Source organism: Bacillus cereus group sp. N31, from assembly GCF_016483245.1.
GTDB lineage: Bacteria > Bacillota > Bacilli > Bacillales > Bacillaceae_G > Bacillus_A > Bacillus_A toyonensis.
Map to the genome: position 1 here is coordinate 57,672 of NZ_JAEHCH010000007.1, position 115,343 is coordinate 173,014.

Consider the following 115,343-nt stretch of genomic DNA (forward strand, 5'->3'; position numbering starts at 1 on the left):
ATGTAATTAAATTGTTCTAACCTATATAAATAACTAGTCCAAAAAAACTCTATATGCATATCATGTTATAGTAAAGAATTCAGGAAATCCTAAAAAGGAGGCATTTTCATGTTTGAAGATAAATCTAAAATAAATTACCCATATGAATTTACTGAAACTACAACAGTCCCTCTAAAGAACCCCATTGATAAAAAATTCAAGAACGGCACAGGTACACATAACTTCCCAATTAAAAAGCATTATAAAGAGCAGGTTTTATATACTGAAAAAATTAATAATAATAATAAAAACAAATAATCCTATAGATCCTTATAACAATTAACCAAATAAGAATCAATATTTGGTCATGCATAGTTATGTGTTTAATAATGTAGAAATCTTTATTATACAATTTACGTACCTTTAAAAAGTGCTGATATACGGCGCTTTTTTATACATAGATAAATTAAAGCTTACTTAGTCTAGAAATAAACTGTAAAATCAATCCACCTTATTTTCGTTTAACAATTAACTCTACATATTAAAAGGGAGCAACATTTACTGTTGCTCCCTTTTAATATCTAATTTTAGTATCCCTACATAACCCTCTTAAACATCTTCTCCAACTCATAAGTAGAATGATGTACAAGAATCGGTCTCCCGTGCGGGCATGTGTATGGATTTGTTGTTGTACGAAGTTCCTCAAGTAAAGCAAATATTTGATCGTTCGTTAAATATTGATTTGCTTTAATCGATGCTTTACAGCTCATCATGATGGCTGCTTCTTCACGTAACTTTTTAATATCAACTTTTTTTAGTTTGACAACTTGCTCCATCATCTCATCAATGATTTCTGTTTCTTGTCCTTTCGGGAACCACGTTGGATGCGAGCGAACAATAAAAGATTGATGGCCGAATTGTTCCAAAAATAGGCCGACTTTTTTAAGTTCTTCTAGTTGCTCTTCGACACGTAAAAATTCAGTAAGAGATAGGTCAATACGGTACGGTACAAGTAGTTCTTGTACTTCTTGCGCTACTCGTCCTACTTTATCACGGAAGTACTCATAATTAATACGTTCCTGTGCGGCATGTTGATCAATCATATATAACCCATTATCATTTTGAGCGAAAATATATGTTCCGTGCATTTGTCCAATTGGATAAAGTGGTGGTAAATCGTTACCGTTCATTTCAATCTCTTTTATTTCCCCGATCTCTTCTTCCAATTCCTCTAATTCAAAGTCGTCATCGTTACTGTTCCACGATTTCTCTTCTCGAATCGGTTCTTCGATTATTGGTTTAGAGGATGGCAGCCAACTTTGCTCTTCTCTTACGAGCGACTGTGGTGGTTGCCATTCTCGCTTCGGCGGTTGCCAAAGCTCTGCTGGCTGTTTCACAGTCGTTCGTTCTTCTTGTTTTTCATCCATGCCAGTCGGTAAAACGATGTCCGGCATAGATGGTTCTTTCGGCTTTGTATGCTCAAACTGGAACTGTTCTTGCACACTTTCGTCTTTTTCTTTTTTCTTCGTTGTTACGCCTGCATCTGGAATGAGCTGTATTTTTTTAAATGCAGCTTGCAATGTTTCTTCAATAAGCTTTAGCAATTCTTGTTCTTTACTAAATCGAACTTCTAATTTCGCTGGATGTACGTTAACATCAACAAGCATTGGGTCCATTTCAATCGATAAGAAGCCGATTGGGTATCGTCCAACTGGCAGTAATGTATGGTATCCTTGCTGAACTGCTTTCATTAATACGAAATTTCGCACGTAACGGCCATTTACAATCGTTGACATATAGTTACGAGACGCTCGCGTTACTTCTGGTAATGTTACATACCCTTTAATTGTGAAATCTAAAGATTCAGCTTCAATTGGAATAAGCTTCTTCGCAACTTGAATGCTATAAATTGATGCAAGTACTTGCCTTACATCACCATTTCCGGATGTATGAAGCAATTTCTTTTCATTATGAAACAGTTTTAACGATACTTCTGGATGTGACATTGCAATACGATACACGATATCTGTAATATTCCCAAGCTCTGTATGAATTGTTTTCATATATTTAAGACGCGCTGGTGTATTAAAGAATAAGTTTTGTACTGTAATATCCGTTCCTTTTCGGCTCGCTGTTTTTTCTTGTTTTATAATGTCTCCACCTTTAATGATAAGGTGGGTACCCGGCGCATCACCTGTGCTAGTGATTAATTCCAATTCACTAACTGAGGCAATACTTGGCAATGCCTCACCGCGGAATCCGAGCGTTCTTATACGGAACAGATCGTTTTCATCTTTAATTTTGCTCGTTGCGTGGCGTTCAAATGCAACGATACAATCTTCTTCGGCAATGCCATCTCCATTATCAATGATGCGAATTTTTGATAAACCAGCTTCTTCTAAGTGGATTTCAATAGACGTACTATTCGCATCGATAGAATTTTCCACAAGTTCTTTTACGACTGAGGCAGGGCGCTCTACTACTTCTCCTGCCGCAATTAAGTTAGAGAGTTGATCATCGAGTTTGCGAATTTTCCCCATCTACTTACTCATCCTTTCTTTAACTTTTTCTGTAAGCGATACAGTTCGTTCATCGCTTCTAAAGGCGTCATATCTAGTAAATCAATTTTTTTAATTTGTGCAAGTACTGCGCTTTCTTTTTGATCAAGCACAGGCTTGTCTTGTTTTTTTGAAGATTGATCTCCTCCAAAGAAAGATAGTTGTGACTCTTCTTCAGTCTCTTCTTTCTTTTCTTGTATTTCTGCCGGTTCTTCTTTTACAACTACAGGTTCTGGAACAACTTCTTGTACCTTTACTTCTACACGCTTTGGAATAATAATTTCTTCTTGTCCTTCTAGTTGCGCTAACACTTCTTTTGCACGAGCGATTAAGCTATCTGGAAGCTCAGCAAGTTGCGCAACGTGAATTCCGTAACTTTTATCGGCTGCTCCATCTTGAATTTTATGAAGGAAGACTACTTTTCCATTCTCTTCAATAGCTGAAACATGTACATTTTTCAGTTGATCTAAACTTTCTTCTAGCACCGTTAATTCATGATAATGCGTAGAGAATAATGTTTTTGCACCAATTTGGTCATGAATATGTTCAATGATTGCTTGTGCAAGCGCCATACCATCATACGTTGATGTACCGCGTCCAATTTCATCAAATAAAATTAAACTTCTTTCTGACGCATTTGCAATCGCATTTTTCGCTTCTAACATTTCAACCATAAATGTACTTTGACCTGAAATTAAATCATCCGCTGCACCAATTCTCGTAAAGATTTGATCGAATACAGGTAATACCGCTTCTGTCGCTGGTACGAAACAACCAATTTGTGACATAACAGTAACAAGTGCTAATTGTCTCATATACGTACTTTTACCAGACATGTTCGGTCCTGTAATTAAAAAGACATCCATCTTCTCTGGCATAATACAATCATTTGGTACATACAATTTCCCGTTCAATACTTTTTCAACGACAGGATGGCGACCATCTTTAATAAAGATTTCACGCTTCGTTGTTAGCACGGGTTTTACAAACTGCTCTTCTTCACTTACAGTCGCAAAGCTTTGTAGTACATCTAATTCACTAATTACTTTCGCTAAATGTTGTAATTTCGGAATGAATACTTTTACTTCTTCACGAAGTGCTGTAAATAAATCATATTCCAGTTGTACAATTTTCTCTTCTGCTTCTAAAATTAACGTTTCTTTTTCTTTCAGTTCATCTGTAATGAAACGCTCAGCATTAGCAAGCGTCTGTTTTCGCTCATAGCGCCCTTCTGGAAGCGCTGCAAGATTCGCCTTCGTCACTTCAATGTAGTAGCCGAAAATACGGTTGTATCCAATTTTTAATGATTTAACCCCTGTAATATCACGCTCTCGTTTTTCAAGCTCCGCGATCCACGTTTTCCCATTTTTGCTCACGTAACGATATTGATCAAGCTTGTCATTATAACCGTCTTTAATAATATCTCCATCTTTAATAGAAAGTGGTGGGTTTTCCTGAATACTTCTTCCTAGTAATTCAGTTAAGCTCTCACATGGATCCGCACCTTGAATTAACCTTGCTGCATAAGCATTATCTAAAAGACTAATCGCTTCTAAAATAGCTGGTACTTGAAGTAAAGAACGTCTTAACTGTAATAAGTCCCGTGCATTTACATTACCAAATGCAACTTTCCCTGCTAAACGCTCTAAATCATATACTTCTTTTAGCTTTTCTTTTAAATCTTCACGTAAGAAGTAATCATTTACAAATGTTTCTACCATTTCTAAACGTTCTTCCACTTTCTCTTTCTGGATAAGCGGACGTTCCATCCACTGTTTTAACATACGGCCACCCATAGCTGTTTTCGTTTTATCTAATAGCCATAATAGTGAGCCTGTTTTTTCTTTCGTACGAAGAGTCTCAGTTAACTCTAAATTACGTTTTGAGTGCACATCAATTTTCATAAATTGATTTGTATAATAAATTTCTACTGGTTGCAAATGATCTAATGAACGTTTTTGTGTTCTTATCACATAGTTAAATAAGCGTCCAATCGCTTTAAGTAACTTTGCTTGTGAAACATTTTTCACAAGATGTTCTAACCCTTCCGGAATCGTTGTTGCATCTTCATACGAAATCGTCATTTTTAATGTTTCAGTTAATTTATTTAATTCATCTTTTGAAAATGTAGAATCTACAACAATTTCTTTCGAACCAGTTGCATACACCTCTAATAAAATATCTTCTACTGAACCTGTTAACAACGTCACTGTATTTTGTCCAGTCGTTAAGTCATTACAAGCTAGCGCATAAGATCCATCTTCGAAATGTGTTAATGCTGCTAAAAAGTTATTCTCTTTCTCGTCTATTGTACGCCCTTCCATCATCGTTCCTGGCGTAATTAGTTGTACTACTTCACGACGTACTACACCTTTAGCTGTTTTTGGATCTTCCACTTGCTCACAAACAGCTACTTTATATCCTTTTTCAACAAGTTGTTCAATATAATTTTTAGCTGCATGATGCGGTACACCGCACATCGGTATACGATCACTACTACCACCATCTCGGCTCGTTAATGTAATTTCAAGTTCATGAGCTGCTTTAACCGCATCTTCAAAGAACATTTCATAAAAATCACCTAATCGGAAAAATAAAAAGGCATCTTCATAGTCTGCCTTAACCTTTAAGTATTGCTGTATCATAGGCGTATATTGCGTCATGTCTTTCCTCCATAATTTTTACATAATAATCTATATTCATCCCGCATTAACGGGCAGTAAGATTCCCACCTCAAAAATCGGCTGGAACAAAGAAGTTAGGTGGGAGATCAACTGTCCGTAAAAGCCCGATTGGTTCAACTAATAATCAGTGGGGATGCCCCCCCACTGATTATTAGTTGAACTTTATATATGTCACACTTCACGGACATCCATCTCTCCTATTTCAGGAGTCTTTCTTCATTATAACATATTTCATAAAGATTCATGTTCATTCAGCACCACTTATGTAAAGTAAAAAGCTAGGAAGAACTTCTCCCTAGCTTTCTATTACTCTTCTTCTGCGTCAACGATAAAGTTCGGATCTAATTCTTCAAACTCATCATCATCGACTTGGAAATCCTCATCTGATTCTACACAACCTTCAGGATTTACACTTACACAAATTTTTGTTTCCCCAACTACTTCTGTTACAAATTCACGTTCTACAGTTACAACAATTTTATTCCCATTTGGCGATACAAGAGCTTCTAAACAATTTGGCGGTTGAATGACACGAGCAATAATTTCTAAATCGTCACCAGAGAAGTTCTTATCACGATAACCAATGCTTACTTCGTCAGTGTAGTTCACACGTTCTGTTACAACTTCAGTCTTTGTATTGCCATCAAACGAATACCAAGTGTTCACATCATAGAAACCTTCAATTTCTACATGTTTTCCATTCTTTCTCGCTTCGTACGAGTGGTTAATTACCCAGCACCCTAAAATACTTGTCGGCTCATTATTCGATTCACATGTATGCGTTGACTTTGTATACTTACGTCCTTTTCCAACCACTGCTTTTGTAATAATCTCTCTAAATTCGGACATTCGTAACCCTCCTCAATCACTATTCACTTAATCATATGCGTGACAATAGCGGAATGTGTCATTCTTTTTTTGAGAAGAACTTACGTTTAATCCACTAAAAAAAAGAGATGTCAATATGACATCTCTTTAACAACCACAATTTCCTTTTTTACTTTCTACCGCCGCACCAGTTTCACCCTTAAGTACATCGCCGCCAGTTGAAACTAATATTTCATCTGTAACATTATTAGAAATGGTACTCGCAACTAACTGTAGTAAGTCATTTACATATGTTTGTGAAGATTTAAACTCCTGCACAACTGGAATATTGTCTAACTTATCTTGAAGTGCGTCAATTTCAGCTTCTACTTTTTTCAAAGCTTCCCACTTCCCGTAATGTTGCAAGTTAACTGCTTGTTTTTGCAATGCTTTAATTTCATCAATTGCGTGCTTTACATTTTCATTTTTATGAATTTGCGCCTCTGCTTTCTTAAAAAAATCAACTTCTTCTGTTTCAGAAATCATTTTCGCTAATTCTTTCGCTTGCTCTACAATTTCGTCTTTCGTATATACTTTCATCTATTATTTCACCTCAATCGGTTCCTCAACTAATTCCCCGTTAAGAGACCAAGTTTTTGCTTCCGTTATTTTTACTTTCACAAGCTGACCAATTAAAGATTTTGAAGCGACGAAGTTTACAAGTTTATTCGTACGAGTATAACCTGCAAGTACTTCCGGATTATTTTTACTTTCCCCATCAACTAACACTTCTACAACTTGACCTTTATAACGATTATTCTTTTCAACTGCCAACCCATTTACGAGTGTGTTTAATCGTTGTAGTCGTTCTTTCTTTACTTCCATAGGCACATTATCTTTCATTTTTGCAGCTGGTGTACCTTCTCGCGGGGAATAAATAAATGTAAATGCAGTATCAAATCCTACTTCACGATATAACGACATCGTTTCTTCAAATTGCTCATCTGTTTCATTTGGGAAACCGACGATAATATCAGTTGTTAATACTGCGCTTGGAATTGTTTCTTTAATTTTTCTTACAAGTTCTAAATAATGTTCACGTGAATATTTACGTGCCATAATTTTCAACATATCTGTGCTTCCAGATTGAACTGGTAAGTGAATATGTTCCACTAGATTTCCACCTTTTCCAAGCACTTCAATTAAGTGGTCATCGAAATCACGTGGATGACTCGTTGTAAAACGAATACGGGCAATATCAACTTTACGAAGTTCGTCCATTAAATCGCCAAGACCGTATTCTAAATCTTCAAAGTCTTTACCATATGCATTTACGTTCTGTCCAAGTAGCGTAATTTCTTTATAACCATTCGCAGCTAAATGACGAATCTCTTGAATAATATCTTCTGGACGCCTGCTTCGCTCTTTTCCGCGTGTATACGGTACAATACAATATGTACAGAATTTATCACAGCCATACATAATATTTACCCAAGCTTTAATATCGCCACGACGTACTTTCGGAAGGTTTTCAATTACGTCTCCTTCTTTTGACCAAACTTCAACTACCGTCTCCTTCGAGAACATTGCATCTTTTAGAATGTACGGTAATCTATGAATATTATGCGTGCCAAATACCATATCTACATGCTGATTTTTTTGCATGATTTTATTTACAACAGATTCCTCTTGAGACATACAACCACATACACCAATTAAAAGGTCCGGATTTCTACGTTTTAATGATTTTAAATGACCAAGTTCACCAAACACTTTATTTTCAGCGTTTTCACGAATTGCACAAGTGTTTAATAAAACTACATCTGCATCTTCAGTTGAAAATGTCGGTTCATATCCAAGTGTTGTGAAAATACCTGCCATTACTTCCGTATCATGCTCATTCATTTGACACCCATATGTACGAATATAAAACTTTCTTCCTGCACCAAAATTACGAAACTCTTCAGGTAAGCCAAAATCCCGTTCAATTTTAACTTCTTCTTTTCCACGCTTTTTGGCATCTTTTAAGGAAGGTGGTTGATATACGCTTTCAAAGTATTTGCTATAATCTTTCTCTTCTTTTTTCGTAGAGGAATTTGCTTGTTGACTTGCTAATCGTTGTTGCTCGTTCATCGGTAATCTCCTTTCACCCTTAACTATACACACTCTGTAGTCTATTTTAATGCGCTTAGACCCACCTTAAAAATGGTTAGATAGCTTGATTGAGAGATAACTTGTCCTTTGAAACTTGAGTAATCGATCTAATCATCCGTAAGAATGAAGTCTTCCCCACACAAATAGACATTCCCTTTTTATTATTTCATCTTGTCCTACCCAAAAGCATATTGCTTTATCCCTATACACATTACCATAGTATGAAGCGTTTAGCCAATTTTAACAAGGAATAGGCCCTGCCTTATCTTACATTTCATAAACAATGAACTTGCCATTTCCATACAACGATCCTTATATTATTTTACCATTCTGAATTTTCCAAGTAAACAAAGCTATCCTATATTTTTCATTCAGTAAAAAAAGGTTGCCAAATGGCAACCTTCTAATCGTTACATAAATTCAGCAACAAGCTCATCAAACATTTTCTGATCCATATTTAAATCAGCTTGTACTAATGGCTTTTCACTATAGCCTTTTACAAGTTCTTGATATGATGGTTGCGCAGTATTTTGATAAATTAAACCTGTTACTAATCCGTTATTTTCCATTAATGTTTGCATAGCCATCATGCGATTAGATGGATCATATCCCTCTACTGTACTTAGTTTCGTTAAGTTCTCTTTGAACCAATCGTACGTATTTACTTTATTATAAGTAACACATGGACTAAATACATTAATTAATGAGAACCCTTTATGGTTAATACCAGCTTCAATAATTTGCGTTAATTCTTTTAAATCACTTGAAAAGCTTTGCGCCACAAATGTTGCACCAGCTGTTAATGCCATTTCCATAACATTTAATGATGGTTCAATCGAACCTTGTGGTGTACTTTTCGTTTTAAATCCAGCTTCACTACGTGGTGAAGTTTGGCCTTTTGTTAATCCGTAAATTTGGTTATCCATTACTATATACGTAATGTCAATGTTTCTACGAATAGAATGGATTGTATGTCCCATACCAATCGCAAATCCATCACCGTCACCACCTGATGCGATAACTGTTAAATCACGATTTGCCATTTTCACACCTTGTGCAATCGGAAGGGCACGTCCATGAATACTATGCACACCATATGAATTAATATAACCTGATATACGACCTGAACAACCAATACCAGAAACAACAGCAAGTTCATCTGGATTTAAGCCAACGTTAGCTGCCGCACGCTGAATTGCAGCTTGCACCGAAAAGTCTCCGCAACCTGGGCACCAGTTTGGTTTTACACTGTTACGAAAGTCCTTAAATGTTGCCATTTAATACAACCCCTTTTTTGCATTCGTTGTAAATCTCTTTTGGCAAGAATGGGTTTCCATCATATTTTAAAAGACTAGAAATTTTCTCACCACTACCAAGATTCATTTTCATAATGTTAGCAAGCTGACCAGTCGCGTTGTTTTCTACAACTACAACACGTTTTGCATTTTTCACAAGTGGATCGATTTCAGCTTTCGGGAACGGGTGAATTAAACGGATTTGAGCATGGTTTACTTTCATACCCTCTTGTTCTAAACGCTCCATTGCCTCTTCGATCGCACCACGAGTTGAGTTAAATCCAACAAGCAATACATCTGCTTCCTCATGCTTAACATTTTTATAAACAGGGGTATTAAACTTCAAGTTCTCCATTTTACGGAAACGTTTGTCCATTTGATCTTTACGGTTTATTGCCGATTCAGATGGTTTACCAGTTTCATCATGTTCTACACCTGTAACATGGTGAATACCATTTTTCATACCAGGTAAAACACGTGGTGAAACGCCATCTTCTGTTACTTCATAACGCTTGAAGTATGCTTTATTTTCACGTTCTGGTAATTCTGCTTCTAAATCCAGCTTACCGCGACGAATTTCCACTTTATCTAACGTAAGCGGTTCTACAGTTTGTTTACCTAAAGAAAGCTGTAAATCTGTTAAGAAAATAACAGGCACTTGATATTCTTCAGCTAAGTTAAACGCTTCTACAATATCATAGAAAGCTTCTTCCACTGTACTTGGCGCCATTACGATTTTTGGAATTTCACCATGCGTACCGTAAATCATGGCCATTAAATCAGACTGCTCTTGTTTCGTTGGTAACCCCGTACTTGGACCACCACGTTGCGTATCAACAATTACTAGCGGTGTTTCTGTAATACCTGCTAACCCAATCGCTTCCATCATTAAAGAAAGACCAGGCCCTGCAGATGCTGTTAATGTACGAACACCAGCATAGTTTGCGCCAATTGCCATTGTACAAGCTGCGATTTCATCCTCAGTTTGGATTACTGTTCCGCCGACTTTAGGCAATTTTTTAATTAAGTATTCCATAATTTCAGATGCAGGTGTGATTGGATATGCTGACATAAAACGAGCGCCACCAGCTACCGCACCAAATGCGATTGCATCGTTTCCAATCATAAACATGCGTTTCTTACCATCAGCTTTTTCAAGCTGCATCATGTTTACTTTCTCACCTAGCAATTCTTTCATATATTGAGAGCCGCGTTTAATTGCGTCCATATTCTTTTGAACGACTTGCTCTCCTTTACGACCAAAGATTTCTTCAACAACATCCAAATAAGCTGTTTCGTCTAAACCTAATACCGCACTTGATGCTCCAACAGCAACCATGTTTTTCATTAATGATGTGCCTAATTCTGAAGCAATATCTGTAAACGGTATCACATATAATTTTACATCTGTATTGTCAGGTATTGTTGGATTAAATTTCGCATCCGCAACGACAATTCCGCCTGGACGTAGTTCGTGGAAGTTAAAATCAATTGTTTCTTGATCAAAAGCAATTAAAATATCTAAGTCATCTGAGATCGCACGTACTTCTGTTGTACTTACGCGAATTTTATTATTTGTATGGCCGCCTTTTATACGTGATGAGAAGTGGCGGTAACCGTATAGGTAATATCCTAATCGGTTTAATGCTATACAGAAGATTTCCCCTGTACTTTCAATTCCTTCACCTTGTTGGCCTCCAACTTTCCATGAAAGTTGACTAATCATCTCCTACACCCCTTTTGGCTGCATTCATTGTAGTGTATTTTTTTACAGTATTAGTTTAGCATTTTTTATGCAAATAAACTACAACGGACGCAAATTATGCCTCTTCTGATTTCCCTGAATCTTAAGTATAAAGCTATTTCGTTTTTCATTCTAGTATTAGGTCCTAAAAAAAGCAATAATATCAATTGGATTTATTTTAATTTTTCTGATTTTTTAAAACAAAACACTTAAAAACTTATATGTTCAACAAAGTTATCATACAAAAATCGTTCTACAGTTGATGCAGCATAGTGTTTATATAGTTCATTAATTACATTTTCATAATCTTCATACACCGATACATTTACAACTGTTTCTAAAATCCCATCAAAATCTGAACCAAACCCTATGTTGTTTTCTCCACCTAGCGAACAAATATAATCGATATGTTTTATTATATCTGTAATATTCGCTTGTTTTTCATTTGTAAGAAACTGAGGTACAAAAGTGACACCAATCATGCCATTTCGCTTTATAAGGAATTGAATTTGTTCCTCATTTAAATTACGTGGATGGTCACACAGTTTATAGCAATTTGAGTGAGATGCAATAGGATTATTTGCAATTTCTATCACATCCCAAAAACTTCTCTCATTTAAATGGGACAGATCGGTCCATACATGTAACCTATTAAGTTCTTGTACAACTTGTCTACCGAAAGTAGTTAAGCCTGCTCCACGTGTCTCTAGCGCCCCATCAGCTAACAAATTCGCATAGTTCCATGTTAATCCAAAGGAACGTACACCTAATTGATAAAACAAACGTAATTTCATCGCTTCTTTTCCAATTGCTTCGCATCCTTCTAATGTTAAAAGAGCTCCAATCTCGTCCTGTTTTAACATACTTATATCAGCTTTCGTTCGGATCAACTTCACACCTGGTAGCGATAAAATTTCATTATAAAAAATATCTATCATTTGTAATGCCGCTTCAAAACGTTTTTCATATGCTACTGTTTCTGGCACATATATAGCAAAACATTGTATACTTCCTTTTCTTTTCTTTAATTGTTCAAATGTAATATGTAATTGTGAATCATTTTTAAAATTCTTTTTCCCCTTTGCAATCCATAACTGTAAGAGTACATCACAATGAGCATCAAAAATTTTCATTTTCATTCCTCCACTATAAAAATAACCTGTTTGCATACTGCAAACAGGTTGTTTAAACTTAACGAGGTTCTACAATTAATTTTATTGCTGTACGCTCTTCCCCATCAATCATAATATCTGTAAACGCTGGGATACAAATCAGGTCCAAACCACTAGGCGCTACAAACCCTCTTGCAATTGCTACTGCCTTTACCGCTTGGTTCAATGCACCTGCACCAATAGCTTGAATTTCTGCTGTTCCGCGTTCGCGAATAACACCTGCAAGTGCACCAGCTACAGAATTAGGGACCGACGTTGCTTTAACTTTTAATATTTCCATTCCGCGTTTCCTCCTCGTTTCTTTAAAAAGTATTAGCAATTATATCACTTTAACTTATATTCACGAGGAATGGCGCGTATTCCTGCTAAATTTTCGTAATTTTTCTAAAAAATTAAAATATAATAACTTATCTAAATCTTTACGGAGATTTACTCAAAAAATGGTTGATCGTCATTAATTAAAATGCGCTCAATTTTCTTTGCTTTTCCTGTATTCGGATCCACATCAATTAGCACTGCACTTAATTGTGTTCTACCATTCGTCACTTCAAATCTTACCGGTAAGTTTGTTAAAAACTTCTTCAAGACCGCTTCTCTATCCATACCTAAAATTCCGTCATACGGGCCTGTCATACCAACATCTGTAATGTATGCTGTTCCGCTTGGTAAAATACGATTATCTGCTGTAGGTACATGAGTATGTGTACCTACTACCGCTGTAGCACGACCATCTACATACCAACCTAGCGCTTGTTTTTCACTTGTAGTTTCCGCATGAAAATCAACAAAGATAATATTCGTACGTTTTTTCGCAATGTTAATTAATTCATCCACTTTTCGAAATGGACAATCAATCGGAGGAAGGAACGTACGCCCTTGTAAGTTAATAACTGCAACTTCTGTTCCATTACAATTCACAAATATAAGACCTTTTCCCGGTGTTCCTTCTGGGAAGTTAGCTGGTCTTGCAAGATATTTTGCATCATCTATAAATTCAAATACCTCACGATTATCCCAAGCATGGTTTCCAAGTGTAACCGCTTGTGCGCCGCACTCTAAAAAGTTTCGATAAATTTTTTCTGTAATACCACGCCCACCTGCTGCATTTTCTCCATTAATGATTGTTACTGTAGGTGTATATTTTTTCTTTAACGCCGGTACGTATTGTTGAATCATACTTCTACCAGGAGATCCTACTACATCCCCAACAAATAATATTCTCATATGTCTTACCCTTTCTATGTACTACATTTTTTATTACTATAACTTCAAGCAATTTCCTTACAACAAATTTATTATAAGTTTGTTTCACTTGATTTTCTTTATTTTATCCAATTCCAACACAAAAAAATAAAGTGGTGTTTCACCACTTTATTTTGCGTATTCCACTGCACGTGTTTCACGAATAACAGTTACTTTAATATGTCCTGGGTAATCCAGTTCATTTTCAATACGTTTTCGAATATCACGAGCTAAACGATGAGCTTCTAAGTCATCGATTGTATCTGGTTTTACCAGAATACGAACTTCACGTCCTGCTTGAATTGCGAATGATTTTTCAACGCCTTCATAAGACTCTGAAATCTCTTCTAACTTTTCAAGACGACGAATGTAGTTTTCAAGCGTTTCACTACGAGCTCCCGGTCTTGCAGCTGATAATGCATCTGCTGCTGCAACTAAAACTGCAATGATAGAAGTTGGTTCTGTGTCACCATGGTGAGATGCAATACTGTTTATAACTACAGGATGCTCTTTATATTTCGTCGCGAGTTCAACACCAATTTCAACGTGACTACCTTCTACTTCATGATCAATAGCTTTCCCGATATCATGTAATAGACCTGCACGTCTTGCTAGTTTTTCATCCTCACCAAGCTCTGCTGCCATAAGTCCAGTTAAATATGCAACTTCCATAGAGTGTTTTAAGACGTTTTGTCCGTAACTTGTACGGTATTTCAAACGACCTAAAATCTTAATTAAATCTGGATGTAATCCGTGAACACCCACTTCAAACGTTGTTTGCTCTCCGACTTCGCGAATATACTCGTCCACTTCACGTCTTGATTTTTCGACCATCTCTTCAATACGCGCTGGGTGAATACGTCCGTCCTGTACTAGTTTATCAAGAGCGATACGAGCTGTTTCACGACGAATTGGGTCGAATCCAGAAAGGATTACTGCCTCTGGTGTATCATCGATAATTAAGTCAATACCCGTTAACGTTTCTAACGTACGAATATTACGACCTTCACGCCCGATAATACGTCCCTTCATTTCGTCATTTGGAAGATTTACAACCGAAACGGTTGTTTCAGCAACATGATCAGCTGCACATCTTTGCATTGCAAGAGATAAAATCTCTTTTGCTTTCTTATCCGCTTCTTCTTTCGCGCGAATTTCACTTTCTTTTACCATAACGGCAATTTCATGAGAAACTTCACTTTCCACTTTACCAAGAATAATTGCTTTCGCTTGTTCGCGTGTCAGATTGGAAATGCGCTCTAATTCTGTTTGTTGCTTTTGAACTAACTCTCCCACTTTGCTTTCCAACTCTTCAATCTGTTGTTGTTTCGCTACAAGAGAATCCTCTTTCTTCTCTAACTGTTGCTCGCGCTTATCGAGCGTTTCGTCTTTACGATCAAGGTTCTCTTCTTTTTGCATTAAACGATTTTCTTGTTTTTGTAATTCGCTTCTACGGTCACGAATTTCTAATTCAGCTTCTGTACGAAGTGTATGAATTTCATCCTTTGCTTCTAAAAGCGCTTCTTTCTTAAGTGCTTCAGCATCACGATTCGCTTCGTCTAAAATACGTTTCGCTTCATTAGCTGCACCATTAATCTTCGCTTCAGCAATAGACTTTCGAACAAAAAAGCCAACAACTGCACCGACTGCTGTTGCAAGCAAAATGGAGATGAGTATCCAAAATGTACTCGTCATGATTTCACCTCCCCTTGCTATGAATGAAAAAAGACTGTCGGCATGTACATTGAATTACAACATACAGCAAAGACCGTCGTCCCGCTTTTTTAAGGGACTTTCTTCATTTCACAATTAAAATGTCATATTATTATTTCGGCAAGATTTAAACCTTACTCCGAATATTACTTCTCTTCTTGAGAAGAGTATATCGTATATAAGAAAAAATATACATTCTCATTGTATCTATCGTAATTTTCATTGTCAAGCGTTGTCTACTTTTACTTTCTTTACCTTCAGTCCTGAATGTTATCTAAATTTGAAAAATTGATAGCATATTATCCTGGAAAACCTTAGTAAATACCATTTTATTCCCTTAAAACATATGAATATCCCTCTTTACACATCCCGTTTGAGTCAAAAAAATTTTTTAACTACTGCGATATACACGATTTTAATAGAAGGTAAAAAAATAAAAGACACGGGACCGTGTCTTTTATTTTTTAATCTTGAAGAGTTGAATCTTCCGTGTCTTCCACACCTGAGTCTTCACCAATTCCGTGATGATCACGAACAAAGAAGGCAATTTCCTCTCTTAAATCCGTATTCTCTTTTAAGAATTGTTTTGAATTTTCACGACCTTGTCCTAAACGTTCTTCATTATACGAGTACCAAGCACCACTCTTTTGAACGATATCAAGTTCAGAAGCCATATCTAAGATTTCACCTTCTCTTGAAATACCTTCTCCGTACATAATATCAACTTCAGCAACACGGAATGGTGGTGCTACTTTATTTTTCACTACTTTTACTTTCGTTTTATTACCGACGATGTCGTTACCTTGTTTTAATTGCTCAGCACGACGTACTTCAAGACGAACTGTTGAATAGAATTTCAACGCACGACCACCCGGAGTTGTTTCTGGGTTCCCGAACATAACCCCAACTTTTTCACGAATTTGGTTGATAAAGATTGCGATTGTTTTTGATTTATTGATTGCACCTGAAAGCTTACGAAGTGCTTGTGACATTAAACGTGCTTGTAAACCTACGTGTGAGTCACCCATGTCTCCTTCGATCTCTGCTTTCGGTACAAGAGCTGCTACAGAGTCAATTACGATAATGTCAACCGCGCCACTTCGTACAAGTGCTTCTGCGATTTCTAGTCCTTGCTCCCCTGTATCAGGCTGTGATAATAGTAATTCATCTATGTTAACGCCTAATTTTTGTGCATATACAGGATCCATTGCATGCTCCGCATCAATAAACGCTGCTTGTCCACCTTGACGCTGTACTTCAGCGATTGCATGTAATGAAACTGTTGTTTTACCTGAACTTTCAGGTCCGTAAATTTCAATAATACGGCCACGTGGGTATCCGCCTACCCCTAGTGCCACATCAAGTGCTAAAGAACCACTTGAAATTGTAGAAATTCTACGCTCAGCTTGTTCTCCTAATTTCATAATTGAACCTTTACCGAATTGCTTCTCTATTTGTTTTAACGCCATATCTAATGCCGCTTGACGATCACTCATTCAAAATTCCTCCTTAACTGAATTGCTAATCTTATTATACCTATTTTCAATTCAATTTGCCAACAAAAATCGAACATTTATTCGTTTTTTTTATTTCCCATTACATAAAACTGCATTTAACCATAAAAAAAAGCTAAAAGAGACTTATATCTCTTCTAGCTTTTTATACAAATGATAAAACCCATATTTTGCTGAGCGTTCCCTAATTTGTTGACGACTTCCGCTTAAATTTAGAGGAAAGACTACAGTTGGTTCATCTTTAATCGCCAATCCAACAAATACTGTTCCCGGCTCTTTATGTTCTGAAGCATCTGGTCCTGCTACCCCAGTGAAACTAATTCCGATATCCGCTTTTAATAATTCTTTAACATTTTCAGCAAGATAACGAGCACATTCTTTACTAACTGCACCGTCAGTAGACAACACTTCCTCAGGTACATGTAAAACATGTTGCTTCACATCATTATGATAACAAATGACACCGCCTTTAAATACTGAAGACACACCAGCACTTTCTGTTACTTGATTACCGAAGAGACCACCTGTTAAACTTTCTGCACACGCTAAAGTTAATCCTTTTTTCTTCAATAACTCTATCGCCTTATAGTGCAGAAACTCTTGGTCATACCCGTAGAAAAATTCTCCTACTCTTTCTAAAATCAAATCTTCCATATGCTGAATGAGTTTCTCCGCTTCATGAGCATTTTGATGCTTCGCAGTTAAACGTAATGTTACTTCTCCATCATTCGCAAGCGGGGCGATTGTCGGGTTCGTTTGTCCATCAATTAAATCTTGAACTTTCACCTCTAATTGAGATTCCCCAATTCCGAAGAAGCGAAGCACGCGAGAATAAATGTTTTCTCCTGTTGTAAAGTTACGTAAAAAAGGCTCTACATAACTTACATACATTGGCCTCATTTCTTTCGGTGGTCCTGGTAATAAAATATAAACTTTTCCGTTCTTATTTAAACCCATACCAGGTGCCATACCGTGATCATTTGCAAATACAGTTGCTCCATTCAAAACGAGTGCCTGCTTTTTATTATTTTCAGTGAACTCACGACCTGTACGCTTAAAATAATCGCTTATTAATGCTAATGCATTTTCGTCATATACAAGCTCTTCCCCTAAGCTAGACGCAATTGTTTCCTTCGTCAAATCATCTTTTGTCGGGCCTAATCCACCTGTAAAAATAAGCATGTCCGCACGTTCTGCTGCAACTTCAATCGCCTGCTGTAATCGTTTGTTATTATCTCCAACTACAGTATGGTAGTACACATTAATGCCAATTGAAGCTAACTTTTCAGATAAAAACTGGGCGTTTGTATTTGCAATTTGTCCAAGTAATAATTCCGTTCCAACCGCAATAATTTCAGCATTCATCCCAATTCCCCCATAAACTTCTATTTTGAGTTTACAAAAGCAGCTCTATTTTTCCAGAAATAATCCCATCCTGAAATAACAGTAAAAATTAATGCAATCCATATAAAGATATCAGCAACTGGAATATGGATTAAATTTAAAGGTACATCGTGTAATAAGTATGCCGCAATCGCGATAATTTGTGTCCATGTTTTAATTTTCCCTAATTGATTCGCTGCAACGACTTCCCCTGTTCCAGCAAGTACAAGTCGTAAACCTGTCACAGCAAACTCACGACTTATAATTACTATAACGATCCAAGCTGGTACAGATCCCATCTCGACTAATGTGATAAGTGCTGCCGAAACAAGTAATTTATCTGCTAACGGGTCAAGGAATTTCCCTAAGTTTGTTACAAGATTATACTTTCTTGCGTAATGTCCATCAATCCAATCTGTAGCTGAGGCAATAATAAAGATAAGCGCCCCTACTAAGTGTTGAATTGGTAGATCTACATCACCAATTGTGTATGAACCCCAATCAAAGGGTGCTAACATAATTACCATAAAAACTGGGATTAAGAAGATTCTAGATATTGTAATTTTATTTGGTAAATTCACAGCTATTCCTCCATCATATCAAAAACATTTGTTCATTGAAAAAAGTCATCGAAGCGATGACTGTTATTGTGCAGGTTGCTCTACCCCTTGGTTTTTTATCACCAATCTTTGGTGAAGTTCTTTTTCTGGATCCAATGGGTAAGCGATCACTTGGCCATTCAGTTTAACTTCAACATTCGTTGCATTTCCAATATTAAGTCGCACTTCTTTTACTGTTGATAAATCACGTTTTTCTGTTTGACCACTTTGTACTGTAGTGTTTAGAATTTCATTACCCGCATCGTCCTTAACATCTACATAACTTGTACCCTTCGCTGAAATTTCCAGTTCTAATGTTTTATTATTATGAATTTCCAAAGTAGATACCTTACCACTTGTTCCAACTACTTTTACTTCTTGTTGTCCAGTTGGTTCCTCTTTCTTTGGCTCTTCTTTCTTTGGCTCTTCTTTCTTTGGTTCTTCTTTCTTTGGTTCTTCCGCTTTCGCTTCATCTTTCTTCGTATCTAGCGGAGAATTTTCTGCTTTTTTAACTTCAATTTTCTCACTTTGAGTAGCCGGAACTCGTCCGTCATCTTTACCAGTCAGTGCTTGAATAACAAACCAAACTACGACTCCAAATGCGATTACTAACAATGCAATTAAGATTTTCGGCATATGATCTGCCATTGGCAATGATGAAGATTTTTGCATTGTTTCTTGTGTTTTTTGTCCAGTTGATACTTGTGGAACATCACGATTTTCAGATTGTGGTATCGTACTCTGATATTCTACAAGCAGTTCCTCTCCATTTAATCCAGCCGCATCTGCGTATTGTTTAATGAATGCACGTGCATAAAAAGCTCCTGGCAATACGTCATAATTGCCTTCTTCAATCGCTACTAAATGGCGTTTTTGAATTTTTGTAATCTCATGCAGCTGATCAATAGACAAGCCTTTTGCTTCTCTTGCTTCTTTCAGCTTTTGTCCTAATTCTGTCACTACTAACACCTCAATATTTCTTTAAAAGTCGAACATAGAGAAATTATTTTGCGTACCTTGCTCAATTTCATCTACTAAATTATATTGAATTTCTTCATCATAATCGTTACGTAACTCGATAATATAATCAAAATCATCCAATGTGTATTCTGACTGACTCACAAATACATCAGGATGTTCCACAACTTTCGTTGCAGGCAATCTCATAATTTCACGAACGAGTTGCCAATGCCTTTCATTGGCACGCTTTGTTGACACAATTCCATCTAGGATGAAAATATTGTCATCGCTATACTCATCTTCAATCAATTGACTACGAACAGTTTGCTTAATGAGAGTAGATGATACAAATAACCATCGTTTATTTGCACAAACACTTGCGGCAACAATGGATTCTGTTTTTCCGACACGAGGCATTCCTCGTATCCCAATTAGTTTATGGCCTTCTTTTTTCATGATTTCCGCCATAAAGTCTACAAGTAATCCTAATTCATCACGCACAAAACGAAATGTTTTCTTGTCATCTGCATCTCGTTGTATGTACCTACCATGTCTAACCGCTAGTTTATCCCTTAGCTTTGGCGGACGATATTTCGTTACCGTTATGTTATCCATCGTATTTAAAATTGATTCAAGTCTAGAGATCTGCTCTTGATTATCACACATAAGGAGTAACCCACGTCGTGCATTATCAACACCATTAATTGTGACAATATTAATGCCGAGCATACCGATTAACGAAGAAACGTCACCAAGCAAGCCAGGTCGGTTTTTATGTATTTCATATTCAAAATACCATTCAATCATCCAAGATCACTCCCCTTGCTTACTTTACACCTACGTACTATATTATATGATTTCACCTTAATAGGGAAGCTAAATGTATAATCTCTCCCGTGTAATTATTATACAAAAAAAGTAGAGAGGAGATTCTCCTCTCTACTTTTACTTATGTTGTACAAACTTAACCATTAAATTTGCGATTGTATGCTGCTCTTGTTCATCAGCAACTTTCCAAAGCTCAGACAATAATTTTTCTTGATCGTTACGCGCTTCTACTTCATTTGCTAAATAATCGCCAACACGAAATGCCATATCTGATACGGCACCATTATTAAGCCCTTTTCCTTCCGCTTGTTCTAAACGTTCTCCTAAAAAGCTCTTCCACTGATCAAAATTATCTAACACTGACATAATTAAGCACCTCACTATTGAGTAATAAAATCATGCTTAATTTGTGCAACTTTTCATTTTTTATGTAAGAATTTTTTAACAATGCCAGCCACCATTCACACCGATAATTTGTCCAGTTATGTAAGATGCTCCTGGTGATACGAGAAATGAAACTGTCTTTGCTACCTCTTCTGGTAAACCTATTCTGCCTAATGGTATCTCTTCAGCAATGCCAATCTTATCTTCTTCAGAAAAGACACTTAACATTTCCGTTTCAATTGCACCCGGTGCTACTGCATTCACACGCAATCCACTTAAAGAAACCTCTTTTGCTAAAGCTTTCACATATGAATTTTGTGCTCCTTTTACCATTGAATATAACACTTCACAAGAAGCCCCTATTTGCCCCCATATAGATGAAACAACTACAATATTTCCACTTCTCCGCCCAATCATAGGTGGAAGTGCCATTGATAGTAATTTATATACACTCTTAACTTGAAGTTCTACCATATAATTCAACTCATCATTTGTTACATCTGTCACTAATCCAAAGATACTCTTCCCAGCTGCGTATACGATAACATCAATAGGATGTTCAATTTGTCCCCACAACTGCTCTGCCCCATCATTAGAAGCTAAATCCGCTTGAACAGGAATTACTTCACCCCATTCCTTCTGTAACTCATTTACCTTCTCTTCACTGTTATTGTAATGAACATATACAGTATATCCATCTTGAATTAATTGTTTTGAAATAGCAGAGCCAATCCCTCCGCTCCCTCCAGTTACTAATGCATACTTTTTCATAATTACCCTCTCTTATCTCTACAAGCTCATTTTTCATATAACTAAATAATACCCTCATCTTACAATTTATCAATGATAAGATGAGGGTATCTTTTAAATTTTATTTTTTCGGTAAAACTTGACAAACGCTCATTTTTTCTTCTGATAATAATAATTTCGCTACTTCTTGTAAATCTTGAACAGTTAGACTTTCTAATTCAGTCAATGCATCAAACAAGCTAGATTCATTAAACGCATATCGCGTAAATTGATTTGCAATATATTCCGGTGAATTCAACGAGCGTAAAAAGCCACCAATTTTCTTTTTCTTTACTCGTTCTAATGCTGCCTCATCTAATTGATCATAATTTGTGTTTAATAAAATATCTTTCAAACGCTTTTCCAATTCATCCGGTTGCTTCGTATCACCGCCAACCATTGCAAAACCGAAGTTATTCTCTTCCGTATAATCATACGAGAACGAATCATCAATAAGCCCTTCATTATATAACGATTCATAATGAACGGAGCTTTTTCCAAATAAATAATCTAAAAGTAACGTAAGCGCGATTTCTTGTTTTAAAAGAGCTTTCCCTTTTTCTTTTAAATTTGTCGCTTTAATACCGACTAAACATTTCGGTGTTTGTACAGGCATTGAAATGATTTTCTTCTTTTCATTTACCTCATTTGGTTCATCTTCAAATGAACGTACAATTTCCGGCTGATTTTTATAATCTTTTTTCGCTTGATTTTCACGCACTAAGTCCATTGTTTCCTCTGGATCAATTGCACCAACAACAAATAGTAACATATTGCTCGGATGATAAAATGTTTCGTAGCATTCATATAATAGGTCTTTCGTAATTTTACTAATAGACTCGATTGTCCCTGCAATATCAATTTTAATGGGGTGCTTTACAAACAAGCTATCAATTAATCCAAAGTATAAGCGCCAATCTGGATTATCTTGATACATTTGAATTTCCTGTCCGATAATCCCCTTTTCTTTTTCAACAGTTTTTTCAGAGAAGTAAGGCTCTTGTACGAAATTTAACAACGTATTTAAATTTTGTTCTACATTTGATGTGCATGAAAAAAGATAAGCTGTTCTTGTAAAGGATGTGAAAGCATTTGCCGATGCTCCTTGTTTACTAAACAATTGAAAAGCATCGTGATCTTCTTTTTCAAATAATTTATGCTCAAGAAAATGCGCAATTCCGTCAGGTACACGAATCATTTCTTCTTTACCTAATGGTACGAATGTATTATCCATAGAACCATACTTTGTCGTAAACGTTGCAAATGTTTTATTAAATCCTTGCTTCGGTAAAACATATACATCTAATCCATTCGGAAGTTTTTCATAATAGAGCGTCTCTTTTAATTGCTCATAAACAATCTTCTCCATTTATTCTCCCTCCGTTCCTTGTAAAAAGTAAATTGTATCTAGTTCAATATTTTTAGCAACTTTCACAATCTCTTCTTTCGTCACACTTTCTATACCTGTTAGCCATTCTTCAACTGGACGTGTACGATCTGAAATAATACCATGATATAGCATTTCCACAAATCCACGTGGCGTATCAATTGCTTCTAATATTTGATTTTGAATGACACTTTTCGTTTGATGCATCTCTTCTTCAGAAAAATCACCATTTTGCATCGCAAGCATTTGTTCTTTAATAATTTCAACTGCTTTTTCATAATTTTTTGCTTCAATCCCTGACATAACAAACAACAAGCCTTTATGACTTTCAAATCTTGATGCTGCATAGTACGCTAAACTATTCTTTTCACGGACATTTACGAATAACTTCGAATGAGAAAAACCTCCAAATAGCCCATTGAACAATTGCAGTGCGAAATAATCTTCATCTTTATATGTGACAAACGTACGATAACCAATGTGTAATTTACTTTGTTTTAATTCTTGTTTTTCAACAACTTCTTTTTCTTCATTATTTCGCTTATGAAGGAGTACATTTCTTTCTCTCACAGGACGCGCTGTAATAGAAAAATACTTACTTACAAGATCAACTGCGTTTTCTGAAATATCACCAATAATATATAGATCCATTTCATCTTCCGCTAACACCTTTTGATAATATTGATACAGACTTTCATTTGTAATAGAAGTAACACTCTCTTTTTTTCCATTTGCACTTAATCGATACGGTTCTACTTTGCACATTTCTTCGATTAAACGCTCATTTGCATAGCGCATTTTATCATCATAAGTAGCTTCAATTCTCTGCAAAAGCGCTCTTTTTTCACTTTCTACAATAGAAGGTAGGAAACTATTCCCCTCTGTTGCTGGATGTAAAACAATATCCGATAACATAGAAAGCGCTTTTTCAAATAACGGTGGTGCATCGTGTAAATATACTTCATTTGCAATGTCTACATAAATGGAGATGATATGGTCTTCCCCTTTTTTACTTACATCTACTCCCAAAGAAGATCCGTATAATTCTTCTAAATATTGACGTAGACGAATTACAGAAGGAAGTTTTTCTGTCGCACTTTGCAATACGTATGGCAATAGGGCACGCTCTGTCACCGTCTCCTCATTTAAAGGTGCTTTAAAACGAAATACAAAGGTATTTGTTTTATATTTATCAGTCGGAATAATATGTACTCGCAAACCACCTAACTCATGTAATTGTTGTTCCATTAGTTTCATTTATAGCCCTCCTTTACGTATATAGGAATATTCCTCTTCAATATACAGTTTTTAGAAATAAAAAACCAATTTTTCTTCCTTATTATGCTTACAAATGACTTTTTCTAAAAACTATAATATGTAAGGAACATAGTAAAATTTCGTATTACATATATTCTATGTAAAAAAGCTCACACTAATGTGCGAGCTTTTTTCTACTTACAAATTACTTATCGTTTTCCTTTTTCATAAGGAGTTCCTAATGCTTTCGGAGCTTCAGAACGACCTACAAAACCGACAAGTGCTAATATTGTGAATACATACGGTAATATCGTTAATAAAACACTTGGAATCTGGTCTAATACAGGAATTGTTCCACCCGTTACACTAAGAGACTGAGCAAAACCAAAGAATAGAGCTGCACCCAGTGCGCCTAGCGGATTCCACTTCCCAAAGATCATAGCAGCTAAAGCTAAGAAACCTTGTCCTGTAATAGTTGCCCCTGAGAAGTTATTAGAAATGGACATTGCAAAAATCGCTCCACCAATTCCGGCAAACACCCCTGATATACAAACGCCGATATAGCGCATTTTATATACGTTAATCCCCATCGTATCCGCTGCCATTGGGTGTTCACCAACAGCACGCAATCGAAGACCAAACGGTGTTTTATAAATAACATACCAAACAACAAATGCTAAAATAATCGCAATATACGACGTTATTGGTACATTTGAAAAGAATATTTTCCCTATAACCGGAATATCCGAAAGACCTGGAATATCAATCTTTTCAATACGGTACTGAATAAAGTCAGTCTGCCCTTTATCAAAGATCTTCTTAATTGCAAATACTGTTAAACCAAGAGATAAGAAGTTAATTGCTACACCACTTACAACTTGATCCGCTCGGAATGTAATAGATGCTACTGCATGAAGTAATGCAAATAAACCACTACCAATTGCCGCAAACAATAACGCAATCCACGGAGTCATCGTTCCCCAAGTATCACCCATTAATAAGTTTGTAACAACTCCAATAAATGCACCAAATAGCATTAGTCCTTCTAATCCGATATTTACAACACCCGATCGTTCACTAAATACACCACCTAGTGCTGTGAAAATTATAGGTGCCGATGTATATAACGTACCCGTCACAAGAATGGCTAATATATCTAAAAAGCTCATTTATTTCCCCTCCTTGCTCATGCGTGTAAGCGCCCATCTTAACACATAACTACATGCAACAAAGAAGATGATACATGCAATAATTACGTTTATAAGCTCTGATGGCACATCTGCCTCAAAGTTCATTTGAGGGGAAGCACTTTTCAAACCACCAAATAATAAAGCTGAAAGGATAATACCAAACGGATTATTTCCTCCAAGTAAGGCTACGGCAATCCCGTCAAACCCTACCCCTGTAAAGGAGGACATCGCTGTCATGCTTTGGAATGTTCCTAATCCTTCCATCGCTCCACCAATCCCTGCGAACGCACCAGCAATTGTCATGGAAAATACTACATTACGAGAAACTTTCATCCCTGCATATTGAGAAGCATGTTGATTAAATCCTACTGACTTTAATTCATAACCTAAAGTTGTTCGATCTAATAAGAACCACATTAAAATAGCGATTAAAATTGCTACAATAATTCCCCAGTGAAGGCGTGAACCGTCAGTAATGGATGCAAGCCAGTCTGAAGATAATGACGCACTCTCTTTAATGTCGTACGTTTTATCATTACCCTCGTGTAAAAAGCGCTTAATAATATCATATGTTACATATAACGCGATATAGTTCATCATAATTGTTACAATAACTTCATTAACTTGAAACTTTCCCTTTAAATATCCAGGGATGAAACCCCAGATTCCGCCTACTAACGCTGCGAATAAAATAGATAATGGAATGTGAAGAACAGCTGGTAGCGAGACTGCATAACCGAACCAAACCGCTGCAAGCCAACCAACTAACAATTGACCCTCTACCCCGATATTAAATAAACCTGTACGAAATGCAAACGCCACCGATAAACCAGCAAGAATAAGCGGTATCATTGTACGAAGTGTTTCACCAATCGCACTTGGACTGCCGAACATGCCTGTCCAAAGTGCACTATAACCAACAATTGGGTCATAGCCACTAACTAGCATTACAATCGCTCCTACAAGTAAGCCAAAAATAACGGATAGTACTGGGACTAAAATATTTATCGTTCGTTCTGTTAAAAGTTTTTTAGCCATTTGTACCCACCTGCTCCTTCTTTGTTCCTCCAGCCATTAACAATCCAAGCTGTTGTTCATTCGTTTCTTTCGCATCAACTATTGCTACAATTGTTCCTTCATAAATAACAGCAATTCGATCGCTAACATTTAAAATTTCCTCTAACTCTAGTGATAAAAGTAATACACCTTTTCCTTTATCTCTTTGCTCTATTAATCTCTTATGAATAAATTCAATTGCCCCTACATCTAAACCACGTGTCGGCTGTGCTGCAATTAATAAATCTGGATCACGGTCTACTTCACGTGCAATAATTGCCTTTTGCTGATTTCCCCCAGATAGTGCACGAGCTAACGTTTGCTCACTAGGTGTACGTACATCAAACTGTTCAATAAGTGCCTTTGCTTTTTCTGTAATTTTGCTAAAATTTAAAATCCCTTTCTTTGAAAACGGATTTTTATAGTACGTTTGCAAAACTATATTATCTCTAACAGAAAAATCAAGAACGAGTCCGTGTTTATGACGATCTTCTGGAATATGACCAATTCCTTCTTCTGTTATTTTTCTAACAGGCCAATTTGTTATTTCTTTCCCTTTAATTGCAATAGAACCTGACTCAACTTTTCGTAAACCAGTAATTGCTTCTATTAATTCACTTTGTCCGTTTCCATCAATTCCTGCAATACCAACAATTTCCCCCGCACGAACAGTTAAGTCAAGGCCTTTTACAGCAGGTAGTTGACGTGCATCGTGAACAACAAGGTTTGCAATTGAAAGTACCTCTTCTTTTGGCTTCGCGTCTATTTTTTCTGTTTTAAAATTCACTTGACGTCCGACCATTAATTCTGCAAGTTTATTTTCATCCGTATTTGCAACGTCAACCGTTCCAATCCCTTTTCCTTTACGAATAATCGTACAACGATCGCAAACTTCCATAATTTCTTTCAACTTATGTGTAATAAGAACAATAGATTTCCCTTCTTGCACAAGCTTTTTCATAATTTGAATTAGCTCATGAATTTCTTGTGGTGTTAACACAGCTGTTGGTTCATCAAATATTAAAATTTCTGCCCCGCGGTAAAGTGTTTTTAAAATCTCAACACGCTGTTGCATACCGACAGAAATATCTTGTATTTTCGCATATGGATCTACAGCTAAACCGTATTGTTCAGACAGTTTTTGAATTTCTTTAGCAGCTTCCTCAACAGCAATTTTCCCTTTTTTCTTCGGTTCGTTTCCGAGAATAATATTCTCTGTAACTGTAAAATTATGAACAAGCATAAAGTGCTGATGTACCATTCCAATACCAAGGTCATTTGCTATATTCGGATTTGTAATCTTTACAGTTTTTCCTTTAATTTTAATTTCACCTTGTTCTGGCTGGTACAAACCAAATAGTACATTCATCAATGTGGATTTCCCTGCACCATTTTCTCCAAGTAAAGCATGTATTTCTCCCTGCTTTACTTGCAGCGTAATATCATCATTCGCTACAATGCCTGGGAATACTTTCGTAATGTTATTCATCTCAATTACGTATTCCATTGTGTTCCTCCTTTTAACAGGGAACATTCCCCTATTACACTATTAACTTATTAAGCAATTCGGAAGTTTTATACATACAAAGGTTAGTTCTATGAACTAACCTTTGCTATTTCTCTATTTATTTTTTTAGAGAAGCTTCATATTCTTTATACTCTTTATCTGTAGCTGGTACTTTAATTGCACCATCTGTAATTTTCTTTTCAAACTCTTCTACTTTTGTTAAAATTTCAGGGTTAACTTTTTTCACGTTGTCAGTTGTTTTTGCAATACCAACGCCGTCATCTTTTAAGCCAAACGCTTCTATTTTACCGCCTTTTAATTTACCGTCTTTCGCTTCTTGTGCTACTTTTTCAACAGCGATATCTACACGTTTTACCATTGAAGTTAATGTTACGTTTTCAGGCATACCTTCTTGGTTTTGGTCACGGTCAACACCGATTACCCAAACGTTTTCACCTTTTTTCTTACGGTTTTTCGCTTCAGTGAATACACCATTACCTGTACCACCAGCAGCATGATAAATTACATCTACGCCTTGACCATACATTGCTGAAGCAAGAACTGTACCTTTTTCAGGTTTATCAAATGCTTCTGCATATTCAGATACGATTTCAATATTTGGATTTACTGCCTTTGCACCAGCTTTAAATCCATTTTCGAATTTACTAATTAAATCACTCTTCATTCCACCAACAAATCCTACTTTATTCGATTTCGTTGACATAGCTGCTACCGCACCTACAAGGAATGAGCCTTCATGATCTTTAAATGTAATGCTTGTTACGTTTGGTGCATCTACAACAGTATCAACGATTGCGAATTGTTGTTTTGGAGATTCTTTTGCTACTTCTTTAATTGCACCTTCTAATTTATAACCAATTCCGAAAGATAAATCATACTTATCTTTTGAAAATTTCTTTAAGTTCGGAATATAATCTGCTTCTTTTTCAGACTGTAGGTAACGATAATTTGTCTTTTCCTTTAAATCGTTATCTTTACCAAACTTTTTTAGCCCTTCCCAAGAAGATTGGTTGAATGATTTATCATCAACGCCTCCAACATCTGTTACCATACCGACTTTGAAATCTTTATTGTCTTTACTGTCTTTCTTGTCACTGCTCGCTTTATCCGAGTTACCACATGCACCTAAAACTGTACTTGCTGCTAATGTTAATGATAATAAAAGACCTGCTTTTTTCTTCATACTAGAAACCCCTCCTAAAATGATATATATATTTCTTCTTACGCTGCTGTCCCTTACTTCTTGCTGTCACCTCCCTAAAAAGGAACTTACTTACATACGTTTTCTTAATACGTGGAAGCTAAACTTATCAGCTCTAAAGTAATTAATAGAATATAAGATTGGCTCATCATTTTGATCATAGTGCATTTGTTTTAATACAAGCAGTGCTGTTTCAGGCTCACATTCTAAAATCGGTGAGATTTTCGGGTGGTAACCAATCGGCTCAATATGAGCAACCGCATACGTTATGCGCTTATGCGTGTTATTATGTATCACTGTAAGTAATGATTCTTCATTGTAGCCCGATAAATCCGGCAATATTTCTTTTGCAAGTTTATCAATGCAATATACAACAGGTTCCCCATCCGCTGTACGCACACGCTCAATCATCACTGCATTAAAACCATCTTCACTATTAAACTTCTCTTTTTCTTCTTCGGTTAAAGTTGTTGTAGATGATGATAAAAAGATTGTTCCTGGTGTTTTCCCCACACTAGAAATCATATCTGTAATACTAGAAAGTTGTTCTATTCCAGAAGAAAATAATGGCTTTGCATTTACAAACGTCCCTACACCATGTCTACGAATGACAACATTTTCTTCTTCTAAAATACGCAATGCTTCCCTTAAAGTAGCTCTACTTACGCCAAGTTCTTTCGCTAAATCAAACTCTGATGGCAGCTTTTGTCTTTCTTTGTAAGCCCCATCTTTAATTTTTTCTTTGATGTGATCAATCACCCGTAAATATAGGTGACGACTATCGGATTTTACTGACATAAGACTCCCCCGCATTTCAATTATTCGACCTCTGATGTAAGACTTCTTTTCTCTTTTTTCAACTTACAACATAGTAAACATGACTAATCACTAAAAATAAACACAATTGTCGAATAAATATTAATAATTTTTTTAGATAAAATTTTCACTCTTTACTGCATAAAAAAAACTTTGCACCATAAACATTCCTCTTTTCGAGAAAAAGTTCGGCACAAAGATCCCTTACATCCTTTGTTACACACTTTTCCCCTCATAGTCTAGCAATTCATGGTTGCCAGGTAGAAACTTATGGACCTTATCTCCAAGATTATATGAGGCAGTGATTCTTTTCGAAGTAATCTTACCACTTGCTCTCATACGTGTCAACAAAATTTAACATTTTTCTACAATGAATATCGAACATTTATAAAAAGGCACACTCATAGCATTCGTATTCTAAAGAATTGACTTGAATGTAAGCCCTTTCTTTCTTGTTGAATATAGTATATAACAAAAACGGTATATAAAAAAGCCTAATTGCAAAAACAATTAGGCTTTTTTTAAGAACTTTTTTCTTGTACATCATTAATGAGCACTTCTCTCGGTTTACTACCCTCATATGGACCTACTACACCGTTCATTTCCATTGCATCAATTAGACGAGCAGCTCGCGTATAACCTACTCTAAACCTACGTTGCAACATAGAAACAGACGCTGTTTGCATTTCCACTACGAGCTGAACTGCTTCATCGTATAATTCATCTTCAACTTGCTGCTTTGTCTCAGGGACATCTTGTGGAATCATATCCTCTTGATATTGTGCTTTTTGCTGTCCAATAACATATTCTACAACTCTCTCAACTTCATCATCTGATAAAAATGCACCTTGTACACGAACAGGCTTTGATGCACCAATTGGTATAAATAGCATATCTCCACGACCTAGCAGCTTCTCTGCGCCACCACCATCAAGAATTGTACGAGAATCCGTTTGAGAAGATACAGCGAATGCAATACGTGATGGAATATTCGCTTTAATAACACCTGTAATAACGTCAACCGATGGGCGCTGCGTTGCAATAATTAAATGAATACCAGCCGCACGAGCCATTTGTGCCAAGCGCATTATCGCATCCTCTACATCCGACGAAGCAACCATCATTAAATCTGCTAACTCATCCACAATTACTACAATATACGGTAATTCAGGTTGTTTCGCTTCCGATTGATTATTATGCGCTTTAATATAATCGTTATACCCTTCAATATTCCGCGTACCACTATGAGCAAACAACTCATAACGGCGTTCCATCTCACTTACAACCTTTTTCAAAGCTTGCGATGCTTTTTTCGGATCAGTTACAACTGGTGTTAACAAATGGGGCACACCATTATATACATTTAACTCTACCATTTTCGGATCGATCATCATTAATTTTACTTCATGCGGTTTTGCACGCATTAAAATACTAACTATAATCCCGTTAATACACACACTTTTCCCACTACCTGTCGCACCGGCTACTAGTAAATGGGGCATTTTATTTAAACGGGCCAATACAGCTTCACCTGTAATATCTCGTCCAAGACCAATTAACAACTTCTCTTCTGGATGATTATTAGCCTTAGAGTCCAGCACTTCCCTAAGTGTTACCATAGAAACTTCTGAGTTCGGAACTTCAATCCCTACAGCTGATTTCCCGGGAATAGGCGCTTCAATACGAATGTCTTTCGCAGCTAAAGCAAGCGCTAAATCATCACTTAAACTAACAATTTTACTTACCTTTACTCCCATATCAGGATACACTTCATACTTCGTAACTGCAGGACCTCTGTGTACTTTTGTCACTTTCGCTTTCACACCAAAACTTTGGAATGTACGTTCCAATTTACGAGCATTTTCATAAATTTCCGCATTTTCATTTGTAACTTGCTTATTTTTTGGGAACTTTAATATATCAAGCGAAGGAAGCTTATAATCTTTATTTTCAACATTTGAAAATTGCATCGGTGGGGCACTTGTTTCCGCCTCTAAAGATTCCACAATTTTTTCTCCACGCTTTTTCTTAGGCTCTTCAATAGGTGGAGCTTCTTCAATAAACGGTGAAGTAATTGGATCTGTTACATGTTCTTCTTCCATCCGTTTATCCTCTTCTTCATTTACAGGATAATTCTCAGTGAAATTTGAAATAATGGGGGGATCAATTTGCATCTCTTCCATCGGCTCAATCACTTCTTCTTGCTCCACAGCACGTGCGTGTCTTGAACTTCTTGTTGTTTTTTTCTTTTCTGTTTGTTCAGCCGTTCTTTTAGCTCGCCAATCTTTATAATCCCCTTGCATAACTTGAAATTGACTTCTAAGAATTCTACCCACCGGGGCAAGAACTTCTCCAATATGCTTATTTGTTATACAAAGTATTCCAAGAATAACCAAAATAATTCCAATGATATAGGCCCCTACTTCATCAAATAAGAAGTAACATGTTGCGAACATGAGCGCACCAAACATCCCACCGCCTAAGTGAACGCTATCTGGCCCTTTTTTCATTTCAAGAAAGAAGTTATCTTTCGTACTCACAATAACAGAAGTATTTTGCACTGCTCCATCTTTCGTAAGAAGGTTAAATAATGTAATATGACTGAACATTAATATCGCCAATACAATTAAATAAAAACCGATTAACCGTTTATTTAAAAGGTTCGGCCATCCATGTTTTATAACAAACGAAACCGATAAAGCTATTACACCTAACACACCAATTATGTACCACTCACCAAAGAAGAAGCGAAAAAATAACACAAACGATTTCCCTACAACGCCTAGCTGTAAAATCGTAATGATTGAAAGTGCAAAAAGAGCCAAACCGACGATTTCATAATATAGAGTTGGCTTTATCGTACGTCTTGCCTTTGCCTTCGTCCCTCTTTGCTTTTGTTTTGCCATTTCTTCACCTCGTGTTCTACATATAAATAAGGACAACCTCTAAAAAAACTCTACTTATATGTCTGTTTTCTCTATTCTTTCAGGTCTTTATCTCTTCTATTTTTACACTTCTTGTAAAATGTTAAATAAACAGAAGAAAGCAGCCCCCTACTCATGGCTGCTCAACCGTCTTGTTTTTTATATTATACCATAGCTTCTGAACAAAATCCTTCTTTTTGCTAAAAGGTTATTTTCTGACCAGGCTCATACTCTAAGTAGTGAAATGGATTCGTACTTAACACACGCACAATAGAATAACACCCATGTTCCTCTTCAGAAACCATCAATTCAACACCATGTATATTTACAACTTTTTGACTTTCACATTGCGAATAATCGGCAGGGTATACAAGTTGCTCTGGCATAATTGTATATAGAATCATTGTAGCATCGTTCCTTCTGCATTATCATCTGCGCGAGCCTCTATTAATTCGTTTAGTTTTTGAAGTGCACTCCCAATGCCACCCACATCATCAATAAGACCATACTTCACTGCATCTCCACCAATTACATTCGTCCCAATATCTCGGGTCAAATTCCCTTTCGCAAACATAAGTTCTTTAAAACGATCTTCCGTTACTTTCGAATGTTTCGTCACAAATCGAATGACTCTTTCTTGCATTTTATCCAAATACTCAAATGTTTGCGGCACACCTATAACAAGACCGGTTAAACGAATTGGGTGAATCGTCATCGTCGCTGTTTCTGCAATAAATGAATAATCAGTCGAAACTGCAATTGGTACACCAATCGAATGCCCTCCGCCTAAAACAAGAGATACCGTCGGTTTCGAAAGCGAAGCTACCATCTCAGAAATCGCTAGCCCTGCTTCAACGTCTCCTCCAACTGTGTTTAATATTAAAAGCAAACCTTCAATTTTCGGATTTTGCTCAATCGCGACAATTTGCGGGATAATGTGCTCATATTTTGTTGTTTTATTTTGCGGTGGCAACTGAACATGACCTTCCACCTGTCCAATGATTGTTAAACAATGAATACGTGATTCATTCATTTGCGGCACATTCGTTTGTCCAAGCTGTTGAATTTTCTCCACTATTGAGGCTTCTTTCGGAACTTCTTTCGGCCCAGCTTCTTTTTCTTCATTTGTATAACGATCACATTCTGTCATATCGCATCCCCTTTCACTCGTATATAACTATTATTTCTTAAGTTATAAATTTCATTCGATAGGGTTTAAAAAGAAAAAAGATCACCCGTAAAGGTGATCTTTTTTACACTTCCATAATAATCGGTAAAATCATAGGTTTTCTCTTTGTCTCTTCGTACAAGAACTGCCCTAATAATTCACGAATATTTTGTTTTAACATAGACCATTCAATTGAATATTCTTTAATTGATTGCTCAACAATCATGCGTACAATCTCTGTAGATCGCTCAATTAATGCTTCTGATTCACGAACATATACAAAACCACGTGAAATGATTTCTGGACCAGAGATAATTTTCTTTTCATCTTTACCAAGTGTTACAACAACTACTAATATTCCATCTTGAGATAACATCTTTCTATCTCGAAGAACGATATTACCAACGTCACCTACACCTAATCCATCAATTAAGACATTACCAGCTTGCACTTTACCAACTAAGTTTGCTTCATTATCACCAAAAGCAATTACATCGCCTTTTTCTACGATAAAAATATTTTCTCTTGTAATACCTACATCTTCAGCTAAATATGCATGTGCTTTTTGCATACGAAACTCACCATGTACGGGTACAAAATACTTAGGTTTCATTAAATTTAACATTAGTTTTAATTCTTCTTGACTACCATGACCTGAAACGTGAACTTTTCTTTCACCGTAATAAATAACTTCAGCTCCAGCTCTAAATAACAAATCAATAATTTTCGATACAGATATTTCATTCCCCGGAATTGGAGAAGCTGCAATAATAACAGTATCACCTTTACGAATTGAAATTTGTTTATGAGCTTGCTTCGCCATTCTAGAAAGTGCTGCCATCGGTTCCCCTTGACTACCTGTCGTTAAAATAGCTACCTTTTTCTCTGGGAAGTTGTCTACTTCTTGTAATGAAATAACCATACCTTCTGGAACATCTAAATAACCAAGACGTCTTGCAATGTCTACTACTTTCACCATACTACGTCCTACTACCGCTACTTTTCTTCCTGTTTCGGCAGCCGCGTCAAATACTTGTTGAATACGATGTACGTTCGATGCAAATGAAGCAACGATAATACGACCTTCTGCACCGTAGAACACTTTAGAAATTTCTACACCAACTTCTTTTTCCGAACCTGTATAGCCTGGACGCTCAGCGTTTGTACTATCAGATAATAAGCAAAGTACGCCTTCATTTCCGATTTGTGCCATTTTCCCAAGATCTGCTCCATTATTTCCAATTGGAGTTTGATCAAATTTAAAGTCTCCTGTATACACTACAGCACCTTTTGATGTATGGAAACAAACACCAACAGAATCTGGAATACTATGTGTCGTTCCAAAGAATGACACTGTTGTAGTATTAAACTCTACTGTTGAATTTGAATCGATTGTTTTTAAATCCACACGGCCTAACATGCCCGCTTCACCAAGTTTTTCTTGTATAAGTCCTACCGTTAATTTCGTTGCATACACTGGAATAGATAATTTACGAAGTACATAAACAATTCCACCAATATGATCTTCATGACCGTGAGTAATAAATAAACCTTTTACTCGCTCTTGATTTTCCACTAAGTATGTAATATCAGGAATAACGATATCAATCCCAAACATTTCATCTCCTGGGAACATTAATCCTGCATCTACAATAAAGATTTCAGAATCAATTTCAACACAGTACATGTTTTTCCCGATTTCACCTACTCCACCAAGAGCAAATACTTTAACAGACTCATTCTCTTTTCTCTTCATGTTGTTGCCTGGTTTAAAAATCTTGCAAACACTGATTTCACTAAAATTGTAGAGACACCAGGGGAAACTCTACAACCACCATATATTCACCGTCCAAGACGAATGTCCTTACCGTTATGCGATATCATGTCCTTGTATATTTTTTAAACCAGGTTTCACCTCTCTTTCATTATATAAATCAAATATCTTATTCGATATGATATGAAAATTTAATTAAATTATAATTTCTTCCAATTTTGCTAAGCATACCCGTACTAAGCTACTTAGCCATATTATACCTGATACAAGAAATAGAACACAAGTTAAATTATATGAAAGACTAGATAAGAAGCTAAATTGAAGTTGTAATTTGCGAGGTTTTTTTCCACATACTACCTATTATTTTTTCTACTTATATTAAGATATTAATGGAAAAATATACATGTATGTTCTGTATATAAACATAAGGCACTATTCACTAAAAACACATGATCTCTATAATCAATTTCTAACCAATATTATGCCGTCCCCTTCTTATTACACCTCATTAACTATGCTGTTTTTACCACTCACGTATATTTAATCTAAATAAAAATGACCTAGTTTCACACTAGGTCATTTCTTATTAACGAGGAATAGATTGCATTACAGATTGTAACGTTACTCTTTCTTCTTCTGTTAATGGAAGAAGCGGTAAACGTACAGAACCTACATCTAATCCAACCATTTGTAACGCTGTTTTTACTGGCGTTGGGCTTGGCGCCATAAATAATGAATCCGTTACTCTTACAAGTAATTGATGTAATTTTTGCGCCTTCTTAAACTCTCCCGCTTGGAATGCTGTAATCATTTCTTGCATTTCATTTCCGATAACATGAGATGCTACTGAAACGATACCTTTCGCTCCAACCGCCATAGCCGGTAACGTTAAACCGTCATCACCGCTGTATACTGCAAAGTCGTCCGCTGTTTTTTCAATGATTGCTGTCATTGTTAGTACATCGCCGCCTGCATCTTTAATCGCAACAATGTTTTCTATTTCTGATAAACGAACAACTGTATCAACGGAGATTTGTACAATAGATCGTCCTGGAACGTTATATAGCATAACCGGAAGTGGCGTGCTTTCAGCAATCGTTTTAAAATGCTGATACATTCCTTCTTGACTCGGTTTGTTATAATACGGCGCTACTAGCATAACTGCATCAACACCAACTTCTGTTGCCTTTTTAGTTAAGTCAACAGAGGCATGTGTATTATTGCTACCTGTTCCAGCGATTACGGGCACCCTTTTATCGACAACAGATACGACATGGCGATATAACGCTACTTTTTCTTCTGAAGTTAATGTAGGAGATTCACCTGTCGTTCCTCCTACCACGATTGCTGTTGTACCGTTATCAATTAAATAATTTACCAATTTCGTTGTCTTTGCAAAATCGATATTCCCGTTTATATCAAACGGTGTTACCATCGCAGTTGCAATTGTCCCAAAATCTATCATGGTCTCACTCCTTATTGTTCCAGTTGCTTTTCTTTTGAAAGCTCAAACGCACTATGTAATGCATTTACAGCCTCCACTAAATCAGTTTCTTTTACAAGAACCCAAATTGTCGTATGACTATCTGCCGATTGCAGAATTTGAATACCTTTTTCTGCTAAAGCTGTAACGATTTTCGCAGTAACCCCTGGGATTCCTGCCATTCCAGCTCCAACGATAGATACTTTGGCACAATGCTCTGTCACAATTGGCTCATATCCAAGTTGTTTCAACACTTCGACAGCACGAGCTGATACATTATCATTTACTGTGTAAGCTACACCAGTAGGAGAAATGTTAATTAAATCAACACTAATGCCTTCGTTTGCCATTTCTTTAAATACATGTTGTTGCAAATCATATGCCGTTTCTTTTGCAAGTACTTTAATTTGCGTTACGTTTGATACGTGGGCAATACCTGTAACAGGACGTTCTTCTACATCCTGCCCTTTTGTAGCACCATCGTATGCTGCAATAAGCGTACCTTCGCTATCAGAATACGTAGAACGTACACGAAGCGGTACTTTTGCATGCATCGCAATTTCAACCGCACGTGGATGAACGACTTTTGCACCTTGGTAAGCCATATTACAAATTTCGTTATACGTTACCGTTTGAAGATGACGTGCATCTTTTACAATACGAGGATCCGCAGTCATAACACCTTCTACATCTGTGAAGATATCAATAAATTCAGCATGAAGCGCAACACCTAATGCTGAAGCTGAAGTATCGCTACCTCCGCGTCCAAGTGTTGTCGTATCACCTTTTTTCGTTTGCCCTTGGAATCCTGTAACGACGATTACATCTAGATTTTCTAATTCTTCATGTATACGATCGCAATTCATTTCAACGATTTTCGCATTCGTAAAGTCATCATTTGTTACAAAACCAGCTTGTGCACCATTTAATGCCGCTGCTTTTATACCGTTCTCATTCAACATATTAGAGAAAACAATTGCAGAGATTAACTCTCCACATGATAATAATAAATCTTGCTCACGTTTAGAAATAGTAGATTCCTCTTGATTTACAAGACTTAATAACGTATCCGTTGCATACGGTTCACCTTTACGGCCCATAGCAGATACGACAGTAACTACTTTATATCCAGCAGCTAACGATTTTTTTATATGATGAAGCGCATGCTTACGTCCATTTTCATCACGTACTGATGTGCCACCAAATTTTTGAACAATTATTTTCATATTTTGCACCTTCTCTTAGCCGTTTACACTAATTGTAATTTTACTAAGCGCTCTGCAATTTGAACAGAATTCCATGCAGCGCCTTTTAATAAGTTATCAGATACGACCCAAAGATGGAATCCTTTATCGTTATTTAAATCTTTACGGATTCTTCCAACGAATACTTCGTTTTTACCTACTGCAGTAGCTGGCATTGGATATAACTGCTCTTCTGGATTATCTTGCAGAACAATACCTTCTGCATTTGCAAGTAAGCTCTTTAATTCTGCTACTGTTACGCCTTCTTTTTCTACTTCGATGTAAACAGACTCAGAATGCCCTGATACAACTGGTAAACGTACGCATGTTGCCGCTACTTCTAATTCAGGCATATGCATAATTTTTTTCGTTTCATTAATCATTTTCATTTCTTCAAATGTAAATCCATTATCTTGGAACTTATCAATCTGTGGAATCGCATTAAAAGCAATTTGGTAATGTTTTTTATCACCTGATACAGGTAAAACATTCGCCTTAGCTTCTTCGCCATTTAAGATTGCTTGTGATTGTTCATGAAGTTCTTCAATCGCTGCCGCACCAGCACCTGATACAGCTTGATATGTGGAAACGATTACTCGTTTTAAACCATATTGCTGACGAACTGGCTCAAGAGCTACTACCATTTGAATTGTAGAACAGTTTGGATTTGCAATAATACCATTATGTTCTTTTAAGTCGTTTTCATTTACTTCAGGTACAACAAGTGGCACGTTTTCTGTCATACGGAATGCACTTGTATTATCAACAACAATCGCACCGCGCTTTGCTGCTTCTGGCGCTAATTGTTTCGATACAGATCCACCAGCACTAAATAGTGCGATATCTACTCCTTCAAAACTTTCAGGAGTCGCCTCTTGAACTGTAAATTCTTCACCTTTAAATACAAGTTTCTTACCTGCAGATCGTTTAGATGAAAGTAACGTTAATTTCCCGATTGGAAATTCTCGTTTCTCTAAAGTATTTAACATTTGTTCACCAACTGCGCCGGTTGCTCCAACTACAGCGACATGAAAAGTTTTTTGCTTTTCCATCACTATGCCCCTTTCTAGATACCAATCCTTCTATAACTTAGAATTAGAAGGAGTATACAATACCCCTTCTAATCTTAATAACGTTAATTTTATCATATTCTACAGTAAGAATGATGGTTTCATCAAAAATTGTCCGTTTTTTTTCGTTTTTTAATTCATATATCTGAATTTTTCTACGACAACCGGTTGCAATTGTTTTCCTTGTAGCGCTTCTAATACTGTATCTTCCAGTAGCTCCATACGAGCTACCATTGAGTTCGGTTTTTTCTCTGGTGCGTCTTGGCCGAATGGGACGAAGTAGATGTTTTTTGTGGCCATTAGGCGCATGAGGTTGACTCCATTAAGCCCTAAAGCATCATTCGTCGAAACCGCCAATACGACAGGCTTACCATTTCTCAGCGTCGCTTTTGCTGCCATTAATACTGGAGAATCTGTCATTGCATTTGCAAATTTACTCATCGAATTTCCTGTTAGTGGTGCAATTACCATACAGTCTAATGGAATTTTAGGTCCTAGCGGTTCTGCGCCAACGATTGAATTAATTGCTTTAAATCCTGTTGTTTCTTCAATCTTTTTAATCCACTCTGCTCCCTCACCAAATCTCGTATTTGTTGATTGAACAGTGTAAGAAACAACGGGACGTACTTCTGCTCCCTCAGCAATTAATTTCTCTAAATGAGGCATCACTTCTTCATACGTACAATGTGAACCTGTAAAACCGAATCCAATTCTTTTCCCTTTTAAATTCATTCCCCATTCTCCTTTCTTGCTATTACGTCTTCTGCTAATAACTGAGAAAGAACGTTCGCTAAAATTTGTCCTGCTGTTTTCGGAGCAACAATCCCTGGCAATCCAGGTGCTAATAGCGCTTTAACTCCTCTTTTTTCTGCGTATCTAAAGTCGGTACCACCTGGTTTAGAAGCTAAATCAATTACTAACGTATGAGCTGGCATTTTTGAAATAACATTCGCTGTCACAACGAGATGTGGAATTGTGTTAATCACAATATCCATATTTCCTACTTCTTTCTCAATGTTTTGCATATGAAAAGGAGAAAACATCATCTCTGTAATACGTGCAATATGTTCCGATCGTCTTGCTCCAACTTTGACGTGGGCTCCTAATGATTGAAATGCTCTGGCAACACTCATCCCTGTTCTACCAAATCCTAAAACCATTACATTGGACCCATGAATTGTATAGTCGGTATGTTGAATTACCATCATTAATGTGCCTTCTACTGTCGGAATAGAATTGTAGATTGCCACATCATCACGATCAAATAATTTAACAAGTTTTCGGTTTGTAGTAGATACGAGATTTTCCAAGTAAGGCGTACCAATACCTGAATATATAGTAAAGTGTTCTGGTGTATTTTCAATTTGTTCTTTCGTTATAGAAACTTTTTCATTTGAAAAAATAGTATCTACTTCTCCTTTGGCATTTGTACCTGCAACTGGCAAAATGATTGCATCTACAGAAGTAAAATCTAAATTTTGTATACTTTCTTTTGCTGCCCCTGTGAAGCCATGATCCAACTGATCAAACCCTATCAATGAAAGTTTCGCATCCAATTCAACTAGTTTACGAATTACTTCTAGCTGTCTTGCATCTCCTCCTATGACAGCAATATGCATCTCAGTCAACATTCCCTAATTCACCTTCTTTTTCTGTCATTTATAAGAAAAGTGCCTACTTTTTCTTTTTCCTCCACATCATATGTAATGTACGAGTTTGAGGTGATTGAAAAACAAAAAGCACATATGATTTATCAGCTTTATATATACAAAAAAAAGACGGCCGAAATGGCCATCTTTCACTCCGAATTTGAATGGTCAGATATATCACAAAGTATCATGTCATGCCCCACTTTCTTAATATCTCTCCATTCCACCCTTACCTCTTGTTGTCCTTTTTTAAAACCTCCCCATTTTGTAACAGGTATGATAAGCGCTTGTATTTGTCCATCGCTCTCATTAATTTCTAAATCTAGATGCCCTAAAATCCCCATTTTTTCCGCTCTTTCTAAATCTACAATTTCTTTACCACTTAATTCACTTAATCGCATACACTCTCCCCCTACCGAATTTTCAATTTAAGTTATCCATTATTAGTACCTATTCTGTATGTCTAAAAAAAATAACCGTATCTCATTTAAAAGAGATACGGTTATTTTCGAGTACATCACAAAAATCAATTATAGTTTTATTCCTTTTGGAAGTTTTCCATCTGGACTAATAAGTGCAGCAGAGAATTCATCCGTAAACATATTGCGGATTAACTCATCTACATTTTGTTTTGTTACAGTGTTTACACTTTCAATAATCTCATCAAGTGAACGATGCTTACGAAGCAGCAATTCATTTTTACCGTTACGGCTCATACGACTATTCGTACTTTCTAAACTTAACATTAAGTTTCCTTTTAATTGCTCTTTACTATTCATAAGCTCTTTTTCTGTAATACCTGTATTCTTCAATGTTTCTAGTGTTTCTTGCATCGTTTCATACAGTGTATCTAATTGTTGGCTACCTGTTCCACCGTACAGTGTTAACATACCTGTATCTTCATAAGAAGAGTGGTAAGAAAATACCGAGTAAGCTAACCCACGTTGCTCACGTACTTCTTGGAATAAACGGCTACTCATACTACCGCCTAAAACGTTATTTAATACGATTAAGTTATAAATATCTTCGTGTCCCATTTGTAAGCCTTTATATCCTAAACATAAATGAGCTTGTTCTGTTTCTTTTTTACGTGCTACCTTATTAAAATGGAAAATTGGGCTATGTACTTGTTCACGGTTTGTTGTTCCTTCATAACTACCGAAATATTGCTCTACTGTTTGTAAAAATGCTTCATCAATATTTCCTGCAACTGAAACAACTACATTTTCAGGTGTATAATGATCTTTTATATATTGACGTAGTGTATCACCTGTAAACGTATCAAGCGTTTCTTCTGTTCCTAAAATAGGATATCCAAGCGGATGCGTTTCATATGTCGCTTTCGTTAACATATCATGCACAATATCATCTGGAGCGTCTTCGTACATTTTAATTTCTTCACATACGACATTCTTCTCTTTTTTCAGTTCTTCCTCATCAAATGTTGAATTAAAGAACATATCTGCTAAAACATCTAAAGCATATTTAGCATGCTCATCTAACACTTTTGCATAGTAACATGTATATTCTTTTGAAGTAAAAGCATTTACTTGCCCACCAATGCTATCAAATGATTCCGCAATTTCGCGCGCACTACGTGTTTCCGTCCCTTTAAAGAACATATGCTCTAAAAAGTGGGAAATCCCGTTATTTTTTTCATTTTCATTTCTTGATCCTGCATGGATCCAAATACCAATCGCAACCGATCTTACAGTTGGTATGTTCTCCATAACTATTCTTACACCATTTTTACAAGTATATTTTTTAATCAAAAACTTTCCTCCTACTACCAGTTTCTCTAAATTAACGCTATTATTTAATGATAACAAGTTTAAGGATGAATGTCATGCAAATGTATTTAATCCACACGTTTTTCATCCAGTAATTCTGTTATATTCCCCACTCTATATCCTTGTTCCTTCAATTTTGTAATCATTGTATCTAATGCTTCTGCTGTAGATGAAGTAGGGTGCATTAATACAATGGCACCTGAATGTATTTTTCTCATTACTCTCTGCAATAATACGTCTGGCTCTGGTCGCTTCCAATCAATCGTATCTACTGTCCACATAATCGTTCCCATTTGGAAATCATCTGCAATTTGTACGACTTCATCTCGAAAACTTCCACTTGGCGGGGCAAACCATCTTACTTTTTGATTCGTGGCTGCTTCTATCATTCGATTTGTTTTTTGTAACTGTTCTCGTATTTCATCAGACGATAATGTTTTCATATTAGGATGTGTGTAAGAGTGATTTCCAACTTCTTGATTTGCATCGACAATCATTTTTGCAAATCGTAAATTTTCTTTCACCCAACGTCCTTCCAAAAAGAAAGTTGCCTTCACATCATGTTTTTTCAATATCTCTAATATACGAGGCAAATACTCATTTCCCCATGCCACATTTATTGTTAATCCAACCATCTTTTTATTTGGATGTCCCCTGTAAATTGGGGCTGGTGATAAATCTGCTAAATGGACACTCGGTGATACTTCCTTGAATTCAAGATGTTTTTGATCAAATTTCTTTAGCTTCTTCATATTGTTATAGGATGCTTCAATATCGACTTGTCTTCCATTATATCCAGGTGTTGCTTTCCATATCTTATCAATGATCGCATTTTGAGGTGCAATCTCATATTGTTTTGCATGTTTTTGAATTTCTTCATACAAGTTATCCTGTGCAAAAACGGAATAAGAGCCTAAACTGACATATAAAAAAAATACACATATGTATGCCAATATACGAACTTTCATATAAACCCTCCCATTAACTAAATAAAAAATATTTTTCTTCTTATCTTTGTTAATTTGAGCGTTATAATGAAAACTATACCTATACTGACATAAAAATATGTGTACATCATGTTTTTTACATAACAAAAAAGCCAGTTGAACTGGCTTTTACTTATTGCTGCTCTTGTTTGTTTTCTTCTTTAGCAGCTTCTTTTTCTTGCTCTTCTTTTAGCAATACTTTTCTAGATAGATTTACGCGACCTTGCTTGTCAATCTCGATAACTTTAACTGTAATTACATCACCGATTTTCACAACGTCTTCTACTTTACCTACACGCTCAAGCGCAAGTTCAGAAATGTGAACTAATCCATCTTTACCGCTGAATAATTCAACGAAAGCACCGAATTTCTCAACACGTTTCACTTTTCCTTCGTAGATTTCACCTACTTGTACTTCGCGAACGATATCTTCGATAATTTTCTTAGCTTTGTCATTCATTTCTTGATTTATTGAAGAAATAAATACTGTACCATCTTGCTCGATGTCAATTTTAACTCCAGTTTCTTCAATAATTTTATTAATTTGTTTACCGCTCGGTCCAATAACGTCACGGATTTTATCTGGGTTAATTGTCATTGTAATAATCTTTGGAGCGTAAGCTGATAATTCAGTACGTGGCTCTGCAATAACAGATAGCATATGATTTAGAATGTGCACACGACCAACTTTCGCTTGTTGTAATGCCTCTTCTAAAATTTCACGAGATAAACCATCGATTTTAATGTCCATTTGCAGTGCAGTTACACCTTGTGCTGTACCTGCTACTTTAAAGTCCATATCACCTAAATGATCTTCCATACCTTGAATATCAGATAAAATTGTGTAATGCTCACCAGATTTAACTAGACCCATTGCAATACCAGCAACTGGAGCTTTAAGTGGAACACCAGCATCCATCATTGCTAAAGTACTACCACAAATACTTGCCTGTGAAGTAGAACCATTTGATTCTAACACTTCAGATACAAGACGTACTGTATATGGGAAATCTTTTTCAGATGGAATTACAGGCTCAAGAGCACGTTCTCCTAGTGCACCGTGACCAATTTCACGACGACCTGGTCCACGCATCGGTCTTGTTTCACCAACACTAAACGATGGGAAATTGTAATGGTGCATGAATCTTTTTGATTCTTCTACACCAAGACCATCTAAAATTTGCACATCGCCTAAAGCGCCTAATGTACAAATACTTAATGCTTGTGTTTGTCCACGTGTGAATAAACCAGAACCGTGTGTACGAGATAAAATACCAACCTCTGATGCTAAAGGACGAATTTCATCACCTTTACGGCCATCTGGGCGGATTTTTTCAACTGTAATAAGACGACGTACTTCTTCTTTTACAATTTTATATAAAATCTCATTTACTTGTCCTAATGTGTCAGCGTCAGCTTCCTCAGCTTCGTAATGCTCAATTACACGCTTTTTCACTACGTTGATTGCATCTTCACGTGCATGTTTCTCATGTACTTGAATTGCAGAATGCATATCCTTCTCAGCCATCTCACGTACAGCTTGGTTAAGATCAGCATCAACTTCATATAGTTTTATTTCTAATTTCGCTTTACCTACAGCTTGTACAATCTCTTCTTGGAATGCAATTAGACGTTTAATTTCGTCATGTCCAAACATAATTGCTTCTAACATTGTTTCCTCAGGTACTTGATCTGCTCCTGCTTCAACCATGTTAATTGCATCTTTTGTACCAGCTACAACAAGGTGAATATCACTTTGTTCTTGCTGTTCTACTGTTGGATTAATAACGAATTCGCCATTAATACGACCAACTGTTGCACCAGCGATTGGACCTTCAAATGGAATATCTGAAATCGATAACGCTAATGAAGAACCAAGCATAGCTGCCATTTCAGAAGAACAATCTTGATCAACACTCATTACAATGCTGACAACTTGTACTTCGTTACGGAAACCATCTGCGAAAAGCGGACGAATTGGACGGTCGATTAAACGACTTGCCAAAATTGCTTTTTCACTTGGACGACCTTCACGTTTAATAAAACCGCCTGGAATTTTTCCGACTGCATATAAACGCTCTTCATAGTTTACTGTAAGTGGGAAGAAATCTACATTTTTAGCCTCTTTTGATGCAGTTGCTGTAGATAGAACCGCTGTATCGCCATATCTTACTAATACTGCCCCGTTCGCTTGTTTTGCAAGCTGACCAGTTTCAACTGTTAGCTGGCGACCAGCTAAATCTATCGAGAAGACTTGCTTTTCTTGACTCATTTAAGTACCCCTCTCAATTTAAAGTATTCAATTCTTCTATGTAAATGGATAGTATATCACAATATTCTACCTCTAGTATTGCCGAAAATTAAGTAAGCTATAAAGCGTAGAAGATATATTTTTACCTAACAAAAAAGCGGGAATATTCCCGCTTCTTTGACTATCGACGTAAGCCAAGCTTTGTGATTAATTCACGGTAACGTGTGATATCGCTATTACGAAGGTAAGTTAGTAAGTTACGACGTTTACCAACCATCTTTAATAGACCACGACGTGAATGATGATCTTTCTTGTGAGTACGTAAGTGCTCGTTTAGAGTGTTAATTTGCTCCGTTAGGACAGCAATTTGAACCTCTGGAGAACCAGTATCAGTCTCATGAGTTCTAAATTGTGCAATGATTTCATTTTTACGTTCTTGTGTTAAAGCCATCCTATTTCACCTCCTATTAATTAAACCCCCAATTACCGAGCAAGCGTCGGTGAGTCGCAATGCCAAGCAATGGTTGTCATAAAGTACATAACATAGAATACTACTTTTCATTTGAAAAAGCAAGTATATTCTTTTCACTCGCAAAATATTCTTGTGCTGTTTTCTTATCTTTTGCGATTTGTTCAACTAGCTCATCAATACCATTGAATTTCTTCTCTTCTCTTATACGCATATGCCACTCAACTGTAACACTTTGATCATATATGTCTTTGTTGAATTCAAATAAGTGTACTTCAATAGATAATTGACGCTCATTTTCTTTAAAAGTTGGTTTATATCCAATATTACATACACCATCGTACCATTCATCGTGAACTTTTAATCTCACTGCATAAACACCTACAGGTGGCAATAAATACTCATCACTTAAACCTACATTAGCGGTTGGAAAACCAATTTGTCGTCCACGTTTATCGCCATGTACAACCGTTCCTCCCACTGTATAGGCTCTACCTAAAATAGATGGAATTTGTTCCATTTCACCATTTCGAATTAACTTTCGTAATGCTGTAGAACTTACCTTCTCTTCTTGAAATTCAACTTTTTCAATCACAGTTTGTGTAAACTCCCCTCTTGCATGAAATGGTAAAGTCTCCATCTTCCCTTTTCCTAAACGTCCATATGAATAATCAAACCCTGCTACTACATGCTTTACATTTAAACCAATAATATAATCATCTACAAATTGCTGTGGCAATAAACCTGCAAACGATTCATCAAATTTAATAACATATAATATATCGATTCCTAAGTTTTCGACTATTTTTTCTTTATCACGCATCGGTGTAATATACTCCACATGCGCTTCCTTTTTCCCTAAAACAACAGATGGATGGGGATGAAATGTCATAACTGCACTTTTATATCCGCGTTCATCCGCTATTTGTTTCGCAGTTCGAATCACACACTGATGCCCTAAATGAATGCCATCAAAAAATCCTAATGCCATTACAGTAGGTGGTAATTCTAATTTATTTTGTTCATGTGGATGAGTTAAATGAATAAGTTTCACGCTTGAATTCACCTTTTTCTGTAATAATCCTTCCAATAATTCATTATAGCTTTAGTTCTTGATTATTCACAAGTACTTTCATTGGCTTTAGCATACCAGGGTGTTTTGGATGATGCTCATAAATTGCTAAGCAACGGTCATTTTTATCAAATACTGTAATGAATGGTGCTGTTATTTCTAATTCATTCTTTAAGAACATACCATTTTTTATTTTTTCTGCTTGCTTTTCATCTACAACCATTTTTGGGAATTTACTTAACGCTTCATCAATTGAAATGAAGATAGACTCTACTGTTCCATTTTGCACGTTTTCTTCAATTTCTTCAAATGATATGCAATCTTCTAGTAAAAATTCACCAGATGCCGTTCTTACAAGATGGGACATGTGTGATGGAAAACCTAGTTTTTCACCAATCATTACTGCTAGCGTTCTTACATATGTCCCTTTACTACACGTTACACGGAAACGGAATGAAATGTTTTCCCCTTCAAACATTTCACGGTCATCAAGTAATACGAATTCATGAATTGTAATGGTACGAACTGGACGTTCAACTTCTTGTCCCGCTCTTGCATATTCATATAATTTTTTTCCGTTAACTTTTACAGCTGAAAACATTGGAGGCATTTGTTCAATCGTACCTGTTAATGCTGCGAGAACTCCTTCTACTTCCTTACGAGTAATACTACGATCTACATTTGTCGTTTCAACAACTTCACCAGAAGCATCTTCAGTTGTTGTTGAAAATCCTAATGTTACTTCACCTTCATATGTTTTTGTTTCACTCGTTAAAAACTGTGCAATCTTCGTTGCTCGTCCAACACAAATCGGTAATACCCCTGTTACATCTGGATCTAATGTTCCCGTATGACCAATTCGTTTCTCACGTAATATCTTTCTTAATTTAAATACACAATCATGTGATGTCATGCCTTTTGGCTTATGTAATAATACTACACCTTCCATATATGTTCACCTCATCATAATTCTTTCATAATAATTATCCAAACTTATTTTTCATTGAAAAAATGGATAGACAAATGTCTATCCATTATTCTTCACGTTTACCGTCTTTATTAATTTCATGTAAAAGTGTATCAATTCGATGACCATATCCGATAGACTCATCAAATTCGAAAGAAATTTCCGGTGTTTTACGAAGACGAATACGTTGGCCGATTTCTGAACGAATGAAGCCTTTTGCCTTCGCTAAACCTTTTAATGTACTTTCTTTCTGTTCATCGTCACCTAAAACAGAAATATACACTTTAGCGATTTGTAAATCTCCACTCACTTGCACATCTGTTACTGTAACAAATCCGACACGTGGATCTTTAATTTTACGACTGATAATGTCGCCTAATTCTTTTTTCATTTGCTCGCCTACACGGTTTGCACGTAATTTCATAACTCTTCACCTCATTCAGTACCATTCCAATTGTGTTATCGTACGTTCAATTTCAGGAAATGAATCGATGTACTCAAGTACACGATTCATTTCTTTTTCACAGATAACACGATTTGAGGATACGGAAACAATTGCAATTTCTGTACGTTGCCATACATCTTGATGCCCTACTTCTGAAACAGCTACGTTATAACGCTGCTTCACACGAGTGAGCACCCTTTGCAAAATTGCTCGTTTCTCTTTTAAAGAATGCACATCGTAAATCATACACTCGAATGAGAGTGAAGCGATAATCATCGCTTCACTTCTTCCATAATGTATGCTTCAATGATGTCCCCTTCTTTAAGATCATTATATCTCTCAATTGTAATACCACACTCATAGTTTTGTGCAACTTCTTTTACGTCGTCTTTGAAACGTTTTAACGTATCAAGTTGTCCTTCGAAGATTACTACGCCATCACGGATAATACGAACGCCACTATCACGTGTGATTTTACCGTCTATTACGTAACAACCTGCGATTGTTCCAACTTTTGTTACTTTGAACGTTTGGCGTACTTCCGCTTGACCGATTACTTTTTCTTCGAATTCTGGATCCAGCATCCCTTGCATTGCTGATTCGATTTCTTCGATTACTTTATAGATAATACGGTGTAAACGAACATCAACGTTCTCTAATTCAGCTGTACGCTTCGCATTCACATCAGGGCGTACGTTAAATCCAATTACAATTGCATTAGATGCAGAAGCTAAAATAATATCAGATTCTGTAATCGCACCTACACCAGTGTGAATGATTTTTACTTTTACGCCTTCAACATCGATCTTACGAAGTGATGCAGCCATTGCTTCAACAGAACCTTGTACGTCTGCTTTCACAATTAAGTTAATTTCTTTTACATCGCCCTCTTGGATTTGTTGGAATAAATCTTCAAGGCTTAATTTAGATTTTTCACCACGTTGAGCAACTAACGCTTCTTGTGCACGTGATTCACCGATTTGACGAGCTTTCTTCTCATCAGCGAATGCCATGAAACGATCTCCCGCTTGTGGTACTTCATTTAAACCTGTAATTTCAACAGGAGTTGATGGACCAGCAACTTTTACTCGACGACCAATATCACTTACCATTGCACGAACACGACCGAATGATGTTCCAACAACAATTGGATCTCCAACTCGAAGTGTACCGTTTTGAACAAGTAATGTCGCGATAGTTCCTTTACCTTTATCAAGCTGCGCTTCAATTACAGTACCAGTTGCATAGCGATTTGGATTTGCTTTATATTCTTCTACTTCACTCACAAGAAGAATCATTTCTAGCAAGTTGTCAATTCCCTCGCCTTGAATTGCAGAGATTGGTACGAAAATTGTGTCTCCGCCCCATGCTTCTGGAACCAATTCATATTCTGTTAATTCTTGCATTACGCGATCAGGATTTGCCGCTGGTTTATCCATTTTATTCACAGCAACAATAATTGGTACTCCAGCTGCTTTCGCATGGCTAATTGCTTCCACTGTTTGTGGCATAACACCGTCATCAGCTGCAACAACAAGAATTGTAATATCCGTTACTTGTGCCCCACGAGCACGCATCGTTGTAAATGCTGCGTGACCAGGCGTATCTAAGAATGTAATTTTCTTATCGTTTACTTCAACTTGGTATGCACCAATATGCTGAGTAATCCCACCAGCTTCGCCAGCAGTTACTTTTGAATTACGAATAGAGTCAAGTAAAGTTGTTTTACCATGGTCAACGTGTCCCATAATTGTAACAACAGCTGGACGCTCTTTTAAGTTTTCTTCATCATCTTGCTCATCGATGAATGTTTCGAATTCAGTTTCACTTACAACTACTTCTTCTTCTACTTCAATACCGTAATCAGTAGCAATTAACTCAATTGTATCTTTATCTAAGTCTTGGTTAATTGTTGCCATAATTCCTAGCATGAAGAGCTTCTTAATAATTTCAGACGGCTCTTTGCTTAATTTTTTAGCAAGCTCACCCACTGTAAGGCTTCCAGAGAAAGTAATTTTATCTGGTGTTTCTACAATTTGCGTTTGTTGTCTTCCAGCAAAGTTATCTTGACGCTTGTCTTCGTTATCTTTGCCTTTTTTCTTCTTCTTATTACTGTTCTTTTTACTGCGAACAACTTTCTCTTCTACTTCAAACTCATCTGCAACAGAAGGTTTTTCTTCTTGGTACTCATTATCTAATTTGTTTACTACTTCATCGTCTAACATTGTCATATGATTCGAAACCTCGATATTCATTTCTTTTAGTTTTGTCATAAGATCTTTACTTGAGATATTATGTTGTTTTGCATATTCATGCACTCGAATTTTACTCATACCTTCACCCCCGGTAATTTGTATCGAGCATGCTACGCAGCTTTTTCGCAAAGCCTTCATCTAACACAGCTACAACGACTCGCTCATCTCTCCCAATCGCATGCCCTAATTGTTGTCGATTTTCGACCTTTCTCATTGGTACGTTGTAATACGTTGTTTTATCCGTCATGCGTTTTGTTGTATTCACTGACGCATCTTCAGATAGCAACACAAGCTTTGCTTTGCCACTTCGTACTTCTTTTAAAACAAGTTCTTCACCCGAAATAATTTTCCGAGCCCGGTTTGCTAGTCCTAAAAACGATTTCCAATCGGACACTTATTTCGACTCCTTCTCAACAAGCTCAAGAAGCTCTTCGTATAGAGAACCGTCGATTTTCGCTTTTAGATGATGTTCCAAAACATTTTTCTTTTGAGCTTGAAGAATACTTTCTTTATCTTTTGATAAATAAGCACCTCGTCCTGATTTCTTTCCAGTTAAATCAATGGACACTTCTCCCTCTTTGGAACGAACAATGCGAACGAGCTCTCGTTTTGATTTCATTTCTTGCGTTGCAACACATTTTCGTAACGGAACTTTTCGATTGCTCATACTCATCACCTCTATTCGATTTCGTCTTCAACTGAATCGAATCCGAATGCGATTACGCTATCTTCTTCTGTTACAATACCTAGTTGTTTCGCATCAGACTCACTCTTAATATCAATTTTCCAACCTGTTAATTTAGCTGCAAGACGCGCGTTTTGTCCACGCTTACCGATAGCTAATGAAAGTTGGTGGTCTGGAACAACAACAGTTGTTGCTTTTTCTTCTTCATCTACAAGTACTTTAACAACTTGTGATGGGCTTAAAGCATTTGCAACATATTCTACTGGATCATTTGACCAGCGAACGATGTCAATCTTTTCACCTTTTAATTCATCTACAATGCGTTGTACACGTTGTCCTTTCGGTCCTACACAAGAGCCTACTGGATCAACATCAATGTTCTCTGCATGTACAGAAATTTTAGAACGATCGCCTGCTTCACGTGCCACAGAACGAATTTCAACAGTTCCATCATAAATCTCAGGAACTTCCATTTCGAATAAACGTTTTAAAAGACCAGGATGTGTACGTGATACGTAAATTTGTGGTCCCTTCGTTGTTTTTTCTACTTTCGTAATGAATACGCGAATGCGATCATGTGGTTTGTATTGTTCGTTTGGCATTTGCTCACTTACAGGTAATAAAGCTTCTACTTTCCCTAAGCTTACATAGATGAAACGAGCATCTTGACGTTGTACAATACCAACCATGATGTCTTCTTCACGGTCACTAAACTCCGAGTAAATAACACCACGCTCTGCTTCACGCACTCGTTGTGTTACAACCTGTTTTGCAGTTTGTGCTGCAATGCGGCCGAAATCTTTTGGTGTTACTTCAATTTCTAGTACGTCACCATCTTGATAGTTTGGATTAATTTGTCTTGCTTCTTCCACAGAAATTTCAAGACGTGGATCAAACACATTATCAACAACGTCTTTACGTGCTAAAACTTGAATTGTTCCCACTTCTGGGTTAAAGCTCACACGAACGTTTTGTGCTTGGTTAAAATTGCGTTTATAAGCAGAGATTAATGCTGCTTCAATCGCATCAATAATAATATCTTTGCTAATTCCTTTTTCTGACTCTAATACGAGCAAGGCATCTAACAACTCAGTGCTCATGAAGATCCCCCTTCTAACTAAAACGTAACAGCAAGTCGCGCATTTGCAACTTTATCCATTGGAATTTGGATTTCTTTTTTACGTGTTTTAATTGTTAATAATAGTGTAATTGTAGTACCATCGTAGGAAAGTAGCTTTCCTTCAAACATTTTTTCACCATCAATCGGCTCATATGTTTTAATTGCCACTTGTTTTCCTACCGCTTGCTGGAAGTCTTTCTCTTTCTTTAATGGGCGTTCTGCTCCAGGAGATGATACATCCAAAAAGTAAAGATGAGGAATTGGATCCTCTTTATCTAAAGCTTCGCTTAAACGTTCACTTACCGCACCGCATTCTTCAATGTCGACTCCCTTTTCAGAATCGATGAATACGCGTAAGAACCAGTCCTGTCCTTCTTTCACATACTCTACATCTACAAGTTCAAGATTTAACTCTTCAACGATCGGCTGCGCAAATGCTTCTACAACTTCTGTGACTTTCTTATCCATAAACAGCCTCCTTCCTGCCGCCATGTACCATTTACAAGAAAAGATTCCGTCCATAAAAACGGTCTATCTTATTCTTTCTCGTTAGCTAACAAAAGCCCCTGCCGTTAAGCAGGGAATATCTGTCTTAGTATTACCAAATTTAAGAAGTAAAACTTGTAACAAAATATGTATATACGACAGAAATTTCTTACCTCTCTACATCAATAAAACGTAGATAGTAACACGAAAGAGTGGGTTTCCCCACTCTTTTTTTCACACAATATACATGACATGGTTATCTCGGTTAATAGTATACCATAGCAAATACTGATTTGCAAAGACTTTTCCTACCTACTAGAACAGTGATAATTGGTTTTGATCAGGTAGATCACCTAAGCAACCTTGACTATCTAAATACTCAATAATCGTTTTAGAAACCTTACTGCGCTGCTGTAAATCTTCTTTTGATAAGAAATCTCCATTTTTACGAGCTTCTACGATACTTAAAGCTGCGTTTGTACCAAGACCAGGCACCGCATTAAATGGAGGAATTAATGAGTCTCCATCAATAATGAATTCTGTTGCATGCGAGCGATATAAATCAACCTTTTGGAATGAGTATCCACGCTCACACATTTCAAGTGTCATTTCTAGTACCGTTAATAAACTCTTCTCTTTCGGTGCTGCATCTAATCCTTTTTGCGCAATTTCATCAATCTTTACACGTATAGATGCTGAACCTTTTGCCATCGCCTCTACATCAAAGTCATCTGCACGAACCGTAAAGTATGCCGCATAGAATAAAAGTGCAAAATGTACTTTAAAATATGCGATACGTACAGCCATAAGTACGTAAGCAGCCGCATGGGCTTTAGGGAACATGTATTTAATCTTCTTACATGAATCAATATACCAACCTGGTACATTATTACTTTTCATGTCCTCTTCCCATTCTTCCGGTACACCTTTACCTTTACGAACCGACTCCATAATTTTGAAGGCTAATGATGGATCTAAACCTTGATAGATTAAATATACCATGATGTCATCACGACAACCGATAACTTCACTCAGCGTACATGTACCGTTATAAATTAACTCGTTTGCATTACCGAGCCATACGTCCGTACCATGTGATAGTCCAGAGATTTGGACTAACTCTGAGAATGTCGTTGGTTTTGTCTCTTCTAACATTTGTCTTACGAATTTCGTACCGAATTCCGGTATACCAAGTGTACCTGTTTTACAGTTAATTTGTTCTTCCGTTACTCCTAATGATTCCGGACCTGAGAAAATCTTCATTACTTCCGGATCATCTGTTGGGATTGTTTTCGGATCAATACCACTTAAATCTTGTAACATACGAATAACTGTCGGATCATCGTGTCCTAGTATATCAAGTTTCAATAAATTATCATGAATTGAGTGGAAATCAAAGTGTGTCGTTCTCCACTCAGCCCCTATTGAATCTGCCGGATACTGTATTGGTGAGAAATCAAAGATGTCCATGTAATCTGGCACAACGATAATACCACCTGGATGCTGTCCAGTTGTACGTTTTACACCGGTACACCCTGCTACTAAGCGGTCAATTTCTGCATTTCGTATCGTTAAATTATGATCATTTGCATAACCTTTTACATATCCATAAGCCGTTTTTTCTGCAACTGTACCAATCGTTCCTGCACGATATACATAATCTTCACCGAACAGTATTTTCGTATAGTTATGGGCACGTGGTTGGTATTCGCCGGAGAAGTTCAAATCGATATCGGGTACCTTATCTCCTTTAAATCCAAGGAACGTTTCGAACGGAATATCATGTCCATCTTTTACATATGAAACATTACATGTTGGACATTCTTTATCTGGTAAATCAAAACCAGAACCTACCGAGCCGTCATTAAAGAATTCTGATTGCTTACACTTCGGACATACATAATGTGGTGGTAATGGATTTACTTCTGTAATTTCCATCATCGTTGCAACGAATGATGAACCTACAGATCCACGCGAACCTACTAAATATCCGTCTACTAACGATTTTTTCACCAGCTTATGTGAAATTAAATAAATTACAGCAAATCCATGTCCGATAATACTTTTTAATTCTTTTTCCAATCGGGCTTCTACGATTTCTGGTAGCTCTTCCCCATAAATGCTACGCGCCATTTTATAACTCATATCACGCGTTTCATCATCAGCACCTTCAATTTTCGGTGTGTATAAATCATCTTTTACTGGATGAACATCACCAATTAATGACGCAACCTTTTGTGTATTCGTTACTACAATTTCTTTCGCTTTGTCTTCACCTAAAAATGAAAAACACTCTAACATCTCATCTGTTGTACGGAAATGTACCGGCGGTAATGAATGTCGATTTAACGGATTTGCTCCGCCCTGCGAACTCACTAAAATTTTACGATACATAGCATCCTCTTGATCTAAATAATGCACGTTCCCTGTAGCGACAACCGGTTTATCTAACGTCTCACCCAGTTTTACTAAGTTAGAAATAATTGTTTTTAATTGTCCTTCATCTCGAACAAGTTCACGTTCTACTAAATGACGTAACACCTCTGGAGGCATTACTTCAATGTAATCATAGAATTGCGCAATTTCTTCTACTTCTTCAGGTGCTTTTTGCATCATTGCCTCAAACACTTCACCTTTATCACAAGCCGTTCCTACTAAAATTCCTTCACGATATTTTTTTAATAGTGACCTTGGTACACGTGGCACACGGTAAAAATAATTCAGGTGAGAATATGAAACAAGTTTATATAAATTTTTCAATCCAACATCTGATGTAGCAAGTAATGTCATATGACTTGGACGCCCACGTTTATACGCATCCCCTTGTCCCATACTATCATTTAATTGATCATGATATTCAAATCCCTTTTCAATTACATCTTTTAGCATTTTCACAAGTAAGTATCCCGTTGCTTCAGTATCATAAATCGCACGGTGATGTTGCGTTAATTCAATATCAAGCTTTTTACACATCGTATTTAATCGATGGTTTTTCATTTCCGGGAATAAGAACCGCGCAAGTTCTAACGTATCAATAACAGGGTTATTCGTTTTTGCTAGCCCTGCCTTTTTAAAACCTACGTTAATAAAGCCCATATCAAAGCTTGCGTTATGAGCAACAAGTGTATGGTCACCCATCCATTCCTCAAACTTTTTAAACACTTCGTCCACTTCTGGTGCATCAGTTAACATATCATCTGTAATACCTGTTAATTCAATAATCGTCGCAGATAATGGTTGATGCGGATTTGCGAAAGATTCAAAACGATCAATGATTTCGCCACCTTTTATCTTTACCGCAGCTAACTCAATGACTGTATCGTATACAGCTGATAAACCTGTCGTCTCAACGTCGAAAACAACATACGTTTCCTCTGCAAGTAAACGATGCGCTTCGTTATATGCGATCGGTACACCATCATTAACTAAATTTGCCTCTACACCGTATATAACTTTAACCCCAGCCTTTTTACCCGCAGAGTATGCTTCTGGGAAAGACTGAGCAACAGCATGGTCTGTAACTGCAATAGCCTCATGTCCCCATTTACCAGCTTGAGCAACAAGCCTAGAGACAGGCGTAACAGCGTCCATTTGACTCATTGGGGTATGAAGGTGAAGCTCTACACGTTTTTCACCTTCTGGCGCCTTATCTTTACGAGATGGTCCTGTTATTTCATTAATATCGTTTGCAATCATTACTAAATCTCGAACAAATGTATCATTTTGAACAGAACCACGTGCTTTCACCCACATTCCTTTTCTCAAGGATTGCAGCATTGGAATATCTTCTTTGTCACGCGAAAACATTTTAATCATAATAGAATCCGTATAGTCTGTTATTTTTAAAGTTAATAACGTACGCCCACTACGAAGCTCTTTTGTTTCTACATGGAATACATACCCTTGAACCGTTTTTCTTCGTTCTTCATCTTGAATTTCTCGCATCGGTGTAATCTCTTCATCTGGCTTAATAAGATATCCGAGTACAACCGGTCCTTCATGCACAACGCTACTTTCTTCAGCTTGCTTCTTCGCCATTTCTTCCATAGCTTGTATTACACGCTCACGGTCTTCTTGCTGAGTTTGCTCACGAAACTTTTGCATTTCTTCTGCATTTTGCTTTATATGTGTGTCTAACTGAAAACGTGGGAATCCAAAAGCTTCGTATTGATCACCTACTGGTTTCGTAACATTTTTCTTTAAAGCAGTAGATTCTAACTCGTTATTCACATTTATTAACAACTTCACTCCATTTACCTGAGGTAGTTGCTTCTTTAAGTAAGCAAACATAGGTGAAAATGTAATTCGCTCCGTACAAAGCGGCCAATATGCCTTCACTTCTTCTTCTGTAAATTGTTTATTCTCTGCTTGTAATGCAAATGTTGTTCTTGCAATATGAGAAAATGATTGCTTAAGCTTCACTTCTAGCAATTCATATAATTCTGTCGGCAAAATACGTGGCACTTGTAAGTCAAAATGCCAACCTTTATTCGCTTTATCAATAACTAGCTTTTCAATACCACCGCCCTGTAAATATTGATTTATAAGGTCTTCTGGTATTTGCAACTGCTGGAGCAAAATTTGAAATCGCTCTTGTTGTTCATTTGTTAATGACATAAGCACTCTCCTTCCATTTGCTATTATAAATTGAAACGTACTACAAAGAAAGATGTCTCCCTTCTTCTTTTACAAAATACGTTTACAAAGAAAGAGAAGGTACCTCATTACGAGGTACCTCTTCTTATTTTAAAATATTAGCAATATATGTTTGAAGTTCTTCTACTTTCACTTCTTCAGACTCGCCTGTAGCACGTACTTTCACTTCTACAATACCTTCATCTGCTTTTTTACCAACCGTAACGCGAACTGGAAGGCCAAATAAATCTGCATCTGCAAATTTAACACCTGCACGTTCTGCACGATCATCTAGTAATACTTCATATCCTTGCTCTTGTAATGAGTTGTAAATATTTTCACCCATTTCACGTTGTGCATCAGATTTCATATTTACTGGAATTACATGCACATGGAACGGTGCTACAGCTTTTGGCCAAACTAAGCCGTTCTCATCATTAAACTGCTCTGCAATTGCTGCCACTGTACGAGATACACCGATACCGTAACAACCCATAATAAGTGCTTGTGTTTTCCCGTTTTCATCTAGGAATGTTGCGTTCATCGCTTCACTATAGCGAGTTCCTAATTTAAATACATGACCAACTTCAATTCCGCGTGCGAAAAGAATTGTTCCGTTTCCATCTGGAGATTGGTCTCCTTCTTGGATGAAGCGTAAATCTGTATATTGACTTACTTTAAAGTCACGTTCTGGATTTACATTTACATAATGGAACCCTTCTTCATTCGCTCCTGAACATCCGTTTACAATTGATGCTACAGCATGGTCAGCAATAATTTCGATATCACCTGTTACACCAATCGGTCCTAATGAACCAACTTCACAATTTAATAATTCTTTTACTTCTTCATGAGAAGCAAGCTCAACAACTGAAGCGCCGTATACATTTTTCACTTTTACATCGTTTACTTCATGATCACCACGAACAAGTACAACTACTAATTTCTCGTCTACTTTAAATACCATAGACTTAATACACTGTTCTGCTTCAATGTTTAAGAATGCAGATACTTCTTCAATTGCTTTTTGATCTGGCGTTGCTACTTTTTCAAGTGCCTTTTCTGCTTCGTCACTCTTCGTATACGAAGCTACAACAGGAGCCATTTCGATGTTCGCTGCATAATTGGATGTATCCGAGTATGCAATAGTATCTTCACCAACATCAGATAATACCATAAATTCATGTGTATCTTTTCCGCCCATTGCTCCAGAGTCAGCAATAACCGCACGGAAATTTAAGCCACAACGAGCAAAAATGTTAGAGTATGCTTTATATAAGCGATCATACACTTCATCTAAGCTCTCCTGCGTAGCGTGGAAAGAATAGGCATCTTTCATTAGAAACTCTCTTCCACGTAATAAACCGAAACGAGGTCTTTGTTCGTCACGGAACTTTGTTTGAATTTGGTATAGCGTTAACGGTAATTTTTTATATGATTTTACTTCATCACGTACAAGATCAGTAATTACTTCTTCATGTGTCGCCCCTAAAGCAAATTCACGAGCGTTACGATCTTTCATACGCATTAATTCAGATCCGTAAGAATACCAACGGCCTGATTCTTGCCATAATTCTGCAGCTTGCATCGCTGGCATTAATAATTCTACAGCTCCTGCGCGTTCCATTTCTTCTCGAACGATACGTTCTACTTTGTGTAGTACTTTTAAACCAAATGGTAGAAAACTATAAATACCAGAAGCATTTTGACGCATAAAACCTGCGCGAAGTAATAATTGATGACTCTTAATTTCAGCATCAGCTGGAACTTCACGTAATGTAGGACTGAATACCATACTTTGTTTCATTTATTCGCACCTCTTCATTTTACTCTTACACGCAGTAAAACCCCTCACCTCGAGTTAGGTGAGGGATTTTATTCTACGAGCTCTATTTCATTATAAGTTTCACTTTATTTTACAAGAAAAACTTACGAATGTCATTCCATGTTACAACTAACATTAGTAACATTAATAATGCAAAACCAATAAAGTGGACCATTCCTTCTTTTTGACGGTCAATCGGTTTTCCTCGTAACGCTTCGATTAAGAAGAAGAATAAACGTCCACCGTCTAAAGCAGGGACTGGTAATAGATTAAATAAACCAAGGTTTATACTTAAAACTGCCGCTAAACTTAGCACACGCGTAAATCCATAATCTACGACTTGATCTGTTAGATTATAAATTCCTACTGGACCTGACAACTCATTAATAGAAAATTGACCAGTTACTAATTTCACAAGAGACTCAAAAATTAGTTTCGTCCATTCGTACGTTTGTTCAAATCCTGATTTAATCGAACCCATCACTGTTTTCTCTACAGGAGAGTAAACACCAATTCTACCAACTTCTTCTTTACCTTCTTTATCGAGTGTTGGAGTTACTTTTACATTAAGCTGTTCATTATCACGCTTTACTTGTAACGTAATTTCTTTATTCGGGTTTTCACGTACAATGGCAACAACATCTTTCCATGTACTTGTACTTTTCCCATCAATTGCTTGAATTGTATCGTTTTCTTTTAATCCAGCTTGCTGCGCTGCACTATTTCCCATTATTTTTCCGACCATTGGTTTGTCAATGGGAACCCCTTGTACAAATCCAAGAATCACAAAAATAACAAATGCTAAAATGAAGTTCATTGCAGGACCCGCAAAGATTGTTAAAGCACGTTGACCCAATTTTTTAGAGCCAAATTGCCTGTTATACGGAGCAATTTGAATTTCTTCTCCAGCAGTAATGATACGAGCCTTTTCATTCACTCGGAATGTTTGAAGCTCTTCCTCATACTCTTCATAGCCTGAAATCGTTAGATTATGCTCTAAATCGGCTTGTTCAACTTCAATAACACGAACATTTGGATATTTTTCATATCCATCAAAAACTAATTTCACAGCTTCGTCTTTTTCATTTAGCACAAGGCCAACCTTTTTCCCTGGCTTTAACTCAACTGTGTCCGCATCCTCGCCAGCCATTCTTACATAGCCACCAAGGGGCAGTAATCGAATCGTATACACCGTTTCATTCTTTTCAAATGAGAATATTTTCGGACCAAAACCAATCGCAAACTCGCGGCATAAAATGCCTGCTCTTTTCGCGAAATATAGATGCCCTAGCTCATGGAAAAATACGAGTGCACCGAAAATTAATATAAAGGCAATCGCTGTATTCAATTCCATAACCACCTTTGCTAAATTTGTTCCATCACAAACCGTCTTGTGGCTGCATCAATTTCCAGAATTTCCTCTAAGCTCGGACGTGCAATGACATTGTGATGGTTCATTGCTTTTTCAATGAGGTCTTCCACTGTTAAGAAACCAATTCTCTTTTGTAAAAAAGCTTCAACAGCTACTTCATTTGCAGCGTTCATTACAGCTGGCATACTTCCACCTGTTTTCCCAGCCTCATACGCAAAACGTAGACAACGGAAACGTTCTTGGTTCATTTTTTCAAAATGCAATGTTCCCATTTCCCATAAGTTTAACTGTTTTGTATCTGAAAGAGGTAATCTATCAGGATATGTAAGCGCGTATTGAATTGGTACTCGCATATCAGGTGAGCCAAGCTGCGCCATTACACTACGATCTTCAAATTCAACCATAGAATGAATAATACTTTCTTTATGTAAAACAACATCAATTTGCTCATAAGGGATACCAAAAAGCCAATGTGCTTCAATTACTTCTAGTCCCTTATTCATCATTGTAGCAGAATCAATTGTAATTTTCGAACCCATTGACCAGTTTGGATGTCGAAGCGCATCTTCTACGGTCACATGATGCAATTCATCTCTCGTTTTATCACGGAAACTTCCACCAGAAGCCGTTATAATGAGTCGAGAAATTCTTTTTTCATTTTCACCATTCAAGCATTGAAAAATAGCTGAATGTTCACTATCTACCGGAAGTAACGAAACATTATGTTTTCGCGCCGCTTCCATTACTAGATGCCCTGCAGTTACTAACGTTTCTTTATTTGCAATTCCAATTGTTTTTTTCGCCTCAATTGCACGAAGTGTTGGTAACAACCCTACGCTACCTACAACGGCATTTACTAAAATCTCCGCATCTGGATGTAATGCTACTTCTAAAAGACCTTCACTACCATACACAACTTTTGTATTACCAGAAACAGCTTGTAATTTTATAACATCTTCTGCTCTTTGCACAGAAACGATTTGCGGAGAAAATTCTTGAATTACTTTTACTGCGTAGTCAATATTTTTCCCTACAGAAAAAGCAACGAGACGGAATTGGTCTGGGTGCGAGCGTAACACATCTAAAGTTTGTGTACCAATTGATCCGCTTGCACCTAATAAACTAATGTTTTTCATGACTCCAACCCCTCGTTCATTTATTAATTGTATTGCAATAAGAAGTAGAGAATTGGTAACACAAATAACCAACTATCTGTTCGATCTAATATACCACCATGTCCAGGTAAAATTGTACCTGAATCTTTTACGCCATAATGACGTTTAAATGCAGATTGTACTAAATCACCAATTTGTCCAAAAATAGAAATGATAATTGTCAGCACAATTAAAATTACTACATTCGATTCAACTGGGAAGAACACGTTGTATACAAGTGCCACAATAATTCCACAAACGATGCCACCTACTGAACCTTCAATCGTTTTATTTGGACTAATTTCTGGCCATAATTTTCTTTTTCCTAATGCTTTTCCTACGAAATATGCGCCTGAATCAGTAGCCCATATAACAAATAATGCGCAAAACACATATTTAATTCCTAATATTCTCGTTTCATTCAGATATAAGAATCCCATTGCAACATATGTTGTTGCCATAAGTAAAAATGAAGCATTATCAAAAGTAAATGTATTCTTAGAAAGGACTGTATATGATAAAAGTAATAAAACAATCACAAACGTAATTTCTAATTTACCTAATCCAATCCACCTAAATAGTTCTGATGCACTACTTGGAACTAAAATAGTCCATAATAATACCGCAGCTAAAACTGTTGGTACTGAAATAAGCGTAAGCTTATTCATTCGAATTAACTCATATAAACCTATAGAAGCAAGTGCATACACTAAAACCGTAAAAGGCACGCCACCGTAAATCACGATGGGAATGAATAGCGCGGCAGCAACCACTCCAGTAATAATTCTCTGTTTCACTACCAAACCCTCTCTTTCTACACGCCTCCGAATCTGCGCCCTCTATGTTGAAAGTCTGTAATCGCACTAAGCAAATGTTCTTCCGTAAAGTCTGGCCAATACACATCCGTAAACCAAAATTCCGAATATGCAATTTGCCATAACATGAAATTACTAATACGTAGCTCTCCGCTTGTACGAATTAACAACTCTGGATCAGGTAAAGAACCCGTCATTAAGTAGGAAGAAATCATTTCTTCACTTATCTCTTCAGCACGAATTTTTCCTTCCTCACTATCTTTCATCATATGTTGCACAGCAGAAACGATTTCATCTCGACTTCCATAGTTTAACGCGAAATTGAGAATTAATCCCGTATTCTCTTGCGTATCTTCCATGGCTTTTTCCATCGCTCTGCGTGTATGCGTAGGAAGACGATCTTTTTGCCCTATTACTCGGACTTGTACGTTTTCTTCAATCAATTCTGGTAAAAATGTACCTAGAAATTCTTCTGGAAGCCTCATTAAATAGTCAACTTCCTTTTTCGGTCTTTTCCAGTTCTCAGTTGAAAAAGCATAAAGAGTTAACACTTTCACATTAAGCTTACTTGCAAATTTTGTGATTTTCTTTACAACTTGCATACCTTCATGATGTCCCGCAATACGAGGCATAGCTCTCCTCTTTGCCCATCTTCCATTACCATCCATAATGATGGCAATATGTTCTGGTATATACCCTTTTTTCACTTCTTCAACGAGATGATCAAACGATGCGTCCTTTTTACTTTTAAAAAAAGGAAAGTTTTTAAACATCATTCATACCCTCCAGCAAGCAGACATATGCCTAAAAGTGTAAAAAGACCCCCTTAAGAAGAGGGTCATATTTGCGAAGTTATCGCTATTACACTTCCATGATTTCTTTTTCTTTGTTTTTTGCGATTTCGTCAACTTTTGCAATATATTTATCTGTTTCTTTTTGGATATCTTCAGTATATCCTCTTAAATCATCTTCCGTAATCTCGCCAGCTTTTTCAAGCTTCTTAAGGTCATCGTTACCGTCACGACGTACGTTACGAACCGCAACTTTTGCTTCTTCAGCATATTTTTTCACAACTTTTACAAGATCACGACGACGCTCTTCTGTTAATGCAGGGAATGCAATACGAATTACAGTTCCGTCATTAGAAGGGTTTAAGCCTAAATCTGCTTTTAAAATTGCTTTTTCAATATCACCGATAGAAGTTTTATCATACGGTTGAATTACAAGCAAACGTGCTTCTGGAACTGTAATGTTCGCTAATTGCACAACTGGTGTTGGTGCACCATAGTAATCAACTTGTACCTTATCTAATACAGACGAGCTTGCACGACCAGCGCGAACTGTTGCTAATTCACGAGAATAAGCAGCAACTGCTTTTTCCATTTTTTCATTTGAAGACTTCAATACTTGTTGTCCCATAATTATTTCCCCCTTACAACTGTTCCGATATTTTCGCCTAAAACGGCACGTTTAATATTACCTTTTTCCATAACTGAGAATACAATTAATGGAATATCATTATCCATACATAGAGAAGAAGCTGTAGAATCCATTACACCTAAACCTTCTTTTAATACATCTAAGTAAGTAAGCGTTTCGTACTTCGTAGCAGTTGGATCAATAGATGGATCTGCACTATATACGCCATCCACATTATTTTTCGCCATTAAAATAACGTCCGCTTCGATTTCCGCTGCACGTAATGCTGCTGTCGTATCTGTAGAGAAGTATGGGTTACCAGTACCTGCGGCAAAGATAACAACACGTTTTTTCTCTAAGTGACGAATTGCTTTACGACGAATGTAAGGCTCTGCCACTTGACGCATCTCAATTGAAGTTTGAACGCGAGTTTGAATTCCAATATTCTCTAAACTATCTTGAAGAGCTAGTGAATTCATAACTGTCGCTAACATGCCCATGTAATCTGCTCCTGCACGATCCATGCCCATTTCGCTTCCAATTTTCCCACGCCAAATGTTACCGCCACCAACAACAACAGCAACCTCTACATCAAGTTCTGCAATTTCTTTCACTTGTTCCGCAACTGACTTGATAACAGCTGGGTTAATTCCAAATCCTTGCTCGCCAGCTAAAGCTTCTCCGCTCAGCTTTAAAACGACACGATTATATTTCGGTTTACTCATAATGAACCTCCAATTGCTTACATCTTTATTTTAAAAAAGGGAACACAATGTGTTCCCTAATCTGTATTAGTTGTTACCTTTTACTTGGTTCATTACTTCTTCAGCAAAGTTGTCTTCGCGTTTTTCGATACCTTCACCAACAGCGTAGCGAACGAATCCTTTTAATGTTCCGCCTTTAGACTCAACGAATTGACGAACTTTCATATCAGGGTTTTTAACGAATGCTTGGTCAAGTAAGCAAATTTCTTCGAAGAATTTGCCAAGACGGCCTTCTACCATTTTTGCAACGATTTTTTCAGGCTTGCCTTCGTTTAAAGCTTGTTGTGTTAATACTTGACGCTCATGCTCAACTTCTTCAGCTGTTACAGCATCACGGTCAATGTATTTAGGGTTAACTGCTGCAATGTGCATTGCTACATCTTTAGCAGCTGCTTCGTCAGTAGAACCTTCAAGAACTGTTAATACACCAATACGTCCACCCATGTGTAGGTAAGCGCCGAATGCATCAGCATCCGTTTTTGATACGATTTCGAAACGACGAAGTGTAAGTTTTTCACCAATTTTAGCAATTGCTTCATTGATGTGCTCTTCTACTGTTTTACCGCCTTCAATTGTTTGAGCCATAGCTTCTTCAACGTTAGCTGGTTTGTTAGCTAATAAGTGAGCAGCTAATTCTTTAATTAAAGCTTGGAAACCTTCGTTTTTCGCAACAAAATCAGTTTCAGAGTTTAATTCTAAGATTAAACCGTCGTTACCGTTTGTTTCGATGAAAGTTAAACCTTCAGCAGCGATGCGGTCAGCTTTTTTAGCAGCTTTCGCAATACCTTTTTCACGTAAGAAGTCAATTGCTTTCTCCATGTCGCCGTTTGTTTCAGTTAAAGCCTTTTTGCAGTCCATCATACCTGCGCCTGTTTTTTCACGAAGTTCTTTTACCATTTGTGCAGTGATTGCCATGTTTTTCATCCTCCTAAAATATGTATTTATACCTTTTAAAAAGGTTTTTATACCTTAAAAAAGGTGATAAAAGGCCGAACCCCTTATCACCTTTCCAAATTTGTTACGCAGTAACAGTTTCTTCACCTTGTTTTGCTTCAAGGATCGCGTCTGCCATTTTAGATGTAAGAAGTTTTACAGCACGAATTGCATCATCGTTTGCTGGGATAACGTGATCGATTTCGTCTGGATCACAGTTTGTATCAACGATACCGATGATTGGAATGTGTAATTTGCGTGCTTCAGCAACTGCAATACGCTCTTTACGAGGGTCTACTACGAATAATGCACTTGGAAGACCTTTCATATCTTTAATACCGCCTAAGAATTTCTCAAGACGCTCTAACTCTTTTTTAAGTTGAACAACTTCTTTCTTAGGAAGTACTTCGAAAGTACCATCTTCTTGCATTCTTTCGATGTCTTTAAGGCGCTTGATACGCTTTTGGATTGTTTGGAAGTTTGTTAAAGTTCCACCTAACCAACGTTGGTTAACGAAGTACATACCAGCACGAGTTGCTTCTTCTTTAATAGCTTCTTGTGCTTGTTTTTTAGTACCTACGAATAAAATGTCTCCGCCTTCAGCAGCGATGTCGCGCATCGTTCTGTAAGCTTCCTCAACTTTTTTCACAGTTTTTTGTAAGTCGATGATGTAGATACCGTTACGCTCTGTGAAAATGTAACGCTTCATTTTTGGGTTCCAACGACGTGTTTGATGTCCGAAATGAACACCAGCTTCAAGCAATTGCTTCATAGAAATTACTGACATAATATAGTTCCTCCTAAATGGTTTTTGATATCCTCCGTTTACTTCATCTCTAAGCGAAACTACAACCGTAGCACCAACACTTAAATCAGTAAACGTGTGTACTTTGTACTGACACCACTGCTTACTATATCATACTGAAATATTACAATCAAGTCGAAAATGCGAACAATGTAAAACTTTCTTTATTCACACTCGAATTCTAGTATTACCAACCTGTATTTCTTTTAAGCGAAAAAATAAAATTCAATTCATAGTTTTCCAAAGAACACGATTATGGCGCTTTTCACAAACAACATCAATCTCTTATATACAAAAAAACTCTCCTCATTTGAGGAGAGTTTTTATAAATTAGTTTGTTTTTAATTTAGCAAGTTCATGTAAAAATTTGTCGTTTAATACTTTAATGTATGTTCCTTTCATACCTAAAGAACGAGACTCGATTACACCAGCACTTTCTAATTTACGTAGTGCATTTACAATCACAGAACGAGTGATTCCTACACGATCAGCAATTTTACTTGCAACAAGTAGACCTTCTGTTCCGTTTAACTCTTCGAAAATGTGCTCAATTGCTTCTAACTCACTGTAAGATAATGAGCTAATCGCCATTTGAACAACAGCTTTACTACGTGCTTCCTCTTCGATTTCTTCTGCTTTTTCACGTAAGATTTCCATACCTACTACAGTTGAACTGTATTCAGCAAGGATTAAATCATCATCTAAGAACTCTTGACCAAGACGAGCTAACACTAATGTACCTAGACGCTCACCGCCACCAACGATTGGTACGATTGTAGTTAAACCTTGACCGAATAATTCTCTATTTTCTACTGGGAATGCTGTGTAAGCACTGTTTACATCTAAGTTTGAAGATGTTTCCGTTACATTGAATAAGCTTTGCGTATATTCTTCTGGGAATTGACGCTCTGCAAGCATTTGTTTCATACGCTCGTTCTCGATTTGTTGGTGAATTGCATAACCTAGTAATTTACCACGACGACTTACTACGAATACGTTCGCTTCGATTACTTCACACATTGTGTCAGACATTTCTCTAAAGTTTACAGGCTTTCCTGCTGCGCTCTGTAATAACGCATTTAATTTTCTTGTTTTTGCTAATAATTCCATTTCAAAAGTTCCTCCTACATGTTACTCACATATTTTTTCATCACTTGGAAACTAGGGCGAGTCACCTGATGACACTATTACAAAATAAACTGGCTCACATCTTTATTTTTAGCAATTGTTGCTAATTTCTCCTCAACGTATTGAGGTGTTATCGTTATTTTCTCTAACGTAATTTCAGATGCTTCAAACGATAAATCTTCAAGGAGCTTCTCCATAATCGTATGGAGTCTTCTTGCTCCAATATTATCTGTATCCTGATTAACTTGATAAGCAATCTCAGCAATCTTACGAATAGCTTCGTCTGAAAATTCAATTTCTATACCTTCAGTCGCTAATAATGCCATATACTGTTTAATTAACGCATTGTCAGGCTCGATTAATATTTTAACAAAATCATCTGTCGATAATTTTGTTAATTCTACTCGAATCGGAAATCTCCCTTGCAATTCCGGAATTAAATCCGACGGTTTAGACATATGAAACGCTCCAGCTGCAACGAATAAAATATAATCCGTTTTTACTGATCCGTATTTTGTCGCAACATTCGATCCTTCTACAATTGGTAAAATGTCACGTTGCACACCTTCACGTGATACATCTACGCTATTCGACTGCTTACCAGCAATTTTGTCAATTTCATCGATAAAAATAATCCCGAGCTGTTCAGCACGATAAACAGCCTCTTGTGTAACTTCATCCATATCAATTAAGCGCTGTGCTTCCTCATTTGTCAAGAGTTTTCTTGCTTCTTTTACAGAAAGTTTACGTTTTTTCGTTTTTTTCGGCATAAAACTTCCTAATGCATCTTGGAAATTCATTCCCATTTGTTCCATACCAGTTCCTTGTAACATATCAAACATTGAAGACTGTTGCTCAGTCACTTCAATCGATACAATTTCATCTTCAAGAAGTCCTGCAGCAAGCTTTCTTTCCACGTCTTGACGTTTCTTTTCGATTTCAACATCTTCTTGCTCATCGGATGTTTGATTCGAATTTTGAGCACCGCCAAAAAGCATTTCTAATGGATTTTTAAATCCAGATTGCTTCTCCGGACTTGGCACTAAAATTTCAACAAGACGTTGGTTCGCTTGCTCTTCTGCTTTATCTTGAACTTTAACTACCATTTCTTCTTTCACGATGCGTACTGACGTTTCTACAAGGTCACGTACCATCGACTCTACATCTCTACCTACATATCCAACTTCTGTGAATTTAGTAGCTTCAACCTTAATAAAAGGTGCTCCAACGAGTTTCGCCATTCGTCGTGCTACCTCTGTTTTACCAACACCTGTCGGTCCAATCATTAAAATATTTTTAGGTGCAATTTCATCACGTAAATTTTCAGCTAGTTTACTGCGACGATATCGATTTCTCAAAGCTACAGCAACCGCTTTCTTTGCATCTTTTTGACCGATGATGTATTGATCTAATTTTTCCACAATTTGGCGCGGAGTAAAATGTAAATGCATATAAAATGCCTCCCTTACGATTCTACAATTCTTCAACAATTATGTTGTGGTTCGTATAAACACAAATATCGCCTGCAATTTCTAGACTCGCTTTCGCAATCTGCTTCGCAGTTAAATGTTCACTTGCATATTGTTTTAAAGCACGACCTGCAGAAAGTGCATAATTTCCACCAGATCCAATTGCTAAAATACCATCATCCGGTTCAATTACTTCTCCTGTGCCCGAAACAAGGAGCATAGTTGTTTTATCCATGACAATGAGCATCGCTTCTAACTGACGCAGCATTTTATCCCCACGCCATTGTTTCGCCATTTCAACTGCAGCACGCTGCAAGTTCCCGTTATACTCTTCTAATTTCCCTTCAAACATTTCAAAAAGAGTAAATGCGTCCGCAACTGAACCTGCAAAACCAGCTAAAACTTTCCCTTGGAAAAGTCTACGAACTTTACGAGCTGTATGTTTCATTACAACAGCATTCCCCATCGTTACCTGGCCATCTCCAGCCATTGCACATTCTCCATTATGATGAACTGCAAATATCGTTGTAGCGTGGAAATTTCCCATAGAAAAAACTCCTTTATATGTTTTTATAGCTTTAAAAGCAATTTATGCCCGCGGGTGATGCTTCATGTAAACAGAACGCAATCTTTCTTTAGAGACATGCGTATAAATTTGTGTCGTCGACAAATTTTCATGACCTAACAGCTCCTGTACAGTACGTAAATCTGCCCCTTCATCTAACATGTGTGTAGCAAATGTATGCCTTAACATATGGGGACTTATCCGCATTGTCAATGAAGCCTTCTTAATGAGTTCGTTTAATACATAGCGCACACCACGACTTGTTAGCGGCGTACCTTTCGCATTTAAAAATACCATATGAGATTGTTCTTCAGTCTTGTTAGCTAACTGTTTTCTCCCGTTCTCCATATAAGTAATTAAAGCATCTTGTGCATAACTTCCGAACGGAATATACCTTTGTTTTTTTCCTTTTCCCATCACTAAAATTGTTCCCACTGCAAAGTCAATATCGGTAAGTTGTAGGTTGACACATTCACTCACACGGATCCCCGTCGCATACATCAACTCTAATAAAGCTTGATTCCTTTGACCTAGCGGCGTTTCCGTATCAGAAACTTCAAATAATTCCTCTAATTCTTCAGCATATAAAAACTTTGGGATTGACAATTCTTTTTTGGGGAGTGACGCAAGTGCAAACGGGTTATCTTTCCGATAACCTTCACGCATTAAAAAACGATATAAACTTCGTAAGCTTGACACTTTTCTTGCGACAGATTTACGGGCTAACTTTTCATCGTGCAACGTCGTTAAGTACAAACGAACATCCGCGTATGTAACATCTAAAAAAGAGGATATGCCTTCTCGCTCCATAAATTGCACAAAATGTTCTAAATCATTTTGATAACTTGCAATTGTATATTTTGAATAATTTCTTTCAATTTGTAAATATCCAACGAATAATTGTAACAATTTCTTCACATTCACATAACTCACCTCAATAAAGGCTACTAAATCGTATCACAACTTAGTAGCCTTTGCAAGAAATTTAACTAAATATTTACAAAATTTTGAATTGTTTCTAAAGCGCGTGTAGCATACGCTTCATTTCGTTCTGCCTTCTTTTTGATCTTCTTCTCTAACGGTGCAAATAGACCAAAGTTTGCATTCATAGGCTGGAAGTTTTTCGCATTTGTCGCAGTAATATAATTTGCCATACTTCCCATTGCAGTTACAGGTGGTAATACAACTGGCTCTTCGCCTTTTACAAGTCGAGCAGCGTTAATACCTGCTAATAACCCTGATGCCGCCGATTCAACATATCCCTCTACTCCAGTCATTTGACCAGCAAAGAATAAATCATCACGTTGTTTATATTGATACGTCGGACGAAGTAAATTAGGCGAATTAATAAACGTATTACGATGCATTACACCGTAGCGTACAATTTCTGCGTTCTCCAGTCCTGGAATTAACTGTAACACTTCTTTTTGTGGTCCCCACTTTAAATGCGTTTGGAAACCTACGATATTGTATAACGTTCCCGCTGCATCATCTTGACGTAACTGAACAACAGCATATGGCGTTTTCCCTGTTTTCGGATCTTCTAATCCAACAGGTTTCATTGGTCCAAATACTAGCGTCTGTCTTCCTCTGCTTGCCATAACTTCCACTGGCATACAACCTTCAAAGAAAATTTCCTTTTCAAATTCTTTTAAAGGTACTGTCTCAGCAGCAATTAAAGCCTCATAAAAACGATCAAATTCTTCTTCTGTCATAGGACAGTTTAAATATGCCGCTTCTCCTTTATCATAACGAGACTTTAAATATACTTTGTTCATATCAATGCTGTCTTTTTCAACGATTGGTGCTGCTGCATCGTAGAAATAGAAATAATCTTCACCTGTTAGTTCTTTTAATTGTGCAGCAAGATCAGGAGATGTAAGTGGACCTGTTGCAATAATTGTTGGTCCTTCTGGAATTTCAGTAAGCTCTTCATTCACTACAGTTACATTCGGATGATTCTTTACGTATTCAGTCACTTTAGCTGCAAACTCATGACGGTCAACTGCTAAAGCTCCTCCAGCTGGCACAGAGCACTCATCAGCTGCACGAATAATGACAGAATCCATTAAACGCATTTCTTCTTTAATAACTCCAACGGCATTTGTTAATGTGTTTGCACGTAATGAGTTACTGCACACTAATTCAGCAAACTTATCTGTGTGATGAGCTGGCGTTTGCCTTACTGGTCTCATTTCATATAATTTTACTTGGACACCACGTTTTGCAATTTGGTAAGCTGCTTCACTTCCTGCAAGACCTGCGCCAATGACGTTTACTACTTGTGTTGTCATATATATCACCTTTCCTTTTCTTCCCGAAAAAAATGTGAGCAGTTACGCTCACATTTGTTGTTCTTCTTCATAATCACACGAAATACATTGTACTTGCACGCCTTTTTTCAACTTCTTCTCTACAAGCATCCCTTCACACTTCGGACATTTACGGCCAATCGGCTTATCCCAAGATACAAAGTCGCATTCTGGATACGTACCGCATCCGTAGAAAAGACGTTTCTTTTTGTTACTACGACGTTCAATAATTTGTCCTTCTTCACACTTCGGACAAATTACACCGATTTCTTTCACAATCGGTTTTGTATTACGACAATCAGGGAAATTCGAGCAAGCCATAAACTTCCCATATTTACCCATTTTAAAGACCATTGGATGACCACATAATTCACAGTCTTCCCCAGCTGGTTCATCTTTAATTTCCACTTCACGCATTTCTTTTTCCGCTTTTTCTAAGCGCGGTTCAAATCCTACGTAGAAATCATCAACAATTTTCACCCAATTCGCATTTCCTTCTTCCACTTCATCAAGGCTTTGCTCCATGTTAGCTGTGAATTCAATGTTAATAATTTCTGGGAAAAACTCTAAAATAAGTTCGATTACTATTCCACCCAATTCAGTTGGAACGAAACGTTTATTATCTAAAGCAACATAACCGCGTTTTTGAATTGTTTCAAGTGTCGGCACATAAGTGGATGGTCTTCCAATCCCAAGTTCTTCAAGTGTTCTTACTAAACGAGCCTCTGTATAACGTGGCGGTGGTTGGGTATAGTGTTGTTTCGGCTCTATATCTTTTGAAAATACCGTTTCTCCCACTTCTAACGGTGGCAACATCTTATCCTTTTCTTCCGCACCATCATCTTTTGACTCAACATACACTTTCATAAACCCCGGGAACTTTACAACCGAGCCACTTGCACGGAACTGAACATTGTTATTAATGAGTTTCGCTGTAACAGTATCCATTATAGCAGACGCCATTTGACTTGCAACAAATCGCTCCCAAATCAATTTATACAACCGAAGTTGGTCACGACCTAAGAAACTTTTTAGTTCCTCTGGCTTTCTCATTACCGAAGTAGGACGAATTGCCTCATGCGCATCTTGTGCATTTGATTTTTTCGTTTCTTTCTTCTTCTCTGTTCCTATGTATTCCGCACCATACGCCTCAGTAATGTAAGTACGAGCCTCTGTTTGAGCTGTTTCTGAGATACGCGTTGAGTCAGTTCTCATATACGTTATAAGACCCACAGTCCCTTGTTTCCCAAGATCTATCCCTTCATACAGTTGCTGTGCAAGCATCATTGTTTTCTTTGCTCGCATATTTAACTTACGTGCTGCTTCTTGTTGCAAGGAAGATGTTGTAAACGGTAAAGCAGGATTACGTTTTCGCTCTTTTCTCGTTACATTTTCAACTGAAAACGCATTATCTTTCATCTGTTCAATTATTTCATTCACTTGCGTTTCATTCGTTAATTGAACCTTTTCACCATCTACACCGTAAAAGCTTGCTTCAAATGTATCTTTCCCTTTTACAAACTCTGTTTTAATTGTCCAGAATTCTTCAGGCTCAAAGTTTTGAATCTCCCTTTCACGTTCGATAATTAAACGAACTGCTACAGATTGTACACGACCTGCACTTAATCCTTTTTTTACTTTCTTCCATAATAAAGGACTAATATTGTAACCAACTAGACGATCAAGTATACGTCTTGCTTGTTGTGCATCTACTAAATCCATATTAATTGCACGAGGATGTTTAAATGATTCTTTTATTGCATCTTTTGTAATTTCATTGAAGACAACTCGACAATCTGATTCAACATCCACATTTAACGTATTCGCTAAATGCCAAGCAATTGCTTCTCCTTCACGGTCTGGATCGGCCGCGAGATAGACTTTCTTTGCTTTTTTTGCCGCTGATTTTAAATCTTTTAAAACGGGACCTTTACCACGAATGGTAATATACTTCGGGGTGAAGTTGTTCTTTACTTCTATCCCCATTTGGCTTTTAGGTAAATCGCGAACATGTCCCATGGACGCAACGACTTTGTATTTTTTCCCTAAATATTTCTCAATGGTCTTCGCCTTAGAAGGCGACTCCACGATTACGAGGTAATCTGACATGCTAGTGCCTCCTTAAGAGGTGGATTCAAGTCTTCATTAATCTTATTGATTTCTCTTGTTTTTGTCAATCAAGAATGAATATACCATACAGTGCCAATCTACCATTTGTCAATAATTGTTTAATAAAAACATAAAAATATAAGGTTAATTTATTATTTCTTCAAAGATATCCTCTGCATTTCGTACTAGTTTTGCACCTTGTTGAATAAGCTGATTCGTTCCCGATGCACTATCAATAAATATTGGTCCAGGAAGCGCAAATACCTCTCTATTTTGCTCTAATGCAAGGTCTGCCGTAATAAGTGACCCACTTCTTGATTTTGCTTCTACAACTAAAACCCCTTTACTTATCCCGCTAATAATTCGATTTCTTTTTGGAAAATACCATTTTTTCGGTGCATAGTGCGGAGGATACTCTGTTAATAGCAATATATATTCCTCCCACTTTTCATATAAACGTCTATTCTCTTTCGGATACATATAAGATAATCCGTGTCCCAATATCGCAATAGTCGGACGATGTTTCTTTACTGTAACTTCATGAGATATTGTATCTATCCCTTTTGCAAATCCGCTCACAATAAGCCATTCTCTTTCTAATAAAGGATGTAAAATAAACTCCATACTCTCACGACTGTATAACGACGGTTCTCTCGTTCCAACAACCGCTAATTTATTTACTTTATTTAGAAAATTCTTCTCTCCTTTTCCATATAAAACAAAAGGAGGGTCTTGTATTTCACGTAATAATTGCGGGTAATTTTCATCCCATATAGTCACATAAAAGATTTGATTTCTCTCTAAATAAGATATATATTGCAAAAGGTTTGAATTTTGGAGGAAATGTACTAGTTCTGCAGATTTTTTCGGGGATATTCCAGTGTAGTTTTCTATTTGTTTTTGGTTAAAATTGTATATTACCTTCAATTCTGGATCGACATATAGCAGCCTCTCCATCGCCTTCCAATGATCCGCTAACACGTAATGAAGATGTAATAATCGCTCTCTTTTCATCCTAATTCTCCTTACCCATAATTTTTATTATGTAAACAGAAAAATTGTAAAAAGACACCCTCAAATAAGAAGGTGCCTTTCAAAAAGATTAATAGTTTTTACAAGTTTCAAATAATCCCTTTTCTTTTAAAACAGAGATTAACGTTTCACCCATAACAGCTGGTGTTTCAGCCACTTTAATACCACAAGCTTCCATTGTTTTAATCTTTTCAGCAGCAGTTCCTTTGCCGCCAGAAATGATTGCCCCCGCATGACCCATACGTTTGCCTTCAGGCGCTGTTTGGCCACCAATGAAGCCTACAACTGGTTTTGTCATATTAGCTTTTACCCATTCAGCTGCTTCTTCTTCTGCCGTACCTCCGATTTCACCAATCATAATTACAGCATGTGTTTCTTCATCTTCATTAAATGCTTTTAACGCATCAATAAAGTCTGTACCGTTAACAGGGTCCCCACCGATACCTACAGCAGTAGATTGGCCAATACCTTCTTGTGTTAACTGGTGTACAGCTTCATATGTTAATGTACCAGAACGAGATACGATACCTACATGACCTTTTTTGTGAATGTATCCTGGCATAATACCGATTTTACATTCATCAGGTGTAATGACACCTGGGCAGTTTGGTCCAAGTAAACGTGTATGTTTACCAGCCATATATCTCTTTACGTTAACCATATCTAATACAGGAATTCCTTCAGTAATACATACTACTAAATCAATCTTCGCATCAACTGCTTCCATAATTGCATCAGCAGCAAAAGCGGGTGGAACGTATACAACTGAAGCGTTTGCGCCTGTTGCTTTCACAGCATCTTCTACTGTATCAAATACTGGTACACCTTCAATATCAGTGCCGCCTTTACCAGGTGTTACACCACCGACAATTTTCGTACCGTATTCAATCATTTGTTTTGTATGGAATAATCCTTGAGAACCAGTAATACCTTGAACAATAACTTTTGTATCTTTATTAACTAATACGCTCATTTTTCTCCCCCGCTTTCTATTAGCCCACTAGTGAAACAATTTTCTGTGCACCGTCTGCCATAGATTCTGCTGCAACAATATTTAAGCCAGACTCATTTAAAATTTTCTTACCTAATTCTACGTTTGTACCTTCAAGACGTACAACTAAAGGTAATTCAAGACCTACTTGCTTCGTTGCTTCAATAACACCTTCTGCGATAACATCACACTTCATAATGCCACCAAAAATGTTAACGAAGATACCTTTTACATTTTTGTCAGAAAGGATAATTTTGAATGCTTCTGTTACTTTTTCAGCCGTTGCACCGCCACCAACATCTAAGAAGTTAGCTGGGTCACCATGGTAATGTTTAATGATATCCATTGTAGCCATCGCTAAACCTGCACCATTTACCATACAACCGATATTTCCATCTAAAGGAATGTAGTTTAAGTCATATTTAGATGCTTCAACTTCTTTTGAATCTTCTTCATCAAGATCACGCAGCTCTAAAATGTCTTTATGACGATATAATGCATTAGAATCAAAGTTTAATTTTGCATCTAACGCCATTACTTTACCGTCACCTGTTGTAACAAGTGGATTAATTTCAGCGATAGAGCAATCTTTTTCAATAAACGCACGATATAAGCCCATCATAAACTTCACAGCTTGTCCTACAAGCTCTTTTGGAATATTGATGTTAAATGCGATTCGACGCGCTTGGAAACCTTGTAAACCTACTGCTGGATCAATATATTCTTTAAAGATTTTTTCAGGTGTTTTTTCTGCTACTTCTTCAATTTCTGTTCCACCTTCTTCAGATGCCATTAAAACAACTTGAGAAGTTGCACGATCTAACACTAGACCTACATAATATTCTTTCTTAATATCGCAACCTTCTTCGATAAGTAAGCGTTTTACTTCCTTACCTTCAGGACCTGTTTGATGCGTTACAAGTGTAGTTCCTAAAATGCTTTCTGCATATGTACGAACTTCTTCTAAATTTTTCGCAACTTTTACACCGCCAGCTTTGCCGCGTCCACCAGCGTGAATTTGCGCTTTAACTACACATACATCCGTTCCTAATTCTTTCGCTGCTTCTACAGCTTCTTCTACTGTAAATGCAACTTTCCCGTTCGGAACGCTAACCCCATAGCTTTTAAGGACTGCCTTACCTTGGTACTCATGGATATTCATGGTCCCATCCTCCCCTGTTTTCCTGTTTTACTCGAAAAGTTTTTTAATGTTTAAAAAACATTACATTGCCATTGTATAAGATGATTGGCACGCTGTCTACAATAAAGTGTCAGAAAACTGAAATCGCTTTATTCTTTTTCGAAAATAATAATGTTCATATACCAAAATAAAAAAATAAGCTGTATATTCACAGCTTATTTTTGAATCATATCTTTAATTGGCGCAAATGATTTCCGGTGTTCCTCTAATACTCCATGCGCTTCAATCGCTTCTAAATGCTGTTTCGTTCCATACCCCATATGTTGTCCAAATCCATATGCAGGATACTTTTCCCCTAGCTCTTTCATCATACGATCTCTCGTCACCTTCGCAATAATAGATGCAGCTGAAATAGAAACACTTTTCGCATCACCTTTAATAATGGATGTTTGTGGAATTGATGTAGGAAGCTTCATCGCATCAATTAATAAATATTGTGGTGTACAAGATAAATTCGCAACAGCATCTAACATCGCTTGTTTCGTCGCTTGATAAATATTTATCTCATCTATGACTTGCGGTGATACAATTCCAACTCCAATCGCAATTGCTTGTGCTTTTATTTCATCATAAAAACGCTCTCGCTTCGCTTCACTCAGCTTTTTTGAGTCATCTAACCCTGGAATATAAAAATTATCTGGAAGAACGACAGCTGCCGTCACAACGGGCCCAGCTAATGGTCCACGCCCTACTTCATCAATGCCAGCAATATATGTGATTCCTTTTTCACGTAACGCATTTTCATACTTAGACATTTCTAGAAATTTTTCTTTTTCCTTTTGTGCTAACTCTTTTTGTTTGTACCACTTCAAAATAAGTTTTTGAATGCCCTTTCGTTCATCTTTCATTAACATTTGAAAGCGATCATCTTCTTCACTCATAATTTCTTGCAGTAAATTCTCCGCTTCTTGTATTGTCATTTTTTGCATATAAGTACACTCCTTTATAAACGTATACAAAAAGAAAAGACGCACAAACGCACGTCTTATACTTCTTCTATTTTCTCTACCTCTTCTACTTGCTCCACAAACTCTTCTGGTGTTTCAAACGTCATTTTACCAAGTTTCCCACCGCGAAGTTCACGAAGTACCAGTTCAGATGTTTTATCATAATCAATCATTCCGCCGCCCATTAAACAGCCTCTGTATTTTCCAATTGCATCAAATAACTCTACAATATCTTCTGGAATTTCATCTAAATTATATCGCTCTTTTAAACGTTCTGGATAGTGTTTCTCCATAAAACGTAATGCATAAACAGCTACATCTTGTAAATTTAAAATTGAATCTTTAATTGCACCCGTTGTCGCTAAACGAAGACCCACTAATTGATCTTCAAATTTAGGCCACAGAATACCTGGTGTATCTAACAGTTCCATTTCTTTCCCAACTTTAATCCATTGTTGAGCTGTTGTCACACCTGGACGATCTCCTGTTTTAGCAATGTTTTTCTTCGCCAATTTATTAATTAACGTAGATTTACCAACATTCGGTATACCGACAATTAAAGCACGAATTGCTCTCGGTCTAATCCCTTTCGCAACCATCTTATCAAACTTCTCTTTAACAAGCACTTTACAAGCCGCAGTAATTTCCTTCATACCTTGTCCAGCTTGCGCATTAATTGAAATTGCCATATGCCCTTTTTCTTTAAAATATGCAATCCATTCTTTCGTTAGACGATCATCTGCCATATCCGCTTTATTTAAAACAACAAGCCTTGGCTTATGTGTAATAATCTCATCAATCATCGGGTTTCGAGATGATAATGGTAATCGAGCATCTACAAGTTCAATTACAACATCAATTAATTTTAATTTTTCTGTTACTTGGCGTCTAGCCTTAGCCATATGCCCTGGAAACCATTGAATTACCATGTTGCCACCTTCTTTTTCATTTATTTCACAATACGTGCATCTTTTAACGGCCAATATAGCATATTGGCTTTACCAAGTACTTGATCCATTGAAATCGTACCAATCGAACGGCTATCTTTACTAAAACGACGATTATCCCCTAAAACAAATAATTGATCTTTTGGAACAGTTTTCTTTCCCGTCATTTCTTCAAGAGTAAAATCATATGTAAGCGGTCCATCAGCAAGCTGTTTTTTCTGCTTATCTAAATACGGCTCCTCATAAACCTTTCCGTTAACATATAGTTTGTCATTCCGATACTCTATTTCATCGCCTGGCAGGCCAATAATACGCTTAATATAATCTTTATCTTCCGTTGCACGGAATACGATAATATCGAAGCGTTTTGGGTCTCCTATGTGATAACCAATTTTATTTACAATCATTCGATCTCGATCATGTAAAGTTGGCGCCATTGATACCCCATCTACGAGAATTGGTGCAAAGAAAAACTGTCTAATAACACCAGCTAATACAACAGCAATCAAAATTGCTTTGATCCATTCCCAAAGTGAACTCGTCTCTTTTTTCATGTATTTCCCCTCCACGGTTATGTAAGCTGCTCGTATTATACCAAAATTTTATATAGATTGGAAAAAGGGAGCTTGCGCATTTACAAGCTCCCATACATGTCTTATCGAATTTCTTTAATACGTGCTTTTTTACCGCGAAGGTTACGTAAGTAGTATAACTTAGCACGACGTACTTTACCACGGCGAAGTACTTCGATGTTCGCGATTCTTGGCGTGTGAACTGGGAATGTACGCTCAACACCTACACCGTAAGAAATCTTACGAACTGTGAATGTTTCACTGATTCCGCCACCACGACGTTTGATTACAACACCTTCGAAAAGCTGAATTCTTTCACGAGTTCCCTCAACTACTTTTACGTGTACACGTAAAGTGTCTCCAGGACGGAATGAAGGAAGGTCAGTTTTTAATTGGCCTTTTGTAATTTCTGCGATTAATTGTTGCATATTAAATTCTCTCCTTTAAACAGATGCTCTTATAAAGTCTTATTAAATTACAGCGGAACATCGTTAATACGGCTACTGATTTCAGTAGCACAAATGTTATAATAGCATATTGCTAGGACTGTTGCAATAGAAAATATATGAAGCCCTTATTGTTCTTCTTTAATCTGTTCCAACCATTTCTTTTCTTGCTTAGATAATTCTCTTTCTTCCAATAAATCCGGTCTACGTGTGTACGTACGACGCAAGGATTCTTTATGGCGCCATTCATCAATATTTTTATGATTTCCTGACATTAAAACATCTGGTACCTTCATACCACGAAAATCAGCAGGACGTGTATAATGTGGATGTTCCAATAACCCTGTACTAAACGAATCTTCCACTTGTGAAGCATGATTTCCTAGTACTCCTGGCAGGAGACGTACTACACTATCAGTAATAACCATAGAGGCTAATTCTCCACCTGTTAATACGTAGTCACCAATAGAAATCTCATCAGTTACGAGATGCTCACGAATCCGTTCATCATACCCTTCATAATGCCCACATACAAAGATTAAATGTTCTTCCTCTGCAAGCTCTTCCGCTTTCTTCTGAGTAAATCTTTCCCCTTGCGGACACATTAAGACAACTCTCGGCTTACGCTCTGTTTCTTTCGTTAAATCTTCCACCGCATCAAAAATAGGCTGAGGAGTAAGCACCATACCAGCACCTCCGCCGTAAGGATAATCGTCTACACTATTATGCTTACTCGTTGTATAATCACGAAAGTTAACAACACGAAGGCTTACCGCTTCTTTTTCTTGCGCCTTCTTTAAGATGGAAGACCCAAATACACCGGTAAACATGTCTGGAAACAACGTTAAAATATCAATTTTCATTATAGTAGCCCTTCCATTACATGAATGGTTACTAATTTATTTTCAATATTAACTTGAAGTACAACATCATCAATGTAAGGAATTAAAAGATCTTGGCCCTTTGGACGTTTAATTACCCAAACATCATTTGCACCAGGAGATAGAATCTCTTTAATCGTTCCTAACGCTTCTCCTTCTTCCGTAACAACACTGCAACCAATAATTTCATGATAGTAGTATTCACCTTCAGCAAGTTCGCCTAACTGCTCTTCTGGTACTTTTATTAAAGAACCTTTAAACTTTTCTGCTTCATCTACATTGTTGTATCCTTCAAATGTTAATAAATCAAATGTCTTATGTTGACGATGAGAAGTTACCTTCACCGGAAGGAAGTCTGTACTTTTCTCATTCGATATGTATAGAGTGTTTCCTACTTTATATCGCTCTTCCGGAAAATCAGTACGAGAAATAACACGAATTTCTCCTCTTACGCCATGAGTATTTACAATTTTCCCTACATTAAACCATTTTGTCATAAATAGTATGTCACCCCTGGTTTCTATATAAATTAAGCATCTCCATTTCACATATGGAACATGCAACTTCTCTTTAAATGTTAAAAAAGGGAGAGGATATAACTCCTCGCCCTTTTTACGTTTATTGAATTTCCAGTGTTACTTTTTCATCATTATGATGTCCCACTGAATACAAGAGCATTCGAATCGCTTTCGCAACTCTCCCTTGCTTACCAATGACTTTTCCAACATCCTCAGGATGTACAGTTAATCGATACTTTATCTCTCCGTTGTAAAGTTCCTGTGTAACTTTTACATCTTCAGGATGATCGACAAGAGGCTTGACAATCGTCTCGACTAACTTCTTCATAGTCATTGCCTCAATTACTTACCTTGTTTAGATAAGTGGAATTTCTCCATGATACCTTGGTTAGAGAATAAGTTACGAACTGTATCAGATGGTTTAGCACCGTTTCCTAACCATTTTAATGCTGCTTCTTCGTTGATCTTAACTTCAGCTGGTTGAGCAACCGGATTATAAGTACCGATTTCCTCAATGAAACGTCCGTCACGAGGAGAACGAGAATCTGCAACAACTACACGATAGAAAGGAGTTTTTTTAGCTCCCATACGTTTTAAACGAATTTTAACTGCCATTTTATAAAGCACCTCCGAATTTATTTCACACAGATAATTATATTAGCAAAAAGACTATTGCTTTGTAAAGTATTTTTTCTTAACAGAGCCATCTTTTTTTCTTACATGAATGGAAACTTCATTCCACCTAGTCCTTTTTTCTTACCTTTTTGCATTCCAGTCATCGTTTTCATCATTTTCTTCATATCATCGAATTGCTTGATTAGACGATTGATTTCTTGTACGGTTGTACCGCTACCTTTGGCAATGCGTTTTTTTCGACTAGCGTTAATTATTTCCGGTTGTTCACGTTCTAATTTAGTCATAGAACGAATAATTGCCTCAATATGCCCAATTTGCTTTTCATCAACTTGCGCATTTTTCAGCCCTTTAATTTTATTTGCACCAGGAAGCATCCCTAACAATTCGTCAAGTGGTCCAAGTTGACGCACTTGTCCAAGTTGTTCTAGGAAATCGTCAAGTGTAAACGAAAGCGTACGCATTTTTTGCTCAAGTTCTTTTGCTTTCTCTTCATCAACTGTAGCTTGCGCTTTTTCAATTAATGTTAAGACGTCGCCCATCCCTAAAATGCGGGATGCCATACGTTCTGGATGGAACGCTTCAATCGCATCTAGTTTTTCACCCATACCAGCAAATTTAATTGGTGTATTTGTTACAGCCTTAATAGATAATGCCGCACCACCGCGCGTATCACCATCTAGTTTCGTTAATACAACACCCGTTAACCCTAACTGATCATGGAAACTTTGTGCAACATTTACCGCGTCTTGTCCTGTCATCGCATCGACAACAAGGAAAATTTCATCCGGATTCGCAACTTCTTTCACTTTCGCTAATTCATCCATTAGTTCTTCATCAATATGCAGGCGACCTGCTGTATCGATTAAAACATAATCGTGATGATCTTCTTTTGCCTTTGCAATCGCTTGTTTCGCAATTTCAACAGGACTTACTTGATCTCCTAAAGAGAAAACAGGCATGTCCAATTGCTTCCCTAATGTTTCAAGCTGTTTAATCGCTGCTGGACGGTAAATATCCGCTGCAACAAGCATCGGTTTACGATTATGCTTTTTACGAAGCAAATTCGCAAGCTTACCTGTTGTCGTCGTTTTACCCGCACCTTGCAGACCAACCATCATTATAACAGTCGGTGGCTTATTAGCAACAGCAATTTTGCTTTGCTCTCCGCCCATAAGTTCTGTAAGTTCTTCCTGTACAACTTTAATTACTTGTTGTCCAGGTGTCAAACTTTTCATTACATCTTGTCCGACAGCACGCTCAGACACACGCTTTACAAAATCTTTTACTACTTTAAAGTTAACATCCGCTTCTAAAAGAGCTAGACGAACTTCTCTCATCATTTCTTTCACATCGGCTTCAGAAACTTTTCCTTTGCCGCGGATTTTTTGCATTGTCTGTTGAAGTCGGTCGGCTAATCCTTCAAATGCCATATTGCCGCCCTCCTAATCTAATTTTTCGATAGCTTCAACAACTTGTTTCATTTCTTCATTCACATGCTCTTCTTCGCTGATTAGCTGTTTTAGCTTTGCAACAAGTCGCTGTCGCTCTTGAAACTTTTGAAGTAATACTAATTTATCTTCATATTCTTCAAGCATCGCTTCAGTCCGTTTAATGTTATCATACACGGCTTGGCGACTTACATCAAATTCTTCCGCAATTTCACCAAGAGATAAATCATCTAGATAATAAAGCGACATATAACTTCTTTGTTTTTGCGTTAACAACGATTGATAAAAATCAAATAAATAGTTCATTCTCGTTGTTTTCTCGAGCATGTTGGATCATCCTTTGTTAAGTGATTTCCCTTTACATCAATTAGTTTACATGGAGTATAAAAGAGTGTCAAGTTTTTTTCTTAACATCACTTATTTTTTATAGAAAAAGAAGCGGTAATACCGCTTCTTTCATTTATACTTCTTCTGTTTCTACTAAATTTGCAAATAAACCATACACATATTGTTCTGGATCAAACTGCTGCAGATCATCCATTTGCTCTCCTAAGCCAACAAATTTCACCGGTACATCCATTTCGTTACGAATTGCTAATACGATACCACCTTTAGCAGTTCCATCTAACTTCGTTAAAACAATACCAGTAACATTCGTTGCTTCACGGAATGTTTTCGCTTGACTTAGACCGTTTTGACCTGTTGTTGCATCAATAACTAGTAACACTTCATGAGGAGCTCCTGGTACTTCACGCTCAATTACACGCTTCACTTTCTCTAACTCTTTCATTAAGTTCACCTTATTTTGCAAACGTCCTGCTGTATCACATAGTAATACATCTACTTTACGCGCTTTTGCAGCTTGTACAGCGTCATACATTACCGCTGCAGGGTCAGAACCAGACCCTTGTTTAATGACTTCTACACCAACGCGATCGCCCCATACTTCTAATTGTTCAATCGCGCCAGCACGGAACGTATCTCCTGCTGCCAATAGGACTGACTTACCTTCTGATTTAAATCTATGTGCCAGTTTACCAATTGTCGTCGTTTTCCCTACACCGTTAACACCTACAAATAAAACAACTGTTAATTGATCTTCTTGCATATTGATTTCATTACTAAAGTCGCTGTCACCTTTATAAATGCCAACTAACTTTTCCGAAATAACAGCTTGTACTTCTTTTGGGTCCTGAATATTTCGGCGCTGCACTTCTTCTTTCAACTGGTCAATTAATTCCATTACAGTCGAAACCCCTACGTCTGCGCCGATTAAAATCTCTTCTAACTCTTCAAAGAAATCTTCATCTACTTTACGGTAACGATAGACTAAATCATTTACTTTATCCGCAAATGAATTTCTCGTTTTTTCCAATCCGTGTTTAAATTTCTCTGTTACTGTATCCGTTTGTTTTGAAATTTTTTCTTTAAGTTTTTTAAAAAAGCTCATGCTTCCCATCCTTCCTATTTACTCGCCACAAGTTCTTCCCCGTCATCTAAACGAACAGAAACAAGCTTAGATACACCTGATTCTTGCATCGTTACACCATACAATACATCAGACTCTTCCATTGTACCTTTCCTGTGTGTAATTACAATAAACTGCGTCTCATCACTAAATTTCTTTAAATATTGCGCAAAACGAGCAACATTCGCTTCGTCTAGAGCCGCTTCTACTTCGTCTAGTACACAGAATGGTACTGGGCGTACTTTTAAAATACCAAATAAAAGCGCTATTGCCGTTAAAGCACGTTCTCCACCTGACAGTAAACCTAAGTTCTGCAATTTCTTTCCTGGTGGTTGTGCAACAATATCAATACCAGTATTTAATATGTCTCCAGGATCCGTCATTACTAAATCCGCTCTACCGCCTCCGAATAATTCAGTAAATACAGATTGAAACTCCGTTCGAATCCCTTCAAAAGTAGTAGAAAAACGTTTCTTCATTTCTTCATCCATCTCAGTAATAAGTTGGTGCAATGTCGCTTTCGCTTCCTCTAAATCATCTCGTTGCTCTAGTAAGAACGTATGACGTTCCGCTACTCGCTCGTATTCATCAATTGCACCCAAGTTTACTGTACCTAACTCTTCTATGGATAGTTTTATTAATTTCACCTTTTTACGCGCATCTTCTGCAGGCATCGTCATTGTATACTTCAGTTTTGCTGCTTCAAATGAAATCGTATATGTTTCACGTAAATGTTGCAATCTATTTTCCAACTCAACATCAAGTCGGTTAATTTTCACTTCTTGATCTTTCAACAACTCAAGAATATATTTATGTTTGCCTAACGTTTCCTTCACATTGCGTTCTAAATGCTCCACTCTCTCTTGTAATGATATACGTTGTTCACGGCGAGAGCGAATTAATTCTGAAGTTTGATTACGATCATATGCTTTTTTCTCAATCATATTCGTAATTTGTTCTTCACCACTTGAATTAGATGTCATTTCTTGCTTTAAGAATGCTAAATCTTCTTTTGTTTTTACAAGTGTTGTATCAGTTTCTTCTTTTTCCTTCGTTAATCGTTCAACTTTTTCTTTTTGATTAGACAAACGTTGTTGTTGTTCAGCCGCTTGTACTTTCAGCTCAGTCATTTCCTTCTGAACTTTTTCTTTTGAAGAATGTTGCTCACTTTTTTGTTTCGTTAACGCGACGATTTTGCTATCTAATTCCGAAATCTCTGCTTGAAGAGTTGCTAAAATCTTTTCTAACTCTCCTTTACGTCCTTGCATTTTCACTTGATCTTGTAAAAATCCTTCTATCTCTAAGTCGTATATAGATAAGCGATCATTAATTCGATGTTCTTCTAATTCTAATTGATTAATTTCTTCTCTTAATTTTTGTTCATCTACACGCTCAGTTTCTACACCTTGGCGTAGTTCGCGTATTTGTACTTCTTTTTCTTGAATCTCTTGCTTTACTGCTTTAACAAAGTTTTCTAGCTTCGTTGTTTTTTCTTCCATATCAGTGAGCTTTTTAGTCCATTCTTCAAGTTCACGCTGACGTCCTAATAAAGAAGATTTCGCCTGTTTTACAGCTCCACCAGTCATTGAACCCCCAGGATTCACTACGTCACCTTCAAGTGTTACAATACGATAGCGATATTGTAATTGTTTCGCTAATTCATTTGCACCGCGTAAATCTTTCGCAACAACAACTGTACCTAATAGGCTCGAAACGACATTCTCGTATTTATTATTGTACTGCACAAGTTCTGCCGCTACTCCTACAAACGATGGATGTTGATTCACAACACGTAACTGTTCAAATGATAACGATCTACTTTTAATAACAGCTTGCGGTAAAAACGTTGCACGTCCATGTTTATTCTGCTTTAAAAATGCAATTGCATTACGAGCATGTTCCTCTGTTTGTACAACGATATGCTGCATTGCTGCACCTAGAGCAATTTCCATTGCAACTTCATATTCTTTCGGTACCGTTAACAGTTCCGCAACAGCACCCTCGATACCTTGCAACCTATTTTCTCTAGCTTTCAATACTTCACGTACACCTTGGTAGAAACCAGAATAGTCCTCTTGCATCTCTTCTAGCATTTCTTTTCGTGAGCGCGCCTGTTGTACAAATTGATATGCTTGATACAGTTTTGTTTCATTTTCACTATACTGCGTCTTACATTTCCCAAGCGCCGCTTCTGTTTTCTGTATGTTCGAAATGATACCAGCTATTTTTTCTTTCACTTGTTCATAACTTTCAACAAGTTTCGTCTTTTTCGCTGTGATTTCCATACGCATTTCTACATATTTCGCATTCTCTTCATCAAGACGTTCATTTTTAGAGTTTTGCTGTTTAGACTGTTCTTCAATCATAGATAATTCATTACGCTGACTAGCTTGTTGATTTAAAAGTTCAATATAATCCCCTTTTAAATTTTCAATCTGTTCCTCTAAATTATCCGCAAAAGTTGCAAGCAGTTGTTCATTATCAAGCAAATTTCTCTCCAATTCTTTTACTTGATCTACAAATTGCATTAACACTTCTGTACTTGATTCAATTTCACCATCATAACTTTTAGCTTTTTCTGTCAATTCAACAATTAACTGTTCAAGTTGTGCACAATGCGTCGTAGCATTTTGCTTCCTCTCTTTTAACAGCTCACGTTGTCCTTCTAATTTTTCTAGCTCTTTGCTAGAAAGAAGAAGAACTTCTTGCAAGGAATCTACAGACTCATCTACCGCTTGTAATTGTCCACGTAATTCCTCAAGCTCTTCTTCACTTTTTTGTAAATGCGTTGACATTTTAGCTTCTTCGTTTTTATTATGCCCAAACTGACTTCGAAGCGCTTCCCATTTCTCATGCAATTCTTCAATTTCATGTACAATAAGCGCAGCTTCTACTTTCTCTAACTCTTCTTTTTTCTCGAGATAATCTTTCGCAATAGATGCTTGTCTCTCTAACGGTTCTACTTGAATACTCAATTCATGAATAATATCTTGTACACGATTTAAGTTTTCTTGTGTATCCGCTAATTTCCCTTCAGCTTTCTTTTTACGAAGTTTGTATTTCAGCACACCTGCCGCTTCTTCAAATACACCGCGACGTTCTTCTGATTTACTACTTAAAATCTCTTCCACTTTCCCCTGACTAATAATTGAAAAGGCTTCTCTTCCCATGCCAGAGTCCATAAATAAATCGATAATGTCTTTCAATCTACAAGATTGTTTATTTATATAAAAGTCACTATCACCTGAACGAGATACACGGCGCGTTACACTCACCTCGTTATATTCAATCGGTAAACGTTGATCTTCATTATTTAAAGTTAATGTTACTTCAGCTACATTAACCGCTCTCCTCGTTTCACTACCGGCAAAAATAACATCCTCCATCTTTGCACCACGTAATGATTTTGCAGATTGTTCACCAAGTACCCAGCGAATTGCATCAGTAATATTACTTTTCCCGCTCCCATTAGGCCCTACTACAGACGTAACACCTGGAACAAAATCGACAGATACACGCTCAGCAAAAGATTTAAATCCTGCTATTTCTAATCTTTTTAAAAACACGAAAGGTCTTCCTCCTATTCTCCGTTGTTATATACGTTGTCTGTACGAAACCAAGCTATAATACGGATTTACTTTCCTTTCATTTATCTACAAAAGAAAAGTTTCATTCTATGCATAAGGAATCCCCCTATTCAAAGGGGGATTCCTTATAGTTGTTCTTTTAATTTTTTCAATGCTTCTGCAGCAGCTTGTTGCTCTGCTTCTTTTTTCGACTTACCACTACCAAGACCTAACGCTACATTATTTAATGTAACACGTGACACAAATTCTCGATTATGGGCTGGTCCTTTTTCTTGCAAAATTTGATACTCAATGTTGCCACTACCATCACGCTGGATCAATTCTTGCAATTGACTCTTATAATCCATCACATGAGAAAAAGCACCTTCATTAATTTTCGGATACACAATTTCTTTTAAGAATCCCCAAACTGTTTCTAGCCCTTGATCAAGATAAAGGGCACCAATAAACGCTTCAAAGACATCCGCTAATAAAGCTGGTCGTTCACGTCCACCTGTCATTTCTTCACCTTTCCCTAATAAAACAAGGCTTCCAAATGACAGCTCATTTGCAAAACGAACAAGAGATGGCTCACATACAATAGCTGCACGTAGTTTTGTTAACTCTCCTTCGCTCATTGTCGGATATTTTTGAAACAGATACTGCGATACAGTAAGTTCCAATACTGCATCACCAAGAAATTCGAGACGCTCATTGTCTTCATGCGGTTTTTTTCGATGCTCATTCACATACGATGAATGCGTAAATGCTTGAGTCAATAATTTTTCATCTGTAAACGTAATACCTATCTTTTCTTGAAACACTTTAAACGCTTCACGGTATTTTGTTTCGTATTTTTTTTCTCTATATTTTCGGTACGGCATAGGTCCCTCCAGATATAAGCCGAGAAAGCCCCGCTAAATAACGGGACTTCACTTAAGCATTATAGATGACTCTCTATGTAAGTCACAGCATCGCCAACAGTAGCAATCTTTTCAGCATCTTCATCAGAAATTTCCATTTCGAATTCATCTTCTAATTGCATTACAAGTTCTACTACATCTAGGGAGTCTGCGCCTAAATCTTCTTTAAAGCTTGCAGCTGGTACTACTTCAGTTTCTTCTACACCTAAACGATCAACGATGATTTTTGTTACACGCTCTAAAACATCTGCCATTCCATTCACCTCCCCTCAAATATTATATTAAATATTGTCCAAAAAAACTAGATGAAATCGATTCTTTTATTACATTACCATTCCGCCATCAACATTTAACGTTTGTCCTGTAACATATTTGCTTTGATCCGAAGCAAAAAACGTTACAGCATTCGCGATATCTTGCGCTTCACCAAACTGTGCAGCCGGAATAACTTTTAACATTTCACCTTTTATATTTTCATCTAATACGTCCGTCATATCAGTTGCAATAAATCCAGGAGCAATTGCATTTACAGTTATATTTCGACTTGCTAATTCTTTTGCTGATGTTTTTGTTAATCCAATTACACCAGCTTTAGCAGCAACATAATTAGCCTGCCCTGGATTTCCTACAACACCAACAACAGAAGCAATATTTATTATTCTACCATGACGTTGGCGCATCATATAACGAGATACTGCTTTTGTACATAAGAATACACCTTTTAAGTTTGTATTAATAACTGTATCCCATTCTTCTTCTTTCATACGCATTAATAAATTATCTTTTGTTACGCCAGCGTTATTTACAAGAATATCGACTTGTCCAAATGTATCTACTGTTTGTTTCACCATATTTGTAACATCTTCAGCATTTGCAACATCTGCTCTTACCGCAATTGCATCTGAACCTAATTTCTTGATTTCATCTACTACTTCATTCGCCTTTTGTTCATTACCAGCATAATTTACTACTACATTTGCCCCTTGTTTCGCTAAATCGATTGCAATCGCGCGACCAATTCCACGTGAAGCACCAGTTACTAATGCTACTTTCCCTTTTAACATCAGTTTTCTCCTCTCAAATTTGAAATGGTATCTTTTAATGTCGCTTCATCATATATGGCATATGCTTTCACTGATGAATTAATCGACTTCATAAGCCCAGCAAGTACTTTTCCAGGTCCAATTTCAATAAATATATCCACACCTTGTTTCACCATAGTTTCAATAGATGGGTACCATAATACAGGTGAATACAGTTGTTCAATTAGCTTCTCTTGAATATCTGCACCACGTGTAATAACATCTGCTGTAACATTTGCTATAACAGGAATATTCGTATCCTGAATTGTAATTTCATTTAACACACTTTGAAACTTCTCAGCAGCTGGCTTCATAAGAGAGGAATGAAATGGTCCACTTACTTTAAGCGGAATTGCTCTTTTAGCACCATTTTCTTTCGCTCTTTGAGAAGCAAGTTCTACCCCTTGATTTGTTCCAGAAATTACAATTTGCTTCGTACTATTCATGTTTGCAATCTGTACTGCATACCCTTCACTTGTTACTTCTTCTGTAACTCGTTTCAGCATATCTGGATCAGCACCTAAAATAGCTGCCATTGCCCCTTCCCCACCAGGAACGGCTTCTTCCATATATTCGCCACGTTTTCTTACAGCATATACAGCATCTTCAAAAGTTATAGCACCAGCTGCCACAAGAGCGCTATATTCACCTAAACTATGTCCTGCTACAAAATCAGGTGTAATGTCATACTCTTTCAAAGCTGTCAAAATAGCAAAACTGGTTGTTAATAATGCAGGTTGTGCATTTGTCGTTAATGTAAGCTTTTCCTGCGGCCCTTCAAAAATCACCTCTGAAAGTGAATCGTGTAACACCTCATCTGCTTTCGCAAACACTTTCGCAACCTCGTTATTATTCTCCGCTAACTGTCTACCCATTCCAACTGCCTGTGAACCTTGGCCCGGAAAAAGAAATGCTATTTTTCCCATTTCAAATCCTCCTCTTATTGAAGCGGCTCCTTCTCCATTACACTTGAAATTGTAGGAATTACTTCTTTCGCTACCATTTCTCTCGTTTGACGAATCGCACTAAATATCGATTGGTCATTTGAAGAACCGTGAGCCTTAATGACAGGAGCTTTCAATCCAAACAATGCGGCTCCTCCATACTCCGAATAATCCATTTTATCTTTTAATACCATAAGTTTTGGTTTTAATACCGCTGCTGCTAATTTGCTCGTAAACGAACTCATTAATTGCTCTTTTAACATAGAGAATAGCGCAAGTGCTGTTCCTTCTAGTGATTTTAGAGCTACGTTCCCTGTAAAACCATCACACACAACAACATCTGCTACACCTTGCAATAAATCTCTTGATTCAACGTTTCCAACAAAATTAATTGGTGCATCTTTGAGCATAGCAAAGACCTGTTTTGAAAGCTCGTTTCCTTTTCCATCCTCTGTTCCAACATTTAAAAGTCCAACACGAGGGTTTTTAATTCCTCTTACCTTCTCTGCGTAAACAGAACCCATCACTGCATATTGATATAAATGAACTGGTTTTGCATCAACGTTTGCTCCAACATCTAACATAACAAAACCTTCTCCATCAACAGTTGGCATTGTCGGTGATAAAGCTGGTCGTTCAATTCCTTCCATACGACCGACAACAAATAATCCTGCTGCCATTAAAGCCCCTGTACTACCTGCTGATATACAAGCATCTGCAATACCATCTTTCACTTGCTGCGCTGCTAGTACCATTGAAGCTTGTTTTTTTCGACGAACCGCCCTTACTGGCTCATCTGTCGATTCAATTTTTTCGTCTGTATGAAGGATAGTAATTCGCTCTTCACTCGTTAAGTATTGACGGATTTCTGCTTCTTTCCCTACTAACGTAATATGTAAATCTGAATATTCCTTAATAGCTTTCATTGCTCCTAATACTACAGCCTTTGGAGCGTGATCTCCGCCCATTGCATCTATTGCGATTTTCATAAGTTGTTACCTTCCTCACTATTATTACTAGATCGATACATTTCAAAAGTGCCTGTAAAAACAAGTTCTTCTCCAACAAAGCTACGCACTTTGACAACCGTCCGTCCTTTATCATTCTCTACATCTTCAACGCGCGCTTTTGCAACTACACGTTCTCCTAATTTTACAGGACGAATGTATCGAATGGTAGACTTTGCAGTTAAAGCTAATTCTTCATCAATAACTGCAACAGCTAGTGAGTTTGCTTGCGCAAACAAATGATGCCCACGAGCAATTTGATTTCTTTTAAATACATGTTCTACCTTTACTTCAAAGATAGATATCGCATGTCTATCTAATTCTATATCGATAATTTCTCCGACAACCTCTTCTAACGGTAAAGATTTCACATCTTCTTCATGTTGTTTTGTAGCCACATGCTTAATTCGTTCTCTCAATTCAGGAATAGATAACTCCATACGATCCAGACGAACAGTCTGTATGCTCACTTGAAATTTTTCTGCTAAATCTTCATCCGTTATAAAAGGATTCGTTTCTATTGTTTGTTGTAATAATTCTTGTCTTTCTTTTTTACTTCTTCTCTTTTTCATACCGCACCATCCATTTTTATGACTAGGTACTAACAGTAGTATATAATCATTAAAAGTAGAATGCAACAAAAACTTTTGCAGACTACTTTTAATCGAGCTTCTCTCCCTGGAACACACCTGTTCCGTCAAGATAAGTACGCAACGAAGCATACTGATCATTATGCCAAAACGCTTCTGAATCAACTAGTATCGCCGCATCTTGTCTCGCTGTTTCTAACGCCCGATAATCATGTACCATATCAGCAACCTTAAATTCTGGTAGACCACTTTGCTTACTTCCAAAGAAATCCCCAGGACCTCGTAACTCTAAATCTTTTTCTGACAATACAAATCCATCATTTGTTTCAGTCATAATACGCATTCTTTCTTTTCCTGTTTCTGATTTCGGGTCTGCAATTAATAAGCAATATGATTGTTCACTACCACGCCCAACACGCCCCCTGAGCTGATGAAGCTGCGATAAACCGAAACGCTCCGCGTCATAAATAACCATAACAGTCGCATTTGGTACATTCACACCTACTTCAACAACTGTTGTCGAAACAAGAATTTGCACTTTATTTTCACTAAACTGTCCCATTATCTCTTCTTTTTCTTGAGATGATAGTCTCCCATGCATTAATCCAACTTGGCACTTACCTTGATAATGATGAGTCAGCATACTATGTAAATCGATAGCATTTTGTACATCAAGTTTCTCAGACTCTTCAATAAGAGGACAAATAACATATGCCTGTCTTCCTTTTTTTATCTCTTTCTCCACAAAGCCGAGAACACGGTCTAACATATCATGTTTTGCCCAATACGTTTCGATTACCTTTCTACCAGCTGGCATTTCATCGATAATAGAAACGTCCATCTCTCCAAATGCCGTAATAGCTAACGTTCGCGGAATTGGGGTTGCCGTCATAAACAATACATCTGGACTTTCACCTTTCTCACGTAAAACCCGGCGCTGCGCTACACCAAATCGATGCTGTTCATCGGTAATAACGAGACCTAACCTATGAAATATAACTTCATCTTGAATTAAAGCGTGCGTCCCAACAAGGATATCTACTTCTCCCTGCTCTAATCTCGCCAAAATTCCCCGACGTCTCGCACCCTTAACAGAACTCGTTAACAGTTCAACCGTCATACCGAAATGAGAAAACGTCTCCGCAAGCGACTGATAATGTTGTTCGGCTAAAATTTCTGTAGGAACCATTAAAGCACCTTGATAATGAGCTAATTTTGCGGCATAGAGACCAATCGCAGCAACAACTGTTTTCCCAGAACCAACGTCACCTTGCAACAGCCTGTTCATCCGATAAGGAGATGTCATATCCTTTAAAATTTCATCTACAACCCGGCGCTGTGCACCAGTTAACGGAAACGGAAGTGCATCGATAAATTCTTGTAATTCTGTTGACGGGATTTCCTTCTTCGTACCTTTTGAATTTTCTCTCTCCATTTTCCTTAGTGTTTGCATTTTTAGCTGAAATAAGAAAAACTCCTCATATACAAAACGGCGACGAGCTTGCTTTAAATCTTCTTGCCCTACCGGAAAATGCAACGCCCTGAGTGCTTCATAACGTGGTAATAATTTATACCGATTTAACAAACCATCTGGTAGCACTTCGACTATAGAATCTCCATACTCCTTTAGCGCTTGTGCAATAAAACGGCGCATCTGTTTTACTGTAAGCTTTCCTTTCACTGAATATACAGGCTCTACTTCTTGTTGACGAACAACCGGTCCAAAATGAAGCTCTGATACAGCAATTGTTTGACGATGTTGATCCCATTTACCAGTAATCGTTACCGTTTCATCCAAATTTAACTTTTGCTTATAGTAAGGTCTATTAAAACATACAGCCGTAATTAAATAACGACCGACGAGAACACGAACTGTAAGACGTGATTTTTTCTTACCATAGTATTGTAGTAACGGAGCACTATGAACTTTCCCTTCAACTGTTACACGCTCATCATGCTTTACTTCAGCAAGATCTTTCATCGCATAATCTTCATAACGGTACGGAAAATGCTCTAATAGATGAGAAACTGTATAAATTCCCATCTCGTGTAGTAATTCAGATGTTTCTCCTCCGATTCCCTTTACATCTGTAACAGGAACTTGTACAACTTCATTCAAGATTCTCACACTCCGTCACATTATTTTCTTTGTTACACTCTATTTGAGTATCAATTAACATCTGCAATCGCTATCTTTCACCTTATATATTCTATCATAGGCATTCTAAGAGAAACTACTCAAATCCCTTATACACAACAAGTAAAAAAGAGCCTCACTATTAGCAGCAAGGCTCTTTTCTTTATTCCATATGCTAGCCTTTTGAATAAAAACTAGTAATAACGTTCACATTACTACTTCTGATCCATTAGCAAGTAAGTGATCCATTTATTTTCAAAACGAATCTTTTTTATTCTACAGAGAAGATGAAAGAATACACCGGTTGATTCCCAGCATGCACTTCTACTTCAGCATCTTCAAATTTCTCTTCTACAAATGCAACTAACTCAGCTACTTCTTCATCAGTTGCATCTTCACCTTGTAGAATCGTTACGATTTCAGACTCTTCATCAATCAATGCTTCTAATAATTGCTTTGCAGCTCCTACTTTTTCAGCATTTGTTGATACGATTTTTCCATCTGCAATGCACATGAAATCGTCTTTTTGAATTGCTACACCGTCAATTTCCGTATCACGAACAGCATACGTAATTTGACCCGTTTTCACATGAGATAAAGCTTCTTTCATGTTTTCTTCATTTTCTTCTAACGTTCCAACTGGATTAAATGCTAACATTGCAGCCATACCTTGAGGAACTGTTTTTGAACGAATAACAATAACTTCTTGATCAACAACTGACGCTGCTTGTTCTGCTGCCATCACGATGTTTCCGTTATTTGGTAAGATGATGATTTTTTCAGCATTCGCCTCTTCAATCGCCTTCACAATATCCTCCGTACTCGGATTCATCGTTTGGCCACCTTCGATTACTTTCGTTGCACCAATGCTCTCAAATAAAGTTTTAATACCAGATCCCATAGCTACAGTTACGATACCATATGGTTGTTTTTCTTTCGATTGAGTTGTTTGCTCAGGAACCATAGTAGGTTCATCTAATAAAGCGGTATGCTGTTCACGCATATTTTCTACTTTAATCTTAATTAAACTACCATAGCGTTGCCCATAATTCATAGGATCTCCAGGATGTTCCGCATGAATATGAACCTTAACAACCTCATCATCTGATACAACAAGTAGTGAATCTCCGTATACACTAATATCTTCACGGAATTTTTGTTCAGAGAAATTATGTTCCTTCATTTTTTCAGGCTCTAATTTCACCATGAATTCCGTGCAATATCCATACTTTATATCTTCTGTACTCAATTGGCTTTGTACACTACGGTGATGTTCTGCGCGTACCATGTCATTCATAGATGGTTGGGCAGACACATCAGAAGAAATTGTTTCTCCTTTTAAGTCAGCTAAAAATCCTTCATATACAACAACAAGACCTTTACCACCGCTATCTACAACGCCAACTTGTTTTAATACAGGTAATAAATCTGGCGTACGATTTAACGATGCATTGGCTTCTTTCACAACGTCTTCCATAAACAAAACAAAGTCGCGCTGTTTTTTCGCAACTGTCACTGCATATTTACCCGTTTCTCTTGCAACCGTTAAAATCGTTCCTTCAATCGGTTTCATAACCGCTTTGTAAGCCGCTTCTACCCCAGCATCTAAAGCTGCAGCAAAATCAACTGTTGTTAATTCTTCTTTTTGTTCAATGGATTTTGAAAAACCACGGAATAACTGAGATAAAATAACGCCAGAGTTACCACGAGCTCCCATTAATAATCCTTTGGCTAAACTTACACCGACTTTACCAGCGTGCTGTGAAGGATTTGCTTTCACTTCACGTGCGCCTGAAGTCATTGATAAGTTCATGTTTGTACCGGTATCGCCATCTGGAACTGGAAATACGTTTAATGCATCAACAAGCTGAACATTATTTGTTAAATTATTCGCTCCTTGCATGATCATTTGTGATAAACGTTTCCCATCAATTTTTTGAATTGACACAGATTTTCCTCCTTAATGCACATTACAAGTTTATTACTTTAACTCCTTGTACGTAGATGTTTACAGAATCTACTGCTAGTCCTACAGTTTGATCTAATGTATATTTCACTTTCGTCTGCACGTTATGTGCTACTTCTGAAATTTTCGTACCATAGCTCACAATAATATACATATCAATATGTACTTCATCTTCATCTTTACGAACAATAACACCTCTAGTGAAGTTTTCTTTTCGTAAAATGTCTGTTAATCCATCTTTTAACTGATTTTTTGATGCCATACCTACGATACCGTAGCAATCTACCGCGGCACCTCCAGCAATTGTTGCAATTACATCTGTACTAATATCAATTTGACCGTACTTCGTTTTAATTTCAATTGACATCTCGTTTCCCCCTTCATAAATGGTGAAAGTGAGCTAGACTACTTTAGTTACTATCATATAATCTTTTCAAAGAAAATTCCATCGTTCTTTCTTTTCACTCTCATATTTTATGTTTTATACTACACTTTTCTATGATGAGCAAAATAGTCCATTGTTATTATACAACATGTACCACTATAATATGTCAAGCAAATTTTCTTGATTTCAACTTTTCTTCACTTACATATAGTGTCAAGTAATTTTTCTTGATTTCTTTTTTCTACAGTGTTGCATTCTCTTTTTAGTTGTGTTAAATTATAGTAGTGTTTTTAGCATCGCAAAAAAGACTAACATTGAAAAATTACGTATGGTAAGGTGTCAAGGGAGGGAAATATAAATGGCTCGTGTTTGTGCTATCACTGGAAGAAAAGCTCGTTCTGGTAACTCTCGTTCTCACGCAATGAACGCTACAAAACGTAAATGGGGCGCTAACCTTCAAAAAGTTCGCGTACGCATCGACGGTAAAGTTCAACGTGTTTACGTTTCTGCTAGAGCATTAAAATCTGGCAAAATCGAACGTGTTTAATAATAAAAAAAAGAGCCGCTAGGCTCTTTTTTTACTATACCAATGGAAAAAGCACCTATTATCGGTGCTTTTTTTAGTCTTTTTTGAAGGTGTTTAACATCGCACGAACAATTCCACCAAGAAATTTAGGTAACTTAATTGTATAAAATCTCATGGTTTCCCTCCTAATCCCCTTTACTCCACTTGCCCACTATATGATGCAAGGAGCAAAATTGTTTCTTCAATCAGTGCTTCTTATCATCATTAATATGCCAGATGCGAATGAAAAAGTACCTTTTTCCTCAATGAGTTCATTACTAATACAAAGTGTCGATCCCCACTCTATCGTTTTATTAGTAAGAGGGTACTTAAATCCTTGTAGTGTAATACCTTCTACACTTTCAGTAACTGGCACAAATGATACATAGGGGAAATTTTTATTTATTCCAATTGTATATGTACCAACTTTTTTCACCATTATTTCATTTTTATTATCCACAATACACATTTCCACTTTTGCTTCTAAACCCTTTAAAAGCATCTGTATATTTGCTAAACCATGATCCAACCGCCCACCAGTTGCACCAAAAATACGAATTAATTTGGGGTTCTGTTCTAAAGCCCAACTAATTGCAATCTCTAAATCCGTTTGATCTTTTTCTCGTGGAACAATATGTAATTCATCTGTTTGCTGTCCCATCCATACTAATTCTTCTTCAGTTACTGAATCGTAATCTCCGAACGCAACAGATGGAGTAATCCCTCTTTTTAGTAAATGGTACACTCCTCTATCAACCGCCGCCCACACTACTTCTTCATTTTCATATCGAGAAAAATCTGCGCAATATTCTGCAGGGCCTCCTGCTAAAATATGAATAATCATTTTTCCTTCCCCTTCTATTGTAAAAAGGCAATCTGCCATTCGGTAGATTGCCTTTTTACATATTTTTCGCTCTATCCTGTCTAAATAGTGAAGTCTTACTAAACCCGAAACTTCACTAGGATAGGGATCTGTTCATTCATTATCCACGAATGATACGGATCGCTTCACCGCGGTCTTTTTGATTGTATACCGCTGATCCAGCTACAAGTACATTCGCTCCTGCTTCAACACAAAGTCTTGCCGTTTCAGCGTTGACACCACCATCAACTTCAATTTCGACTTCTAGATTTCGCTCTTTAACCATTTCTGCAACTTGTTTAATTTTCGGTAATACAGAATGGATAAATTTCTGTCCACCAAATCCAGGATTCACCGTCATAAGTAATACCATATCTATATCTTCTAACACATGCTCAATCACCGAAACTGGCGTATGTGGATTTAATACAACCCCTGCTTTAATGCCATGAGATTTAATTAACTGAATTGTACGATGTAAATGAGGACACGCCTCTACATGAACAGTAATAATATCCGCTCCCGCTTTCGCGAAAGTTGGGATATAGTTATCAGGATTTTCAATCATTAAATGCACATCTAACGGTAATGATGTAATCGGACGGATCGCTTCTACAATTAATGGCCCAATCGTAATATTCGGTACAAAATGCCCGTCCATTACATCGACATGAATGTAATCAGCTCCGCCTTTTTCTACATCTTTAATTTCTTCCCCTAATTTTGAAAAATCTGCTGATAAGATCGATGGTGCAATTTTAATCATAACTAATACCTCGGCTTTCTCTCTCTAATTTCTTCTACGAATTGTTGGTAATTCTTATAACGATATTCTGTAATCTTTCCTTCTTCAACCGCAGCTTTCACCGCACATTTCGGTTCAGAAAGATGTGTACACCCTCTAAATTTACAGTATTGGCTCGCTTCTTTCAACTCAGGAAAACAATATGTAAGATCTTCTACCTCTATATCTATGAAATCAAGTGAACTAAAACCAGGTGTATCCGCAACAAGTCCACTTCCAACTGCAATTAATTCCACGTGTCTTGTCGTATGTTTTCCGCGTCCTAAATGTGAGGAAATATCATTTGTTTTTAGTTCTAAATCCGGACGTAATACGTTAAGCATCGAAGATTTCCCAACACCTGATTGGCCAGCAACGACAGAAACACAACCTTCTAAAAATGGTTTTAAAATAGCAATACTTTCCGATGTATTTATAGAAGTAAATAATACATCATAACCCATTTCACGATAATCATTTGCATAAGCTTCAACGGTTTCTCGCATCTTTTCATCCACTAAATCCATCTTACTAATACAAATAATCGGCTTAATGTTATGATATTCAATCAGCACTAAAAATCGATCTAACAGTCCAGGATTAAAATCTGGTTCTACTGCAGAGAAAACAAGGATTGCTTGATCCACATTAGCAATAGGAGGCCTAACAAGTTCATTTTTTCGATCAAATACTTCAAGCACGTAGCCTTCCGTTGGGTTATCTGCTTGAAAAACGACTTGGTCTCCTACAAGTGGTGTAATTTTATTTTTTCTAAATACACCACGCCCACGACATTGTGTAATCCCTTCTTCATGTTGTACATAATAAAATCCACTTAAAGCTTTTACAATTTTTCCTTCTGGCATATAATTCTCCTTTATTTTGTATAAAGTGAAGCTGTAATTAAAACGAATAGACTAGAGTTCTTTAAACAATTATTTTAAAACCCACCAATATATAACCAGGTTCATATATTTAATCTCTACCATCAATTCGAAATATTTTTTACAACAATATCACTTGTATAGCTTTTTGAATCATATATTTTTGCCTGTTATACAGTCCACCTTGTAGACAGCATAACAGGCAAGGGTAATGCATTCCATTCTCTATAAAAAGAAAATGGAATTCACTATTATTGAGTTGGATATGGTACTTCCTTATCGATAATCGTTACTCCATCCCGTACGATTTTATAGTGACCCTTTGAGCCTTCTTGAATTACAAATTCTAAAGAAATTGTTGCCGACTCTGAAATCGTTCTAGTTTCAATTGGTCTATCCATCTTTTGTTGCATATCTTCTTTATAAATTTCTATTGTTTGCGGTTTTTTCTCACCTATTATAGAAGACTCATATGGGATAGAAATGTTATCCACCTTCACTGTTTTTGTTACTTTCGGCTTAGGGCCATTCGAGATGATAAGTGTCACTTTATCTCCTTCTTTTAACGGAGTTCCTGGTTTTGGCGATTGCGAAATTACAAGACCTTTATCAACCGTATCTGAATACTCTCGTTTTATATCTGGAGTTAATTTTCTCTCATTCAAATCACCAGTTGCACTATTTTCAGTCCATCTTGAAAAATCACCTGGTCTATTTTGATAAGGACCTTTACTTATCCAAACTTTCAGTTCTTGCTCCGCCTCTACAACCATTTGATCAGGTGTCGGTATTTGTTCTACAATTTCACCTTTTGGTTTATCATTTTCAATATAATTTTCAGTAACCTGTTTATATCTTTCTTCTAACTCGGGTTTTACACTCTCAAAGTTTTGACCTGTAAAATCCTTCATCTTACTTTTCTTTTTTCCACCTGATTGATAGATAGTAATTTTAGAACTTTCCTTCACTACTCTTCCTGCTACAGGATCAGTTTTTATTACATCTCCAGCTTCCACATCATCTGTATATACAATATTAGGTTCTGTCACTTCAAAACCTTTTTCTACCAATTTATTTACAGCTGTCGTATATTTCATACCAGCCACATCAGGAACTTTTACATCTTTCGGAATAAAGAATCCCGGAATAACAGTAAGAGCTAATGTTATTCCAATTGCTAAAAGTAAAAATGTCGTAATTAAAACCTTAATCCATTTATTACTTCGTTTTTTCTTCTTATCTAATTCAGTATGTTCTTTTCTTTTTGGTTCATCCACTTTACTTCCACTTAAAACAATCGTTTCATCAGTTACATTTTCAAATAATTGTTCTTGTTGGATAATTGGAATCGCTTTCGTCGCTTCCATATCTTCTGGTATGTAAAATGGCTGTTCATTAATTCGTTCTGGATATAGAGCCGTTTCAATATCTCGTTTCATCGCATTAGCAGATTGGTATCGATGGAACGGATCTTTAGCAGTTGCCTTTAATATAATATTCTCAACACTTTGCGGAATATTTTCATTCCATCTTCTTGGAGACGGTATTTCACTTTGTAAATGTTTTAAAGCTATTGCAACAGCAGATTCACCAGAAAACGGTTGTCTTCCTGTTAACAATTCGAACATAACAATACCAAGCGAATAAATATCTGATTGTTTATTTGCTATCCCGCCGCGCGCTTGTTCTGGTGATAAATAATGCACCGAACCAAGTACTGAATTTGTATGTGTAATAGTTGTTGCACTTGTAGCTGTCGCAATTCCAAAATCTGTTACTTTTACTACTCCATCAGCTCGAATTAAAATATTGTGCGGTTTTATATCACGATGCACAATTTCAAAATGATGAGCGTGTGCCATGGCGGATGTTAATTGCTCCATAATATCAAGAGCTTCCCCTATAGGTAACATCCCTTGCTCAATTATGTATTGCTTTAATGTTTGTCCAGGTACATACTCCATTACAAGATAATATATACCATCTTCTTCTCCAACATCATACATATTCACAATATTTGGATGCGACAACGTTGTAACAGATTGCGCTTCTCGATGGAAACGTTTAATAAACTCTTCGTTATTGGAATAGTCGAGTCTTAATATTTTCACCGCTACATCTCGGCCGAGTATGTCATCATGAGCTAAATATACATTGGCCATCCCTCCACCGCCAATCATTTTTAGCAGCTTATAACGGTCATTTAAGCGTTTTCCAATCAGCACGTTGCACTTCACCTACTTTCGTTTGTCGAATCCGCATAATCAATAAGAACAAGAGTAATATTATCCTCTCCACCACGATCATTCGCCAATTGAATGAGACTTTGCACCTTAGCTTCGAGCTGTTCATTTAACTGTAAAATTTGTTGCATATCAGTCATAGGGACTTTATTAGACAATCCATCAGAGCAAAGAAGCAATTGATCATCTTCTTCAAGTACCAATGTTTTAACATCTAATCCGACTTTTTCTTCTGTTCCTAGCGCTCTTAACAAAACATTTTTTTTCGGGTGGTATTCTGCATCTTCCTTTGAAATTTCACCATGTCTCACAAGTTCATTTACAAGTGAATGATCTTCCGTTACGAGCGACATTACTCCCTCTGATACCATATAACAACGACTATCTCCTATATGACCTATTGTTACAAAATTAGGCGTACAAATTGCTATGATAATCGTTGTTCCCATACCATCACACTCTACGTGTTGTTTAGAATATTCAAAAATGCGTTCATTAATAATTCCAACACTAGTATGTAACCACTCTTCTACTTTTTTAGGCTCATTCATATTATGCGTTTGCTTCCAATAATCATGGAATAATTGAATGGCCATCGAACTAGCTACATCGCCAGCTCGATGACCTCCCATTCCATCTGCTACTACCGCTAAAATATTTCCATCTAAATTGTGAAAAACTCCTGCACTATCTTCATTATGTTGACGAACTTTCCCTTTATCCGATAGAAACACGGCTTTCATCTCGTCACCTCGTCTCTTCTTTGCGCTCCTTCGCACGCAACTGACCGCAGGCAGCATCAATATCGTGACCTTGTTCACGGCGAATTGTTACATTCACTCCACGATCTTTAAGCGTTTTTTCAAATAAGAAAATTTGCTCACGTGGTGTTCGTACGTAATCACGTTCTGGTACGTAGTTAACCGGAATTAAGTTCACATGACACTTTACACCTTTTAAGAGCGCAGCAAGTTCTTCAGCGTGCTCAACTTGGTCATTTTCTCCTCCAAATAGTCCATATTCAAATGTAATACGACGCCCTGTTCTATTTACATAGTATTTAATAGCTTCCATTAAATCAGGTAGCTTATAAGCACGGTTAATCGGCATTAATTTTGAACGTAATTCTGAATTTGGAGCATGCAATGAAATCGCAAAATTAATTTGTAACTCTTCTTCAGCAAACTTGTAAATTTTCGGAATAATACCACTCGTCGAAACTGTCATATGTCTTGCACCAATATGAAGTCCTTTTTCATGGTTAGTGATGCGTAAAAATCCCATTAAATTATCATAGTTATCAAATGGTTCTCCAATTCCCATAACAACAAGAGAACTTACACGTTCTTCCGTTTCATCAAGCGCGCGTTGCACTTCTACTACTTGCGCTACAATTTCTCCAGCTTCTAGGTTTCGTTTTAACCCGCCAAGTGTAGAAGCACAGAACGTACAGCCAATACGACAACCAACTTGTGTTGTTACACAAATAGAATTTCCGTATTCATGTCGCATTAATACCGTTTCAATAGAATATCCATCATATAACTGGAATAAGAATTTAATCGTTCCATCCGAAGACGTTTGTTTTACTAACGTGTTTAAAGTAGTAATATCAAAGGAATTCGACAATTTATCACGCAATCCTTTAGAAAGGTTTGACATATCCTCATAATTTTTTACACGTTTTTTATATAGCCAGTCAAAAATTTGTCCAGCACGGAACTTCGGTTCTCCTTGTTCCTTTAACCAATCTTGCATTTCATGAAGTTGTAAAGAGTAAATTGATGGTTTTTTCGTTTCTACATTTTTCTTTTGTTTTTTTACAGTCGTTTCCATGATGCTACACCTTCTTCCTTAAACAAGCAATATAAAAGCCATCCGTTGCAAAATAATGCGGTAAAATTTGTACTTGACCTTCATTAATATACGGACTTAATTTTTCTGGCATACGTTCTTTTATCGTAGTATCCCATTCAAATTCAGGATGTTCTTTTAAAAATTTATCTATTACTTGTTCATTTTCTATTTTCTCAATTGTGCACGTACTATAAACAAGACGACCGCCTTGTTTTAATAATGGTGCTATCTTTTCTAATATCGCAAGTTGAATCGTCGATAATCTTTCACTATCGCCTTTATCTTTTCCTAACTTAATATCAGGTTTACGTCTAATTACCCCAAATCCAGAACATGGTGCATCTACTAATATTTTATCAAAAGTTTCATTTGCAAAGTGCTCTTGCACTTTTCTAGCATCTAACGCTTTTGTTTCTATATTTTCTAGACCAAGTCGCTCTGCTTGTTGTTTAATTAAACGCACTTTATGCGCGTGTAAATCAAGAGACATTACTTTACCAGTTCCCTTTAAACGCTCAGCTATATGCGTAGTTTTACCACCAGGAGCAGCACAACTATCAAGAACTGTCTCTCCCTCATTCGGGTCTAAAGCACGTGCAACAAGCATAGAGCTTTCATCTTGAATAGAAAGGAACCCTTTTTTAAACGCTTCTGTATGCGCTACATTCCCTCTTTCAATTTGAATTGCATCATCTGACAAATCGCCAGACTTTGCTTCTATTCCTTCACTTGCCAACAACTCAATTGCTTCTTCTACCGTTACTTTATCAACGTTCACACGTGCTGTAGGTACTGGTGGTAACATGTTTACTTCACACATTTTCTCTGCTGTCTCTAAACCATATTCAGATGCCCAATCTTGTACTAACCAAACTGGGTGACTCGTTGCAATTGCAAGACGTTCCACTGGATCTTTGATTTCATCTAATGAAGGTACACCTTCTCGCTGAATTGAACGCAATACTCCGTTCACCATGCCTGAAATCCCTTTATGCCCACGACGCTTTGCTATTTCAACCGCTTCATGAATAGCCGCTCTTTCTGGCACTCGGTCCAAATATATCATTTGATATAAAGATAAGCGAAGCAACACTCTTACCCACGCCTCAACCTTCTTTTTTAAAAAGAGCTGTAAATAATAATCTAATGTGTCACGACGTTGAATCGTTCCATATACAATTTCAGTTAATAAACCAATATCTTTTCTATCCATTGCATTTTTTTCAATTAGATTATTTAAAAGTAAGTTACTATATGCACCACTTTTTTCTACTTGAATTAAACCATCAAGAGCTAATTCACGAACATTTTGTCTCATGCATTTTCTCCTAACTTCGTGCCAATTTCAGGTTTTGTCCCACGTAAAAATTGTGAACAACTCATACGCTTTTTACCCGACGGTTGCAATTCAGTAATTTTAACACCTGTTTCATTCCCTGTTGCAACAACAAATCCATCTTCTTCAAGACCAACTATTGTACCTGGTTCAGCTTTCGCTTCTAGAGAAACTTTCTCTCCCCACCATACTTTAACGACTTGTTCTGCTAAAGTCGTATATGCAACTGGCCATGGGTTCAATCCGCGAATGTGATTGTATACTTCTTCACCTGTTTTTGTCCAATCAATTTTCTCTTGCTCACGTTTTATATTATATGCGAATGTCACTTCATCTTCATTTTGTTTAATCGGTTCTAACTTACCTTGAATTAATAAAGGTACTGTTTTAGATAGAAGATGTGCACCGGCTTCACTTAACTTATCAAATAACGAGCCCGTCGTTTCACGCTCTTCAATTTCCACTTCTACTTGCGTTAAAATATCACCAGCGTCTAATTTTTCTACCATATACATAATTGTAATTCCTGTTTTTTCTTTACCTTCCATAATTGCATAATGAATCGGTGCACCACCGCGTAGTTCTGGAAGTAAAGAGGCATGGACATTAATACATCCGTACTTTGGCGCTTCTAAAATTTCGTTTGGTACAATCTGACCGAACGCAGCTGTTACAATTAAATCCGCCTCTAATGCTAATACTTTTTCATATTCGTCTTTTTCACGAATTTTCAGTGGTTGTAACACCGGAATACCATGTTTCTCCGCTTCAACTTTAACAGGTGTAGGTGTTAATACTTTTTTTCTACCTACCGGACGATCTGGTTGCGTCACAACACCTACTACATCATAGCCATCTTCGATAAGACGACGAAGCACCGGCACTGAAAAGTCCGGTGTTCCCATAAATACTACTTTAATCATTTAAAAACCGCTCCTTTTAACACCTATTCTAATTCGTTTTCTTCATAATATCTTGTCACTTTCGATGTAAATAGAACACCGTGTAAATGATCGATTTCATGTTGAATTGCACGCGCTAAAAATCCTTCCGCTTCTAATAAAAACACTTTACCTCGGCGATTCTGTGCTCTTACTTTAATATAATCTGCACGTTCCACTTCACCATAAAGTCCCGGGAAGCTTAAACAGCCTTCGGGACCTACTTGTTCACCACGTTTTTCTAATATTGATGGATTGATTAACTCGATTTTTCCAGTATCATCATCGACATCAACAACTGCTACTTGCAAGCTTACCCCTACTTGAGGTGCAGCTAAACCGACTCCGTCCGCCATTAACATTGTTTCATGCATATCTTTCAACAATTTCACTAACTTTTTATCAAAGTTAATTACTCTTTCACATGGTGTTTCTAACACTTCATTTGGATGCTTTACTATTTCTAAAACTGCCATATTTCCCTCCGCTACATTAACATTGTTGGATTAAAATCAATTGAGATTTGTAGCTCTTTTTGCATTTCTGCTTGATAATGTTCATTTACCATTTTGAGCACGTTCTTTAAGTTTGGTTCCCGTTTGTATTTTATCATGCATTGGTAACGATATCTATCTTTTATCCTTGGAATTGCTGAAGCAACTGGCCCTAACACCATCGTTTGCTGCGAACAATGCATTCGTAAATGACCGACAATTTTTTCCGTCACTTGCACTGCCTTTAATAATTCTGGATGAGATACCGTTACAAGTACAACATAGTAATAAGGTGGATATTGTCTTGTTCGTCTCATTTGCATTTCTTGGTCAAAAAACACATCATATTGCTGGTTCTTTGCTAACTCTATACTATAATGTTCTGGCGTATACGTTTGAATTACAACTTCCCCTGGCAATTCATGTCTACCTGCCCGTCCACTTACTTGCGTCAATAATTGATATGTTTTTTCACTCGCCCGAAAATCAGGTAAGTGAAGCATCGTATCTGCAGTTAAAACACCAACGAGCGTTACTTTCGGAAAATCAAGTCCTTTGGCGATCATTTGTGTCCCAAGTAATATATCTGCTTTCTCTTCACCAAATGCCTTTAATAACTTCTCATGCATTCCTTTGCGACTTGTCGTATCTACGTCCATTCGAATGACTCGCGCTTCTGGAAATAGTTTTGTAATTTCTTCTTCTACTTTTTGTGTGCCTGTACCAAAGAAACGAATATATGTACTTTGACAAGCTGGACACGCAGTTGGCATATTCTCCTCATAACTGCAATAATGACATTTTAAACGATGGTTCATTTTATGATACGTCAGCGAAATATCACAATGTGGACATTGTACAACATACCCGCAATCACGACACATCACAAATGTTGAATGACCTCTCCTATTTAAAAAGAGAACCATTTGTTCTTTCTTTTCTAGTCGATCTGCTATTTTTTCATGCAACGCCTTCGAAAACATCGATCGATTCCCGTCGCGAAGTTCTTCACGCATGTCAACAATTTCTACTGTTGGTAAAGCTTGTTCGTTCATACGTTTTTCCATCGTTAATAATTCATAAACACCTTTTGTCGCTCTTGCAAATGATTCAAGTGTAGGCGTTGCACTTCCAAGAACGATTGGACATTTATGATATTGCCCTCTCCACACCGCTACATCTCTTGCATGATACTTCGGGTTATCTTCTTGCTTATAACTCGATTCATGCTCTTCATCAATAATAATAATCCCTAAATTTTCAAAAGGAGCAAAAATAGCTGAACGGGCACCAACTACCACTTTCACTTCTTTTCTTAAAATCTTACGCCATTCATCATATTTTTCACCAACAGACAGTGCACTATGAAGAACCGCTACTTCCGAGCCAAATCTACCTTTAAAACGATCTACCATTTGAGGCGTTAGCGCAATTTCAGGAACGAGTACAATAGCTTCTTTTTCCTTCTTCAGCACCGCTGCTATAGATTGTAAATATACTTCTGTCTTTCCGCTTCCTGTAACACCATATAGTAAAAATGGATTGTAAGTTTCATTTGTAATTGATGATAAAATAGGTGTAATAACTTGCTTTTGTTCCTCTGTAAGTGGAAATGGTTTCGTTTGTTCAAAATCATCATCGTCATACGGATTCCGGTATACTTCCACATATTTTTCTGAGATTAGCCCCTTTTTAACAAGTGATTTTATTGGAGCATCTGTTATTTGTAGCTCTTCTGTTAACAATTTCAACGGTACACTTTTATAATTTTCCACAAAATAATAGAGTACATCTTGTTGTTTTTTACTTTTCAATTCAAATGCAGCTAATTCTAATTTATCTTCCGGCAACTCTGGCTGAACGACTCTTTGTTTCTTCTTCTGCACTTTATCTTTCACTTGATATACGACTTCCATCGTACCATTTTTAATTTCTTGTTGAATAGCGCGGTATAAATGTGGCTGCGCCTCAATAACTTCCCAATCGATTGCTTCCTTATCCTGAAATAAATACAGTATTGCAGGTGCTACTTCTTCTTGTTTACGAAGTTGTAGACGCTTTTTATACGTTGCTTTTATCGCTGTCGGAAGCATGACTTGAAATGCTGAAATCATATAACATAACGTTTCACTTGTAAGCCAATATCCAAGCTTTAATAATTCATCATTTAAAACCGGTGTTACATCTAATATTTCATGGATTGTCTTTAATTTCTTACTTTCCACGTCAACCGAATCTTTAATCTCAATAATAAAACCTTGCAATTTTCTTGGACCAAATGGAACTACTACACGCATTCCTGTCTGTACAATATCTTCCCATTTTCTAGGGATAATGTAATCAAACGGTCTATCTGTCTGACGGGCAGGTACATCAACAATTACACTTGCAAATTTCATAAACGATCATCTTCTAACATCATTTCAATTTGCTTTAATATTTCGCGAGCTACCTCTTTCTTCGTTAAAAGTGGCAACTCAATAACTTTTCCATCTTTTCTATACATTGTTACAATGTTCGTATCTGTGCCAAATCCAGCTCCTTGCGCTTTTACATCATTCGCAACAATCATATTCGCATTTTTCTCACGTAACTTTTTCGTTGCGTATTCCTCTACGTTTGTCGTTTCAGCAGCAAAACCGATAAGTAACTGTTTACCCTTCTTCTCACCTAGCGTTTTTAAAATATCTACCGTTCTCTCTAATTCAATTACAGCATCACCATTCTGCTTTTTCATTTTATTATCATGAACATATTTCGGGCGATAATCTGCAACAGCTGCTGTTTTGATGACAACATCTACATTTTGATAATGTTGAAGGACTGCTTCTAACATATCCTGCGCTGAATCCACTTGTATCGTTGTTACATGTAGTGGCGGATTTAATGCCGTCGGCCCCGAAACAAGTATGACATCAGCCCCTAAGTTCGCTGCTACTTCTGCAATCGCATACCCCATTTTTCCAGAAGAAAAATTCGTCATAAAACGAACTGGATCAATCTTTTCACGCGTCGGGCCAGCAGTTATTAACATTTTCTTACCTTGTAGTGGTTTTTGTTCCGTGAATGCTTCTTCTAACCACGCAATAATTGTTTCAGGTTCCTCTAGTCTTCCCTTCGCTACATAACCACACGCTAAAAAGCCTTCCCCTGGCTCAATAAATGTATATCCTAACGTTTTTAACGTCATCATATTTTTTTGAACAATTTTATTTTCGTACATATGCACATTCATAGCAGGTGCAATCCATACTGGAGCTGTAGTAGCTAACAAAGTAGTTGTAATCATATCATCCGCAATACCACCAGCTAACTTCCCGATACAATTGGCTGTAGCAGGTGCAACAAGTACTACATCTGCCCAATCTGCTAAATCGATATGAGCAATAACAGCTGAGTCTTTCTCATCGAATGTATCTGTATATACATCATGACGAGAAAGTGCTTGGAATGTAAGAGGCGTAACAAATTTTATTGCCGACTCACTCATGATCACCTTTACAATAGCACCAGCTTGTGTCAATTTACTAGTTAACGCAGCCGCTTTAAAGACCGCAATGCCTCCTGTTACACATAGGAGTATCTTTTTCCCTTTTAGCATATGGCTCGTCCTCTTTCTTTTTCAAACTTATAATACTGAAACAGGTTTCTCAGCTCTTCAGTACCAATATTTCATCCTATCGTAAAAAAATAACAACCTACTTGTAAATAGGTTGTTACCGTTACATAGAAAATTATAAAGTCTATGTTTTAATTTGTCGAAAATAATATCTTAATCAATTATTTTGCCTTCGCTTGGTACATATTTTAACACTTCTACATCGATTTCTTCTAATGCTTTACCTACACATTTATGAGAAACAGGCTGTTCAATAACACAGTTGTTAGCAAGTTGCATTTCACGTGCACGCTTTGCAGCTACTGTTACAAGTGTATATTTAGAATCGATTTTTGTTAATAATGAATCAATTGATGGATTTAACATAATTATAGACCCTCCGTCATTTCTTTATAATATTTTGCTACTCTTTCGCGGCGGCAATGTTCACCAACCACAATTGCTTTAATTCTATCACAAGCTAATTCAACTTGATCATTTTCTACAACATAGTCGTAAGCGTCCATCATTTCGATTTCTTCTTTCGCTACAGTTAAGCGATTTTCAATAACATCTTCAGTTTCTGTACCACGGCCGACAATTCGGTTTTTTAGCTCAGATAAACTTGGGGGTGCTAAGAAAATAAATACACCTTCTGGGAAAGCTTTCTTAACTTGAATTGCTCCTTGCACTTCAATTTCTAAGAATACATCTTTTCCTTCTTGTAATGTTTTTTCAACATAGTCAATCGGTGTTCCGTAATAATTACCTACGAACTCAGCCCACTCAAGTAATTTTTCATTACGAATCATTTCCTCAAATTCTTCTCTCTCTTTAAAGAAATAATCCACACCATCTACTTCACCTTCACGCGGCTTACGTGTCGTTACTGAAATAGAGTATTGAAAACGTGTATCCTCATGGCTAAACAGCTCTTTTCGAACCGTTCCTTTACCAACCCCAGAAGGTCCTGAAAGAACGATGAGCAATCCTCTTCTACTTCTCATAAATATGTAAAACCTACCCTTCCTCACTTAAATCTTCTTTATTATTCAAACGATGTGCAATCGTCTCTGGCTGAATTGGACTTAATACAACATGCCCATCATCCATAACAATAACCGCCCTTGTTTTTCTCCCATACGTAGCATCTAGTAAAGCATTATGTTCACGTGCTTCCTGTACTGTTCGTTTAATAGGAGCTGACTCCGGACTTACAATAGCAATAATTCGATGAGCAGATACAATATTTCCGTATCCAATATTTAAAAACCGCATGGCCATAGTTTGCGCCTCCTAGTAAGTCTATCCGATTTCTCCACCACGTATAACTTTATATATTTTTTGAAAGCTACTCAATATTTTGTACTTGTTCACGAATTTTTTCAAGGTTATTTTTCATTTCTACAACATATTTTGAAATTGTTAAGTCATTTGCCTTCGAACCAATCGTATTAATTTCTCGATGCATCTCTTGCACGATGAAGTCCATTTTTCTTCCAACAGGCTCTTCAATCTGCAGTGTTTCACGAAATTGTTCTAAATGACTTTGTAAACGAACTAACTCTTCATGAATATCACAACGCTCTGCAAACATCGCGACTTCTGTTAGCAATCTTTGTTCGTCTAGATCTTGATTATGTAATTCCTTTAAGCGATTTTCTAATCGTTCACGATATTTTTGTGTAACAATCGGTGCATGTGGAATAATTGCATTTACACAATTGTGAATCTCTTGTAAACGATACGCCATATCTTTATGTAATCGTTCTCCTTCGCCATCTCTCATCGTTTTCAACATATGAGCAGCTTGGCGAACAGCCTCATATAAACTATTCTCAAATTGTTCATTTACGTTTTCTATTTCTTCAATTGCCGTTACTTCTGGCATTGCCATTAATTGCCCAAGTGTAATAGAATCTTGCAATTGAAATTTTCCTTTTATATCTTCCATCATCGATTGGTACTGCTTGAGAAGCGACCAATTCACACTTAATTTTCTTTCAACAAGCCCTTCACCCGTTATACTAATAGACACTTCAATGCGCCCACGTCGAACTTGCTGTGCGATTATTTTACGAATTTTGTCTTCAAATACCATCATCTGCTTCGGAAGTCGAATACTCATCTCAAGAAAACGGTGGTTCACCGATCTCATTTCTACTGTAATCTGAAAAGTATCACTTTCCACTTTCGACCTTCCAAACCCTGTCATACTAGAAATCATTTTTATCACATCCAAGCCATGAAATAACTCAATGAAAAAGGTAATAGAGACAAGGCTCTACTACCTTCTGTAAATTATATCACATTTTCATATCATTGACTATTTCAAGTTTAATCCCTTCTTATATAAAAGTGGCTTTTTCTCCTTACCCTTTTTCCTTGTTAATAAAGAACCTACTAATAAGAAAGTCGGAATTGATGACAAACCTCCAATTAACAACCAATCTCTTGCTTGTATTGGCATTGTACTAAAAATTGGTTGTAACGGTGGATAATAAATAACAACGAGCATTAACAACAATGAAATGATAACAGCCCCTACTAAATACACGTTCCCAAATGGATTGCGATGAAAGACAGAATGTTCACTTCGGCAATCAAATACATGAATAAGTTGCGCAAGTACCAAAGTCGCAAATGCTACTGTCTGTGCATATTTCAGTTCATTCGGATGTTGATTATATGCGATAATAAACGCTACTA

At 37.0% G+C, this 115,343-nt stretch carries 107 protein-coding genes and 1 riboswitch (1 of these 108 only partly in view); of the genes, 2 read left to right on the forward strand and 105 right to left on the reverse strand.

All coding sequences use genetic code 11. The features are described from left to right. Nucleotides 1-108: 108 nt before the first annotated feature. Complete coding sequence (locus JDS81_RS11740; RefSeq protein WP_000461139.1) at nt 109-297, forward strand: hypothetical protein; 189 nt, start codon at nt 109-111, stop codon at nt 295-297. A 278-nt stretch (nt 298-575) separates the two neighbouring features. Here the strand turns inward: JDS81_RS11740 and mutL are convergent, their stop codons facing one another. From mutL to JDS81_RS12180, 88 genes are all read right to left on the reverse strand, one after another. Further along, nucleotides 576-2,519, reverse strand: a complete 1,944-nt coding sequence (gene mutL / locus JDS81_RS11745; protein ID WP_097953971.1) for a DNA mismatch repair endonuclease MutL — start codon at nt 2,517-2,519, stop codon at nt 576-578. Between the two features lie 8 nt (nt 2,520-2,527). After that, entirely contained in the window at nt 2,528-5,200 is a 2,673-nt protein-coding gene (mutS, locus tag JDS81_RS11750; protein ID WP_000195987.1) for a DNA mismatch repair protein MutS, read from the reverse strand. A gap of 327 nt (nt 5,201-5,527) precedes the next feature. After that, complete coding sequence (cotE, locus tag JDS81_RS11755; RefSeq protein WP_001288802.1) at nt 5,528-6,070, reverse strand: outer spore coat protein CotE; 543 nt, start codon at nt 6,068-6,070, stop codon at nt 5,528-5,530. Nucleotides 6,071-6,196: 126 nt separating this feature from the next. Beyond that, nucleotides 6,197-6,628: a YlbF/YmcA family competence regulator gene (locus JDS81_RS11760; protein ID WP_000870465.1), complete on the reverse strand. Its 432-nt coding sequence runs from the start codon at nt 6,626-6,628 to the stop codon at nt 6,197-6,199. A 3-nt stretch (nt 6,629-6,631) separates the two neighbouring features. Next, nucleotides 6,632-8,161 carry a tRNA (N6-isopentenyl adenosine(37)-C2)-methylthiotransferase MiaB gene (miaB, locus tag JDS81_RS11765; RefSeq protein ID WP_001005380.1) on the reverse strand — a complete coding sequence of 510 codons (1,530 nt, stop codon included), beginning with the start codon at nt 8,159-8,161 and terminating at the stop codon, nt 6,632-6,634. Between the two features lie 431 nt (nt 8,162-8,592). Further along, complete coding sequence (locus JDS81_RS11770; RefSeq protein ID WP_000190161.1) at nt 8,593-9,459, reverse strand: 2-oxoacid:ferredoxin oxidoreductase subunit beta; 867 nt, start codon at nt 9,457-9,459, stop codon at nt 8,593-8,595. Continuing rightward, nucleotides 9,446-11,203, reverse strand: a complete 1,758-nt coding sequence (locus JDS81_RS11775) for a 2-oxoacid:acceptor oxidoreductase subunit alpha (protein WP_097953972.1) — start codon at nt 11,201-11,203, stop codon at nt 9,446-9,448. Before JDS81_RS11775 ends, JDS81_RS11770 begins: the two co-directional genes overlap by 14 nt. A gap of 227 nt (nt 11,204-11,430) precedes the next feature. Beyond that, the gene (locus JDS81_RS11780; RefSeq protein ID WP_097953973.1) at nt 11,431-12,354 is read right to left on the reverse strand and encodes a dipeptidase; all 924 of its coding nucleotides are present in this window, start codon (nt 12,352-12,354) and stop codon (nt 11,431-11,433) included. 58 nt (nt 12,355-12,412) lie between these two features. Next, the gene (gene spoVS, locus JDS81_RS11785) at nt 12,413-12,673 is read right to left on the reverse strand and encodes a stage V sporulation protein SpoVS (RefSeq protein WP_000404341.1); all 261 of its coding nucleotides are present in this window, start codon (nt 12,671-12,673) and stop codon (nt 12,413-12,415) included. A 149-nt stretch (nt 12,674-12,822) separates the two neighbouring features. Beyond that, a complete protein-coding gene (locus tag JDS81_RS11790; RefSeq protein WP_001221099.1) occupies nt 12,823-13,617 on the reverse strand; it encodes a TIGR00282 family metallophosphoesterase in 795 nt (264 codons plus the stop codon). 147 nt (nt 13,618-13,764) lie between these two features. Next, on the reverse strand, nt 13,765-15,330 hold the full coding sequence (gene rny / locus JDS81_RS11795; protein ID WP_097953974.1) for a ribonuclease Y: 1,566 nt from the start codon (nt 15,328-15,330) through the stop codon (nt 13,765-13,767). Between the two features lie 482 nt (nt 15,331-15,812). Then, on the reverse strand, nt 15,813-16,844 hold the full coding sequence (gene recA / locus JDS81_RS11800) for a recombinase RecA (RefSeq protein WP_001283854.1): 1,032 nt from the start codon (nt 16,842-16,844) through the stop codon (nt 15,813-15,815). Between the two features lie 144 nt (nt 16,845-16,988). Further along, entirely contained in the window at nt 16,989-18,227 is a 1,239-nt protein-coding gene (gene cinA, locus JDS81_RS11805) for a competence/damage-inducible protein CinA (protein WP_097953975.1), read from the reverse strand. A gap of 20 nt (nt 18,228-18,247) precedes the next feature. After that, entirely contained in the window at nt 18,248-18,826 is a 579-nt protein-coding gene (pgsA, locus tag JDS81_RS11810) for a CDP-diacylglycerol--glycerol-3-phosphate 3-phosphatidyltransferase (RefSeq protein ID WP_001052980.1), read from the reverse strand. A 63-nt stretch (nt 18,827-18,889) separates the two neighbouring features. After that, nucleotides 18,890-19,804 (reverse strand): helix-turn-helix domain-containing protein, encoded by a 915-nt coding sequence (locus tag JDS81_RS11815; protein WP_098054479.1) that lies wholly within the window; start codon nt 19,802-19,804, stop codon nt 18,890-18,892. A 21-nt stretch (nt 19,805-19,825) separates the two neighbouring features. After that, nucleotides 19,826-20,611 carry a DUF3388 domain-containing protein gene (locus JDS81_RS11820; RefSeq protein ID WP_000574107.1) on the reverse strand — a complete coding sequence of 262 codons (786 nt, stop codon included), beginning with the start codon at nt 20,609-20,611 and terminating at the stop codon, nt 19,826-19,828. A gap of 138 nt (nt 20,612-20,749) precedes the next feature. Continuing rightward, complete coding sequence (locus JDS81_RS11825; RefSeq protein ID WP_000114447.1) at nt 20,750-20,998, reverse strand: DUF3243 domain-containing protein; 249 nt, start codon at nt 20,996-20,998, stop codon at nt 20,750-20,752. Between the two features lie 75 nt (nt 20,999-21,073). Further along, the gene (gene ymfI, locus JDS81_RS11830) at nt 21,074-21,787 is read right to left on the reverse strand and encodes an elongation factor P 5-aminopentanone reductase (protein ID WP_000759613.1); all 714 of its coding nucleotides are present in this window, start codon (nt 21,785-21,787) and stop codon (nt 21,074-21,076) included. A 100-nt stretch (nt 21,788-21,887) separates the two neighbouring features. Beyond that, on the reverse strand, nt 21,888-23,174 hold the full coding sequence (yfmH, locus tag JDS81_RS11835) for an EF-P 5-aminopentanol modification-associated protein YfmH (protein WP_000411962.1): 1,287 nt from the start codon (nt 23,172-23,174) through the stop codon (nt 21,888-21,890). After that, nucleotides 23,175-24,449, reverse strand: coding sequence for an EF-P 5-aminopentanol modification-associated protein YfmF (yfmF, locus tag JDS81_RS11840; protein ID WP_000772425.1), 1,275 nt, complete (start codon nt 24,447-24,449; stop codon nt 23,175-23,177). It abuts the gene before it with no gap. Nucleotides 24,450-24,658: 209 nt separating this feature from the next. Then, nucleotides 24,659-25,618, reverse strand: coding sequence for an ABC transporter permease (locus JDS81_RS11845; protein WP_000008852.1), 960 nt, complete (start codon nt 25,616-25,618; stop codon nt 24,659-24,661). After that, a complete protein-coding gene (locus tag JDS81_RS11850; RefSeq protein WP_001085263.1) occupies nt 25,619-26,677 on the reverse strand; it encodes an ABC transporter permease in 1,059 nt (352 codons plus the stop codon). It lies immediately after the preceding gene. Then, nucleotides 26,670-28,202, reverse strand: coding sequence for an ABC transporter ATP-binding protein (locus tag JDS81_RS11855; protein ID WP_000456934.1), 1,533 nt, complete (start codon nt 28,200-28,202; stop codon nt 26,670-26,672). The genes JDS81_RS11850 and JDS81_RS11855 overlap by 8 nt, the downstream gene beginning before the upstream one ends. A 118-nt stretch (nt 28,203-28,320) precedes the next feature. Beyond that, nucleotides 28,321-29,406: a BMP family lipoprotein gene (locus JDS81_RS11860; RefSeq protein WP_000725766.1), complete on the reverse strand. Its 1,086-nt coding sequence runs from the start codon at nt 29,404-29,406 to the stop codon at nt 28,321-28,323. A gap of 90 nt (nt 29,407-29,496) precedes the next feature. Continuing rightward, entirely contained in the window at nt 29,497-30,222 is a 726-nt protein-coding gene (locus JDS81_RS11865) for a GntR family transcriptional regulator (protein WP_000114182.1), read from the reverse strand. 233 nt (nt 30,223-30,455) lie between these two features. Then, nucleotides 30,456-30,557: riboswitch (purine riboswitch) on the reverse strand. A 204-nt stretch (nt 30,558-30,761) separates the two neighbouring features. Further along, nucleotides 30,762-33,146 (reverse strand): DNA translocase FtsK, encoded by a 2,385-nt coding sequence (locus JDS81_RS11870; protein ID WP_097953978.1) that lies wholly within the window; start codon nt 33,144-33,146, stop codon nt 30,762-30,764. Between the two features lie 218 nt (nt 33,147-33,364). Continuing rightward, complete coding sequence (locus tag JDS81_RS11875; RefSeq protein ID WP_000605018.1) at nt 33,365-33,568, reverse strand: YlzJ-like family protein; 204 nt, start codon at nt 33,566-33,568, stop codon at nt 33,365-33,367. After that, the gene (gene tepA, locus JDS81_RS11880; protein ID WP_097953979.1) at nt 33,565-34,314 is read right to left on the reverse strand and encodes a translocation-enhancing protein TepA; all 750 of its coding nucleotides are present in this window, start codon (nt 34,312-34,314) and stop codon (nt 33,565-33,567) included. Before tepA ends, JDS81_RS11875 begins: the two co-directional genes overlap by 4 nt. A gap of 103 nt (nt 34,315-34,417) precedes the next feature. Beyond that, nucleotides 34,418-36,088 carry a ribonuclease J gene (locus JDS81_RS11885; RefSeq protein WP_000823093.1) on the reverse strand — a complete coding sequence of 557 codons (1,671 nt, stop codon included), beginning with the start codon at nt 36,086-36,088 and terminating at the stop codon, nt 34,418-34,420. A gap of 604 nt (nt 36,089-36,692) precedes the next feature. Next, entirely contained in the window at nt 36,693-37,571 is an 879-nt protein-coding gene (gene dapA, locus JDS81_RS11890) for a 4-hydroxy-tetrahydrodipicolinate synthase (protein WP_000564770.1), read from the reverse strand. An 11-nt stretch (nt 37,572-37,582) separates the two neighbouring features. Beyond that, nucleotides 37,583-38,815 carry an aspartate kinase gene (dapG, locus tag JDS81_RS11895; protein WP_000692465.1) on the reverse strand — a complete coding sequence of 411 codons (1,233 nt, stop codon included), beginning with the start codon at nt 38,813-38,815 and terminating at the stop codon, nt 37,583-37,585. Between the two features lie 23 nt (nt 38,816-38,838). Next, on the reverse strand, nt 38,839-39,885 hold the full coding sequence (asd, locus tag JDS81_RS11900; protein WP_000414844.1) for an aspartate-semialdehyde dehydrogenase: 1,047 nt from the start codon (nt 39,883-39,885) through the stop codon (nt 38,839-38,841). Between the two features lie 150 nt (nt 39,886-40,035). Then, the gene (gene dpaB, locus JDS81_RS11905; RefSeq protein ID WP_001049477.1) at nt 40,036-40,635 is read right to left on the reverse strand and encodes a dipicolinate synthase subunit B; all 600 of its coding nucleotides are present in this window, start codon (nt 40,633-40,635) and stop codon (nt 40,036-40,038) included. Beyond that, complete coding sequence (dpaA, locus tag JDS81_RS11910; RefSeq protein ID WP_000954741.1) at nt 40,632-41,534, reverse strand: dipicolinic acid synthetase subunit A; 903 nt, start codon at nt 41,532-41,534, stop codon at nt 40,632-40,634. The genes dpaB and dpaA overlap by 4 nt, the downstream gene beginning before the upstream one ends. Before the next feature lie 167 nt (nt 41,535-41,701). Next, complete coding sequence (locus JDS81_RS11915; protein WP_016109017.1) at nt 41,702-41,953, reverse strand: YlmC/YmxH family sporulation protein; 252 nt, start codon at nt 41,951-41,953, stop codon at nt 41,702-41,704. A gap of 129 nt (nt 41,954-42,082) precedes the next feature. After that, nucleotides 42,083-43,324 (reverse strand): M16 family metallopeptidase, encoded by a 1,242-nt coding sequence (locus tag JDS81_RS11920; RefSeq protein ID WP_000592990.1) that lies wholly within the window; start codon nt 43,322-43,324, stop codon nt 42,083-42,085. An 86-nt stretch (nt 43,325-43,410) separates the two neighbouring features. Then, a complete protein-coding gene (locus tag JDS81_RS11925) occupies nt 43,411-44,310 on the reverse strand; it encodes a polysaccharide deacetylase family protein (RefSeq protein ID WP_000868234.1) in 900 nt (299 codons plus the stop codon). Between the two features lie 151 nt (nt 44,311-44,461). After that, a complete protein-coding gene (gene pnp / locus JDS81_RS11930; protein WP_000076735.1) occupies nt 44,462-46,600 on the reverse strand; it encodes a polyribonucleotide nucleotidyltransferase in 2,139 nt (712 codons plus the stop codon). Nucleotides 46,601-46,760: 160 nt separating this feature from the next. Then, on the reverse strand, nt 46,761-47,030 hold the full coding sequence (gene rpsO, locus JDS81_RS11935; protein WP_001229392.1) for a 30S ribosomal protein S15: 270 nt from the start codon (nt 47,028-47,030) through the stop codon (nt 46,761-46,763). Between the two features lie 100 nt (nt 47,031-47,130). Beyond that, a complete protein-coding gene (gene ribF, locus JDS81_RS11940) occupies nt 47,131-48,102 on the reverse strand; it encodes a bifunctional riboflavin kinase/FAD synthetase (RefSeq protein ID WP_000766714.1) in 972 nt (323 codons plus the stop codon). 43 nt (nt 48,103-48,145) lie between these two features. Next, nucleotides 48,146-49,069 (reverse strand): tRNA pseudouridine(55) synthase TruB, encoded by a 924-nt coding sequence (gene truB / locus JDS81_RS11945; protein WP_097954013.1) that lies wholly within the window; start codon nt 49,067-49,069, stop codon nt 48,146-48,148. A gap of 85 nt (nt 49,070-49,154) precedes the next feature. Further along, nucleotides 49,155-49,511: a 30S ribosome-binding factor RbfA gene (rbfA, locus tag JDS81_RS11950; RefSeq protein WP_000776439.1), complete on the reverse strand. Its 357-nt coding sequence runs from the start codon at nt 49,509-49,511 to the stop codon at nt 49,155-49,157. Between the two features lie 15 nt (nt 49,512-49,526). Next, entirely contained in the window at nt 49,527-49,808 is a 282-nt protein-coding gene (locus JDS81_RS11955; RefSeq protein WP_000582364.1) for a DUF503 domain-containing protein, read from the reverse strand. Next, nucleotides 49,805-51,865 carry a translation initiation factor IF-2 gene (infB, locus tag JDS81_RS11960; RefSeq protein ID WP_000036352.1) on the reverse strand — a complete coding sequence of 687 codons (2,061 nt, stop codon included), beginning with the start codon at nt 51,863-51,865 and terminating at the stop codon, nt 49,805-49,807. The genes JDS81_RS11955 and infB overlap by 4 nt, the downstream gene beginning before the upstream one ends. A 4-nt stretch (nt 51,866-51,869) precedes the next feature. After that, on the reverse strand, nt 51,870-52,181 hold the full coding sequence (locus JDS81_RS11965) for a YlxQ family RNA-binding protein (RefSeq protein ID WP_001286525.1): 312 nt from the start codon (nt 52,179-52,181) through the stop codon (nt 51,870-51,872). After that, on the reverse strand, nt 52,182-52,454 hold the full coding sequence (rnpM, locus tag JDS81_RS11970; RefSeq protein WP_000071127.1) for an RNase P modulator RnpM: 273 nt from the start codon (nt 52,452-52,454) through the stop codon (nt 52,182-52,184). Between the two features lie 11 nt (nt 52,455-52,465). Next, entirely contained in the window at nt 52,466-53,572 is a 1,107-nt protein-coding gene (gene nusA, locus JDS81_RS11975) for a transcription termination factor NusA (protein WP_000102596.1), read from the reverse strand. Nucleotides 53,573-53,589: 17 nt separating this feature from the next. Then, complete coding sequence (gene rimP, locus JDS81_RS11980) at nt 53,590-54,060, reverse strand: ribosome maturation factor RimP (RefSeq protein ID WP_000359095.1); 471 nt, start codon at nt 54,058-54,060, stop codon at nt 53,590-53,592. Nucleotides 54,061-54,393: 333 nt separating this feature from the next. Then, nucleotides 54,394-58,695: a PolC-type DNA polymerase III gene (locus JDS81_RS11985; RefSeq protein ID WP_000060011.1), complete on the reverse strand. Its 4,302-nt coding sequence runs from the start codon at nt 58,693-58,695 to the stop codon at nt 54,394-54,396. A gap of 124 nt (nt 58,696-58,819) precedes the next feature. Then, nucleotides 58,820-60,520 (reverse strand): proline--tRNA ligase, encoded by a 1,701-nt coding sequence (locus JDS81_RS11990; protein ID WP_000814320.1) that lies wholly within the window; start codon nt 60,518-60,520, stop codon nt 58,820-58,822. Between the two features lie 109 nt (nt 60,521-60,629). Further along, nucleotides 60,630-61,886, reverse strand: a complete 1,257-nt coding sequence (gene rseP / locus JDS81_RS11995; RefSeq protein ID WP_142311402.1) for an RIP metalloprotease RseP — start codon at nt 61,884-61,886, stop codon at nt 60,630-60,632. A 17-nt stretch (nt 61,887-61,903) separates the two neighbouring features. Continuing rightward, entirely contained in the window at nt 61,904-63,046 is a 1,143-nt protein-coding gene (dxr, locus tag JDS81_RS12000; protein WP_000790354.1) for a 1-deoxy-D-xylulose-5-phosphate reductoisomerase, read from the reverse strand. Between the two features lie 23 nt (nt 63,047-63,069). Next, nucleotides 63,070-63,861 (reverse strand): phosphatidate cytidylyltransferase, encoded by a 792-nt coding sequence (cdsA, locus tag JDS81_RS12005; protein WP_000813595.1) that lies wholly within the window; start codon nt 63,859-63,861, stop codon nt 63,070-63,072. Nucleotides 63,862-63,878: 17 nt separating this feature from the next. Next, entirely contained in the window at nt 63,879-64,655 is a 777-nt protein-coding gene (gene uppS, locus JDS81_RS12010) for an isoprenyl transferase (RefSeq protein ID WP_000971308.1), read from the reverse strand. Nucleotides 64,656-64,740: 85 nt separating this feature from the next. After that, entirely contained in the window at nt 64,741-65,298 is a 558-nt protein-coding gene (frr, locus tag JDS81_RS12015) for a ribosome recycling factor (RefSeq protein WP_000531505.1), read from the reverse strand. Nucleotides 65,299-65,300: 2 nt separating this feature from the next. After that, nucleotides 65,301-66,023 carry a UMP kinase gene (gene pyrH, locus JDS81_RS12020; RefSeq protein ID WP_000042662.1) on the reverse strand — a complete coding sequence of 241 codons (723 nt, stop codon included), beginning with the start codon at nt 66,021-66,023 and terminating at the stop codon, nt 65,301-65,303. Between the two features lie 66 nt (nt 66,024-66,089). Beyond that, nucleotides 66,090-66,977 (reverse strand): translation elongation factor Ts, encoded by an 888-nt coding sequence (gene tsf, locus JDS81_RS12025; RefSeq protein WP_001018579.1) that lies wholly within the window; start codon nt 66,975-66,977, stop codon nt 66,090-66,092. Nucleotides 66,978-67,080: 103 nt separating this feature from the next. Beyond that, nucleotides 67,081-67,782, reverse strand: coding sequence for a 30S ribosomal protein S2 (rpsB, locus tag JDS81_RS12030; RefSeq protein ID WP_000111485.1), 702 nt, complete (start codon nt 67,780-67,782; stop codon nt 67,081-67,083). 348 nt (nt 67,783-68,130) lie between these two features. Beyond that, complete coding sequence (codY, locus tag JDS81_RS12035) at nt 68,131-68,910, reverse strand: GTP-sensing pleiotropic transcriptional regulator CodY (RefSeq protein ID WP_000421291.1); 780 nt, start codon at nt 68,908-68,910, stop codon at nt 68,131-68,133. Nucleotides 68,911-68,987: 77 nt separating this feature from the next. Next, nucleotides 68,988-70,379 (reverse strand): ATP-dependent protease ATPase subunit HslU, encoded by a 1,392-nt coding sequence (gene hslU / locus JDS81_RS12040; RefSeq protein WP_000550076.1) that lies wholly within the window; start codon nt 70,377-70,379, stop codon nt 68,988-68,990. Nucleotides 70,380-70,401: 22 nt separating this feature from the next. After that, complete coding sequence (gene hslV / locus JDS81_RS12045) at nt 70,402-70,944, reverse strand: ATP-dependent protease proteolytic subunit HslV (protein WP_000526274.1); 543 nt, start codon at nt 70,942-70,944, stop codon at nt 70,402-70,404. A 42-nt stretch (nt 70,945-70,986) separates the two neighbouring features. Then, nucleotides 70,987-71,886, reverse strand: coding sequence for a tyrosine recombinase XerC (gene xerC / locus JDS81_RS12050; RefSeq protein WP_001101240.1), 900 nt, complete (start codon nt 71,884-71,886; stop codon nt 70,987-70,989). A gap of 65 nt (nt 71,887-71,951) precedes the next feature. Continuing rightward, entirely contained in the window at nt 71,952-73,256 is a 1,305-nt protein-coding gene (trmFO, locus tag JDS81_RS12055; RefSeq protein WP_000212000.1) for an FADH(2)-oxidizing methylenetetrahydrofolate--tRNA-(uracil(54)-C(5))-methyltransferase TrmFO, read from the reverse strand. Nucleotides 73,257-73,304: 48 nt separating this feature from the next. Then, nucleotides 73,305-75,383: a type I DNA topoisomerase gene (gene topA, locus JDS81_RS12060; protein ID WP_001286961.1), complete on the reverse strand. Its 2,079-nt coding sequence runs from the start codon at nt 75,381-75,383 to the stop codon at nt 73,305-73,307. A 144-nt stretch (nt 75,384-75,527) separates the two neighbouring features. After that, complete coding sequence (dprA, locus tag JDS81_RS12065; RefSeq protein ID WP_000818051.1) at nt 75,528-76,397, reverse strand: DNA-processing protein DprA; 870 nt, start codon at nt 76,395-76,397, stop codon at nt 75,528-75,530. Between the two features lie 88 nt (nt 76,398-76,485). Further along, a complete protein-coding gene (gene sucD, locus JDS81_RS12070; protein ID WP_000115185.1) occupies nt 76,486-77,388 on the reverse strand; it encodes a succinate--CoA ligase subunit alpha in 903 nt (300 codons plus the stop codon). 19 nt (nt 77,389-77,407) lie between these two features. Beyond that, complete coding sequence (gene sucC, locus JDS81_RS12075; protein WP_001020779.1) at nt 77,408-78,568, reverse strand: ADP-forming succinate--CoA ligase subunit beta; 1,161 nt, start codon at nt 78,566-78,568, stop codon at nt 77,408-77,410. Between the two features lie 194 nt (nt 78,569-78,762). Next, nucleotides 78,763-79,536 carry a ribonuclease HII gene (locus tag JDS81_RS12080; protein WP_001171133.1) on the reverse strand — a complete coding sequence of 258 codons (774 nt, stop codon included), beginning with the start codon at nt 79,534-79,536 and terminating at the stop codon, nt 78,763-78,765. A gap of 56 nt (nt 79,537-79,592) precedes the next feature. Beyond that, nucleotides 79,593-80,483, reverse strand: coding sequence for a ribosome biogenesis GTPase YlqF (ylqF, locus tag JDS81_RS12085; protein ID WP_000236689.1), 891 nt, complete (start codon nt 80,481-80,483; stop codon nt 79,593-79,595). Between the two features lie 20 nt (nt 80,484-80,503). Then, a complete protein-coding gene (gene lepB / locus JDS81_RS12090) occupies nt 80,504-81,055 on the reverse strand; it encodes a signal peptidase I (protein WP_000712442.1) in 552 nt (183 codons plus the stop codon). 101 nt (nt 81,056-81,156) lie between these two features. Continuing rightward, on the reverse strand, nt 81,157-81,501 hold the full coding sequence (gene rplS, locus JDS81_RS12095) for a 50S ribosomal protein L19 (protein ID WP_001186517.1): 345 nt from the start codon (nt 81,499-81,501) through the stop codon (nt 81,157-81,159). Between the two features lie 146 nt (nt 81,502-81,647). Next, on the reverse strand, nt 81,648-82,382 hold the full coding sequence (gene trmD / locus JDS81_RS12100) for a tRNA (guanosine(37)-N1)-methyltransferase TrmD (protein WP_000686907.1): 735 nt from the start codon (nt 82,380-82,382) through the stop codon (nt 81,648-81,650). Continuing rightward, nucleotides 82,382-82,897, reverse strand: coding sequence for a ribosome maturation factor RimM (gene rimM / locus JDS81_RS12105; protein ID WP_000170280.1), 516 nt, complete (start codon nt 82,895-82,897; stop codon nt 82,382-82,384). The genes trmD and rimM overlap by 1 nt, the downstream gene beginning before the upstream one ends. Nucleotides 82,898-83,018: 121 nt before the next feature. Further along, the gene (locus JDS81_RS12110) at nt 83,019-83,246 is read right to left on the reverse strand and encodes a KH domain-containing protein (protein ID WP_000737399.1); all 228 of its coding nucleotides are present in this window, start codon (nt 83,244-83,246) and stop codon (nt 83,019-83,021) included. A 14-nt stretch (nt 83,247-83,260) separates the two neighbouring features. Further along, nucleotides 83,261-83,533 (reverse strand): 30S ribosomal protein S16, encoded by a 273-nt coding sequence (gene rpsP / locus JDS81_RS12115; RefSeq protein ID WP_000268750.1) that lies wholly within the window; start codon nt 83,531-83,533, stop codon nt 83,261-83,263. Nucleotides 83,534-83,634: 101 nt separating this feature from the next. Further along, complete coding sequence (gene ffh / locus JDS81_RS12120) at nt 83,635-84,984, reverse strand: signal recognition particle protein (protein ID WP_000863463.1); 1,350 nt, start codon at nt 84,982-84,984, stop codon at nt 83,635-83,637. A 12-nt stretch (nt 84,985-84,996) separates the two neighbouring features. Next, a complete protein-coding gene (locus JDS81_RS12125) occupies nt 84,997-85,329 on the reverse strand; it encodes a putative DNA-binding protein (RefSeq protein ID WP_000891061.1) in 333 nt (110 codons plus the stop codon). Nucleotides 85,330-85,462: 133 nt separating this feature from the next. Further along, the gene (gene ftsY, locus JDS81_RS12130; RefSeq protein ID WP_000007643.1) at nt 85,463-86,452 is read right to left on the reverse strand and encodes a signal recognition particle-docking protein FtsY; all 990 of its coding nucleotides are present in this window, start codon (nt 86,450-86,452) and stop codon (nt 85,463-85,465) included. Nucleotides 86,453-86,466: 14 nt separating this feature from the next. Beyond that, entirely contained in the window at nt 86,467-90,036 is a 3,570-nt protein-coding gene (gene smc, locus JDS81_RS12135; protein ID WP_097954015.1) for a chromosome segregation protein SMC, read from the reverse strand. Nucleotides 90,037-90,182: 146 nt separating this feature from the next. Further along, nucleotides 90,183-90,920: a ribonuclease III gene (gene rncS, locus JDS81_RS12140; RefSeq protein ID WP_001146877.1), complete on the reverse strand. Its 738-nt coding sequence runs from the start codon at nt 90,918-90,920 to the stop codon at nt 90,183-90,185. Nucleotides 90,921-90,979: 59 nt separating this feature from the next. Further along, nucleotides 90,980-91,213, reverse strand: coding sequence for an acyl carrier protein (acpP, locus tag JDS81_RS12145; protein ID WP_000786062.1), 234 nt, complete (start codon nt 91,211-91,213; stop codon nt 90,980-90,982). Between the two features lie 69 nt (nt 91,214-91,282). After that, nucleotides 91,283-92,023: a 3-oxoacyl-[acyl-carrier-protein] reductase gene (gene fabG, locus JDS81_RS12150; protein ID WP_000911780.1), complete on the reverse strand. Its 741-nt coding sequence runs from the start codon at nt 92,021-92,023 to the stop codon at nt 91,283-91,285. Beyond that, nucleotides 92,023-92,967 (reverse strand): ACP S-malonyltransferase, encoded by a 945-nt coding sequence (gene fabD, locus JDS81_RS12155; protein ID WP_097954016.1) that lies wholly within the window; start codon nt 92,965-92,967, stop codon nt 92,023-92,025. The genes fabG and fabD overlap by 1 nt, the downstream gene beginning before the upstream one ends. Nucleotides 92,968-92,981: 14 nt before the next feature. Further along, nucleotides 92,982-93,974 carry a phosphate acyltransferase PlsX gene (plsX, locus tag JDS81_RS12160; protein ID WP_000684090.1) on the reverse strand — a complete coding sequence of 331 codons (993 nt, stop codon included), beginning with the start codon at nt 93,972-93,974 and terminating at the stop codon, nt 92,982-92,984. Next, nucleotides 93,971-94,564 carry a transcription factor FapR gene (gene fapR / locus JDS81_RS12165; RefSeq protein ID WP_000747351.1) on the reverse strand — a complete coding sequence of 198 codons (594 nt, stop codon included), beginning with the start codon at nt 94,562-94,564 and terminating at the stop codon, nt 93,971-93,973. Before fapR ends, plsX begins: the two co-directional genes overlap by 4 nt. Nucleotides 94,565-94,652: 88 nt before the next feature. Beyond that, nucleotides 94,653-96,701, reverse strand: coding sequence for an ATP-dependent DNA helicase RecG (gene recG, locus JDS81_RS12170; RefSeq protein ID WP_097954017.1), 2,049 nt, complete (start codon nt 96,699-96,701; stop codon nt 94,653-94,655). A gap of 289 nt (nt 96,702-96,990) precedes the next feature. Further along, nucleotides 96,991-98,667: a DAK2 domain-containing protein gene (locus JDS81_RS12175; RefSeq protein ID WP_000027119.1), complete on the reverse strand. Its 1,677-nt coding sequence runs from the start codon at nt 98,665-98,667 to the stop codon at nt 96,991-96,993. A 22-nt stretch (nt 98,668-98,689) separates the two neighbouring features. After that, nucleotides 98,690-99,052, reverse strand: coding sequence for an Asp23/Gls24 family envelope stress response protein (locus JDS81_RS12180; protein WP_000021109.1), 363 nt, complete (start codon nt 99,050-99,052; stop codon nt 98,690-98,692). A gap of 376 nt (nt 99,053-99,428) precedes the next feature. Here JDS81_RS12180 and rpmB point away from each other — a divergent pair, with 376 nt between their 5' ends. Beyond that, nucleotides 99,429-99,617, forward strand: coding sequence for a 50S ribosomal protein L28 (rpmB, locus tag JDS81_RS12185; protein ID WP_000124776.1), 189 nt, complete (start codon nt 99,429-99,431; stop codon nt 99,615-99,617). 73 nt (nt 99,618-99,690) lie between these two features. On the opposite strand, the gene spoVM is transcribed toward rpmB, so the two are convergent. From spoVM to JDS81_RS12270, 17 genes are all read right to left on the reverse strand, one after another. Next, the gene (gene spoVM / locus JDS81_RS12190; RefSeq protein WP_001213599.1) at nt 99,691-99,771 is read right to left on the reverse strand and encodes a stage V sporulation protein SpoVM; all 81 of its coding nucleotides are present in this window, start codon (nt 99,769-99,771) and stop codon (nt 99,691-99,693) included. A 66-nt stretch (nt 99,772-99,837) separates the two neighbouring features. Beyond that, on the reverse strand, nt 99,838-100,518 hold the full coding sequence (locus JDS81_RS12195) for a thiamine diphosphokinase (protein WP_016109024.1): 681 nt from the start codon (nt 100,516-100,518) through the stop codon (nt 99,838-99,840). Between the two features lie 100 nt (nt 100,519-100,618). Next, a complete protein-coding gene (gene rpe / locus JDS81_RS12200) occupies nt 100,619-101,263 on the reverse strand; it encodes a ribulose-phosphate 3-epimerase (protein WP_000589965.1) in 645 nt (214 codons plus the stop codon). A gap of 2 nt (nt 101,264-101,265) precedes the next feature. Next, nucleotides 101,266-102,147: a ribosome small subunit-dependent GTPase A gene (gene rsgA / locus JDS81_RS12205; RefSeq protein ID WP_001113944.1), complete on the reverse strand. Its 882-nt coding sequence runs from the start codon at nt 102,145-102,147 to the stop codon at nt 101,266-101,268. 269 nt (nt 102,148-102,416) lie between these two features. After that, complete coding sequence (gene prkC / locus JDS81_RS12210) at nt 102,417-104,390, reverse strand: serine/threonine protein kinase PrkC (protein WP_000904738.1); 1,974 nt, start codon at nt 104,388-104,390, stop codon at nt 102,417-102,419. Between the two features lie 8 nt (nt 104,391-104,398). After that, nucleotides 104,399-105,151, reverse strand: a complete 753-nt coding sequence (locus JDS81_RS12215; protein WP_000648690.1) for a Stp1/IreP family PP2C-type Ser/Thr phosphatase — start codon at nt 105,149-105,151, stop codon at nt 104,399-104,401. Between the two features lie 4 nt (nt 105,152-105,155). Beyond that, nucleotides 105,156-106,244 (reverse strand): dual-specificity RNA methyltransferase RlmN, encoded by a 1,089-nt coding sequence (rlmN, locus tag JDS81_RS12220; protein WP_000450536.1) that lies wholly within the window; start codon nt 106,242-106,244, stop codon nt 105,156-105,158. Between the two features lie 4 nt (nt 106,245-106,248). Beyond that, nucleotides 106,249-107,583 (reverse strand): 16S rRNA (cytosine(967)-C(5))-methyltransferase RsmB, encoded by a 1,335-nt coding sequence (gene rsmB, locus JDS81_RS12225; RefSeq protein ID WP_097954018.1) that lies wholly within the window; start codon nt 107,581-107,583, stop codon nt 106,249-106,251. Further along, nucleotides 107,580-108,524 (reverse strand): methionyl-tRNA formyltransferase, encoded by a 945-nt coding sequence (fmt, locus tag JDS81_RS12230; RefSeq protein ID WP_000598798.1) that lies wholly within the window; start codon nt 108,522-108,524, stop codon nt 107,580-107,582. Before fmt ends, rsmB begins: the two co-directional genes overlap by 4 nt. Before the next feature lie 23 nt (nt 108,525-108,547). Beyond that, complete coding sequence (gene def / locus JDS81_RS12235; protein WP_000279472.1) at nt 108,548-109,018, reverse strand: peptide deformylase; 471 nt, start codon at nt 109,016-109,018, stop codon at nt 108,548-108,550. An 11-nt stretch (nt 109,019-109,029) separates the two neighbouring features. Beyond that, nucleotides 109,030-111,435, reverse strand: coding sequence for a primosomal protein N' (priA, locus tag JDS81_RS12240; protein WP_097954019.1), 2,406 nt, complete (start codon nt 111,433-111,435; stop codon nt 109,030-109,032). Next, nucleotides 111,432-112,637 (reverse strand): bifunctional phosphopantothenoylcysteine decarboxylase/phosphopantothenate--cysteine ligase CoaBC, encoded by a 1,206-nt coding sequence (gene coaBC, locus JDS81_RS12245; protein WP_097954020.1) that lies wholly within the window; start codon nt 112,635-112,637, stop codon nt 111,432-111,434. The genes priA and coaBC overlap by 4 nt, the downstream gene beginning before the upstream one ends. Nucleotides 112,638-112,808: 171 nt before the next feature. Then, entirely contained in the window at nt 112,809-113,021 is a 213-nt protein-coding gene (rpoZ, locus tag JDS81_RS12250) for a DNA-directed RNA polymerase subunit omega (RefSeq protein WP_000933967.1), read from the reverse strand. Nucleotides 113,022-113,023: 2 nt separating this feature from the next. After that, nucleotides 113,024-113,641 (reverse strand): guanylate kinase, encoded by a 618-nt coding sequence (gene gmk, locus JDS81_RS12255; protein ID WP_001257739.1) that lies wholly within the window; start codon nt 113,639-113,641, stop codon nt 113,024-113,026. Between the two features lie 13 nt (nt 113,642-113,654). Next, nucleotides 113,655-113,918, reverse strand: coding sequence for an extracellular matrix/biofilm regulator RemA (gene remA / locus JDS81_RS12260; protein ID WP_001251456.1), 264 nt, complete (start codon nt 113,916-113,918; stop codon nt 113,655-113,657). Between the two features lie 67 nt (nt 113,919-113,985). After that, nucleotides 113,986-114,861 carry a YicC/YloC family endoribonuclease gene (locus JDS81_RS12265; RefSeq protein WP_097954021.1) on the reverse strand — a complete coding sequence of 292 codons (876 nt, stop codon included), beginning with the start codon at nt 114,859-114,861 and terminating at the stop codon, nt 113,986-113,988. 99 nt (nt 114,862-114,960) lie between these two features. Beyond that, nucleotides 114,961-115,343: the 3' end of a calcium-translocating P-type ATPase, SERCA-type gene (locus tag JDS81_RS12270; RefSeq protein ID WP_097954022.1), read on the reverse strand. Its footprint extends 2,341 nt past the window's final position; 383 of the gene's 2,724 nt are visible here — the last part of the coding sequence; the start codon falls outside the window, past its right edge; its stop codon occupies nt 114,961-114,963.

What these genes read in the sequence shown, in the direction of transcription:
- ffh (WP_000863463.1), bottom strand. Translation starts at nt 84,984, where the DNA reads ATGGCATTTGAAGGATTAGCCGACCGACTTCAACAGACAATGCAAAAA.
- acpP (WP_000786062.1), bottom strand. Translation starts at nt 91,213, where the DNA reads ATGGCAGATGTTTTAGAGCGTGTAACAAAAATCATCGTTGATCGTTTA.
- pyrH (WP_000042662.1), bottom strand. Translation starts at nt 66,023, where the DNA reads ATGAGTAAACCGAAATATAATCGTGTCGTTTTAAAGCTGAGCGGAGAA.
- truB (WP_097954013.1), bottom strand. Translation starts at nt 49,069, where the DNA reads ATGGAAGGTGTAGTATTATTACATAAGCCAAAAGGCATGACATCACAT.
- codY (WP_000421291.1), bottom strand. Translation starts at nt 68,910, where the DNA reads ATGGAATTATTAGCAAAAACAAGAAAATTAAATGCGTTATTACAGAGC.
- fmt (WP_000598798.1), bottom strand. Translation starts at nt 108,524, where the DNA reads ATGATTAAAGTAGTATTTATGGGAACACCGGACTTTTCAGTGCCGGTG.
- mutS (WP_000195987.1), bottom strand. Translation starts at nt 5,200, where the DNA reads ATGACGCAATATACGCCTATGATACAGCAATACTTAAAGGTTAAGGCA.
- JDS81_RS11775 (WP_097953972.1), bottom strand. Translation starts at nt 11,203, where the DNA reads ATGATTAGTCAACTTTCATGGAAAGTTGGAGGCCAACAAGGTGAAGGA.
- dapA (WP_000564770.1), bottom strand. Translation starts at nt 37,571, where the DNA reads ATGATAGATTTTGGGACAATTGCAACTGCGATGGTAACACCGTTTGAT.
- rpsB (WP_000111485.1), bottom strand. Translation starts at nt 67,782, where the DNA reads ATGTCAGTAATTTCTATGAAGCAATTGCTTGAAGCTGGTGTTCATTTC.
- fapR (WP_000747351.1), bottom strand. Translation starts at nt 94,564, where the DNA reads ATGAAAAAGAGAAGAAGTAAAAAAGAAAGACAAGAATTATTACAACAA.
- yfmF (WP_000772425.1), bottom strand. Translation starts at nt 24,449, where the DNA reads ATGAAACTAATGGAACAACAATTACATGAGTTAGGTGGTTTGCGAGTA.
- rimP (WP_000359095.1), bottom strand. Translation starts at nt 54,060, where the DNA reads ATGGATAAGAAAGTCACAGAAGTTGTAGAAGCATTTGCGCAGCCGATC.
- JDS81_RS11790 (WP_001221099.1), bottom strand. Translation starts at nt 13,617, where the DNA reads ATGAGAATATTATTTGTTGGGGATGTAGTAGGATCTCCTGGTAGAAGT.
- dpaA (WP_000954741.1), bottom strand. Translation starts at nt 41,534, where the DNA reads ATGTTGACTGAGATGCATATTGCTGTCATAGGAGGAGATGCAAGACAG.
- JDS81_RS11955 (WP_000582364.1), bottom strand. Translation starts at nt 49,808, where the DNA reads ATGATTATCGCTTCACTCTCATTCGAGTGTATGATTTACGATGTGCAT.
- JDS81_RS11740 (WP_000461139.1), top strand. Translation starts at nt 109, where the DNA reads ATGTTTGAAGATAAATCTAAAATAAATTACCCATATGAATTTACTGAA.
- rlmN (WP_000450536.1), bottom strand. Translation starts at nt 106,244, where the DNA reads ATGGAAACGACTGTAAAAAAACAAAAGAAAAATGTAGAAACGAAAAAA.
- rimM (WP_000170280.1), bottom strand. Translation starts at nt 82,897, where the DNA reads ATGACAAAATGGTTTAATGTAGGGAAAATTGTAAATACTCATGGCGTA.
- recA (WP_001283854.1), bottom strand. Translation starts at nt 16,844, where the DNA reads ATGAGTGATCGTCAAGCGGCATTAGATATGGCGTTAAAACAAATAGAG.
- trmD (WP_000686907.1), bottom strand. Translation starts at nt 82,382, where the DNA reads ATGAAAATTGATATTTTAACGTTGTTTCCAGACATGTTTACCGGTGTA.
- JDS81_RS11985 (WP_000060011.1), bottom strand. Translation starts at nt 58,695, where the DNA reads ATGTCATTAACAAATGAACAACAAGAGCGATTTCAAATTTTGCTCCAG.
- JDS81_RS11850 (WP_001085263.1), bottom strand. Translation starts at nt 26,677, where the DNA reads ATGGCTAAAAAACTTTTAACAGAACGAACGATAAATATTTTAGTCCCA.
- remA (WP_001251456.1), bottom strand. Translation starts at nt 113,918, where the DNA reads ATGGCCATGCGGTTTTTAAATATTGGATACGGAAATATTGTATCTGCT.
- lepB (WP_000712442.1), bottom strand. Translation starts at nt 81,055, where the DNA reads ATGAAAAAAGAGACGAGTTCACTTTGGGAATGGATCAAAGCAATTTTG.
- rpsO (WP_001229392.1), bottom strand. Translation starts at nt 47,030, where the DNA reads ATGGCTTTAACACAAGAACGTAAAAATGAAATCATTGCACAATTTAGA.
- infB (WP_000036352.1), bottom strand. Translation starts at nt 51,865, where the DNA reads ATGAGTAAAATTCGAGTGCATGAATATGCAAAACAACATAATATCTCA.
- frr (WP_000531505.1), bottom strand. Translation starts at nt 65,298, where the DNA reads ATGGGACAACAAGTATTGAAGTCTTCAAATGAAAAAATGGAAAAAGCA.
- ylqF (WP_000236689.1), bottom strand. Translation starts at nt 80,483, where the DNA reads ATGGTAATTCAATGGTTTCCAGGGCATATGGCTAAGGCTAGACGCCAA.
- mutL (WP_097953971.1), bottom strand. Translation starts at nt 2,519, where the DNA reads ATGGGGAAAATTCGCAAACTCGATGATCAACTCTCTAACTTAATTGCG.
- JDS81_RS11860 (WP_000725766.1), bottom strand. Translation starts at nt 29,406, where the DNA reads ATGAAGAAAAAAGCAGGTCTTTTATTATCATTAACATTAGCAGCAAGT.
- JDS81_RS11990 (WP_000814320.1), bottom strand. Translation starts at nt 60,520, where the DNA reads ATGAAACAAAGTATGGTATTCAGTCCTACATTACGTGAAGTTCCAGCT.
- rncS (WP_001146877.1), bottom strand. Translation starts at nt 90,920, where the DNA reads ATGCCGTACCGAAAATATAGAGAAAAAAAATACGAAACAAAATACCGT.
- JDS81_RS12195 (WP_016109024.1), bottom strand. Translation starts at nt 100,518, where the DNA reads ATGGCAGATTGCCTTTTTACAATAGAAGGGGAAGGAAAAATGATTATT.
- JDS81_RS11885 (WP_000823093.1), bottom strand. Translation starts at nt 36,088, where the DNA reads ATGAAGAGAAAAGAGAATGAGTCTGTTAAAGTATTTGCTCTTGGTGGA.
- miaB (WP_001005380.1), bottom strand. Translation starts at nt 8,161, where the DNA reads ATGAACGAGCAACAACGATTAGCAAGTCAACAAGCAAATTCCTCTACG.
- rpsP (WP_000268750.1), bottom strand. Translation starts at nt 83,533, where the DNA reads ATGGCAGTTAAAATTCGTTTAAAACGTATGGGAGCTAAAAAAACTCCT.
- trmFO (WP_000212000.1), bottom strand. Translation starts at nt 73,256, where the DNA reads ATGACAACACAAGTAGTAAACGTCATTGGCGCAGGTCTTGCAGGAAGT.
- spoVM (WP_001213599.1), bottom strand. Translation starts at nt 99,771, where the DNA reads ATGAGATTTTATACAATTAAGTTACCTAAATTTCTTGGTGGAATTGTT.
- priA (WP_097954019.1), bottom strand. Translation starts at nt 111,435, where the DNA reads ATGAAATTTGCAAGTGTAATTGTTGATGTACCTGCCCGTCAGACAGAT.
- def (WP_000279472.1), bottom strand. Translation starts at nt 109,018, where the DNA reads ATGGCAGTTTTAGAAATAGTAAAGCATCCAAATGAAGTGTTAGAAACA.
- gmk (WP_001257739.1), bottom strand. Translation starts at nt 113,641, where the DNA reads ATGAGAAGTAGAAGAGGATTGCTCATCGTTCTTTCAGGACCTTCTGGG.
- JDS81_RS12080 (WP_001171133.1), bottom strand. Translation starts at nt 79,536, where the DNA reads ATGCAAAAAATGACAATACAAGAAGCGGAGAATTTACTGCAAGAAATT.
- asd (WP_000414844.1), bottom strand. Translation starts at nt 39,885, where the DNA reads ATGGAAAAGCAAAAAACTTTTCATGTCGCTGTAGTTGGAGCAACCGGC.
- rplS (WP_001186517.1), bottom strand. Translation starts at nt 81,501, where the DNA reads ATGCAACAATTAATCGCAGAAATTACAAAAGGCCAATTAAAAACTGAC.
- cinA (WP_097953975.1), bottom strand. Translation starts at nt 18,227, where the DNA reads ATGAATGCTGAAATTATTGCGGTTGGAACGGAATTATTACTTGGACAA.
- JDS81_RS12180 (WP_000021109.1), bottom strand. Translation starts at nt 99,052, where the DNA reads ATGTCAATTGAAATTAAAACGAAGTACGGTCAAATTGATATTAGTACA.
- JDS81_RS11870 (WP_097953978.1), bottom strand. Translation starts at nt 33,146, where the DNA reads ATGGCAAAACAAAAGCAAAGAGGGACGAAGGCAAAGGCAAGACGTACG.
- spoVS (WP_000404341.1), bottom strand. Translation starts at nt 12,673, where the DNA reads ATGGAAATATTAAAAGTTAAAGCAACGTCGGTCCCTAATTCTGTAGCT.
- JDS81_RS11780 (WP_097953973.1), bottom strand. Translation starts at nt 12,354, where the DNA reads ATGAAAATTTTTGATGCTCATTGTGATGTACTCTTACAGTTATGGATT.
- rpe (WP_000589965.1), bottom strand. Translation starts at nt 101,263, where the DNA reads ATGATTAAAATTGCACCATCGATCTTATCAGCAGATTTTTCAAAATTA.
- JDS81_RS11845 (WP_000008852.1), bottom strand. Translation starts at nt 25,618, where the DNA reads ATGAGCTTTTTAGATATATTAGCCATTCTTGTGACGGGTACGTTATAT.
- dxr (WP_000790354.1), bottom strand. Translation starts at nt 63,046, where the DNA reads ATGAAAAACATTAGTTTATTAGGTGCAAGCGGATCAATTGGTACACAA.
- rsmB (WP_097954018.1), bottom strand. Translation starts at nt 107,583, where the DNA reads ATGAGACAAAATGTTCGTGAATTAGCTCTTGATGGTTTAATTCAAGTA.
- plsX (WP_000684090.1), bottom strand. Translation starts at nt 93,974, where the DNA reads ATGAAAATCGCAATAGATGCAATGGGCGGAGATCACGCTCCAAAGGCT.
- JDS81_RS11770 (WP_000190161.1), bottom strand. Translation starts at nt 9,459, where the DNA reads ATGGCAACATTTAAGGACTTTCGTAACAGTGTAAAACCAAACTGGTGC.
- nusA (WP_000102596.1), bottom strand. Translation starts at nt 53,572, where the DNA reads ATGAGCACTGAGTTGTTAGATGCCTTGCTCGTATTAGAGTCAGAAAAA.
- JDS81_RS12110 (WP_000737399.1), bottom strand. Translation starts at nt 83,246, where the DNA reads ATGAAGAAGTTAGTCGAGACGATTGTCAAGCCTCTTGTCGATCATCCT.
- pnp (WP_000076735.1), bottom strand. Translation starts at nt 46,600, where the DNA reads ATGAGTCAAGAAAAGCAAGTCTTCTCGATAGATTTAGCTGGTCGCCAG.
- JDS81_RS11925 (WP_000868234.1), bottom strand. Translation starts at nt 44,310, where the DNA reads ATGAAAGTTCGTATATTGGCATACATATGTGTATTTTTTTTATATGTC.
- topA (WP_001286961.1), bottom strand. Translation starts at nt 75,383, where the DNA reads ATGTCAGATTACCTCGTAATCGTGGAGTCGCCTTCTAAGGCGAAGACC.
- rpoZ (WP_000933967.1), bottom strand. Translation starts at nt 113,021, where the DNA reads ATGTTAAATCCATCAATTGATTCATTATTAACAAAAATCGATTCTAAA.
- rny (WP_097953974.1), bottom strand. Translation starts at nt 15,330, where the DNA reads ATGACGAGTACATTTTGGATACTCATCTCCATTTTGCTTGCAACAGCA.
- hslV (WP_000526274.1), bottom strand. Translation starts at nt 70,944, where the DNA reads ATGGGAAATTTCCACGCTACAACGATATTTGCAGTTCATCATAATGGA.
- JDS81_RS11865 (WP_000114182.1), bottom strand. Translation starts at nt 30,222, where the DNA reads ATGTCAGTAAAATCCGATAGTCGTCACCTATATTTACGGGTGATTGAT.
- fabG (WP_000911780.1), bottom strand. Translation starts at nt 92,023, where the DNA reads ATGTTAAAAGGGAAAGTAGCATTAGTAACTGGTGCTTCACGTGGAATT.
- fabD (WP_097954016.1), bottom strand. Translation starts at nt 92,967, where the DNA reads ATGGGAAAAATAGCATTTCTTTTTCCGGGCCAAGGTTCACAGGCAGTT.
- rbfA (WP_000776439.1), bottom strand. Translation starts at nt 49,511, where the DNA reads ATGAAATTACGTGCAAACCGTGTAGGCGAGCAAATGAAAAAAGAATTA.
- JDS81_RS11855 (WP_000456934.1), bottom strand. Translation starts at nt 28,202, where the DNA reads ATGGAATACGTAATTGAGATGAATAACATTACGAAAGTATTCCCAGGC.
- yfmH (WP_000411962.1), bottom strand. Translation starts at nt 23,174, where the DNA reads ATGGAGAAGATTGTTTATGAGCAATTAAAAGAGACGCTCTATTATGAA.
- uppS (WP_000971308.1), bottom strand. Translation starts at nt 64,655, where the DNA reads ATGATGTTTAAAAACTTTCCTTTTTTTAAAAGTAAAAAGGACGCATCG.
- JDS81_RS12265 (WP_097954021.1), bottom strand. Translation starts at nt 114,861, where the DNA reads ATGATTTCTAGTATGACAGGGTTTGGAAGGTCGAAAGTGGAAAGTGAT.
- rpmB (WP_000124776.1), top strand. Translation starts at nt 99,429, where the DNA reads ATGGCTCGTGTTTGTGCTATCACTGGAAGAAAAGCTCGTTCTGGTAAC.
- JDS81_RS11915 (WP_016109017.1), bottom strand. Translation starts at nt 41,953, where the DNA reads ATGCGATTAAGTGAATTAAGTGGTAAAGAAATTGTAGATTTAGAAAGA.
- dprA (WP_000818051.1), bottom strand. Translation starts at nt 76,397, where the DNA reads ATGAAAAGAGAGCGATTATTACATCTTCATTACGTGTTAGCGGATCAT.
- sucD (WP_000115185.1), bottom strand. Translation starts at nt 77,388, where the DNA reads ATGAGCGTATTAGTTAATAAAGATACAAAAGTTATTGTTCAAGGTATT.
- rsgA (WP_001113944.1), bottom strand. Translation starts at nt 102,147, where the DNA reads ATGCCAGAAGGAAAAATTGTAAAAGCTTTAAGTGGATTTTATTATGTA.
- JDS81_RS11875 (WP_000605018.1), bottom strand. Translation starts at nt 33,568, where the DNA reads ATGATTCTATATACAATTATGCCAGAGCAACTTGTATACCCTGCCGAT.
- hslU (WP_000550076.1), bottom strand. Translation starts at nt 70,379, where the DNA reads ATGCATTTACATTTTACTCCGCGCCAAATTGTGGAAAAATTAGATCAA.
- rnpM (WP_000071127.1), bottom strand. Translation starts at nt 52,454, where the DNA reads ATGAGCAATCGAAAAGTTCCGTTACGAAAATGTGTTGCAACGCAAGAA.
- JDS81_RS12125 (WP_000891061.1), bottom strand. Translation starts at nt 85,329, where the DNA reads ATGCTCGAGAAAACAACGAGAATGAACTATTTATTTGATTTTTATCAA.
- tepA (WP_097953979.1), bottom strand. Translation starts at nt 34,314, where the DNA reads ATGACAGAATGTGATCGTTATACAAATGAAGAAAAAGAAGCTGGGCCG.
- ftsY (WP_000007643.1), bottom strand. Translation starts at nt 86,452, where the DNA reads ATGAGCTTTTTTAAAAAACTTAAAGAAAAAATTTCAAAACAAACGGAT.
- JDS81_RS11825 (WP_000114447.1), bottom strand. Translation starts at nt 20,998, where the DNA reads ATGTCAGTGTTAGATAATTTTGATCAGTGGAAGAGCTTTTTAGGAGAA.
- coaBC (WP_097954020.1), bottom strand. Translation starts at nt 112,637, where the DNA reads ATGCTAAAAGGGAAAAAGATACTCCTATGTGTAACAGGAGGCATTGCG.
- dpaB (WP_001049477.1), bottom strand. Translation starts at nt 40,635, where the DNA reads ATGAATTTAAAAGGGAAAAGAATTGGATTCGGTTTTACAGGTTCACAT.
- dapG (WP_000692465.1), bottom strand. Translation starts at nt 38,815, where the DNA reads ATGAAAATAATTGTTCAAAAATTTGGTGGCACATCAGTACGTGATGAA.
- JDS81_RS11760 (WP_000870465.1), bottom strand. Translation starts at nt 6,628, where the DNA reads ATGAAAGTATATACGAAAGACGAAATTGTAGAGCAAGCGAAAGAATTA.
- tsf (WP_001018579.1), bottom strand. Translation starts at nt 66,977, where the DNA reads ATGGCAATCACTGCACAAATGGTAAAAGAACTTCGTGAAAAAACAGGC.
- JDS81_RS12215 (WP_000648690.1), bottom strand. Translation starts at nt 105,151, where the DNA reads ATGAAAGCCGTGTTTCTATCGGATAAAGGGAAAGTTCGTCAACATAAT.
- ymfI (WP_000759613.1), bottom strand. Translation starts at nt 21,787, where the DNA reads ATGAAAAAGTATGCATTAGTAACTGGAGGGAGCGGAGGGATTGGCTCT.
- cotE (WP_001288802.1), bottom strand. Translation starts at nt 6,070, where the DNA reads ATGTCCGAATTTAGAGAGATTATTACAAAAGCAGTGGTTGGAAAAGGA.
- sucC (WP_001020779.1), bottom strand. Translation starts at nt 78,568, where the DNA reads ATGAATATCCATGAGTACCAAGGTAAGGCAGTCCTTAAAAGCTATGGG.
- JDS81_RS11820 (WP_000574107.1), bottom strand. Translation starts at nt 20,611, where the DNA reads ATGATTGAATGGTATTTTGAATATGAAATACATAAAAACCGACCTGGC.